The organism is Bacillus sp. 166amftsu (assembly GCF_900107445.1).
GTDB classification, from domain to species: Bacteria; Bacillota; Bacilli; order Bacillales; family Bacillaceae_G; genus Bacillus_A; species Bacillus_A arachidis.
In genome coordinates this window covers 384,242-498,660 of the sequence record NZ_FNQA01000001.1, presented here as the reverse complement: position 1 = coordinate 498,660, position 114,419 = coordinate 384,242, and the positions used below count along the sequence as shown (strand labels likewise).

At 35.4% G+C, this 114,419-nt stretch carries 128 protein-coding genes, 2 pseudogenes and 3 riboswitches (1 of these 133 cut by a window edge); of the genes and pseudogenes, 88 read left to right on the top strand and 42 right to left on the bottom strand.

From position 1 onward, the window contains the following. Together BLV40_RS02815 and BLV40_RS02810 are read right to left on the bottom strand one after the other, a co-directional pair. A protein-coding gene (locus BLV40_RS02815) for an ABC transporter ATP-binding protein (protein ID WP_090687362.1) crosses the window boundary here: on the bottom strand, positions 1 to 529 show its 5' portion. The gene continues 353 nt to the left of window position 1, outside the view; 529 of the gene's 882 nt are visible here — the first part of the coding sequence; the start codon lies at positions 527 to 529; its stop codon lies beyond the left edge, outside the window. Continuing rightward, positions 495 to 914, bottom strand: a complete 420-nt coding sequence (locus BLV40_RS02810; RefSeq protein ID WP_026590090.1) for a GntR family transcriptional regulator — start codon at positions 912 to 914, stop codon at positions 495 to 497. The genes BLV40_RS02815 and BLV40_RS02810 overlap by 35 nt, the downstream gene beginning before the upstream one ends. Positions 915 to 1,079: 165 nt before the next feature. Between BLV40_RS02810 and BLV40_RS02800 the strand changes: the two genes are divergently transcribed. From BLV40_RS02800 to BLV40_RS02750, 11 genes and pseudogenes are all read left to right on the top strand, one after another. Beyond that, positions 1,080 to 2,273 carry a D-alanyl-D-alanine carboxypeptidase family protein gene (locus BLV40_RS02800; protein WP_026590091.1) on the top strand — a complete coding sequence of 398 codons (1,194 nt, stop codon included), beginning with the start codon at positions 1,080 to 1,082 and terminating at the stop codon, positions 2,271 to 2,273. 173 nt (positions 2,274 to 2,446) lie between these two features. Beyond that, entirely contained in the window at positions 2,447 to 2,797 is a 351-nt protein-coding gene (gene spoIIAA, locus BLV40_RS02795) for an anti-sigma F factor antagonist (protein ID WP_026590092.1), read from the top strand. Then, positions 2,798 to 3,238: an anti-sigma F factor gene (spoIIAB, locus tag BLV40_RS02790; RefSeq protein WP_026590093.1), complete on the top strand. Its 441-nt coding sequence runs from the start codon at positions 2,798 to 2,800 to the stop codon at positions 3,236 to 3,238. Positions 3,239 to 3,250: 12 nt separating this feature from the next. Beyond that, entirely contained in the window at positions 3,251 to 4,009 is a 759-nt protein-coding gene (gene sigF, locus BLV40_RS02785) for an RNA polymerase sporulation sigma factor SigF (RefSeq protein ID WP_026590094.1), read from the top strand. 341 nt (positions 4,010 to 4,350) lie between these two features. Further along, a pseudogene (locus BLV40_RS29050) lies at positions 4,351 to 4,493 on the top strand (stage V sporulation protein AA); the annotation flags it as partial. A gap of 113 nt (positions 4,494 to 4,606) precedes the next feature. After that, complete coding sequence (spoVAC, locus tag BLV40_RS02775; protein WP_026590095.1) at positions 4,607 to 5,065, top strand: stage V sporulation protein AC; 459 nt, start codon at positions 4,607 to 4,609, stop codon at positions 5,063 to 5,065. A 12-nt stretch (positions 5,066 to 5,077) separates the two neighbouring features. Then, positions 5,078 to 6,094: a stage V sporulation protein AD gene (spoVAD, locus tag BLV40_RS02770; RefSeq protein ID WP_026590096.1), complete on the top strand. Its 1,017-nt coding sequence runs from the start codon at positions 5,078 to 5,080 to the stop codon at positions 6,092 to 6,094. Between the two features lie 3 nt (positions 6,095 to 6,097). After that, positions 6,098 to 6,448 (top strand): stage V sporulation protein AE, encoded by a 351-nt coding sequence (gene spoVAE / locus BLV40_RS02765; protein ID WP_026590097.1) that lies wholly within the window; start codon positions 6,098 to 6,100, stop codon positions 6,446 to 6,448. A gap of 5 nt (positions 6,449 to 6,453) precedes the next feature. Then, positions 6,454 to 7,032, top strand: a complete 579-nt coding sequence (locus BLV40_RS02760) for a stage V sporulation protein SpoVABEA (protein WP_026590098.1) — start codon at positions 6,454 to 6,456, stop codon at positions 7,030 to 7,032. Next, complete coding sequence (locus tag BLV40_RS02755) at positions 7,010 to 8,482, top strand: spore germination protein (protein ID WP_090687360.1); 1,473 nt, start codon at positions 7,010 to 7,012, stop codon at positions 8,480 to 8,482. The genes BLV40_RS02760 and BLV40_RS02755 overlap by 23 nt, the downstream gene beginning before the upstream one ends. A gap of 95 nt (positions 8,483 to 8,577) precedes the next feature. Continuing rightward, a complete protein-coding gene (locus BLV40_RS02750; RefSeq protein WP_139265451.1) occupies positions 8,578 to 9,381 on the top strand; it encodes an HAD family hydrolase in 804 nt (267 codons plus the stop codon). 230 nt (positions 9,382 to 9,611) lie between these two features. Here the strand turns inward: BLV40_RS02750 and BLV40_RS02745 are convergent, their stop codons facing one another. Next, positions 9,612 to 10,478, bottom strand: coding sequence for a DUF1002 domain-containing protein (locus BLV40_RS02745; RefSeq protein ID WP_026590101.1), 867 nt, complete (start codon positions 10,476 to 10,478; stop codon positions 9,612 to 9,614). 188 nt (positions 10,479 to 10,666) lie between these two features. Here BLV40_RS02745 and BLV40_RS02740 point away from each other — a divergent pair, with 188 nt between their 5' ends. Then, positions 10,667 to 11,104, top strand: a complete 438-nt coding sequence (locus BLV40_RS02740; RefSeq protein ID WP_026590102.1) for a peptidylprolyl isomerase — start codon at positions 10,667 to 10,669, stop codon at positions 11,102 to 11,104. A 545-nt stretch (positions 11,105 to 11,649) separates the two neighbouring features. Next, positions 11,650 to 12,015: a GNAT family N-acetyltransferase gene (locus BLV40_RS02735; protein WP_026590103.1), complete on the top strand. Its 366-nt coding sequence runs from the start codon at positions 11,650 to 11,652 to the stop codon at positions 12,013 to 12,015. Positions 12,016 to 12,035: 20 nt separating this feature from the next. On the opposite strand, the gene BLV40_RS02730 is transcribed toward BLV40_RS02735, so the two are convergent. Both BLV40_RS02730 and BLV40_RS02725 read right to left on the bottom strand, forming a co-directional pair. Then, positions 12,036 to 12,554 carry a DUF309 domain-containing protein gene (locus tag BLV40_RS02730; RefSeq protein ID WP_090687358.1) on the bottom strand — a complete coding sequence of 173 codons (519 nt, stop codon included), beginning with the start codon at positions 12,552 to 12,554 and terminating at the stop codon, positions 12,036 to 12,038. Positions 12,555 to 12,671: 117 nt separating this feature from the next. Beyond that, positions 12,672 to 12,767, bottom strand: coding sequence for a YjcZ family sporulation protein (locus BLV40_RS02725; RefSeq protein ID WP_017151030.1), 96 nt, complete (start codon positions 12,765 to 12,767; stop codon positions 12,672 to 12,674). A 168-nt stretch (positions 12,768 to 12,935) separates the two neighbouring features. On the opposite strand from BLV40_RS02725, the gene BLV40_RS02720 reads away from it, so the two are divergent. The 6 genes from BLV40_RS02720 (at position 12,936) to phnF (ending at position 18,290) form a co-directional block, all read left to right on the top strand. Continuing rightward, positions 12,936 to 13,673 (top strand): segregation/condensation protein A, encoded by a 738-nt coding sequence (locus tag BLV40_RS02720; protein WP_026590105.1) that lies wholly within the window; start codon positions 12,936 to 12,938, stop codon positions 13,671 to 13,673. 211 nt (positions 13,674 to 13,884) lie between these two features. Then, positions 13,885 to 14,460, top strand: a complete 576-nt coding sequence (scpB, locus tag BLV40_RS02715) for an SMC-Scp complex subunit ScpB (RefSeq protein ID WP_026590106.1) — start codon at positions 13,885 to 13,887, stop codon at positions 14,458 to 14,460. Positions 14,461 to 14,533: 73 nt separating this feature from the next. Further along, positions 14,534 to 15,436 (top strand): ComEC/Rec2 family competence protein, encoded by a 903-nt coding sequence (locus BLV40_RS02710; RefSeq protein WP_090687357.1) that lies wholly within the window; start codon positions 14,534 to 14,536, stop codon positions 15,434 to 15,436. A 256-nt stretch (positions 15,437 to 15,692) separates the two neighbouring features. Beyond that, positions 15,693 to 16,835 carry an N-acetylglucosamine-6-phosphate deacetylase gene (gene nagA, locus BLV40_RS02705; RefSeq protein ID WP_090688293.1) on the top strand — a complete coding sequence of 381 codons (1,143 nt, stop codon included), beginning with the start codon at positions 15,693 to 15,695 and terminating at the stop codon, positions 16,833 to 16,835. Positions 16,836 to 16,840: 5 nt separating this feature from the next. Beyond that, on the top strand, positions 16,841 to 17,629 hold the full coding sequence (gene nagB / locus BLV40_RS02700) for a glucosamine-6-phosphate deaminase (RefSeq protein ID WP_026590109.1): 789 nt from the start codon (positions 16,841 to 16,843) through the stop codon (positions 17,627 to 17,629). Further along, positions 17,559 to 18,290: a phosphonate metabolism transcriptional regulator PhnF gene (gene phnF / locus BLV40_RS02695; RefSeq protein WP_081810942.1), complete on the top strand. Its 732-nt coding sequence runs from the start codon at positions 17,559 to 17,561 to the stop codon at positions 18,288 to 18,290. The genes nagB and phnF overlap by 71 nt, the downstream gene beginning before the upstream one ends. A gap of 78 nt (positions 18,291 to 18,368) precedes the next feature. Here the strand turns inward: phnF and BLV40_RS02690 are convergent, their stop codons facing one another. Further along, entirely contained in the window at positions 18,369 to 19,187 is an 819-nt protein-coding gene (locus BLV40_RS02690; RefSeq protein ID WP_090687356.1) for an HAD family hydrolase, read from the bottom strand. A gap of 165 nt (positions 19,188 to 19,352) precedes the next feature. On the opposite strand from BLV40_RS02690, the gene glcT reads away from it, so the two are divergent. The 4 genes from glcT (at position 19,353) to ptsP (ending at position 24,714) form a co-directional block, all read left to right on the top strand. Next, complete coding sequence (gene glcT / locus BLV40_RS02685; protein WP_090687355.1) at positions 19,353 to 20,201, top strand: glucose PTS transporter transcription antiterminator GlcT; 849 nt, start codon at positions 19,353 to 19,355, stop codon at positions 20,199 to 20,201. 339 nt (positions 20,202 to 20,540) lie between these two features. Then, on the top strand, positions 20,541 to 22,604 hold the full coding sequence (ptsG, locus tag BLV40_RS02680) for a PTS glucose transporter subunit IIABC (RefSeq protein ID WP_090687354.1): 2,064 nt from the start codon (positions 20,541 to 20,543) through the stop codon (positions 22,602 to 22,604). 134 nt (positions 22,605 to 22,738) lie between these two features. Beyond that, a complete protein-coding gene (ptsH, locus tag BLV40_RS02675; protein ID WP_000411078.1) occupies positions 22,739 to 23,002 on the top strand; it encodes a phosphocarrier protein HPr in 264 nt (87 codons plus the stop codon). Then, entirely contained in the window at positions 23,002 to 24,714 is a 1,713-nt protein-coding gene (gene ptsP / locus BLV40_RS02670; protein WP_090687353.1) for a phosphoenolpyruvate--protein phosphotransferase, read from the top strand. Before ptsH ends, ptsP begins: the two co-directional genes overlap by 1 nt. Positions 24,715 to 24,806: 92 nt before the next feature. Here ptsP and BLV40_RS02665 read toward each other — a convergent pair whose 3' ends face one another. From BLV40_RS02665 to BLV40_RS02655, 3 genes are all read right to left on the bottom strand, one after another. Further along, complete coding sequence (locus BLV40_RS02665; protein WP_090687352.1) at positions 24,807 to 25,166, bottom strand: DUF3915 family protein; 360 nt, start codon at positions 25,164 to 25,166, stop codon at positions 24,807 to 24,809. Between the two features lie 318 nt (positions 25,167 to 25,484). Then, on the bottom strand, positions 25,485 to 25,703 hold the full coding sequence (locus BLV40_RS02660; protein WP_090687351.1) for a hypothetical protein: 219 nt from the start codon (positions 25,701 to 25,703) through the stop codon (positions 25,485 to 25,487). A 222-nt stretch (positions 25,704 to 25,925) separates the two neighbouring features. After that, positions 25,926 to 26,543 carry a nitroreductase family protein gene (locus tag BLV40_RS02655; RefSeq protein ID WP_090687350.1) on the bottom strand — a complete coding sequence of 206 codons (618 nt, stop codon included), beginning with the start codon at positions 26,541 to 26,543 and terminating at the stop codon, positions 25,926 to 25,928. A gap of 363 nt (positions 26,544 to 26,906) precedes the next feature. Here BLV40_RS02655 and BLV40_RS02650 point away from each other — a divergent pair, with 363 nt between their 5' ends. From BLV40_RS02650 to BLV40_RS02635, 4 genes are all read left to right on the top strand, one after another. After that, positions 26,907 to 28,199: a sensor domain-containing diguanylate cyclase gene (locus BLV40_RS02650; RefSeq protein WP_139265491.1), complete on the top strand. Its 1,293-nt coding sequence runs from the start codon at positions 26,907 to 26,909 to the stop codon at positions 28,197 to 28,199. Positions 28,200 to 28,292: 93 nt separating this feature from the next. Then, the gene (locus tag BLV40_RS02645) at positions 28,293 to 29,423 is read left to right on the top strand and encodes a serine hydrolase domain-containing protein (protein ID WP_026590119.1); all 1,131 of its coding nucleotides are present in this window, start codon (positions 28,293 to 28,295) and stop codon (positions 29,421 to 29,423) included. Between the two features lie 4 nt (positions 29,424 to 29,427). Next, positions 29,428 to 30,312, top strand: a complete 885-nt coding sequence (locus tag BLV40_RS02640) for an NAD(P)-dependent oxidoreductase (RefSeq protein ID WP_026590120.1) — start codon at positions 29,428 to 29,430, stop codon at positions 30,310 to 30,312. Then, positions 30,312 to 30,644 carry a DUF3909 family protein gene (locus tag BLV40_RS02635; RefSeq protein ID WP_090688288.1) on the top strand — a complete coding sequence of 111 codons (333 nt, stop codon included), beginning with the start codon at positions 30,312 to 30,314 and terminating at the stop codon, positions 30,642 to 30,644. Before BLV40_RS02640 ends, BLV40_RS02635 begins: the two co-directional genes overlap by 1 nt. Before the next feature lie 119 nt (positions 30,645 to 30,763). On the opposite strand, the gene BLV40_RS02630 is transcribed toward BLV40_RS02635, so the two are convergent. From BLV40_RS02630 to BLV40_RS02605, 6 genes are all read right to left on the bottom strand, one after another. Beyond that, positions 30,764 to 31,039 (bottom strand): hypothetical protein, encoded by a 276-nt coding sequence (locus BLV40_RS02630; RefSeq protein ID WP_026590122.1) that lies wholly within the window; start codon positions 31,037 to 31,039, stop codon positions 30,764 to 30,766. A 346-nt stretch (positions 31,040 to 31,385) separates the two neighbouring features. After that, a complete protein-coding gene (locus BLV40_RS02625) occupies positions 31,386 to 31,898 on the bottom strand; it encodes a cupin domain-containing protein (RefSeq protein WP_026590123.1) in 513 nt (170 codons plus the stop codon). Next, positions 31,876 to 32,514 (bottom strand): methylthioribulose 1-phosphate dehydratase, encoded by a 639-nt coding sequence (locus BLV40_RS02620; protein WP_090687347.1) that lies wholly within the window; start codon positions 32,512 to 32,514, stop codon positions 31,876 to 31,878. Before BLV40_RS02620 ends, BLV40_RS02625 begins: the two co-directional genes overlap by 23 nt. After that, positions 32,511 to 33,170, bottom strand: coding sequence for a 2-hydroxy-3-keto-5-methylthiopentenyl-1-phosphate phosphatase (locus BLV40_RS02615; protein WP_090687345.1), 660 nt, complete (start codon positions 33,168 to 33,170; stop codon positions 32,511 to 32,513). Before BLV40_RS02615 ends, BLV40_RS02620 begins: the two co-directional genes overlap by 4 nt. Beyond that, the gene (gene mtnW, locus BLV40_RS02610; RefSeq protein WP_090687344.1) at positions 33,167 to 34,411 is read right to left on the bottom strand and encodes a 2,3-diketo-5-methylthiopentyl-1-phosphate enolase; all 1,245 of its coding nucleotides are present in this window, start codon (positions 34,409 to 34,411) and stop codon (positions 33,167 to 33,169) included. The genes BLV40_RS02615 and mtnW overlap by 4 nt, the downstream gene beginning before the upstream one ends. Positions 34,412 to 34,475: 64 nt before the next feature. Further along, positions 34,476 to 34,581: riboswitch (SAM riboswitch) on the bottom strand. Between the two features lie 52 nt (positions 34,582 to 34,633). Continuing rightward, positions 34,634 to 35,824 carry a pyridoxal phosphate-dependent aminotransferase gene (locus tag BLV40_RS02605; protein ID WP_090687342.1) on the bottom strand — a complete coding sequence of 397 codons (1,191 nt, stop codon included), beginning with the start codon at positions 35,822 to 35,824 and terminating at the stop codon, positions 34,634 to 34,636. Between the two features lie 14 nt (positions 35,825 to 35,838). Between BLV40_RS02605 and BLV40_RS02600 the strand changes: the two genes are divergently transcribed. The 4 genes from BLV40_RS02600 (at position 35,839) to BLV40_RS02585 (ending at position 39,481) form a co-directional block, all read left to right on the top strand. After that, on the top strand, positions 35,839 to 36,702 hold the full coding sequence (locus BLV40_RS02600; RefSeq protein WP_139265489.1) for a carbon-nitrogen family hydrolase: 864 nt from the start codon (positions 35,839 to 35,841) through the stop codon (positions 36,700 to 36,702). Between the two features lie 73 nt (positions 36,703 to 36,775). After that, positions 36,776 to 36,917: riboswitch (SAM riboswitch) on the top strand. Between the two features lie 90 nt (positions 36,918 to 37,007). Further along, the gene (gene mtnK, locus BLV40_RS02595) at positions 37,008 to 38,192 is read left to right on the top strand and encodes an S-methyl-5-thioribose kinase (RefSeq protein ID WP_026590129.1); all 1,185 of its coding nucleotides are present in this window, start codon (positions 37,008 to 37,010) and stop codon (positions 38,190 to 38,192) included. After that, complete coding sequence (gene mtnA, locus BLV40_RS02590; protein WP_090687340.1) at positions 38,189 to 39,250, top strand: S-methyl-5-thioribose-1-phosphate isomerase; 1,062 nt, start codon at positions 38,189 to 38,191, stop codon at positions 39,248 to 39,250. The genes mtnK and mtnA overlap by 4 nt, the downstream gene beginning before the upstream one ends. A 69-nt stretch (positions 39,251 to 39,319) precedes the next feature. Further along, positions 39,320 to 39,481 carry a YvrJ family protein gene (locus tag BLV40_RS02585; RefSeq protein ID WP_017151057.1) on the top strand — a complete coding sequence of 54 codons (162 nt, stop codon included), beginning with the start codon at positions 39,320 to 39,322 and terminating at the stop codon, positions 39,479 to 39,481. A 56-nt stretch (positions 39,482 to 39,537) separates the two neighbouring features. On the opposite strand, the gene BLV40_RS02580 is transcribed toward BLV40_RS02585, so the two are convergent. Further along, a complete protein-coding gene (locus tag BLV40_RS02580) occupies positions 39,538 to 40,314 on the bottom strand; it encodes a 3-hydroxybutyrate dehydrogenase (protein ID WP_026590131.1) in 777 nt (258 codons plus the stop codon). Positions 40,315 to 40,510: 196 nt separating this feature from the next. Between BLV40_RS02580 and BLV40_RS02575 the strand changes: the two genes are divergently transcribed. Next, positions 40,511 to 40,840, top strand: a complete 330-nt coding sequence (locus BLV40_RS02575) for a PadR family transcriptional regulator (protein ID WP_026590132.1) — start codon at positions 40,511 to 40,513, stop codon at positions 40,838 to 40,840. A gap of 2 nt (positions 40,841 to 40,842) precedes the next feature. Next, a complete protein-coding gene (locus tag BLV40_RS02570) occupies positions 40,843 to 41,604 on the top strand; it encodes a DUF1129 domain-containing protein (RefSeq protein WP_090687339.1) in 762 nt (253 codons plus the stop codon). Between the two features lie 126 nt (positions 41,605 to 41,730). Here BLV40_RS02570 and BLV40_RS02565 read toward each other — a convergent pair whose 3' ends face one another. Further along, the gene (locus BLV40_RS02565; RefSeq protein ID WP_026590134.1) at positions 41,731 to 42,348 is read right to left on the bottom strand and encodes an ImmA/IrrE family metallo-endopeptidase; all 618 of its coding nucleotides are present in this window, start codon (positions 42,346 to 42,348) and stop codon (positions 41,731 to 41,733) included. Positions 42,349 to 42,732: 384 nt separating this feature from the next. Here BLV40_RS02565 and BLV40_RS02560 point away from each other — a divergent pair, with 384 nt between their 5' ends. The 3 genes from BLV40_RS02560 (at position 42,733) to BLV40_RS02550 (ending at position 44,912) form a co-directional block, all read left to right on the top strand. Then, positions 42,733 to 43,026, top strand: coding sequence for a DUF3928 family protein (locus BLV40_RS02560; RefSeq protein WP_026590135.1), 294 nt, complete (start codon positions 42,733 to 42,735; stop codon positions 43,024 to 43,026). 119 nt (positions 43,027 to 43,145) lie between these two features. Continuing rightward, entirely contained in the window at positions 43,146 to 43,595 is a 450-nt protein-coding gene (locus BLV40_RS02555; RefSeq protein WP_026590136.1) for an NUDIX hydrolase, read from the top strand. 141 nt (positions 43,596 to 43,736) lie between these two features. After that, the gene (locus BLV40_RS02550) at positions 43,737 to 44,912 is read left to right on the top strand and encodes an acetyl-CoA C-acetyltransferase (RefSeq protein ID WP_090687337.1); all 1,176 of its coding nucleotides are present in this window, start codon (positions 43,737 to 43,739) and stop codon (positions 44,910 to 44,912) included. Positions 44,913 to 44,976: 64 nt separating this feature from the next. On the opposite strand, the gene BLV40_RS02545 is transcribed toward BLV40_RS02550, so the two are convergent. Then, on the bottom strand, positions 44,977 to 45,735 hold the full coding sequence (locus tag BLV40_RS02545; RefSeq protein ID WP_090687335.1) for an AAA family ATPase: 759 nt from the start codon (positions 45,733 to 45,735) through the stop codon (positions 44,977 to 44,979). A gap of 419 nt (positions 45,736 to 46,154) precedes the next feature. Here BLV40_RS02545 and BLV40_RS29045 point away from each other — a divergent pair. From BLV40_RS29045 to BLV40_RS02525, 3 genes and pseudogenes are all read left to right on the top strand, one after another. Continuing rightward, positions 46,155 to 46,277, top strand: a pseudogene (locus BLV40_RS29045) (DUF4184 family protein); the annotation flags it as partial. Positions 46,278 to 46,465: 188 nt separating this feature from the next. Then, positions 46,466 to 47,215, top strand: coding sequence for a hypothetical protein (locus tag BLV40_RS02530; protein WP_026590139.1), 750 nt, complete (start codon positions 46,466 to 46,468; stop codon positions 47,213 to 47,215). An 80-nt stretch (positions 47,216 to 47,295) separates the two neighbouring features. Beyond that, complete coding sequence (locus BLV40_RS02525; RefSeq protein WP_026590140.1) at positions 47,296 to 47,481, top strand: hypothetical protein; 186 nt, start codon at positions 47,296 to 47,298, stop codon at positions 47,479 to 47,481. Between the two features lie 34 nt (positions 47,482 to 47,515). Here BLV40_RS02525 and BLV40_RS02520 read toward each other — a convergent pair whose 3' ends face one another. Then, on the bottom strand, positions 47,516 to 47,956 hold the full coding sequence (locus BLV40_RS02520) for a DUF3997 domain-containing protein (protein WP_090687329.1): 441 nt from the start codon (positions 47,954 to 47,956) through the stop codon (positions 47,516 to 47,518). A gap of 145 nt (positions 47,957 to 48,101) precedes the next feature. On the opposite strand from BLV40_RS02520, the gene BLV40_RS02515 reads away from it, so the two are divergent. Together BLV40_RS02515 and BLV40_RS02505 are read left to right on the top strand one after the other, a co-directional pair. Then, positions 48,102 to 48,557 carry an RDD family protein gene (locus BLV40_RS02515; protein ID WP_090687328.1) on the top strand — a complete coding sequence of 152 codons (456 nt, stop codon included), beginning with the start codon at positions 48,102 to 48,104 and terminating at the stop codon, positions 48,555 to 48,557. 456 nt (positions 48,558 to 49,013) lie between these two features. Then, positions 49,014 to 49,490 (top strand): SDR family NAD(P)-dependent oxidoreductase, encoded by a 477-nt coding sequence (locus BLV40_RS02505; protein WP_244525339.1) that lies wholly within the window; start codon positions 49,014 to 49,016, stop codon positions 49,488 to 49,490. Positions 49,491 to 49,563: 73 nt separating this feature from the next. On the opposite strand, the gene ugpC is transcribed toward BLV40_RS02505, so the two are convergent. Next, complete coding sequence (gene ugpC, locus BLV40_RS02500) at positions 49,564 to 50,664, bottom strand: ABC transporter ATP-binding protein (protein ID WP_090687325.1); 1,101 nt, start codon at positions 50,662 to 50,664, stop codon at positions 49,564 to 49,566. Positions 50,665 to 50,942: 278 nt separating this feature from the next. On the opposite strand from ugpC, the gene BLV40_RS02495 reads away from it, so the two are divergent. Together BLV40_RS02495 and BLV40_RS29040 are read left to right on the top strand one after the other, a co-directional pair. Next, a complete protein-coding gene (locus BLV40_RS02495; RefSeq protein WP_090687324.1) occupies positions 50,943 to 52,619 on the top strand; it encodes an alpha-glucosidase in 1,677 nt (558 codons plus the stop codon). Positions 52,620 to 52,652: 33 nt separating this feature from the next. Beyond that, positions 52,653 to 53,168 carry a hypothetical protein gene (locus BLV40_RS29040; protein ID WP_090687322.1) on the top strand — a complete coding sequence of 172 codons (516 nt, stop codon included), beginning with the start codon at positions 52,653 to 52,655 and terminating at the stop codon, positions 53,166 to 53,168. Positions 53,169 to 53,355: 187 nt separating this feature from the next. Here the strand turns inward: BLV40_RS29040 and BLV40_RS02485 are convergent, their stop codons facing one another. Continuing rightward, complete coding sequence (locus BLV40_RS02485) at positions 53,356 to 55,116, bottom strand: alpha-glycosidase (protein WP_090687321.1); 1,761 nt, start codon at positions 55,114 to 55,116, stop codon at positions 53,356 to 53,358. 315 nt (positions 55,117 to 55,431) lie between these two features. Here BLV40_RS02485 and BLV40_RS02480 point away from each other — a divergent pair, with 315 nt between their 5' ends. The 4 genes from BLV40_RS02480 (at position 55,432) to malR (ending at position 60,214) form a co-directional block, all read left to right on the top strand. Continuing rightward, entirely contained in the window at positions 55,432 to 56,691 is a 1,260-nt protein-coding gene (locus tag BLV40_RS02480) for an extracellular solute-binding protein (RefSeq protein WP_026590148.1), read from the top strand. A 77-nt stretch (positions 56,692 to 56,768) separates the two neighbouring features. Continuing rightward, positions 56,769 to 58,070 (top strand): carbohydrate ABC transporter permease, encoded by a 1,302-nt coding sequence (locus BLV40_RS02475; protein ID WP_026590149.1) that lies wholly within the window; start codon positions 56,769 to 56,771, stop codon positions 58,068 to 58,070. Further along, positions 58,071 to 58,913 carry a maltosaccharide ABC transporter permease MalD gene (gene malD / locus BLV40_RS02470; RefSeq protein ID WP_026590150.1) on the top strand — a complete coding sequence of 281 codons (843 nt, stop codon included), beginning with the start codon at positions 58,071 to 58,073 and terminating at the stop codon, positions 58,911 to 58,913. Positions 58,914 to 59,191: 278 nt separating this feature from the next. Continuing rightward, entirely contained in the window at positions 59,192 to 60,214 is a 1,023-nt protein-coding gene (gene malR, locus BLV40_RS02465) for a maltose operon transcriptional repressor MalR (RefSeq protein ID WP_026590151.1), read from the top strand. Positions 60,215 to 60,227: 13 nt separating this feature from the next. On the opposite strand, the gene BLV40_RS02460 is transcribed toward malR, so the two are convergent. After that, a complete protein-coding gene (locus tag BLV40_RS02460) occupies positions 60,228 to 61,391 on the bottom strand; it encodes an aminotransferase A (RefSeq protein ID WP_090687318.1) in 1,164 nt (387 codons plus the stop codon). Between the two features lie 100 nt (positions 61,392 to 61,491). Then, a complete protein-coding gene (locus BLV40_RS02455) occupies positions 61,492 to 61,692 on the bottom strand; it encodes a hypothetical protein (protein WP_026590153.1) in 201 nt (66 codons plus the stop codon). A 309-nt stretch (positions 61,693 to 62,001) separates the two neighbouring features. Between BLV40_RS02455 and BLV40_RS02450 the strand changes: the two genes are divergently transcribed. Then, complete coding sequence (locus BLV40_RS02450) at positions 62,002 to 63,276, top strand: sensor histidine kinase (RefSeq protein ID WP_090687316.1); 1,275 nt, start codon at positions 62,002 to 62,004, stop codon at positions 63,274 to 63,276. Between the two features lie 232 nt (positions 63,277 to 63,508). Here BLV40_RS02450 and BLV40_RS02445 read toward each other — a convergent pair whose 3' ends face one another. Further along, positions 63,509 to 64,252 (bottom strand): DUF3967 domain-containing protein, encoded by a 744-nt coding sequence (locus BLV40_RS02445; RefSeq protein ID WP_026590155.1) that lies wholly within the window; start codon positions 64,250 to 64,252, stop codon positions 63,509 to 63,511. Positions 64,253 to 64,491: 239 nt separating this feature from the next. Here BLV40_RS02445 and nucA point away from each other — a divergent pair, with 239 nt between their 5' ends. Together nucA and comJ are read left to right on the top strand one after the other, a co-directional pair. Next, entirely contained in the window at positions 64,492 to 64,926 is a 435-nt protein-coding gene (gene nucA, locus BLV40_RS02435) for a DNA-entry nuclease (RefSeq protein WP_026590156.1), read from the top strand. A 56-nt stretch (positions 64,927 to 64,982) separates the two neighbouring features. Next, a complete protein-coding gene (comJ, locus tag BLV40_RS02430) occupies positions 64,983 to 65,372 on the top strand; it encodes a competence protein ComJ (protein WP_139265447.1) in 390 nt (129 codons plus the stop codon). Positions 65,373 to 65,399: 27 nt separating this feature from the next. Here comJ and metE read toward each other — a convergent pair whose 3' ends face one another. The 3 genes from metE to BLV40_RS02415 all read right to left on the bottom strand — a co-directional run bounded on the left by metE (position 65,400) and on the right by BLV40_RS02415 (position 70,486). Further along, the gene (gene metE / locus BLV40_RS02425; protein WP_090687313.1) at positions 65,400 to 67,688 is read right to left on the bottom strand and encodes a 5-methyltetrahydropteroyltriglutamate--homocysteine S-methyltransferase; all 2,289 of its coding nucleotides are present in this window, start codon (positions 67,686 to 67,688) and stop codon (positions 65,400 to 65,402) included. 128 nt (positions 67,689 to 67,816) lie between these two features. Continuing rightward, positions 67,817 to 68,006: riboswitch (cobalamin riboswitch) on the bottom strand. Between the two features lie 297 nt (positions 68,007 to 68,303). Beyond that, the gene (locus BLV40_RS02420) at positions 68,304 to 68,858 is read right to left on the bottom strand and encodes a PadR family transcriptional regulator (protein WP_026590159.1); all 555 of its coding nucleotides are present in this window, start codon (positions 68,856 to 68,858) and stop codon (positions 68,304 to 68,306) included. Positions 68,859 to 68,950: 92 nt separating this feature from the next. Then, positions 68,951 to 70,486 (bottom strand): MDR family MFS transporter, encoded by a 1,536-nt coding sequence (locus tag BLV40_RS02415; protein ID WP_090687311.1) that lies wholly within the window; start codon positions 70,484 to 70,486, stop codon positions 68,951 to 68,953. Positions 70,487 to 71,028: 542 nt separating this feature from the next. On the opposite strand from BLV40_RS02415, the gene BLV40_RS02410 reads away from it, so the two are divergent. Next, positions 71,029 to 71,544 (top strand): hypothetical protein, encoded by a 516-nt coding sequence (locus BLV40_RS02410; protein ID WP_170833599.1) that lies wholly within the window; start codon positions 71,029 to 71,031, stop codon positions 71,542 to 71,544. A 28-nt stretch (positions 71,545 to 71,572) separates the two neighbouring features. Here the strand turns inward: BLV40_RS02410 and BLV40_RS02405 are convergent, their stop codons facing one another. Next, positions 71,573 to 71,806: a phage holin gene (locus BLV40_RS02405; protein WP_026590162.1), complete on the bottom strand. Its 234-nt coding sequence runs from the start codon at positions 71,804 to 71,806 to the stop codon at positions 71,573 to 71,575. 896 nt (positions 71,807 to 72,702) lie between these two features. On the opposite strand from BLV40_RS02405, the gene BLV40_RS02395 reads away from it, so the two are divergent. Further along, complete coding sequence (locus tag BLV40_RS02395; RefSeq protein ID WP_051588530.1) at positions 72,703 to 73,323, top strand: YkyA family protein; 621 nt, start codon at positions 72,703 to 72,705, stop codon at positions 73,321 to 73,323. A 30-nt stretch (positions 73,324 to 73,353) separates the two neighbouring features. Here BLV40_RS02395 and BLV40_RS02390 read toward each other — a convergent pair whose 3' ends face one another. Then, the gene (locus BLV40_RS02390; protein WP_026590164.1) at positions 73,354 to 73,812 is read right to left on the bottom strand and encodes a YkyB family protein; all 459 of its coding nucleotides are present in this window, start codon (positions 73,810 to 73,812) and stop codon (positions 73,354 to 73,356) included. 179 nt (positions 73,813 to 73,991) lie between these two features. On the opposite strand from BLV40_RS02390, the gene BLV40_RS02385 reads away from it, so the two are divergent. Together BLV40_RS02385 and BLV40_RS02380 are read left to right on the top strand one after the other, a co-directional pair. Beyond that, complete coding sequence (locus BLV40_RS02385) at positions 73,992 to 75,530, top strand: Ppx/GppA family phosphatase (protein WP_026590165.1); 1,539 nt, start codon at positions 73,992 to 73,994, stop codon at positions 75,528 to 75,530. 108 nt (positions 75,531 to 75,638) lie between these two features. Beyond that, on the top strand, positions 75,639 to 77,747 hold the full coding sequence (locus BLV40_RS02380) for an RNA degradosome polyphosphate kinase (RefSeq protein ID WP_090687310.1): 2,109 nt from the start codon (positions 75,639 to 75,641) through the stop codon (positions 77,745 to 77,747). A 305-nt stretch (positions 77,748 to 78,052) separates the two neighbouring features. Here BLV40_RS02380 and BLV40_RS02375 read toward each other — a convergent pair whose 3' ends face one another. Next, positions 78,053 to 78,271 carry a hypothetical protein gene (locus BLV40_RS02375; RefSeq protein WP_026590167.1) on the bottom strand — a complete coding sequence of 73 codons (219 nt, stop codon included), beginning with the start codon at positions 78,269 to 78,271 and terminating at the stop codon, positions 78,053 to 78,055. Positions 78,272 to 78,370: 99 nt separating this feature from the next. Further along, positions 78,371 to 79,228 (bottom strand): metallophosphoesterase, encoded by an 858-nt coding sequence (locus BLV40_RS02370; protein WP_090687308.1) that lies wholly within the window; start codon positions 79,226 to 79,228, stop codon positions 78,371 to 78,373. 453 nt (positions 79,229 to 79,681) lie between these two features. Here BLV40_RS02370 and fadH point away from each other — a divergent pair, with 453 nt between their 5' ends. The 4 genes from fadH to BLV40_RS02355 all read left to right on the top strand — a co-directional run bounded on the left by fadH (position 79,682) and on the right by BLV40_RS02355 (position 82,604). Then, positions 79,682 to 80,446, top strand: a complete 765-nt coding sequence (fadH, locus tag BLV40_RS02365; protein ID WP_026590169.1) for a 2,4-dienoyl-CoA reductase — start codon at positions 79,682 to 79,684, stop codon at positions 80,444 to 80,446. Positions 80,447 to 80,710: 264 nt separating this feature from the next. Continuing rightward, positions 80,711 to 81,928 carry an EAL domain-containing protein gene (locus BLV40_RS02360; protein WP_026590170.1) on the top strand — a complete coding sequence of 406 codons (1,218 nt, stop codon included), beginning with the start codon at positions 80,711 to 80,713 and terminating at the stop codon, positions 81,926 to 81,928. Further along, on the top strand, positions 81,928 to 82,074 hold the full coding sequence (locus tag BLV40_RS28365) for a hypothetical protein (protein WP_170833598.1): 147 nt from the start codon (positions 81,928 to 81,930) through the stop codon (positions 82,072 to 82,074). The genes BLV40_RS02360 and BLV40_RS28365 overlap by 1 nt, the downstream gene beginning before the upstream one ends. Positions 82,075 to 82,109: 35 nt before the next feature. Continuing rightward, positions 82,110 to 82,604, top strand: a complete 495-nt coding sequence (locus tag BLV40_RS02355) for a DUF3993 domain-containing protein (RefSeq protein ID WP_026590171.1) — start codon at positions 82,110 to 82,112, stop codon at positions 82,602 to 82,604. Between the two features lie 24 nt (positions 82,605 to 82,628). Here the strand turns inward: BLV40_RS02355 and BLV40_RS02350 are convergent, their stop codons facing one another. Next, complete coding sequence (locus BLV40_RS02350; RefSeq protein WP_090687306.1) at positions 82,629 to 82,865, bottom strand: glutaredoxin family protein; 237 nt, start codon at positions 82,863 to 82,865, stop codon at positions 82,629 to 82,631. 233 nt (positions 82,866 to 83,098) lie between these two features. Between BLV40_RS02350 and BLV40_RS02345 the strand changes: the two genes are divergently transcribed. The 12 genes from BLV40_RS02345 to BLV40_RS02290 all read left to right on the top strand — a co-directional run bounded on the left by BLV40_RS02345 (position 83,099) and on the right by BLV40_RS02290 (position 91,714). Further along, positions 83,099 to 83,335 (top strand): YkuJ family protein, encoded by a 237-nt coding sequence (locus tag BLV40_RS02345; protein WP_000055151.1) that lies wholly within the window; start codon positions 83,099 to 83,101, stop codon positions 83,333 to 83,335. 264 nt (positions 83,336 to 83,599) lie between these two features. Continuing rightward, complete coding sequence (locus tag BLV40_RS02340) at positions 83,600 to 83,749, top strand: hypothetical protein (protein WP_090687304.1); 150 nt, start codon at positions 83,600 to 83,602, stop codon at positions 83,747 to 83,749. A gap of 74 nt (positions 83,750 to 83,823) precedes the next feature. Continuing rightward, a complete protein-coding gene (locus BLV40_RS02335; RefSeq protein ID WP_026590173.1) occupies positions 83,824 to 84,342 on the top strand; it encodes a ribonuclease H-like YkuK family protein in 519 nt (172 codons plus the stop codon). An 83-nt stretch (positions 84,343 to 84,425) separates the two neighbouring features. Further along, entirely contained in the window at positions 84,426 to 84,617 is a 192-nt protein-coding gene (abbA, locus tag BLV40_RS02330) for an antirepressor AbbA (protein WP_026590174.1), read from the top strand. 249 nt (positions 84,618 to 84,866) lie between these two features. Then, complete coding sequence (gene cbpB / locus BLV40_RS02325; protein WP_026590175.1) at positions 84,867 to 85,310, top strand: cyclic-di-AMP-binding protein CbpB; 444 nt, start codon at positions 84,867 to 84,869, stop codon at positions 85,308 to 85,310. Positions 85,311 to 85,737: 427 nt separating this feature from the next. Next, positions 85,738 to 86,574: a LysR family transcriptional regulator gene (locus BLV40_RS02320; protein ID WP_269321427.1), complete on the top strand. Its 837-nt coding sequence runs from the start codon at positions 85,738 to 85,740 to the stop codon at positions 86,572 to 86,574. A 71-nt stretch (positions 86,575 to 86,645) separates the two neighbouring features. Further along, a complete protein-coding gene (gene dapD / locus BLV40_RS02315; protein WP_026590177.1) occupies positions 86,646 to 87,368 on the top strand; it encodes a 2,3,4,5-tetrahydropyridine-2,6-dicarboxylate N-acetyltransferase in 723 nt (240 codons plus the stop codon). Between the two features lie 60 nt (positions 87,369 to 87,428). Further along, complete coding sequence (locus BLV40_RS02310; protein ID WP_026590178.1) at positions 87,429 to 88,559, top strand: N-acetyldiaminopimelate deacetylase; 1,131 nt, start codon at positions 87,429 to 87,431, stop codon at positions 88,557 to 88,559. Between the two features lie 205 nt (positions 88,560 to 88,764). Further along, complete coding sequence (locus BLV40_RS02305; protein WP_026590179.1) at positions 88,765 to 89,313, top strand: peroxiredoxin; 549 nt, start codon at positions 88,765 to 88,767, stop codon at positions 89,311 to 89,313. Between the two features lie 73 nt (positions 89,314 to 89,386). After that, positions 89,387 to 89,845, top strand: a complete 459-nt coding sequence (locus BLV40_RS02300; protein WP_026590180.1) for a TlpA disulfide reductase family protein — start codon at positions 89,387 to 89,389, stop codon at positions 89,843 to 89,845. Positions 89,846 to 90,098: 253 nt separating this feature from the next. Beyond that, positions 90,099 to 90,965, top strand: coding sequence for a cytochrome c oxidase assembly protein (locus BLV40_RS02295; protein WP_026590181.1), 867 nt, complete (start codon positions 90,099 to 90,101; stop codon positions 90,963 to 90,965). A 35-nt stretch (positions 90,966 to 91,000) separates the two neighbouring features. Then, positions 91,001 to 91,714, top strand: coding sequence for a potassium channel family protein (locus BLV40_RS02290; protein WP_051588525.1), 714 nt, complete (start codon positions 91,001 to 91,003; stop codon positions 91,712 to 91,714). A gap of 48 nt (positions 91,715 to 91,762) precedes the next feature. On the opposite strand, the gene rnjA is transcribed toward BLV40_RS02290, so the two are convergent. Next, positions 91,763 to 93,430, bottom strand: coding sequence for a ribonuclease J1 (gene rnjA, locus BLV40_RS02285; protein WP_026590183.1), 1,668 nt, complete (start codon positions 93,428 to 93,430; stop codon positions 91,763 to 91,765). A gap of 3 nt (positions 93,431 to 93,433) precedes the next feature. Continuing rightward, the gene (locus BLV40_RS02280) at positions 93,434 to 93,646 is read right to left on the bottom strand and encodes a DNA-dependent RNA polymerase subunit epsilon (RefSeq protein ID WP_090687303.1); all 213 of its coding nucleotides are present in this window, start codon (positions 93,644 to 93,646) and stop codon (positions 93,434 to 93,436) included. Positions 93,647 to 94,235: 589 nt separating this feature from the next. Between BLV40_RS02280 and BLV40_RS02270 the strand changes: the two genes are divergently transcribed. Beyond that, positions 94,236 to 95,009, top strand: coding sequence for a Cof-type HAD-IIB family hydrolase (locus BLV40_RS02270; RefSeq protein ID WP_026590185.1), 774 nt, complete (start codon positions 94,236 to 94,238; stop codon positions 95,007 to 95,009). 80 nt (positions 95,010 to 95,089) lie between these two features. Here the strand turns inward: BLV40_RS02270 and def are convergent, their stop codons facing one another. Both def and BLV40_RS02260 read right to left on the bottom strand, forming a co-directional pair. Beyond that, the gene (def, locus tag BLV40_RS02265) at positions 95,090 to 95,644 is read right to left on the bottom strand and encodes a peptide deformylase (RefSeq protein WP_026590186.1); all 555 of its coding nucleotides are present in this window, start codon (positions 95,642 to 95,644) and stop codon (positions 95,090 to 95,092) included. Between the two features lie 194 nt (positions 95,645 to 95,838). Further along, positions 95,839 to 96,033, bottom strand: coding sequence for a YjcZ family sporulation protein (locus BLV40_RS02260; protein WP_090687301.1), 195 nt, complete (start codon positions 96,031 to 96,033; stop codon positions 95,839 to 95,841). Between the two features lie 513 nt (positions 96,034 to 96,546). Here BLV40_RS02260 and pdhA point away from each other — a divergent pair. From pdhA to BLV40_RS02235, 5 genes are all read left to right on the top strand, one after another. Continuing rightward, positions 96,547 to 97,662 carry a pyruvate dehydrogenase E1 component subunit alpha gene (gene pdhA, locus BLV40_RS02255; protein WP_026590188.1) on the top strand — a complete coding sequence of 372 codons (1,116 nt, stop codon included), beginning with the start codon at positions 96,547 to 96,549 and terminating at the stop codon, positions 97,660 to 97,662. 3 nt (positions 97,663 to 97,665) lie between these two features. Beyond that, positions 97,666 to 98,643: a pyruvate dehydrogenase complex E1 component subunit beta gene (pdhB, locus tag BLV40_RS02250; protein ID WP_000068166.1), complete on the top strand. Its 978-nt coding sequence runs from the start codon at positions 97,666 to 97,668 to the stop codon at positions 98,641 to 98,643. A gap of 92 nt (positions 98,644 to 98,735) precedes the next feature. Next, positions 98,736 to 100,049 (top strand): pyruvate dehydrogenase complex dihydrolipoyllysine-residue acetyltransferase, encoded by a 1,314-nt coding sequence (gene pdhC, locus BLV40_RS02245; protein ID WP_090687299.1) that lies wholly within the window; start codon positions 98,736 to 98,738, stop codon positions 100,047 to 100,049. A gap of 5 nt (positions 100,050 to 100,054) precedes the next feature. Continuing rightward, a complete protein-coding gene (lpdA, locus tag BLV40_RS02240; RefSeq protein ID WP_026590190.1) occupies positions 100,055 to 101,467 on the top strand; it encodes a dihydrolipoyl dehydrogenase in 1,413 nt (470 codons plus the stop codon). 352 nt (positions 101,468 to 101,819) lie between these two features. Further along, positions 101,820 to 102,050, top strand: a complete 231-nt coding sequence (locus BLV40_RS02235) for a hypothetical protein (protein ID WP_026590191.1) — start codon at positions 101,820 to 101,822, stop codon at positions 102,048 to 102,050. On the opposite strand, the gene BLV40_RS02230 is transcribed toward BLV40_RS02235, so the two are convergent. Beyond that, positions 102,051 to 102,443: a DUF1885 family protein gene (locus BLV40_RS02230; protein ID WP_090687297.1), complete on the bottom strand. Its 393-nt coding sequence runs from the start codon at positions 102,441 to 102,443 to the stop codon at positions 102,051 to 102,053. It lies immediately after the preceding gene. 133 nt (positions 102,444 to 102,576) lie between these two features. Between BLV40_RS02230 and BLV40_RS02225 the strand changes: the two genes are divergently transcribed. The 4 genes from BLV40_RS02225 (at position 102,577) to BLV40_RS02210 (ending at position 103,588) form a co-directional block, all read left to right on the top strand. Next, positions 102,577 to 102,873 (top strand): DUF3055 domain-containing protein, encoded by a 297-nt coding sequence (locus tag BLV40_RS02225; protein WP_026590193.1) that lies wholly within the window; start codon positions 102,577 to 102,579, stop codon positions 102,871 to 102,873. Positions 102,874 to 103,072: 199 nt separating this feature from the next. Continuing rightward, entirely contained in the window at positions 103,073 to 103,201 is a 129-nt protein-coding gene (locus BLV40_RS02220; protein ID WP_000536782.1) for a GapA-binding peptide SR1P, read from the top strand. Positions 103,202 to 103,262: 61 nt separating this feature from the next. Beyond that, positions 103,263 to 103,394: a GapA-binding peptide SR1P gene (locus tag BLV40_RS02215; RefSeq protein ID WP_026590194.1), complete on the top strand. Its 132-nt coding sequence runs from the start codon at positions 103,263 to 103,265 to the stop codon at positions 103,392 to 103,394. A 62-nt stretch (positions 103,395 to 103,456) separates the two neighbouring features. Further along, the gene (locus BLV40_RS02210; RefSeq protein ID WP_090687296.1) at positions 103,457 to 103,588 is read left to right on the top strand and encodes a GapA-binding peptide SR1P; all 132 of its coding nucleotides are present in this window, start codon (positions 103,457 to 103,459) and stop codon (positions 103,586 to 103,588) included. A 34-nt stretch (positions 103,589 to 103,622) separates the two neighbouring features. Here the strand turns inward: BLV40_RS02210 and BLV40_RS02205 are convergent, their stop codons facing one another. After that, positions 103,623 to 104,453, bottom strand: a complete 831-nt coding sequence (locus BLV40_RS02205) for a protein-glutamine gamma-glutamyltransferase (RefSeq protein WP_090687295.1) — start codon at positions 104,451 to 104,453, stop codon at positions 103,623 to 103,625. A gap of 74 nt (positions 104,454 to 104,527) precedes the next feature. Beyond that, positions 104,528 to 106,009 (bottom strand): aminotransferase class I/II-fold pyridoxal phosphate-dependent enzyme, encoded by a 1,482-nt coding sequence (locus BLV40_RS02200; protein WP_090687293.1) that lies wholly within the window; start codon positions 106,007 to 106,009, stop codon positions 104,528 to 104,530. Positions 106,010 to 106,595: 586 nt separating this feature from the next. Here BLV40_RS02200 and BLV40_RS02190 point away from each other — a divergent pair. Continuing rightward, a complete protein-coding gene (locus BLV40_RS02190) occupies positions 106,596 to 106,865 on the top strand; it encodes a UPF0223 family protein (protein WP_026590199.1) in 270 nt (89 codons plus the stop codon). 81 nt (positions 106,866 to 106,946) lie between these two features. Here the strand turns inward: BLV40_RS02190 and BLV40_RS02185 are convergent, their stop codons facing one another. Continuing rightward, positions 106,947 to 107,573: a YktB family protein gene (locus BLV40_RS02185; RefSeq protein WP_090687290.1), complete on the bottom strand. Its 627-nt coding sequence runs from the start codon at positions 107,571 to 107,573 to the stop codon at positions 106,947 to 106,949. A gap of 207 nt (positions 107,574 to 107,780) precedes the next feature. On the opposite strand from BLV40_RS02185, the gene BLV40_RS02180 reads away from it, so the two are divergent. Both BLV40_RS02180 and BLV40_RS02175 read left to right on the top strand, forming a co-directional pair. After that, entirely contained in the window at positions 107,781 to 107,969 is a 189-nt protein-coding gene (locus BLV40_RS02180; protein WP_001250169.1) for a hypothetical protein, read from the top strand. A gap of 88 nt (positions 107,970 to 108,057) precedes the next feature. Continuing rightward, positions 108,058 to 108,849 (top strand): inositol monophosphatase family protein, encoded by a 792-nt coding sequence (locus tag BLV40_RS02175; RefSeq protein WP_026590201.1) that lies wholly within the window; start codon positions 108,058 to 108,060, stop codon positions 108,847 to 108,849. Between the two features lie 43 nt (positions 108,850 to 108,892). On the opposite strand, the gene BLV40_RS02170 is transcribed toward BLV40_RS02175, so the two are convergent. Then, positions 108,893 to 109,072, bottom strand: coding sequence for a DUF5325 family protein (locus tag BLV40_RS02170; RefSeq protein WP_026590202.1), 180 nt, complete (start codon positions 109,070 to 109,072; stop codon positions 108,893 to 108,895). A gap of 140 nt (positions 109,073 to 109,212) precedes the next feature. Here BLV40_RS02170 and typA point away from each other — a divergent pair, with 140 nt between their 5' ends. The 3 genes from typA to BLV40_RS02155 all read left to right on the top strand — a co-directional run bounded on the left by typA (position 109,213) and on the right by BLV40_RS02155 (position 111,862). Further along, complete coding sequence (typA, locus tag BLV40_RS02165; RefSeq protein ID WP_026590203.1) at positions 109,213 to 111,057, top strand: translational GTPase TypA; 1,845 nt, start codon at positions 109,213 to 109,215, stop codon at positions 111,055 to 111,057. 215 nt (positions 111,058 to 111,272) lie between these two features. Further along, the gene (locus BLV40_RS02160; protein WP_090687286.1) at positions 111,273 to 111,575 is read left to right on the top strand and encodes a YlaH-like family protein; all 303 of its coding nucleotides are present in this window, start codon (positions 111,273 to 111,275) and stop codon (positions 111,573 to 111,575) included. 11 nt (positions 111,576 to 111,586) lie between these two features. Continuing rightward, complete coding sequence (locus BLV40_RS02155; protein WP_026590205.1) at positions 111,587 to 111,862, top strand: hypothetical protein; 276 nt, start codon at positions 111,587 to 111,589, stop codon at positions 111,860 to 111,862. A 36-nt stretch (positions 111,863 to 111,898) separates the two neighbouring features. On the opposite strand, the gene BLV40_RS02150 is transcribed toward BLV40_RS02155, so the two are convergent. Next, positions 111,899 to 112,099: a YlaI family protein gene (locus tag BLV40_RS02150; RefSeq protein ID WP_026590206.1), complete on the bottom strand. Its 201-nt coding sequence runs from the start codon at positions 112,097 to 112,099 to the stop codon at positions 111,899 to 111,901. Positions 112,100 to 112,241: 142 nt separating this feature from the next. Here BLV40_RS02150 and BLV40_RS02145 point away from each other — a divergent pair, with 142 nt between their 5' ends. Beyond that, positions 112,242 to 112,697, top strand: a complete 456-nt coding sequence (locus tag BLV40_RS02145) for a pyridoxamine 5'-phosphate oxidase family protein (RefSeq protein ID WP_090687285.1) — start codon at positions 112,242 to 112,244, stop codon at positions 112,695 to 112,697. 274 nt (positions 112,698 to 112,971) lie between these two features. Next, positions 112,972 to 114,300 carry a PhoH family protein gene (locus BLV40_RS02140; protein WP_026590208.1) on the top strand — a complete coding sequence of 443 codons (1,329 nt, stop codon included), beginning with the start codon at positions 112,972 to 112,974 and terminating at the stop codon, positions 114,298 to 114,300. The last annotated feature ends 119 nt before the right edge of the window (positions 114,301 to 114,419 follow it).

Below are 114,419 nucleotides of genomic sequence, written 5' to 3'. Positions count from 1 at the left end.
TCTCACGTTCTGCTACTTCTTCAATTAAAAATTGTAAAATTTGTCTTTTTACAATTGGGTCAAGCCCATTGGTTGGCTCATCTAAAATAATGTATTCTACACCTGTACAAAACGCTAGAATCATAGCAAGAAGTGCCTTCATACCTCGTGAATAACTGCGAATGCGTTTTTCAGGTAATTTAAAACGTTCTAGCAGCTTATAGAAATGTTCTTCATTAAAATTGTGATAAACAGCTTTATAAAACTTCGCGATTTCTTTTACTGTATACCCGTTTAATATATTCGTGGAATCTGGTACATAAGCTACCTTCTGCTTCGTTTCTGGATGTTTATGAACATCTGTTTCGTCGTATGTAACAGTACCTTCATCTGGGTCTAAAATACCAACGAGTGTTCGAAGTAAAGTAGTTTTCCCCGCACCGTTTCTTCCGAGTAATCCCACAATACTTCCTTTTTGTAATGTGAAAGAAATATTGTCTAAAATGACTTGATTATCAATTGTTTTTTTGAGACTCGTCACTTTTAGCATCCGTATTCCCTCCTAGTTCTTTATAGTACGAATCTATCCAATCGTGAATTTTTTCTTTCGTAATCCCAAGGTAAGAAGCCTCTAGTAATAATTGATGGAAGTGTTTTTCAACCATAGCGATTTTCCTTTCATCTAATGTTGGTGTAATCGATTGGGAGACAAATGTACCTTTTCCTCGCAGTGTTTCAATAATTCCTTGTCGTTCTAACGCCTGGTACGCTTTGCTTACTGTATTTGGATTAATGACAAGAAGTGAAGCGAGTTCACGTACAGATGGTAGTTTATCGTTTGGTGCTAACATATTTTTTAGTACGCGTTCTTTTATATTTTGAACAATTTGTTCCCATATCGGAGTGTTGCTTCTTGGATCGAGTTGAATGTGCAAGAGCAATGTCTCCTTCCTGATGAATATTAAGTGTACTACTAGGTGTAATACACTTAATACAATATATGTGATGAATTTATTTGTCAATACGAATTTATAGAAAAATATGGTATAAAAACACGTTGATTGGAAAAAATAGGTTTGATATAGAATGGAGGGTTAGTCATGAGGCGAGTTTTTGGAATACTTGTTTGTTTCATGTTGCTATTTTCTGGTGTTTCGGTTGGCTTTGCAGAATCTAAGAAAGCGCAGTCTGAAAAAACAGAAATAGAAGCAGGGCCGAAGTTAGCGGAGCAAGCATCGTCAGCAATTGTTATTGAGCAAGATACGGGTAAAGTTTTATTTGAGAAAAGTCCAAATGAAAAATTGCCACCTGCTAGTATGACAAAGATTATGACAATGCTATTGATTATGGAACAAGTTGAAAAAGGAAAACTAAAACTAGAGGATAAAGTTAGAGCAAGTGAGCATGCAGCTTCGATGGGTGGTTCACAAATCTTTCTTGAGCCGGGTGAAGAAATGACAGTGAATGAAATGCTAAAAGGGATTGCAATTGCATCGGGAAATGATGCATCTGTTGCAGTTGCTGAGCATATCGCTGGTTCAGAAGAAGGTTTTGTAAACATGATGAATAAAAAAGCGAAGGATTTAGGATTGAAAAATACACATTTCCAAAATCCAACGGGTCTTCCAGCGAAAAATCATTATTCAACAGCATATGACATGGCAATTATGGCGAAAGAGTTGATGAAGTATCCACTCATTCGAAAATATACAGGAAAGTATGAAGATTACTTACGTGAAGATACAGAGAAAAAGTTTTGGCTCGTGAATACGAATAAATTAGTTCGTTTTTATCCTGGGGTGGATGGGGTGAAAACAGGTTTTACAACAGAAGCTAAATATTGTTTAACAGCATCAGCTGAAAAAAATGGCATGCGTGTCATTTCTGTTGTCATGGGAGCTCCAACATCAAAAGAACGTAACAATCAAGTAACAAAGCTCCTTGATTATGCATTTGGACAATATACAACGAAAAAATTGTATAAGCGCGGTGAAAAAATTCAAACCGTAAAGGTAGGAAAAGGTAAGAAAGACAAGGTAGATTTAGTTGCATCAGAAAACGTATCTCTTTTGATGAAAAAAGGCGAGAATATGGACAAGATAAAACAGGAAGTTATTGCTGAAAAGAAAGTAAAAGCACCGATTAAAAAAGGTGATGCACTCGGTACACTTGTTATTAAAAAAGATAAGGATGTTTTATTAAAGCAAACGATTGTAGCGAGAGAAGATGTTGCTGCAGCAAGCTGGTGGGAGCTATTTAAAAGAAGTTTAGGGACGTTTTCAACATCGAAATAGTGGCAAAAATATTGCCGCTATTCTATCTGTATACATGAAATAGGTAGAATAATTGCTGAAAGATTCACATTATGGCGAAATAGTACTTCTTTTGTCAGTAGGAAGGATTCTTATTTTATGTTCACGAAAATCTTATGTACATGAGTAAAGTTTAAGCATAAGGAGGAAATCGTGTGAGTCTTTCCGTGCATTTAGAAGTAAAGCGTGATGTCTTATGTGTAAGGCTGGCGGGTGAACTAGATCATCATACTGCTGAAGAGTTGCGAGCAAAAGTAACGGATATGATTGAGACGCATCGTATTCATCATATTGTATTAAGTTTAGAAAAATTAACATTTATGGACAGTTCTGGTCTTGGTGTTATATTAGGCAGATACAAGCATGTTAAAAGTTTAGGAGGGGAGATGGTCGTTTGTGCAATCTCACCTCCTGTAAAACGTTTATTTGAAATGTCAGGTCTGTTTAAAATCATTCGCTTAGAAGAAAGTGAAGCGCATGCGCTCGCGACATTGGGGGTGGCATAAATGAGAAATGAAATGAACCTTCAATTTTCAGCATTAAGTCAAAATGAGTCGTTCGCTCGTGTTACAGTTGCTGCTTTTATCGCACAATTGGATCCAACGATGGAGGAATTGACAGAGATTAAAACAGTTGTGTCTGAAGCAGTCACAAATGCAATTATTCATGGGTATGAGGGGAATGCTGAAGGTGTTGTTTACATTTCAGTGATTTTGGAAGAAGCAATGGTGAAACTCACGATTCGAGATGAAGGGGTTGGCATTTTTAACTTAGATGAGGCAAGGCAACCTCTTTTTACAACTAAACCTGAATTAGAGCGTTCCGGAATGGGATTTACTATCATGGAAAATTTTATGGATGAAGTAGAAGTCATTTCAAATGAATCTTTCGGGACAACAATCCATTTGACAAAATACTTATCAAATCGTAACGCTCTATGCAATTAAGGAGAATTGCCTATGGACATAGAGGTCAGAAATGAGAAGAAGAAACCTCAGTTAAAGGACCACGAGTTAAAAGCGTTAATTCAAAAAAGTCAAGATGGAGATCAAGGGGCGAGAGATACGATAGTCCAAAGTAATATGCGGCTTGTATGGTCGGTTGTACAACGCTTCCTCAATCGAGGATATGAACCAGATGATCTATTTCAAATTGGCTGTATTGGGCTCTTGAAGTCGGTAGATAAATTTGATTTGTCTTTTGAAGTGAAATTTTCAACCTATGCAGTTCCAATGATTATTGGAGAAATACAGCGATTTTTGCGTGATGATGGATCAGTGAAAGTAAGTCGCTCTTTAAAAGAGACTGGAAATAAAATTCGAAAAATGAAAGATGAGCTTTCTAAAGAATATGGAAGGGCTCCAACAATTAATGAGGTAGCAGAGGCGCTTGAACTAACGCCAGAAGAAGTGGTTCTTGCACAGGAAGCGAGCCGTACTCCATCATCCATACATGAAACGGTTTATGAAAATGATGGAGATCCTATTACAATCTTAGATCAAATTGCAGATCAAACAGAAACGAAATGGTTTGATAAAATCGCCTTAAAAGAGGCGATTAGAGAATTGGATGAGCGCGAACGTTTAATTGTATATTTGCGCTATTATAAAGATCAAACTCAATCAGAAGTAGCAGAGAGAATTGGAATTTCACAGGTTCAAGTATCAAGGCTTGAAAAGAAAATATTAAAACAGATGAAAGATCGAATAGATGAATAGCCATCTATTCGATTTTTTGTATTAGACTAGACGGCATTGATATTTCAACTAAACTTGGAAAGAAAAAAGTCATGAAAAAGTTGTATCTTATGTTATTGTTGTTATCTTTTCCAAAACCAAAGAATTTCAATCATCTGGAAATATTTACAGAATTTATTGGTGGTTTAGTAAATTTAAAATATAAACTTGTCATAATAAAAAAACATCTGTACTCACATGGTGCAGATGTTTTTTTATTTAAATCGGTAGTAAATCTCTAATACTTTTATGAAAAAAGTTGTATTAGAAAAATTTCCAAAAACCATACTACAACTACGAGGAATAGTGAAGAGATGAGTGGAGTGGAGCGAACAATCTATCTCAAAATGCGAAATAGGCTGAGGGTATCTCCTTCATATGAGGTGAAGATTGAAGAGGTTGCACAAGTTGTTGGAGATTTTAGCATAGTAGAGAAAATAAAAAACAACTTGTTTATAAAATCACAAAACGTGTCGGAGGAGATGGGAAAATTGTGGTTCTACTCGTTGCACTTGTGCTTGGGAAGGTAATGGGGTCTTTGTTTCATTGGATTTATTTTGCAAGGTAGGAGGTATTAAGATGACACAAAATAAATTAAAAGATGATTACATACATAAAGTAAAAGATTATCACCCAAAGTCAAATTATGTGATGAATTGTGTAAAAGCGTTTGTCGTAGGGGGCCTGATTTGTACAGTAGGTGAATGCTTGATGAAATTTTATATGCACTATTTTCACTTCAGTGAGCAAAATGCCGGAAATCCTACAATAGCAACGCTTGTGTTATTATCAGCTGTGTTAACGGGATTGGGTGTGTATGATAAAATCGGTCAATTTGGGGGGGCTGGTTCAGCAGTTCCTGTTACTGGATTTGCAAATTCAATGGCAAGTGCGGCAATTGAGCATCGTAGTGAGGGAATTGTACTCGGAGTTGCGACAAATATGTTTAAGCTTGCTGGAAGTGTAATTGTCTTTGGTGTTGTTGGAGCATACATTGTTGGTCTAATTCGATATACGTTTAAACTTTGGTTATCTTAAAGGAGACTAGATATGAGATTGACAGGGAAGCAAACATGGGTATTTCAAAATAATATATTTGTGAATGCAACAGGTACTGCTGTCGGTCCAAAAGAAGCGGAAGGTCCTCTTGGAAAGTGTTTTGATATTTCATATGATGAATTGCACTGTCAGGAAGAGAATTGGGAACTCGCTGAAAGACGATTGATGAATGATTCAATTCAGCAAGTCATGCAAAAAGGAGATGTAAAGCCTTCGCAAATTGATTTTCTTTTAGCAGGCGATTTATTAAACCAAACTGTTACAGCAAATTACGTGGCTCGGGAGCTTGGAATTCCTTTGTTAGGCATGTTCAGTGCTTGTGCGACATCAATGGAAACATTAGCAATTGGATCGGCTTTTATTGATGGAGGATTTGCTAACCGTGTGATAGCTACAGTTAGTAGTCATAATGCAACTGCCGAACGGCAGTTCCGTTATCCGACAGAATACGGGGGGCAAAGACCTGGTACAGCAACATCAACTGTTACAGGAGCAGGGGCAGTTTTAATTAGTAAAGAACAGAGCAATATTAAAGTAACAGCTGCAACCATTGGGGTAGTGCAAGATTTAGGAATTGCAGATCCTTTTGATATGGGGTCAGCAATGGCGCCTGCTGCCGCTCATACAATTCAACAGCATTTTGAAGATTTAGGAAGAAGCGCAGCAGATTATGATCTAATCGTTACAGGTGATTTATCAGGTGTTGGAGCGCCAATTACGAAGCAACTTTTACTCGAGGAAGGGTATGATTTAGGGAATGTATATAATGATTGCGGATTAATGATTTATTATGGGGATCAAGAAGAGGTCTTTGCAGGTGGAAGCGGGTGTGCTTGTTCGGCAGTTGTAACATACGGTCATTTATTAAAAGAAATGCAAAAGGGAAACTTACAACGTATTTTTGTAGTTGCAACAGGAGCATTGTTAAGCCCGATTATGATTCAACAAAAAGAAACGATTCCGACAATTGCACATGGGGTTGTATTTGAAAGGGTAAAAGGGGTGTGAATTGTGGATTTTATATATGCGTTTATCGTTGGAGGAGCTATCTGTGTTATAGGACAGATTTTATTGGATTTTGCTAAATTAACCCCTGCACATTTGATGGCAACGTTTGTAGTGATTGGAGCGATTTTAGATAGTTTTGGACTATATGATAAGCTCATAAAATTTGCAGGTGCAGGTGCAACTGTTCCTATAACGAGCTTTGGACATTCCCTTTTACACGGGGCACTAGAGGCGGCTGAAAAACATGGTTATTTAGGAATTGGAATTGGCATGTTTAGCTTAACTTCTTCAGGTATTTCAGCAGCGATATTATTTGCATTTTTTGTAGCACTTATATGTAAACCGAAAGGATAAATCAAATGAGACGAAGGGTTATCTTGGTGACAGATGGAGATGAATATGCAAAAAGAACGATTGAGCTGTTAACAAAGGAATTTGGCGGAAGGTGTATTTCTGCATCGCAAAGCAATCCAACAAAATTGACGGGAAAGAAGATTGTGGAGCTAATTATGCAAACGCCATATGACCCTGTATTTGTTATGTTTGATGATAGTGGATTTATAGGGGAGGGTTCCGGTGAAAAGGCGCTAAAATATGTGGCAATGCATAAACAAATTGATGTTCTTGGTATTTTAGCCGTTGCATCTAATACACATCATTGGGAGTGGGCTCGTGTAGATATCAGTATAGATCGAGAAGGCAGATTAACAGAATATGGTGTTGATAAATTCGGACTCCCCGATGGTGAAATTGGCAGAATTAATGGAGATACGATTTATTGTTTAGATGAATTAACTGTCCCTGTAATTGTAGGGATTGGTGATATAGGAAAGATGTGTAGAAATGATGAGTGGGAGCGAGGATCGCCAATTACAAAAAAAGCAATTCAATTAATTTTAGAAAGAAGTGGGTTTTATGACGAAACAAAAGAAAGTTAATATCCCGATTTCTTCCTTCATAAGTGATAATGAAAATTATTTGAAACAAACAGCTGGACTTGGTGTCACATTTGATGTAGGGATTCGTAAGTTTCAAATTCTTGATAAAGAGATTGGTGTATTATTTGTAAATGGATTGTGTGATACAAACTACATTATTCCGATTTTAGAAGAAGCAGTTGATACAAATGAGATAAGGGATGTTGGTGAGAATACCGTAAAGCTTTTAGAAAATCGACTTATCCATCAACAAGTAAGTAAAGTGAAAACGATGGATGAAGTAATGCTACAAGTTTTATCTGGTCTTGTAATTATTTTTGTAGAAGGTGAAACAGAAGCTTTTGTAATTGATGTTCGTAGTTATCCAGGCCGAACACCGACAGAGCCGGATACAGAAAAAGTAGTGCGCGGGGCAAGAGATGGTTTTGTGGAAAACATTGTTGTTAATACAGCATTGATAAGAAGACGTATTCGTGATCCGCGCCTTCGAAACGAAATTATTCGGGTGGGAGATAGATCGCAAACGGATATTTGCATTACGTATGTTCAAGATGTTGCGAATCCAGATTTGATAAAAATTATTAAGCAAGAGCTAGAGAGTATTGAAGTGGATGGCATTACAATGGCAGATAAAACGATTGAAGAGTTTCTGGTTAAACAAAGTTATAATCCTTTTCCACTTATTCGTTATACAGAAAGACCTGATGTAGCGGCAAGTCATTTATTAGAAGGACATGTATTACTCATTGTTGATACATCACCAAGCGTAATGATTACACCAACAACTTATTTTCACCATGTACAGCACGCGGAAGAGTTTAGGCAAAATCCGGCAGTTGGTACATTTTTGAGATGGGTTCGTTTTGTAGGTATTATATTTTCTTTGTTTTTATTACCGTTTTGGCTTGTTTTTGTGTTCGATCCAACGTTGTTACCAGAAAAACTTGCTTTCATTGGACCAAATAAAATGACCAATCTCCCTATATTGTTACAAATAGTTATGGCCGATATTGGACTTGAATTTTTGCGAATGGCATCGATTCATACACCAACTCCTCTATCATCAGCTACCGGCTTAATTTCAGCGATTTTAATTGGGCAAATTGCAATTGACGTTGGATTATTTGTTCCAGAAGTTATTTTATATACAGCGGTTTCAATGATTGGAATATATGCAACACCAAGTTACGAATTAGGACTTGGAAACAAACTAGGAAAATTATTTGTCATTATTTTAACTGGCTTCTTCCATGAGATAGGATTTGTAATTGGCATGACGATGTTAATTTTATTTTTAACGTCCATCAAAAGTTTGCAAACACCATATTTATGGCCGTTTTTACCATTTGACTGGGGAGCATTAAAAACAATATTATTACGCCCGACCATGTCTAGTTTAAAAGTGCGTCCAAGTATTGTACATCCACAAAATATACGTAGACAAAAATAAGCAGGATCGTTCTCCTGCTTATTTTTTATTATAAATTTATCGTTTTGTAACAAAAAGACAACATTTTTTTCGTACACTTAGAGTAGAAATTGTGTATGAAAGGGGAAGAGAGCATGATCAAACTATTTGTAAGTGATTTAGACGATACACTCGTTTATAATGTAAGCCATATTCATAAAGAAGATGAAAAAGCACTTTGTTGGTTAGCGGAAAAAGGAACGAATATTTGCTTTGCTTCTGGCCGTTTTACACATAGGATCCAAGATGTGGTTAGAAGATTCGGATTTCCATATTATACGACGGGTTTAAATGGAGCTACCATGCTATTACCAAACGGGCAAATATTCCATGAATCGAAATTTAATGATCAAGTTGCCCAGGAAATATATCGATATATACATGAAAAAAGACTAGCTGATATTGTATGTGCAAAAGAGCAGAGATATACCAAAAAGAAAAATGAACATCATTATGCTTTTGAAGAATATATGAGTGTGCATATTGCGGAGATAGAAACATTAGAAGAAGAGTTTGGTAAAACAGTCCATCCTTCAAAGTTGTTTGTGTATGGAGAAGCAGAAAAGATTGTGATATTAGATGAAGAGCTAAGAGAAACTTTTCATGAGCAAGCTGAAATTTTTATTTCTGGAAAAGGCTATGTGGATATTATGCCAATAGGGGTTAGTAAAGGAAGTGCTTTAAAACGGTTGATGAAGCATTTAAACATTGAAGCGCATGAAGTAGCATGTATTGGTGATTCTTTTAATGATATTTCCATGTTTACAGTAACACCACATTCTTTTTCTCTTCATCATGCACATCCCTATGTAAAGGAAAAGGCGCGTCACGTTGTTCGTTCTGTAGAGGAAGCTATTATGAAGTTACCCTTGCTTGTATAAAGTGAAACATTTTGAGGTGAGAGTGTAACTGTCCGCAAATAGTGGGATAAATCCATTTTGTTTTCCTGCATATAAGTCGCAGCTATGAAAACAAACAGAAATCTCCACTCATTTTCTCTTTTTGTCTTCACAAGGCATGAGGCGATGATCTCTCACGTCTAAAAAAGAGGGTTTATGTCGTTTTTAAATTTGGATGTATAAAGAAAAAGCTCGTCACTGACGAGCTTTTATTACTTAAATAATGATTTAATAAAATCAATGATACTAGAGAAAAAATCTTTTATCTTATCTAGGAAACTTTGTCCTTCTTCAGACCCTAAGAAGGCTGAAACATGTTCTTTCGCTTTATTTAATTGGCTACCAACTTGGTTCCAGTCAATATTTAAATTTTTCATTTTATCAAATAATGAAACTAAGTTATCTAATTGCTCATCTGTTAGTGTAATACCGAGTTGATCAGCAATCTTTTTAATTAGCGCACGTAAATCCTCTGTGGTCTTCGGCTGTTCTTTGGCAATTTCTTCTTTTACTTTTGCAACAAGTTGAACAGCTTTCTCGTCACCGATTTTATCACCAAGCTTAGCTGTTTGTACCATTTCTTCATTAGCTACTTTTTTTACTTCTTCAGGAATTTCTTTGTTTGCTGTAGTTTCGTAAGCTTTCATTAAGCCCGTTAAAGCAGCTGTTCCTGATACTTTAAATGGTGCTGTAATCTGGATTTCTGCATCTTTGACACCTGCTGTGATAAGTGCATTTGTGTACATTGCATCTGTTACCCAATTAATATTTTTTGCTCGTACAATAAGACCAGATCCTGGTTTTGTATACGTAATCATAGAAGAGGAAATCGCTCTTGTACCAATTTGTGATTTTGGAACGATGCCTTCTAAAAATTTATGTTCTTCCGCATTAGATACAGTAATAACTTGCGCATCTTTTGGCGCTTTCATTTCTTTTAAAAGCTCCTGTTTTTGTTGTTCAGATAAATTTTCTCCTAATGTAACGATTGATTCTCCCTCAATCACGTCTGCAAATGAAGCTGACGGAATCATAAATACCGTAACAGCTAATAGCAGGGCTAATAGTTTCGTTTTCACGAAAAATCGCTCCCTTTCTTTTTCTTGAAATTTGCGGGCAACAAAGTAATTATAGTATATTTTAAAAATTTGTCATCCGTCTTCGTACTGATTTTAAAAAAGAAGTATGCAGATTGTCGGATTCTTTTTGTTTCTGAGCACGAATATGGTAATATAGTGCTGAGATAGTCGAAAGGAGACATATAAGCATGAAAACTTTAGGATACATATTAATGGAAAACGGAGAAAAAATCGAATTGGAATTTTTCTCGGAGGAAGCACCAAAAACAGTTGAAAACTTTAAAAAATTAGCAAATCAAGGTTTCTATAATGGGGTTACGTTCCATCGTGTTATTCCTGGTTTCGTAAGCCAAGGTGGAGATCCAACGGGAACAGGAGCAGGTGGCCCTGGTTACTCTATTCCATGTGAAACTGATGAAAATCCTCATAGACATGTAGTTGGTTCACTTTCTATGGCGCATGCTGGCCGTAATACAGGTGGTAGCCAGTTCTTTATCGTTCATGAGCCACAACCACATTTAGACGGTGTACATACTGTGTTTGGTAAAGCAACAAGTGGGATTGAAACAGTATTAAACATGCGTCAAGGCGATGTAATGAAAGAAGTTAAAGTTTGGGAAGAGTAAGCTGAAGAGAGCACTGTGCTCTCTTTTTATTTTTTTCGCTGTTAAAGAATCATCATTCAAAATTTCACATGACATGTAAAGGAGACTGGGGATATTTGGATATAAAAATTTACTTTGTTCAATGTTTGTAGTGGCAGTTGGAGAGAAAACTTAAATAAGAAAAGTTTTAATCTATAAACAGGAATTTGTAAGTAATGTGCAGTAAATGATAAGAGAGTAAATAGTAAAGTTTTTATAGCTAACTAAACTTATTTGCAATAAAACTATTTTTATAAAAATACATAGAATAAAGTGAAGATGTATTTTGCTATTCGAAGTCAGTAAGCTTTGTAGTTCAATCAGTTCTGAGAGAAGCTGAGTTTATTTTATTAGTGAAAATAAATGAATACTATACATTTGACTTTCCTAAATTCTCTTTGTATGATTATCAGGTTGTTTTGGCAGCCCTTCTCACTACAGTGAAAATATTGTAAAATGGATATGATGTAAAAATAGTAGTAGAGGGGATACATGGTTTGTAACTTTTGTAAGAAGGGATAAGGTTTATGTTAATTCGTTTTAAAAAAAGTTATGAAAAGATTGCAATGGGGCTTCTTTCTTTTATGCCAACTGAAAAAGATGTGAAAACTTTACAGGTGACAATGAAGGAATATGATAAAAATGATCATTGGCAACTGTATTTGTGGAAACAAAATGATGATTTTGTTGGGATAATTGGAGTTATTAAAGAAGAAGATGTATTAAAGATTCAACATATTAGTGTAAATCCGTCTCATCGTCACATGGGGATTGGAACGAAGATGGTACAAGAGTTAAAAAATAAGTTTCAAGATGCTATGATTTGTGGTAATGAACAAACTGCGAGTTTTTGCGAAAAGTGTCAGGAAGTTGAACAGAATATACATTCATAAAAGCAGAGATAGGAACCATGTCATCTCTGCTTTCTTTTTTTTAGCTGTTCGTTTCGTTCGGCAATTACAGCATTTCTGTCACGCAATTTATGCTTATGGATAATGTATTCAGTAGGTAGCGACTGAGCATCTTTCCAAGGAATCATTTTTTCTGTACATAATTGCCGGCATGTGTTTTCTAAAGAAGAATCTGAAAAAGGTAAAAATATAGGTGTGAAAGGTTCTTGCGCTTGAATAGACAGTAATTGTTTTTGTAATATAGTTAAAAGTTTGGAGTGATTCAAACCTAATTTGTGCACTTGTTTACTTTCTTTATTTAAAATAGTAATGGCGCTTTTCATCATTCGTAGTGAACCATTCCAATTTGAGCGTCTGTGATGATATAAAGAAACTGCTATTTGAATAAAACCAACCCAATAGTTGTCCCGCTCTTCTCTAGGTTTTAATTTCCAATGCTCCTCTAATACTTCATGACATTCAAAATAATCGTAATCTCCATGAAAATGAATTAAAAATTGTATGTATGCTGTAGGATACATTCTTTTCACTCCTGTCTAAATAGTCTTATGTACAGTGTATCATGAAGTGAAATTCCGAAAAAAGCGTGATAAATAATAAACGACTAGAGAATCTCTAGTCGTTTATTATATTCTGCATTAGCAGAAACAAGCCGCGCCTACAATGATTAATAAGATAAAGAGCACAACAAGTAAAGCGAAACCGCCGTGAAAACCACAATCAACATGGCCCATAGTTTTTTACCTCCTACATTGAACTTACTACATTTTTATCATATGAAAGGGTGGGCATTGTTGCATGGGCAGGTGTCTATTTTCAACTAAATTTCTGAAAAAGGTTGGATAGAACATAAGTATGCTCTATACTTATGTTGTTATAGAAAAAATGTGGTGGGATGCTTTGTGCAATATAATTTTAAAGTAGAGGCTTTTGAAGGGCCTTTAGATCTATTGTTACATTTAATTCATCGTTATGAAATCGATATATATAATATTCCTGTAGCGGAAATTACAGAGCAGTATTTATCTTATATTCATACGATGAAAGACTTGCAATTGGATGTTGCAAGTGAGTATTTGGTGATGGCTGCAACGCTATTGCAAATTAAAAGTAAAATGCTGTTACCGAAACAAGAGGAAGATGTACCTGATAATGGTGAAGACTTTATAGATGATCCCCGTCAAGAGTTGATGGAGCGGTTAATTGAATATAAAAAATACAAGCAAGTTGCTACTGAATTAAAAGAGAGAGAACAAGAGAGAGCGCAACTTTTTACACGTCCACCAATTGATTTTACATCGTTTCAGTCAGAAGAGGAGACAAGTTTACCTCTCGATGTCACACTATATGATATGTTAGCGGCATTTCAAAAACTTTTACGTCGTAAAAAATCCAAACGTCCAGTAACAACAAGAATTACTCGTCAAGAAATCCCGATTGAACAACGTATGAGTGATATTTTAAAGCAGTTAGAAATAGCGGAAGGACGTCAAAGCTTTTATGACTTATTTGTTGATGAAGAGCGTGAAGTAATGGTTGTAACGTTTTTAGCTGTACTAGAACTCATGAAAAATCAACAAATTATTATTGAGCAAGAACACAATTTTGATGAAATCTTTTTGACTCGTTCTAAAGCCTAGTAGAACTTGCATCTTAAGATTGTGAGGAAAACTAGCAGTAAGTATTTGATGAGTGAAAGTAATGATCAGTGGAAATACGCCCACTGATCAAAGATTCCATGATCGTGTTTAGGAACAATAGAAGGAATGTTGGACCGGACGCAATATACTGTGATTCGGTTTTTACTATGGACATTTTTGCATGGAAAAGTATAAGAAAGGAGATTGTACGTTGGATAGAAAAGAAAAAATGGCAATTATTGAGGGACTTTTATTTGTTGCGGGTGATGAAGGAATTTACCCGGAACAAATTGCAAAAGTACTTGAGGTTGAAGTGAAAGATGTAATTCAGATGATCGAGGAAATGCAAAGGGAATGTGAAGGGATGCAGAGAGGTTTGCAAATTGTACAATTTGCAAAAGTGTATCGCTTTGCTACAAAAAAAGAACATGCTCCTTATTATCAAAAATTGATGAATACCCCAACCGCCGCTTCTCTTTCTCAGGCCGCTCTTGAAACATTGGCGATTGTTGCTTATCGTCAGCCAATTACAAGAACGGAGATGGAAGAAATTCGTGGTGTGAAAACAGATCGAGCATTGCAAACATTGGTTTCGCACTTACTTATAAAAGAAACGGGTCGAGCGGAAGGACCAGGGCGTCCGATTTTATATGGTACTACGAAAGAGTTCTTAGATACGTTTGGACTTCAAACATTAGATGATTTACCAGCTCTTTCTGAAGAAGATGAACAAATGAATGAAGCCGACTTATTCTTTGGCTCCTTGCAGGAACTGTCAAAATCGTAGCTTAGCACATTGCTAAGCTTTTTTGTATATGAAATACGCCTCGTGTCATACTAAATGAAAAAGGAGACGGATTATGAAAAGAGTACGGATTATTCTATTGCTAGTTTCTGTTTTATTATGTTTTGCATTAAACAGCACATCTGCCAAAAGATATATGACGTCTGTTCATACTGCGTCTTCTTTTTCCATACAACGTCCACATTTAGGAAAAATGAAGATGAGCTTTTTTAAGGTAGGACAAGGTGATGCTATACTTATTATCTTACCTAATGGTCAAACTGTGTTAATCGATGGAGGACCTTATGAGGCTGGAGAGATAATTATTCAAAAATTAGTTGAAAAGGGAATCAATCATTTAGATGTTGTGGTAGGGACTCATCCAGATATGGATCATATAGGTGGGCTTATCCCGATTATAGAACAAATGCCAGTGTCACTTGTATTAGATAGCGGTAAAACCTATAGTTCTTTTACATATCATACGTATAGGAACAATATTAAAAAGAGGGGTATTCCGTTTGTTCGTGTAAAACAAGGTCAGCATATTCCGTTAGATCCCCAAGTTGCAATTCAAGTGTTAAATAACGGAGAATCAAAGGATGAAAATAATGAATCATCGATCGTTTTAAAGGTTCGATATGGCAAAGCTGATTTTTTGTTAATGGGAGATGCGGATATACAAACTGAAAAAAAAATAATGAAGCGATATAATATACATGCAGATGTTTTAAAAGTAGGTCACCATGGCTCATATACGTCAACCAGTGAACAATTTCTAAAGAAGGTAAATCCTCAATTTGCTATTCTTTCTTATGATAAAAAAAATCCATATGGGCATCCACACCAAAGTGTAGTAAAAAGATTAAAGAGATATGGTGTGATGACGTATGTAACCGATAAACGAACAGTAGATATTGAAACGGATGGAGAACATATTGTAATGTGGTCCAACCCTCCACTTCCATTATTAAAGTAACTCGATACCACTTATGATTACATTTTGAATCAAATAAGAAATCGATACCAAATTTCAAAAAAGGTTCATTGTCTTCTTTTGGAAAAAGTGAATAGTATATATTATAATTAGATAAGAAAAGTAAATTTCCTTTTTTAATCATAAAAGAGGAAATTTGTTTTTAATGTATAGACAACTACTCGTGTATATATTAAGATGGAATTAGGCAAATAGGTAATAATACAAGTAGGTATTTCATGGGAAAGGATCGATGAAAATGAAAACGCAAGTTGTCATCAATGCCAAAATTTATACAGGTCACGAAGTAATGGAAAGTGGATTTATTCGTTACGCAGAAAAAATTGAAGAAATTGGTTTGATGGCTCAATATGTATCACAAAAAAATGAAACTGTATTTGATGCAGAAGGAAAAATTGTGATTCCAGGTATGATCGATGTTCATATTCATGGTGGATACGATATTGATGCGATGGATGCAAATAGCGATGGATTGGTAACCCTTGGTAAAGAAATGTTAAAAGAAGGGGTTACAACTTATTTCCCAACAACAATGACGCAAGCTCCAGAAGCAATTGAAGCGGCATTAATAGCTGCAAAAGAAGCGAAAGAAAAAGGAGCGCATTTTGAATATATGCATTTAGAAGGACCATATGTTTCAAAAAAACGTGCAGGAGCACAGCCACTTGAGCATATCGTTCCTGCGAATATTGAACAATTTAAACAATGGCAAGAGGCAAGCGGTAATTTAATTAAATTAGTAACGTATGCGCCAGAAGAAGAGGGTGCGATAGAGTTTGAACAGTATCTTGCTGAAACTGGTGTTGTTGGTACAATGGGACATACAGATGCAATTGATGCACAATTAAAAAATAGAAATATTACACATGCTACACACTTATACAATCAAATGCGTGGTTTACATCACCGTGAACCAGGAGTTGTTGGTCATGTGTTATTAAATCCAGATGTAATGGTTGAAGTTATTACAGATGGTATTCATATTCATCCAGATATGGTGAAGTTAGCATATAAATTAAAGGGCCCTAAAAAAGTAAGTGTCATTACTGACGCAATGCGTGCAAAAGGTTTAGAAGATGGATTATATGAACTTGGTGGACAGCCGGTACATGTAAAAGACGGTAGCGCAAGGTTAGAAGATGGAACGTTAGCTGGTAGTATCTTGAAAATGGATCAAGCATTCCGAAATGTAATTGAATTCACAGGATGTTCTGTTGAAGATGCTGTTCTTATGACATCAGTTAACCAAGCTGAAGAGTTTGAATTAACGAATAAAGGTGTATTAGCAGTAGGCAAAGATGCTGACTTTGTTGTCATGACCCAAGATTTACATGTATATGATACAGTTCGATTAGGAATCCATATGAAAGAAGGGAAGTAAGTAGGATGAATATTCTTGTTGTAAAAACTTCGGAAGAATTAGCAGAAGCAGGTTATAAGTTAATTGAGGAAGTTATAAAATCAAAAGAAAACCCAACATTAGGAATGGCTACTGGAAGCTCTCCACTTGGTATTTATGCAGAAATGCGAAAAAATAAACTTGATACAAGCCGTGTAACCACTGTAAACTTAGATGAGTACGTAAATTTACCACATGAAGATAAAAACAGCTATCATTACTTTATGAAAGAACAGTTGTTTGATCATCTTCCTTTTAAAGAAACTTATGTACCAAATGGGATGGCAAGTGATTTAGAAGAAGAGTGTAAGCGTTATGAAAGCATTCTAACAGCTAACCCAGTTGACTTACAGATTCTTGGAATCGGTGAAAACGGTCACATCGGATTTAACGAGCCAGGGACAGCGTTTAATTCTTCAACTAACATTGTAGAATTAACAGAGTCTACACGCCAAGCAAATCTTCGCTTCTTTGAAAAAGAAGAAGATGTGCCAACCCATGCGATTACAATGGGTATTGGAAGCATTATGAAAGCGAAACAAATTCTCCTTGTTGCTATGGGACCGAAAAAAGCAGAAGCAATTAAGGAATTATTGCAAGGTAAGTATAGCGAAGCGTGTCCTGCTACAGTATTGCAACGTCATCCGAGTGTAACTGTAATTGCCGATCCAGAAGCTCTATCTTTATGCAGTGAGGCGATTGCTGATGAACATCGACAAGTATTCACCATTTCCGATCTATTATCAGATTCAAGAGTGGGTGAAACAGCTAATTGAGGGCGGTGAATGGAAGCCGGGAGATAAAATTCCATCTGAGAATGAACTTTGTGATAAGTTCGAAGTAAGTCGCATGACAATCAGACAGGCAATTAATAACTTAGTGGAGCAAGGGTATTTATATCGAAAACGCGGAATTGGAACGTTTGTTCAACTTCCGAAAGTGGAGCAGAAGCTGCAAGGGATGACCGGATTTACAGAGGATATGCTTTCTCGCGGTATGCAACCAAGCAGCCAATTATTAAGCTTCCGCGTAGTTCCAGCTACTGCTAAAATAGCAGAGCGGCTTAGGATACAAGAGGGAGAATCGGTGTATGAAGTAAGGCGTATCCGCTTAGCTGATGACGAACCGATTGCTTTTGAGACGACATACTTGTCACCAACTCTTGTAAAAGATATTAACGAAGAAATTCTGCAACAATCCTTATACGAACATTTAGAGAAAAAATTAGGCTTTAAACTTGTTCGTGCTACCCAAGCAATTGAAGCTTCAATTGCAACGGATAATGAAGCGGAGCATCTGCATATTCCAAAGAAAGCACCTGTACTTGTAATGAGACAATGGTCATATGCAGAAAGCGAATTACCGCTAGAATACGTGAAATGTATTTATCGTGGTGATCGTTATAAGTTTATTACGAGTATTTCACGAAACAAGTAATATATTTTATTTTGTGAAATGTATTAAACTTTCGATTCATCCATTGGATATGTAGAGAAATAAAAATACGACTCATCCTTATAGGGGGTGAGTCGTATTTTTATTTCGTTTGGAGTTGTAAGTTATCGCGTGTTCTACAGCGTCTTTTACAGAGTCTACGACATATTGTGCGTGCTTCTTCACTTCATCATCAGCCTGTGACATGGCAAAGCTATGGGGTGTTAAATTAAACATCGGAATATCATTGTAAGAATCACCGATGCAAGCAACTTCTTCAGGTTTTATTTGGAATTCTTGTAATAAAACGGAGATGGCGGACCCTTTGCTAACATTTGGAGGCATGACATCTAAGCATTGTTCAGCGGAGATAAAGGTACTGACTTTACCGCTAAATTTCTCATCGATTTTTTTCTGAAGTACTTGTAAGTCTTCTTTCATGCCCCCGACAGAAATTTTATTAGGAAAAATTGTATTATCAATTTTTTGTAATAAATTTGGTTCTTCAACAGAAGTCATTGTAACTTGTTTCTCAAGTTCATGAATAAAGGGTGTTTTTTCCTCAATGTAATAATTATATTCGTCACTTACATAACGAAAATAAGGCTCTTCTTTTGTCATTGCTAACAAATCTGGTAAAATGCCAGAATCAAATGTCGCAGACAATAATTGTTTATTCTCATGGGTATATACGAATACACCATTTACGCTAATACGGTGAAAGTTAGTACCAACCTCTTTCATCAAATCAGCAATTTCATTATCAAGCCTACCGGAGGCAAAACAAAGAATCACATTTTGCTCTGCGAGACTATGAAGTGCAGCAATATCTTCTTGATCAATGAAACCTCCATGTCGCATCATTGTACCATCAATATCGCTTATAAACATTTTAATCATGTTGCTTTCTCCTTTCTATGTATATTTGCTCTTACATTATACGTATATAGTGCAATCATGTCTAAAATATGACTTTTTCTAAATTGGTAGATGTTTTGCATTGACGAAAAAGAAGGATGTTCTGTAACATAAAAGCAGGTTATTTAAGTACGAGGGTGGTGTTATATGAATAATTATCTAGAAATTAAAAAAGTTTTAAATAATAATGTCATCATTGCGAGCCATCAGGAGCATGAGGAAGTAGTAGTGATTGGCAAGGGGATTGGATTTGGAAAGAAAGCGAAAGATGTATTAAAAGCGGAGCAAATTGAAAAAATGTTTGTTTTAAAAAATGAACGTGACCGTGAACAATATAAGCTTTTAGTGCCACATGTGAGCGAAAAATTAATTGAACTGATGAACGATATTATGATATATATTCAAGAAAAGGCGCAGTCACCATTAAACGAGCATATTCATATTGCCTTAACAGATCATATTTCTTTTGCAATTAAACGACTGAAACAAGGCTTTACAATAGATAATCCTTTTTTAGTTGAAACAAAAATGCTGTACCCAGAAGAGTACAAAATTGCTGAAGGAGTTGTACAACTTTTAAATTCCCGTTTGCAAATTACATTGCCAGAAGGGGAAATTGGCTTTATTGCACTTCATATTTATAGTTCACTCACAAATTCTGATCTATCTTCTGTTAATCAAAACGCCCGTCTTATTGCAAAGCTTGTTTCATTAATTGAAACAAATCTACATCTTACATTAGATCCAGAAAGTATTCATTATTTACGCCTTATTCGTCATTTGCAATATGCAATTGAACGGGTGAAAAAGGGAGAAAAGGTAGAAGAAGCGCAGGGATTTGCTGATTTATTAAAAGCAGAATATCCAATCTGTTATAACTTGGCTTGGAAGCTAGTTAAGGTAATGCAAAAAGAACTGCAACTTCCTGTATATGAAGCGGAGAGCGTGTATTTAACGATGCACTTGCAACGATTAGTGAAAGCGGAGCATGTGTAAAAAGACATTATATTTTGTCTAAAATGAAAACGTTAAAAAAAATGATTGAATCGCTTACAATAGTTATGTATAATTACTAATACAAAGTTATACAAATTTCGACAAACACGTTAAGGTGAGTAACGAAAACGTTTGCCTTAATTATAGTGAACTTATACGTAAACCTATTTTTGACACGTGTTACTGATTCGATCAGGCATGAGTGGAGAAAAGTTGGGAATGTAAGCTAAAGAAAGGGACATACTACCCTTTGTATAGCTATCGTTCTATCTTTTTTTCCTCATGCCTTTTTGGCGTTTGTCGAAAAGTATCAATATAGATAAGAGAGGAAGGGTTTCCATGTTTAAGAAGATCTTTGGTGTTCTTCAAAAAGTCGGAAAAGCGCTTATGCTTCCAGTAGCGATTTTGCCGGCGGCAGGTATTTTACTTGGATTTGGTAATGCATTTCAAAATCCACAATTAACAAATCTTATTCCTGCTTTAAAAGCGGATTGGTTCGTAATGGTTGCAAAAATTATGGAACAATCTGGTGACATTATTTTCGCTAACCTTGCTTTATTATTCGCAGTTGGGGTAGCAATTGGTTTAGCAGGTGGGGACGGGGTAGCTGGTTTAGCAGCGTTCGTCGGCTACTTAATTATGAACAAAACGATGAGTGTGTTCTTAGAAGTAGACAAGCTAGTGAAAGTAACAAGTACTGGGGCTGACCCAGTTAAAATCGGTTTTGCAGATCCTGCGTATGCAAATGTATTAGGGATTCCAACGCTGCAAACAGGAGTATTTGGTGGTATTATCGTCGGGATAGTAGCGGCATATTGTTATAATAAATACTTCGATATTGAATTGCCATCATACTTAGGTTTCTTTGCAGGGAAGCGTTTCGTACCGATCGCGACTGCAACATTTTCTTTAGTAGTAGGTATTATCATGTGCTTCGTTTGGCCATACATTCAAGGTGGCTTAAATGCGTTCTCCCATCAAATGATTGATGCAAATAGAACGATCGCAGCATTTATCTTTGGTTTAATTGAACGTTCATTAATTCCATTCGGATTACATCATATTTTCTATTCACCGTTTTGGTTCGAATTCGGTCAGTATACAAATGCGGCTGGCGAATTAATCCGTGGTGACCAAAAAATCTTTATGGCGCAGTTAAAAGACGGCGTAGAATTAACAGCTGGTACATTTACAACTGGTAAGTATCCGTTCATGATGTTCGGTCTTCCAGCAGCAGCTTTAGCAATGTATCATGAAGCCCGTCCAGAAAATAAAAAATTGGCAGCTGGTATTTTAGGATCTGCTGCATTAACATCTTTCCTAACAGGTATTACAGAACCACTTGAATTTTCATTCTTATTCGTAGCACCAGTATTATTCGGAATACATGCTGTATTTGCTGGTTTATCATTTATGACAATGCACATTTTAGGTGTTAAAATTGGGATGACATTCTCTGGTGGCTTAATTGACTTTATGCTATTTGGTGTCTTACCAGGTCGTACAGCATGGTGGTGGGTAATTGTTGTTGGTCTTGTACTTGCAGTAATTTACTACTTCGGATTCCGCTTTGCAATCCGCAAATGGGATTTAAAAACACCTGGTCGCGAAGTAACAACAAATACTGATGGTGCAGGAAAAGCAGAAGCAGGCGAACTGCCACGCGAAGTTTTAGCAGCACTAGGTGGTAAAGAGAATATTGCTTCTTTAGATGCTTGTATTACACGTTTACGTGTTCAAGTTAACGAACAAAAAAATGTAAACAAAGATCGTTTGAAAGAACTTGGGGCAGCGGGAGTGCTTGAAGTAGGAAATAACATTCAAGCTATTTTCGGACCAAAATCTGACACGTTAAAGTCACAAATTCATGATATTATGTCAGGTCGCACGCCTCATATTGAAAAAGAAGAACCTGTAAAAGTAGAAGAAACTGTACAAAAAGCTGATACAAATGAAACAATTGTATCTCCAATTGAAGGAAAGCTTTTACCGATTACAGAAGTACCTGACCAAGTATTTTCAGGAAAAATGATGGGAGATGGATTTGCAATTGAGCCAACAGAAGGAACGGTAGTTTCCCCAGTTGACGGCGAGATTGTTAATGTATTCCCAACTAAACATGCAATTGGTATTCAATCTGAAGGTGGAAAAGAAATTTTAATTCACTTCGGTATTGATACTGTAAAATTAAATGGTGAAGGTTTTGAATCACTTGTAGCACAAGGTGATAAAGTGAAACAAGGACAACCGTTATTAAAAGTAGATATAGCATTTGTAAAAGAAAATGCACCATCTATTATTACACCAATTATTTTTACAAATTTACAGCAAGGACAACAAGTTGAATTGAAAAAAGAGGGGAATGTCAAGAAAGGCGAAGCCAATATTATTGACATTCAGTAAGAAATTGACGCAAAATGTTTATAATTATAATGGGCGATGTGGTTGACCGAACATCGCCCATTATATACAATAGACGGTGTAGTACTCACGTCTATACAACTAAAAAATACTGTATTTAAAGGAGATAGATTATTATGGAAAAAATCTTTAAAGTAACTAGTGACTCAGGAATTCATGCACGTCCAGCAACTCTACTTGTTAACACTGCAAGCAAATTCGGTGCTGACATTAACTTAGAATATAATGGTAAAAACGTTAACTTAAAATCAATCATGGGCGTTATGTCTTTAGGTATTCAACAAGGCGCAGAAATTAAAATCACTGCAAATGGTGATGATGCAGCTCAAGCACTAGCAGCTATCGAAGAAACTATGAAAAACGAAGGATTAGGAGAATAATGACTCTTAATATTCAAGGGATTGCTGCATCAAGTGGGATTGCTATTGCGAAGGCTTTCCGACTTGAAAATCCTGAATTTAACATTGAAAAGAAAACGATTACGAACGAAGCTGCAGAAATTGCACGCTTAGACGCTGCGCTTGAGAAAGCAAAATCAGAATTAGAAGCAATTAAAGACCATGCTTTTGCTGAGCTTGGTGCTGATAAAGCTGCTATCTTTGAAGCACATTTACTAGTACTAAATGATCCAGAACTAGTAAATCCAGTAAAAGATAAAGTAAATAGTGAAAAAATAAATGCTGAATTTGCAATGGACGAAGTTGCAACAATGTTCATTACTATGTTTGAAAACATGGATAACGAATATATGAAAGAGCGTGCAGCGGATATTCGCGACGTAACAAAACGTGTTCTTGCACATTTACTAGGCATTAACTTCTCAAATCCAAGTACAATTTCTGAAGAAGTAATCATCATTGCTGAGGATTTAACACCATCTGATACAGCACAGTTAAACCGCAAATATGCAAAAGGTTTCACAACTGATATCGGTGGACGTACATCTCACTCTGCAATTATGGCTCGTTCTATGGAAATTCCAGCTGTTGTTGGTACAAAAGTTGTTATGGAACAAATCCAAAACGGCGATATCGTAATCATCGATGGTTTAGATGGAGAAGTAATTGTAAACCCATCTGAAGAAACTCTTCGCACTTTCGAAGAAAAGAAAGCAAAATTTGAAGAACAAAAAGCTGAATGGGCGAAATTAAAAGATCAAGCGACTGTCACAAGCGACGGACATCATGTTGAGCTTGTTGCAAACATCGGAACACCAAACGATGTACAAGGTATTATTGACAATGGTGGAGAAGGTGTTGGTTTATATCGCACAGAATTCTTATACATGGGCCGTGACAATCTTCCGACAGAAGAAGAACAGTTCGAAGCGTATAAAGCAGTTCTTGAAGGTGTAAAAGAAGGTCAACCAGTTGTTGTTCGTACACTTGACATTGGTGGAGATAAAGAACTTCCATACTTACATTTACCAAAAGAAATGAATCCATTCTTAGGTTACCGTGCAATTCGCTTATGCCTTGAAGAACAAGACGTGTTTCGTACACAACTTCGCGCATTACTTCGTGCAAGCGTATATGGTAACTTAAAAATTATGTTCCCAATGATTGCAACGCTTGACGAATTCCGTCAAGCAAAAGCAATTCTATTAGAAGAGAAAGAAAGACTTGTTCAAGCTGGTACAACTGTTTCTGATGCTATTGAAGTAGGTATGATGGTAGAAATCCCCGCTTCTGCAGTATTAGCAGATCAGTTTGCAAAAGAAGTTGATTTCTTCTCTATCGGAACAAACGACTTAATCCAATACACAATGGCTGCTGACCGTATGAATGAACGTGTATCTTACCTATACCAACCGTATAATCCATCTATTTTACGTCTTGTAAAAATGGTTATCGATGCTGCTCATAAAGAAGGAAAATGGGCTGGCATGTGTGGTGAGATGGCAGGGGATTCACTTGCAATCCCACTATTACTTGGATTAGGATTAGATGAATTTAGCATGAGTGCAACATCTATTCTTCCTGCAAGAACACTACTAAGTAAGTTGTCAAAAGCAGAGATGGAAGAGTTAGCGCAAAAAGCATTAACAATGTCAACTGCTGAAGAAGTTGTTGCATTAGTTAAAAGTATCTAATAATAAAAAAACCTGAGCCGATTGAAATCGGTCTCAGGTTTTTTATATGCTAAATTTAGATTTGATTTTTATAACTCTGAGGCGAGAAAGAATTAAATAGCGATTGATATGATATCATTTGGGCAAACACGTAAAATACCTGTGAATTTAGTTGTGTTCATGTTATTCTTATCATCTTTATTATCTTTATCATCTCTAGTAGCTAAAGCGGAGAAAAGAGCAACGCCGTTACAGAACCCTTCAAAAATAACATTTCTGAAAGTAACGTCTCCTCTAATAGTTAAAAGAGAAATTTCTGTTCCGATTGCAACGTTTCTAAGGACATTACATACTGGTGTTCTTCTATGAAACTCTTCTTTTTCTTTTTCTCTTTCTCTTTCACGATCACGATCACGGCAATGATCATGATGACAATCTCTAAAGTCGTCACGACATCCAAAAGATCCAAACATAATTCTTCACCCCCTTCACACTTATAATGTATGTAAGTTCCATATGTGGTGACTGGACAGAGCGTTGGGCTATTTTCTTATTTTAAATGACTAGGTGGGTATTTGTTACTTAATGGTATTTGGATAAGGGTAAATGACAGGGAAAGATAGATCGTAACTTCTATTAGTGTTTTTTCTTTATTCGAAAATCCAAATTTTATGGGGAGTTATCCCTTATGTATCATCTTTGCATCAATAAGAACCTGTAGGTGAAGGCTAATTATTCATGAATAATTGCATATATAGAAAAGGACACCTTCATTTATAACGAGGTATCCCTTACACTTTTTTACTTTTATATAAAACGATTGCATATACGGGAACAGCTAACAATAATGGCATGATAGATTGTGAGATATGTAGTCCCTCTTCTAGTTGTAGTGCTTTTTCTTTTGGAAATTGTAGCATTGTAATATTTGTGGCATCCCCAATAAAGTATAGAAGCAGTACAGTTACGGCATAGCTTAAAAATGCAATAAAGCTTCCATATGAATTCAATGAAAATCCCTCTCTTGTTATCTATTTGTTACTATTGTATCATAATTGTAACAAAAAAACACCCCTTATATTTCAAGACATAACAAGATTCGACAAAATACTGCAGTTTAAAAGATGGTCAGAGAAATGAACTGCTGTTTATATATGGGGAATATTACAAAGAAATGACATAAAAAAACGAAGGGGAGCTCCCTTCGTTTTTTTATGCTATTGTGGGACTGTTTACTTTGCCCATTCCACTACTTGTTCGACATGCATACGTGGTGCAGGATGCCCTTTTAATGTAGATTCACCAATTGTAATTAGCATGATTGGTACATAGCGAGAGGAAACATTAAATTCATCCATTAGTGCTTGTGAATTAAAACCACCGATTGCACAAGTATCCCAGCCAGTTGCCTTTGCTGCAAGCATAAGTTGCATTGCGGCTAAAGATGCATTAGAGAAGGCTGCATCTCGTGGATATTGTTCACGCTTATATGCAGATTCAATATTTTGTGTCAAACGTTCTTTTGCTTCTTCTTTCATAAACCCTTGCTCTACGATTGGACCATAAACAGAATCGATGTTTTTGTGTGCTTCTAGATCACCTAAAATAGCGACTACTGCAGAAGCATCAAGAATTTGTTGTTGATTATAAGCAATTGGGTGTAAACGGCTTTGTACATCTTTACCTTGGAAAACAAGAAATTTCCAATGTTGTAAGTTCCAAGCGGATGGTGCTTGGCCAGCTGCTTTCAAAATTTCTTGTAATTCCTCTTTTGAAATTTCCTTTTCAGGGTTGAATGCACGATTAGATGTTCGTTCATATAAAACAGTAAAGAAATCTTGCTGTGTCATAATATACCTCCAAAGTTTTATGTCGATCTGTAAAAAATTCCATATGTAAAAGTTTTTACTTACATTTTGTAAGTTGTCACTGTAAAAGAATATAATATCTTTATTTTAATTGTCAAGTTGTTGAGAATAGCATAAAAGGAGGGCATTCGTACAAACACTGTCACTCATGTAATCATACAATAAAAAGATGATTCGCAGATCAAGAAGAGATATGTAAAGTGAAGCTCCTGTCAGCGGGAGAGTTCCTCGTTCCTGCTGATGCTTAGCCCTCACTAATCGGGTTCTTTTGATAACAATCCCTTGTAGAAAAGGATAGTGAAGAATTCAGTAGAACAGGATATATGAAGTGAGTGAAGACCAGTGGTGAACATACTACATTTTTTATTAGAGAATACGGTTTTTCAAAATGTATTACAGGATCTCCATGTAAATGTACTTTATATAGAAGAAGGGTGTAATCACCAGTATACAATTGATGAGATACATCCAAAATGTATGTTTTTAGCAAGTAGTTTTGAAGAAGGAGAAAGATTATTAGAAAAAGTTCGACCGCAAATTGTGATCATATATGTGTCAAATGGTGCACAAGTAGAGTATATAAAACACATGTATAATCCAAGGAGTTCTTTTATTGTTATTTGGGATCATCCGGTGACGTCAAAATTTGTAGAGTTGCTTACAATAGGAGTGCGAAATATTGTGATAGCTCCTGTTACACCACAGGTTGTACTGGAAGAGGTAAACAAATGTCTCTATCAAATATCACTATTGCAGCAGGTGACTATTCAACAAGAGCTTCTTCAAATGATGTTTGATTTTCAAAATGATTTATTATTTATTGTAGAAGATGATGAGATCGTTGACTGTAATACGAACTTTTTGAGTTTTTTTGGATATGAAGATTTACTTTCATACCGTGAGAAACATATGGTATTTGCGGAACATTTTATCCAAGATCATGGATATTATGCAACAAAACATGATATAACTTGGCTCGATGATTCTTTAGAACAATCCAGAAAAATAAAAATGTATAATTATGAAGGCGAAGAATTTGTTTTTTTATTACGTGCGGTACCTGTGCCAGAAGATTTGTCTAGGTTTATTGTTAGCTGTACAGATATTACGGAACTAGATGAATTATATCAAGAGCAAGAACAGCTTATTGCAATTGATTCTTTAACAGAAATATACAATCGTTTGAAGTTTCAACAATTATTAGAAGAAAAATGGGATAATGAGAAACGAATGAATCACACAATGGCAATTATTCTTTTTGATATAGACGATTTAAAAAAAGTAAATGACACATATGGACATGATTTTGGTGATTTAGCATTAATTCAGTTAGCTGAACTTATGAAATCTAAAATAGCACCCCAGCATATTTTCGCAAGGTGGGGTGGTGAGAAATTTATTATATTAGTAATAAATACAACGGAAAAAGAGGCTTTTCAAATTGCTGAATCATTACGATTTTTTATTGAAACAAAACAATTTTCTAGTATTTCAAAATTAACCGCGAGTTTTGGAGTTGCTTTATATGAGCAAGGAATTACAAAAGAAGAATTGATGCAACGAGCGGATATTGCATTATATGAAGCGAAAAAAAATGGAAAAAACCAAGTACGTTTATATAGAAAAGAAAAAATGTAACTTTTTCGCAACAAAGTGTTGCGATTTTTTTCTGTTGTCTGATAATAGAAAGAGGGGGACCATTTATAATAAAATAACTGCGGAGGTTTGTTAATGACAAAAAGATTAATTATTATGGTCTTGAGTTTCTGTATAGTATGCGGGAGTGTGTATTACTTTTTTTCTATACCAAAGAAGGAAGAAATAGCAACTCCTAAGGTAACGCCTTCTGTTGATTCTGCGTTACATGATAAATCGGAAGAAAAAGAGGGACGGCCAATTGATTATGCCAGTGTGGCACAAAAGTTAGATCAATATTTAAAAGATAAAAATTTCAATGGAACAGTTCTTGTCACGGATAAAGATCATGTTGTGTTGAATAAAGGATATGGGTACGCAGATGTTCAAAATAAAATTGAAAATACGCCACAAACAAAATATCGTATCGGTTCAATTACTAAGACTGTTGTGGCAACATCGATTTTACAGCTGCAAGAGCAGGGGAAGTTAAATATTCAGGATAATGTAAATAAATATATCCCTTCATTCCCGGCAGATAAAAATATTACATTATATCATCTTCTGACACATACTTCTGGTTTACCAGGGAAGGGAAAGGGGAAAGTGAATGCTGCATCCCATTTGAATTTAGTTACTTGGATTGGAAAGCAACAAGTAGCTTTTCCGCCAGGAACTGGTTGGGAATACACTGATTATAATTATATGGTGTTGGCTTACATTATAGAAAATATATCTAAAAAGCCTTTAGGAGAATACATAAAGGAGAATATTTTTGCACGAGCAGAAATGTATGAATCAGGCATGGGGAATATGGTGCCAGGAGATCAACATTTTACTAAAGGATATAAAAAGAAAGATAATGTACTTGTACCTGCACCAAAATTGGCAATGGATTGGTTATACGGTTGTGGTGAGATGTATACTACAGTTGGAGATATGAAGAAGTTGGATGAAGCAATTATAAATGGAAAACTTCTTTCACAACAAAGTATCCAAGCAATGTTTACACCTTCACCAGCACGAAAATATGCATTTAGTTTTTATATTTATCCTGATTATTTTCATAATCATGGTGTACTTTCTGGCTGGAATACATTTAATAATTTCAATAAGGATAAGAGAACATTTGTTATTTTATTCTCAAATGTACAAAATGGCGTGGATGATGATTTTAATAAGGAATTTCGAAAGATGGTCAGCGACTTAATAGAGCAAAGGGGATGAGTAGATGAAACAAGTAATTTCATCAATTGGTTTTATTGGCATAGGTGTTATGGGGAAAAGTATGGTGCATCATTTATTAAAAAGTGGTTATACAGTATATGTGTACAACCGTACGAAAGAAAAAGCAACTTCTTTATTAAAAGAAGGAGCAAATTGGTGTGATTCACCAAAAGAATTGGTAAAGAATGTAGATGTTGTTATGACGATGGTAGGATATCCGCATGATGTAGAGGAAGTCTATTTTGGAACAGAAGGAATTCTCGAACATGCAAATGAAGGAACAATTGCAATTGATTTTACAACATCTACACCTACGCTAGCGAAACGTATATATGAAGCTGGAAAAATAAAGAATGTATATACGCTAGATGCGCCGGTATCGGGAGGAGATATTGGAGCAAAAGAAGGTAGACTTGCCATTATGATTGGTGGAGATCAAGAAGTATATGAAGTTTGTTTACCTTTATTTGAGAAACTAGGGAAAAACATTCAGCTACAGGGCCCGGCAGGAAGTGGGCAGCATACAAAAATGTGTAATCAAATTGCAATCGCTTCTAATATGATAGGAGTTTGTGAAGCGGTAGCATATGCAAAGAAAGCAGGTTTAGATCCAGATAAAGTATTACAAAGTATTTCAACTGGAGCAGCCGGTAGTTGGTCATTAAGTAATTTAGCTCCACGTATGTTAAAAGAGGATTTTGCACCAGGATTTTATGTGAAACATTTTATGAAGGATATGAAAATTGCATTAGATGAGGCTGAAAAATTAGAATTACCTGTACCGGGTTTAACTCTTGCGAAAGATTTATATGAACAACTAGTAGAATCGGGAGAGGAAGACAGTGGAACACAAGTATTATATAAAAAATATATAGGGGGAGGAATATGATGAATTTAGAAAAATTTGATGGAATGGTTGATGCTGTGCAACGTACAATTTGTATGCCGATTAATGATAAGCAACAAGCGGCATTTAAACAAAAGTATGATTTTGAGCCAACATTTGAATATGGGCGTGATGAAAATGGTCATTATGTTATTCGAACAGCAAAAAAGATGCTAGAAGAAATGGAATTTTATTTAGCTTTAAAGTATGACCGTGAAGGTATCGATTTATATATGCATGCTGAAATTGATGGGGTATGTTATGTATCTGTTAGCTACGGAGAAGATGCTCTTCATTTACAAGAACTGTTCCAGTTTTTGGAATTAAATAAATAAAAAAGTCCTCACTTGAGGACTTTTTTATTTTTAACATATTTTTCGGGAAAATTGGAAGCTAATTTTGACAAAGGCAGGTTATATTAAAGTAGATGTATGGTGGGGATATAATAATGGAATTATAAGCTAGAAGCACGGCGAGAGCGTTCGATTGGAAATGGAATGATCTGAGCCATATGATTGCGACTAAATTGCTTTGTACGAGCGTGACGTAATATATATAATGCAAAGAGAATAGCGACAGGAATAGCACCGTACAAACCAAAAAGTAAAGCGCTTACAGAGGATGCTACAAAACCGAAGATACCAATCTCTAATTCCTCCATAATTGCCCCGAGAATAGCAGGAATAGCCCCACAAGTAACCCCAAGTATAAGTGCTATAATTAAATTCATGTTCTTCCCCCTCTTTTTGCAGTTTTTTCACTTCATTTTCTATTATTTGTATTATATCACAATTTAAACAGAATTTTCAGAAAAAATTCAAAAAATGTTCAAAAAATGTTCAAATTTTATTGAGAAACATACTTGATAAAGTGAAAAATAAAAAAACGAGGTAGACATCATTCATCTTTAATGATGAATTTACATCCATCAGGAGATATTACAAAGCAAGAGAAAATAAAAAAGCAGGCTTATTTCATATTTGTGAAATAAGCCTGTTCCATAGGAGGATGTATATATGTAGAGTGAATAAAAGGATGGAAAAGGGGATCCAGTACCTTTTATTCAACTAACTACCTTAGTAAATAGGAACCCAGCCTTCCGTTGTAACAAAAATACGAATGGCTACAACTTGGCGATCATCTTGTAAAGTAAAATAGTGTCTTGTATTTTCAGGTACAGAGATTAAATCACCAGGCTCAAGCTCAACATCGAAGAAACGATCATCTTTACCCTGGATGGCAAAAATACCATGCCCACTGACAATAAAGCGTACCTCATCGTCAGTATGATGATGCTCTTGTTTAAAGTTAATTAATAACTCATCAAGGCTAGGCGTTGCATTTGATAGGCAAATAACATCTTGTGCTTTATAGCCTCGACGTTCTGAAACATCAGCAATTTCATTGGAGAATACTGTTAAAACCTCTTTTTTGTTTTCATCAGTTAAGGAGTAATTTTCTTCTAAATGAGCAGGAAGTTTTGAAATATCCCATTTCTCATATAAAACGCCTTCTCCTTGTAAAAATTGCTGCACTTCCACTTCATTTTCAATACGGGTATTTATTTCATGAATACGAATTTGCGCCATAGGAAACGCCTCCTTGAATTGATAATAGTTTTATATGAAATTGGAATAAAAACTCATATGCTTCTAGTCTTTTCTTTGCGTCAAAGCTATCTTTTCCCCAAACTGTAATACCATGGTTGCGAATTAGTATGGCTCCAGCGTCACCATGAATATGTTTTCGGAAATCTTCTCCCAACGTTGGAATATGAGCATGATTTTCAATAATCGGAATTTTGATAGAGGCCCCTTCTTCCCATATATTAAGAGCTTTAATGATTTCTTGATTAGAAAATGAAACTTCTTTGTTGTATACGTTTGTAATTACATTGTTATCAATTGTATGGACATGTAAGACACATCCAGCTTCTGTATGATTGTAAATATGAGTATGCAGCAATGTTTCTGCTGAAGGACGTAAATCGGTTTCTAAAACAGCCTTTCCAGTATGATCAACTAATAGAAAATCATCAGGTGTAGTTTTCGTTTTATCTCTTCCACTTGCTGTAATAAGAAAGGTAGTTGGAGCATTGTTTACTTTTATTGAAATGTTTCCGCTTGTAGCAGGAAACCAGTTACGATCCGTTAATTCTTTCTTTAGTTTACTCAATTCTTCCCATTGGCGAAAAAGTTGTTTCATTTTATCACCTCCAACAATTGCTTAATTTCTATCTGTATGTCATAAAACGTTTCAAATGCCGTATAGGAAATTTGATATTCTCGGCATTTTGTAATGAGAAAATCACGAGCGAATACTTTATCAGCAAGTTTCGCAGCTTGTAAATCTGTAATTGAATCTCCAATTACAATATTAAAATCACCGTTTGAACTTAATTGATGAATCAGTGTCGATTTACACAGACCGCATTTGTTTTTACAATCTTCATCACACGGATGGGGCCAGTTTACCTGAATTGTTTCCCCCGAAAAATCAGTCGTATTACAATAAATATGATCTGGGTTGATTAATCCTTTGAGAAGAGGGTAGACGAAAAAATCCATTCCTCCGGATATAATATGAAGTGAAATCTGATTTATTTGGACAAACTGTGCAAACTCTGAGAATCCAGCTCGAATCACCGCTGTTTCTTTTATAAAAGTAGTGATGTCATTTTGTAAGCTTGTAGGTAAAAGGGAAAACATCTCTCCAACACCTTCTTGAATAGAAAGTTCTTGTGATAGAATTTTTTGTTTAATCGTTTCAGCTTCTGGTGGAGCGAATTTCTCCATAATAGCAACGATATTATCATTGTTCGTAATCGTACCATCGAAGTCACAAAAAATTTGAAGACTCATAGTGTCACCTTGTGAGATGGATTTCCCCATAATTGCAGTGCAACATGTAAATCAGTGTTACCTGCTTCATGCAATGGTGTTCCTTGCAAAGTAGCATCAATCGCTGCTCGAAATGCTTTTCCACCGCCTTGTGCCCCAGCTGGATGACCATGAATACCACCACCTGCATTAATGACAACATCCTTGCCAAAATCACTAAGGATAAATGGAACAAAACCAGGGTGAATACCGGCCGATGGAACAGGGAAGCTTCGTTTTAAAGACGGATCTTTTTCAATTAGTTCATTTGTAATAAGAAGAGCTTCTTTTTTTTCTAATGCAACACTGCCGTATGATGATGGAAATAAAGAGAAATCTGCACCAGCATAACGAAGCAGCTTTCCGAGTAGTAATGGATAAGAGAATCCATATAATTCCGATGAAGCGTATGCGCCGCTTACAGCAGGATGTGCCATAATTGGAATAGGTATATCATCGTCCTCAGCAAGTGATTGCAGTACATCTAATCCATATGAGAATACATTGAATAGAAGAATATCTGCACCGGCTGAGGCAGCGCGTTTTGCATTTTCTTTAAGATCATAGGTACGACCTGTTAAATTTACTGCATATAAAGTCTTATGACCGTATGTTTCGTATACGGACTGTAATACTTCTTTTCCAGCAGAAATTCGTTTTGTGAGCGGTGTTAATAAGTTTTCAAATAAGATTTCATCATCTTTTACAATATCTACACCGCCAATTGCTTGATCGCGCAGTTGGGTTTTTAAATATCCTATATTGCGACCGATCATTCCCTTGAAAATACTCATCAGAAGTGGACGGTCGTGAATATGTAAGAGATTTCGTATTCCCTCAATGCCAAATTTAGGACCAGGGAAATGTTCTTTTAAGTCATCTGAAATTGTTAAATCAATTAGTTTAACTTCGCCATCTAGCGATAATTTTCCAAATGCTGTTGTTAAAATAGCCGGTAAATCCGGGCTGAAATTTACTGATGGATAATGAATTTTAATGAGTCCACGTATTACTTTTTTTCCAAGATACGTATTTACACGCTCTTGCTCTTCCAACTCTTCGACATGAATGACGTTGCCTTTATGTTGTTTTAATTGTTCTTGTAATAAGTGTGGCAGATGAGTCCATGAACCAATTGTCAAACCGAGAGCGATTTGCTCTGCTTTTTGGTTTAAATGAAGAGAATCATCATGGATTAAATAGGTTGCTGTTATTCCGCTCATTTTCATAACCTCCTAGTTAAATAAAAAAAACTCTCAGCTAAGGAGAGGTTTTTTTACAACCAGCTCCTTATCTGTCAGCGTAACGCTGCGAGAATTAGCACCGTGCCTACAATTGTAGATCGGTTGCCGGGTTTCGTCGGGCTCGTCCCTCCACCTGCTCTTGATAAGAAGTATTTTGAAATGTTTTAATTTTTACGATATCTGAATTTTGACAGAGTTTTTTTACGATGTCAACGGTTTTTTGAAAATTTTCAATTTATCGATTCGTTGAATAGCTTCCTGTAGTCGCTCTTCTGTATGTAATAATCCAACACGAACGTAGCCTTCGCCATGTTTCCCGAACCCAACTCCAGGTGCAACTGCTACGTGCGCTTGTTCTAACAATAAGTCAGTAAATTGTTCCGATGTATAACCATTAGGAACGGGAAGCCATGCGAAAAATGATCCATTTGGTGCGAGAACATCCCAGCCAATCGAACAACAAGCTGTAATAAGTGTATTTCTTCGTGATTCATAGCGTTCAACAAGTTCATTCACACAAGTTTGTGAACTTAATAGCGCCTCACAAGCTGCCTCTTGTACAGCACCAAAAATGCTGACGTACATATGGTCTTGCAATACATTGATTGTTTCAATGACACTTTCGTTACCGATAGCAAAGGCGATTCGCCAACCAGCCATATTAAATGTTTTTGACAATGTATAAATCTCAATGCCAACATCTTTTGCACCGTTTGCTTGTAAGAAGCTCGTTGGTTTGTTGCCGTCAAAGCCAATTGCACCATAAGCAAAATCATGCACGACTAAAATATCGTGTTTATTGGCAAAGGAAATTGTTTCTTCAAAAAACTCTCTTGATGCAATAGCACCAGTCGGGTTATTAGGGTAGTTTAAAAACATTAATTTTGATTGTTTGGCAATAGATTCATCAATTTTTGCATAGTCTGGTAAAAAATTATTTTCTGCTAATAATGGCATTGTTTCAAAGTTTGCTTTTGCTAAAGCGACACCTGATAAATAGTCAGGGTATCCTGGATCGGGTACCAGAATTGTATCATCCGGGTTTGTGAAACAAAGCGGTAATTCAACAAGCCCTGCTTTTCCACCAAATAAAATAGCTACTTCTGTTTTAGGGTTTACTTTGACTCCGTATTCACGTTCATAGAACGCCGCAAAGGCTTTTTTTAAGCTTTCATGCCCGCGAAATGGTGGATACTTATGGTGAACTGTTTTTTCTGCTGCATGTTGTAAAGCTGTTACGATATGCGGCGGTGTTGGTTGATCTGGATTGCCTTGTCCTAGATTGATAACATCATGACCTGCTTCCACCACTTTGTTAACTTTTGCAACAAGTGAAGCGAAAAACTGTGTTGGTAAGGATGTTACAACCCTGGAAGGTTGAAAATGTTTCATACTTTCCACCTCTTTTGAAAATTGTTACAATTCTAGTGACAAATAATATAGCCTTTCCAAGTTTTTGTAAAGGGAAAATTGAAAATGAGGTGGATAAAATGAAAATCGCATGTATTCAAATGGATATTGCTTTTGGTGATGTAAAAATAAATATTGGAAATGCAAAGAAAAAAATAGAAGAAGCGATGCAAGGAACACCAGATATTATCGTATTACCTGAACTTTGGACGACTGGTTATGATTTAGAAAGGCTTCCGGAAATTGCAGATGGAGATGGGATCCAAACAAAACAGATTCTTTCAGAATGGGCACAGAAATATGATGTAAATATTGTCGGTGGTTCCATTGCGAAGCAAACAGAGCACGGTGTTACAAATACGATGTATATAGTGAATCGTGAGGGGAGACTGCAAAATGAGTATAGCAAGGTCCATTTGTTCCAGTTGATGAATGAACATAACTATTTAATAGGGGGGAGTGAAACAGGAGAATTTACATTGGATGGTGTACAGTGTGGTGGTGTGATTTGTTATGATATTCGTTTTCCAGAATGGATGCGTGTTTATACTGTAAGAGGGGTAAATGTGTTATTTGTTGTAGCAGAATGGCCGCTTGTTCGCTTAGCTCATTGGCGTTTACTCCTTCAAGCAAGAGCGGTTGAAAATCAATGTTATGTGGTTGCGTGTAATAGAGCAGGAGAGGATCCACATAATGTGTTTGCTGGACATTCTCTTATTGTTGATCCATGGGGGGAAATTGTAGTAGAAGCAGGAGAAGAAGAATCAATTTTGCATGGGAAGCTAAACTTAGAAAAAGTTAAAGAAGTGCGTAAGGGAATTCCTGTATTTGCCGATCGACGTCCAGAATTATATAAATAAAAATATTGACAAATGATTTTTATTCTTGTTATAGTCTGTAGCAGAAAGTTAAAAATTCAAATAAATCATGCAACTCTTATCAAGAGCAGGTGGAGGGATTTGGCCCGATGAAACCCAGCAACCGACCGTAATACCATTGCGAGATGGGGCGCTTATGCGCCAAAAAGGCACGGTGCTAATTCCAGCAGAAAGAATAGCTTTCTGACAGATAAGAGGGGAGAAGATAAACTTCAAACCTCTTTCTTCATGGGAAGAGGTTTTTCTTATGATGAAAAGCCTCTGCATTAAAAAAGGGGGATAAGAAAATGGGATATCGTTCATTAACAATAGAAACAGCAGCTCAGTATGTAAAAGAGCATGGATACTTTAGGACAGACGCAAAGCTAACTTGTCATGAAATAGGAGATGGGAACTTGAATTATGTATTCAGGGTCCATGATGGAGAAAGCGGCCTTATCGTAAAACAGGCTCTTCCATATGCAAAAGTCGTTGGAGAAAGCTGGCCACTTTCGGTAAGAAGGGCCACGATTGAAAGTCAAGCATTGCAAGTTTTTGCAAAATACGTACCAGAATATGTACCAAAAGTATATGGTCATGATGAAGAATTAGCTGTGACAGTAATGGAGGATTTATCGGCTTTTACAATTACTCGTAAAGGATTGGTTGAAGGGGAAGAATATCCGCTTTTATCTCAGCATATTGGGCGCTTCTTAGCACATGTTTTGTTTTATACGTCAGATTTTGGCCTACTAGCAGAAGAGAAAAGGGTGTTAGACGGAAAGTTTGTAAATCCTGATCTTTGTAAAATTACAGAAGATCTTGTGTTTACAGATCCGTTTGGAAACTATGAAACAAACGATTATGAGAAAGAATTGCAACCTGTCTTAGATGAACTTTGGTGTGATAAGAAATTAAAATTACAGGTAGCACAGTATAAATATAAATTTTTAACGAGAAAAGAAGCGTTAATTCATGGTGATTTACATACAGGTAGTATTTTTTCATCATCTTCTGAAACGAAGGTAATTGATCCGGAGTTTGCAACATTTGGACCTCTTGGATTTGACCTTGGTCAATTTATTGCAAATTTATTGTTGAATGCACTAGCAAGGGAAGACGAGAAACGAGATATTTTATTCTATCATATTGAAAAAACATGGAGTAATTTTGTAGAAGTATTCACGAAGCTATGGCTATTAGAAGGGATAGAACCGTATACAAAGGAGAAACAATGGCTTGCGATTGTGCTACAAAATATTTTTGCTGACGCAGTTGGATTTGCTGGTTGTGAAATCATTCGTCGAACAATTGGATTAGCACATGTAGTAGATTTAGATGGGATTAAGAATAAAAGTCGAAGAATTCAAGCAAAAAAACAAGCGTTATACTTAGGAAGAGAATTACTATTACATGAAGCAACAAATGCAGATGTTCGTGTGTTTCAAACAATATTTCGATATATTGTTTCTGGAGAGGAGGCAAGAGTATGAGCACAACAGTTGCTGTTCCGCGTTCTGTAAGTTGGAAGGGAGATTCTATTACTTTATTAAATCAAACGAGATTACCACATGTTGTAGAATATAAAACATTGAATAGTATTGAAGATGTATGGAAAAGTATCGTTATGTTAGAAGTACGCGGGGCACCTGCAATTGGTATTACAGCTGCTTTTGGTTTAGCGCTTGCAGCAAAAAAATATAATGCTATGAATATCACTGAGTTTAAAAAATTTTTCAAACGCGATTGTGATTATTTAGCAACCGCACGTCCGACAGCTGTTAATTTATTTTGGGCAATTGATCGTATGAGTAGCTCTATTAAGGAAGCAACAACAATTAAAGAATCGAGAAAAATGTTGGAAGAGGAAGCACTTAAAATTCAGCAAGAAGATGAAAATGTGTGCCGTAGTATTGGGGAACATGCTTTAACTAGATTTAAAGATGGAGATCATATTTTAACGATTTGTAACGCTGGAAGTATTGCTACGGCTCGTTATGGAACAGCACTAGCTCCGTTTTATATTGGAAAGGAGCGTGGGATAAGCTTACATGCTTATGCATGTGAGACAAGACCTGTCTTGCAAGGAGCGCGTCTTACTACATGGGAATTGCAACAAGCTGGTGTTGATGTAACACTCATTACAGACAATATGGCAGCTCATGTGATCCGAAGAAAACATATTACTGCTATAATTGTAGGGGCAGATCGAATTGTCGCGAACGGTGATACAGCAAATAAAATAGGAACCTTGAATTTAGCTATATTAGCAAAGTATTTTCATATTCCTTTCTATGTTGCTGCTCCACTTTCTACATTTGATATTACGAAGAAAACGGGTGCTGAAATTGTGATTGAAGAACGTGACGAATCTGAAGTTACAAAGATTTTTGGAAAACAAATTGCTCCAAAGGGCGTCAATGTTTATAATCCTGCATTTGATATAACTCCTCATGATCTTATTACGGGAATTATTACTGAAAAGGGAATTCTACAAGGGGATTATGCAGTAGAGATTGCTTTATTATTTGAAAAACAAGCTAATATATAGTAGCTTGTTTTTTTATTGCCAAATTTCCTTTCTTTTGCTTATTTATGTAAAAGAAAGGAGGGGAAGTAGATGGAGGAATGGATATCTATGATCGGTAATGTTGGATTTCCAATCGTTGTGACGTTATATTTACTGCATCGTATTGAAAGTAAATTAGATGGTGTAATTGTTGCAATTGAGAAATTACCACAACAGATGACAAGATATGAAGCTCCGCATGAAACGAAGTGAGGGAAAAGGCTTATGCTTTCAAGAAGCATAAGCCTTTTTTTGCAATCAAAAAAGAGCTACTGTGATGTATAGCCGCCATCTATAACAACAGCCTGACCAGTTACTCCTTTTGTTTTCTCACTTGCTAAAAATAAAGCATAACTAGCAATTTCTTCTACAGCTAGCAATCGTTTTTGTGGTACGAGTGGATAAATAACGTCTTCTAATACACGCTCTAGTGGAACATTTCTTGTTGCTGCTAAATCTTGGAGTTGGTTTCGAACCAGTGGTGTGTCCACATAACCTGGGCAGAGAGCATTTACTGTAATCCCATGGGTAGCTCCCTCTAACGCGGCAACCTTTGTTAAACCAATTACGCCGTGTTTCGCACTATTATAGGCAGCTTTCCCGGCAAATCCGACAAGTCCGTTAATAGAGGCAACATTAATAATCCGCCCATACTTTTGTTTTTTCATAATTGGAAAAGTATGTTTTATGGCAATGAACGGTGCGATCTGCATAATTTTAATAAGAAGTTCAAACTTGTCGGTTGGAAATTCTTCAATTGGTGAGACATGTTGCATACCAGCATTATTTATTAATACATCAAGTGAGCCGAATTTAGTAATAGTTTCAGAAATCGCTTCGGATATTTCTTGCTCAGATGTCACATCGCATCTTAGACCGATTGCCTCATATCCTTCCTTGCGTAACTGTTCAGCAGCTTCTTTTGCACGATCTTCAAGACGATCACTAATCACCACTTTTGCTCCTTCTTTTGCAAATGCATTTCCCATTTCATAACCAATACCACTTGCAGCACCTGTTAAAAAGACGACACGATTTGTAACCATGATGAGAGCACTCCTTTATATATAAGATTTACCTTATTGCTCTATTTAGAGGGAATGTAATGAAAATCCTGCAAAGATTTGGAAAAATATACTGAGCTATCTTGTTTTGCAAAATAGCTTTTGCTATACTATTTTGTAAAGCAAGATACTTATGCTTATCTATCTTGTAAAACAAGATAGAGGGAGGATTTGAATTATGTCGACAAGTCAAATGCTGAAAGGGATTTTAGAAGGCTGTCTCCTTGCAATTATTTCTGAAGGAGAGATATACGGATATGAAATGAGTGAAAAACTAGCTAAGTATGGTTTTACTATGGCAAGTGAAGGAAGTATTTATCCATTATTAATACGGATGCAAAAGGAAGGGCTAATTACGAGCGTAATGAAAGAATCTTCAACTGGTCCGAAGCGAAAATATTACACATTAACAGAAAAAGGTGAAGATGCACTTGATGAATTTATGGAACGCTGGGAAGTGATGCAAAGCAGTGTAGAACGTTTACTAAAAGGAAAGGGGAGAAGATGATAATGCACGTTTCTAAAGAAGGAGAAAAGTTTTTAATAGATATGAAAGTGTATTTGTTAACAAAAGGAATGAAGGAAGAAGATATAAATGCATTTTTAGAAGATGCAGAGCTTCATTTAATTGAAGGAGAGAAACGGGGGAAGAGGGTAAGGGATATTTTTGGAGATTCGCCGAAAGAGTATGCAGATGAATTGGCGAAAGAAATGGAGACAGATAAAGGAGGGAGTATAAGGAGCATTCTGGGGATGATGATTGGGGTTGGTGGATATTGGTTACTAACTAATATTTTGTTTAATAATCCAAATCATCAATTTGCATTAACAAATGTACAATTAATTGGATATCCAATCGTTTTAATGATTACTATTATTGGGACAATTATTGCATTTCGGATGTCGTCTTTCAAAAGCAAATTAAAAGAATTTGGGATTATTTATGCAATAGTGATGATTCCAATTGTATTACTAGTGTTATTAATGTTTGTTAATAAATGGTATGGAACTCCTGTCTTACAATTGTCTACTATGCAAAGCTATATACTAGCTGCAATTATCTTTTTACTACTTATTATTGGCGAAGTATATGCACTTGGCTGGATTGGAATCTTTGTGTTAATTGTTCCATTATCAATTATGTTTGCATTTAAAGAGTTAGGAAAACAAAATCCATACTGGGGAGTGATAGAAGTTTTACTTATGTATGCTAGTTTATATGGATTATTGAGGTGGTCTATGAAAATAGAAGAGCGAAAAAGTGTCAATTAGGGGTATAAGGAAAAAGGCTGCTTTGGGTACATGCGGAAATATCTCCAAAGAAATAGTATACAGGGGTCTTGAGTGAGAGCTGTTTTCTGTGCAGCCAATATATGATTTTAAACAGTAATAGTATTGTTACTGTTTTTTTGTGTGTAATAAAGGGCTTTGCAAAGCGAGATTTTTCTGTTCACTTGTTAATAAAGATTCAATGTGTACTTTGTCAGGACGAGGAACAATTGGATACATGAGATTACTTGAAGAAGGGTGGTGTTCAGATCCGTTTGGAGAATGCGGATCTGCATGGGTAAGCTTTCCGTTAATCCGCCTTGTAAATAAAATATGCCCCATTTCATGTGCAAGTGTATATATATTTTTCATAGGAGAAGCAGCGTTAGTAAGGATGATATAACCTGTAAGGATTTGGTTTATAACAAATGAATAGGCACATGCAATGACGGATTGTTCTTTAAAGTAATTACTTCCGATATAACAAATATAAATATCACAATCGGGAACTTCTGATGAACAGGTGTTAAAAAAGGAAGAAACTTTAGGCTGGTTTCGGACAGAATCCATATAGCTAATTTCACCATCATGAAATTTAAATGCTTCATTTAGTATAATGACATCTTTAATTTGAAATGAAATGGGGTGCCATATTGATTCAGCGATTGCTAAGTCTTTGGCGATACGGTGGTCTTTAATATCGGAGCCTGGGGCAATGCAAATACATATATTTACGTACGGATCCATTAGAAACACCTCAAATGGAAAATAGTTTATTAATATATTATGTGAAAGGAAACGATTGTGTATGGATATAATCCTTATAAATTAGGTGTATTTTGATGGGTTGGAATTGCTGGGAAAATATTGTATACAACGTGTTTTATCCTATGTTAACAGGAAGTAAGACTCTACCTAAAGAAATAAGGTGGGAGAACCGTTTGGAAAAGTCCGATTGATAATGAGTGATTAAAATTTTCTTTTGTGGATAGCTGTGTTTTTAACTGAGAAGATACAGATGAATGAATAATATGGATATAAGAATAAGCGGAAGAAGTCGGAAAATATTCATAGTTTAATTAAATTATATGTTATTCATTCTGATATAGTAAAAGAAAAGGGGGAGAATATATGTACACATTAAAAATTGTGTCAGATCGAGAAGCCGTTTATCAGTTTGCGAGTTATGTAAGAGTGGTACAAGGGGTAGAGGATGTATATGTGGAGGTTGGAGAAACTTTATATGAACATCCACTTATGAAATTTTATGTACATGTAATGATTAAAGAGACATATGAAAAGCAAAAGGCATTACAAGAAATCTCTCGATTAGTAGAATTAGGACGTTTTACATATGTTCATTATAGAAATGAAGAGATTGAAAAGGCATTTGAAGCAGTTAAATATGAAAGTTTTCGAAAATAAAAGTAATGAAAAGGGAGCGAATGCTCCCTTTTTTTGCTAGTAGGAATATTTTTTTCATCACACAAAAAAATAAGAAAGTTTGCTATGATAAGGAAGGATGAGGAAAGGAGAGGTTTGCAATGGGATATATTGAAGAATTAAGAAAATCAGTCGGTACAAGGCCGTTAATTCTTGTAGGATCGGCAGTAATTGTTTTAAATGAAAAACAAGAAGTATTGCTTCAATATCGTTCGGATACATATGATTGGGGTGTACCAGGTGGTGCAATGGAGTTAGGTGAAACAACGGAAGAAACGGCTCGGCGAGAGTTCTTTGAAGAAACAGGATTAGAAGTGAAGACGTTGCAATTTCTTGGTGTTCTTTCTGGGAAAGATGTATATTATCGCTATCCAAATGGGGATGAAATTTATAATGTGATTCATCTATACCAAGCGCATCATATAAGTGGTGAAATAGAGCTTGATGAAGAAAGTCTGGATCTTAAGTATTTTCCAGCTGAAAAATTACCTAATTTAAATAAAACAACAGAGAAAATTTTGCAAAAATTTTTATACGCATTGACCGAATAGAGAGGAAGATTCTCTCTATTTTTATTATATTAAATTTTTTGATTTTTCTGGTATGTTTGTAGTATGATAAATTTAGATATACATCTTATGTTATTCCATCCAAAAACTTACTAGGGTACATAAGAGAGGGGCAAGTGCAAGATGCATAATGTGGTCATTACAGCTGCAGTTCGTTCGCCAATTGGAACTTTTGGGGGAGCGCTAAAAAATGTAACACCAGTAGAATTAGTTGTTCCTGTACTTCAAGAAGCTGTTAAAAGAGGTGGAGTAGAACCTCATGAAGTGGATGAAGTCATTTTAGGACATTGTATTCAAAGAACAGATGAAGCAAATACAGCGCGAACAGCTGCATTAGCAGCAGGATTTCCAGAAACGGTTACAGGTTATACGATTCAGCGTCAATGTTCTTCAGGTATGCAAGCGATTATGTCAGCAGCAATGCAAATTCAGTTAGGTGTAAGTGAGGTTGTTATTGCGGGTGGAGTAGAAGCGATGAGCTCAAGTCCTTATGCATTAAAACAACACCGATGGGGACAGCGTCTTCAACATGGAGAGATTCGTGATACGGTGTGGGAAGTTTTAGAAGATCCAATCCACCATATTATGATGGGGGAAACAGCGGAAAATTTAGTTGAGCAATATGAAATTACAAGAGAGGAACAAGATGAAGTTGCGTTGCGTAGTCATCAATTAGCTCTTCAGGCAATTGAATCAGGTTATTTTGATGATCAAATTGTTCCTATTACAATAAAAGAGCGTAGAAAAGAAGTAGTATTTTCAAAAGATGAACATCCACGTGCAGATATTACAGCTGAAAAATTGGCGGGGTTAAAGCCAGCATTTCGTAAAGGTGGATCAGTAACTGCAGGGAATGCATCAGGTATTAATGATGGAAGTGCGGTTTTAGTATTAATGAGTGAAGAAAAGGCTAGGGAGAAAGGCTTACAACCATTAGCTAGAATCGTTGGTTATTCTGTAGCTGGGGTAGATCCGAAAATTATGGGGATTGGTCCAGCACCAGCAATTCGTAAAGGTTTAGAGAAAGTAAATTGGTTATTAGAAGATGCTGATTTATTAGAAATCAATGAAGCCTTTGCGGCACAATACTTAGCGGTTGAGAAGGAACTGGGCTTAAACCGTGAGAAAGTAAATGTCAACGGAAGTGGTGTTGGACTTGGGCATCCAATTGGTTGTACAGGTGCACGTATTACGGTAAGTTTAATTCACGAATTAAAAAGAAGAGGTTTAGAAAAGGGAATTGCATCCCTTTGTGTCGGTGGTGGCATTGGGGTAGCGTTATTTATAGAAGCACTATAAAAAAGAAGAGGCAGCTTGCTGCTTCTTCTTTTTTTGATATCAACGAGCAATATTATCTTTTGCTTTATGATTGGAACAAATGATGAAACAAGCGATCGCGATTCTCGAAAAAGAGTTTCATCGTTTGATAATGCTCAGTTTCCTCTAGGGTTGTTTCAGTGATTCCTTCTTGTGAGAACGAATATATACTCGACTCTGGATAGGCCATCAAAATAGGAGAGTGGGTAGCGATAATGAATTGTGCTCCTTGTTCTGCTAACTCGTGCATACGAATTAGCATAGAAAGCTGTCTCATTGGAGATAAAGCTGCTTCAGGCTCGTCTAAAATGTATAAGCTTTGTCCTGAAAAGCGATTCATAAATAAAGAAAAGAATGATTCACCATGAGATTGATCATGTAGGGATATACCTCCGTATGAATCGATGATCTTATTCCCTAAAGCTGCATCCTCATTTGTGTCAATCTTATCAATGTAAGAAGCAACGTTATAAAACGACTCCGCGCGTAGAAAGAATCCATCTTTTGGTGCAACAAAGCTTTTTGCTACTCGAATATATTTGTGTAAGGGTGAGTGCGAATCATGAGTAGCAAAACGAAAATTTTTTGTTCCACCTTCTGCATTAAACCCTAAAGCGATGGCTAAGGCTTCTAACAATGTAGATTTCCCAGTTCCGTTCTCTCCAATAATAAATGTGACATTAGGGTGGAAATCGAGTGATTGTAATGTTCGGATGGCAGGCAAACAATATGGATACACGGAAAAAGTAGGAATATGTTCTTTTTGTAAGGAGACGCTCTTTAGAAAGGTTGTATGTTCATTCAAACTATATACCTCAATCCGTTGAAGATTTTGTTTCTAATATAGAAGCAAATACAAGAGTCAGACAACTTGCAAATAAAATAACAAATTGTAAAGTAGAGAAACCTAACTCGCCCCAGTCATATGTGTTTCTATTTATAATAAAACTTAGTAAACTTGGAATATACTGTGCTATTTTTATATGTTTCCATAGAAAAAATACAAGTATGAGTGTCAACATCATGTCACTTAATTATTTCCTAAAAATTACATTTAGATTATATCATTTAAAGTATAGATATTCCAATGTCAAAATAAGTATTGCATATAAAGAATCGATATCGTTATGATAGAGGATGTCTTACATAGGAAGATTTTTTAGTTTCAGAAGGAAAGTAACATAGGCTGTATTTGCACATCTGACTGCTGTCATTCCCTTTTGCATGAAACCAAGATATGTTTCAGTGACAGCATTAGTATTAGGAAGCATGGCGCCCGATTTTGAATATGTTTTACATTTTCAGCCGAACGGTGTTATTGGACATATATGGTTAGGTTTTTTATTTGAACTTACTGCTTGGCGTGTTTACTGCTCATGCATTGTTAGACCTGTATTTTCAAATTTTACAAATCGGGAGTATAATAGTATCCAGAATTACAAGTGTTTTTTGGGGATATTCATTGTTTCAGCAGTATATAAAGTAAAGGAATAATCTAGTTAATTATGAATAAGAGCGTTAGGAGTAATAAGAAGATGAAAGTATGGAAAAGTATTTGTATTTTATGTAGTTCTATCGTTTTGCTCAGTGGATGTTTTCAAAAGGAAGAAAAAAAAGAGGTAAAGAAAGAAACTATTCCAGAAACAACTGAGTATGGTGGCAAGGAATTAAAGAAAGTTGGACAGGCTGTAAAAGAAAAAGGATGGGGTACATTTAAATTAGAACAACTAAAACATGTGAATCAAACATTTGAAGTACTTCCAATGAAAATTCATGTGCAAGATGTAAAAGTTATCGCATTATCACAAATGAGTCAAGATGCAAAAGATACATTGAAGGTATATACAGCATTAACTCCAGAGGAAGTGCAGCGTAGACTTGGAGATAAAGTTAATCGAGAAGATGCTGAGTTGTACGCTTCGTTAAGTGGAAAAGATATTGCAGATAAAGTGCGCTATGTGGAAATTACATATAAGGTAGAAAATAGCGGAGATAAAGACATGCAGTTTTTCTCTATAAATGATGTCACGATTAATGGAACACAGCAATTCAATGTCCCAAAACAAAACTTCTTATATGAAGAGGATACGCTTGTAGACACGAAAAATGTTACAAAAGAAGAGTATAAGCGAGGTGAAACAAGGGAAGGGATAATTGGATTAATACTCGATGATGAGAACAAAGAGATTACTCAAATCGCATTTACAACTGATGTTCTTGTATCGAATGAAACACATGACATTGTTGCAGAACCGCAAACATTTAACATCTCACTGTCTAAGTGAGATGTTTTTTGTATAGAAAATGAACAGGAAATTTGTCAAATCAAAGCGAATGTATTATAAAGTGCAAAGGGGGAAGAAAAATGGAAAAAAGATGTTACGAATGTGGTAGTAAAGAAATAGAAAAAGGAACGATAGCACCAGACCAAAAAAACTATCTTACTTTATTTGCACAAACAGTCGCTGAGGTAGAAATTTGTAAAAAATGCGGTACTGTTATCACGATAAAAGAGGAACATCCAAGTTATCAAAATCAACAAATGGACTGAAAAAGTATACCATTTTTGAAACAAACAGCCGTTTTTATGTGCTTGAGGACTGTTTGTTTTGTTCGTTTAAATAAGTTTCTATGGCTTGTAATTGTTCAGAAATTCGAAATGCTTCTTTTTGTTCCTGAAATTGCTTTTCATTATAAGGACCAAAGCGACGATTGTTGTTCATATCAATAATCCAATAATATTCGCTCTGCTTATTTGTAATACTAGATTCTGGGTTGTTTGGGTCAGATTTTTCTTCAATTTGTTTTGCAATAATATATATATCGTCCCAAGCAATTTCTACAATTTTAGCTGGGACATATTGTGTAGCATATACAGCATCTTGTGTTGGGAAAAGTTCAAATGCATTTTTGGAAGTTTTTACTAGTTCATATTCGTCATTGATGGTGTAAGCTGAATGGCTATTAGAGTTTGTTGTGCAACCAGTCAATAATATAATGGCGATTACGGTCATCAATCGCTTCAATATGAGGCCCTCCTTATAAAATGCTTGTTGTAAACACATTGTACAAGAAAAGGAAAAGAAACGCCAATATATGAGTTATTTACAATGGTTTTTAGAAATGGTACTATGAGACAGGTAAAGTAGGATACAAAGGAGTCGACATAAAATGAAGTTAAAGATGCATCGTCCAGCGGTGGTAATGAATCGCATAGGTGCTTCCATTATCGATATGTTTCTAATCTCGGTGATGTATGGGGCGGTTGTGGCAATTGTAACGGGAAATTATGGAGCCATTTTCAATCGCTTTAATATAAGCTTAGGTGATTATCGATATGATCTTGCGCTTGTTTTAATATTAATGGCTATATATTTTATTCTTGTTCCATTTATATGGAACGGTTGTACAATTGGCAAGAAAATAACAAGAATAAGACTTATATCATTAACAAGTGAAAAGTTAACAATTCAAACGATAACAATACGTTTCTTTGTATGGTTATTACCGAACATATTGCTACTTGGAATACCATCTATTTGTAATGTATACATGATGTTGTTCCGTCATGATAATTGTGGTTTCCATGATATAATTATGAAAACGAAAGTGATGAGTCTTGTTTAAAGAATAATAGAATAGAAAGATAAAGGATTATATTTTGTAGTTCTTCCTTTTTGAGTGACAATATGTTATTCAAAAAGGAAGAAATTTAGGAGATGTAAAAAAATTCTATACACTTTTAAATTTTTACAAAATTCGATGAATTTAATTGATATAATGGAGTTCATATAGGGCGGACATCTCCTATATAGTACCCTCCATATTGATGTAGGATATGTTAGAAAGTAAGCGAAGGCAAACTTTTTAACATATTCTATTTTTTTGTACATTAGATTGAAAATTAAGAAAATGATATAATAAATGGAACAATCATGTTATATAACAAAGGGGTGATCAAAATGACGGGCAGTAGCTTGCTTTTTTGGGTGATACTTATTTTTATCGGTCTAGCTTTTGATCAATATAACAGTAAGAAAAAAGAGAAAACAAAAAGGTGAACGCATACAAGTTGTAATGACGATGAAGCTTGCAGGAAAAGTTGCCGTTGTAACTGGCGGTGGCATCGGTATTGGACGTAGTACAGCTCTTTTGTTGGCAGAACAAGGTGCAAAAGTAATTGTGACGGATATTGATCAGGAAAATGGACAAGCAACAGCGGAGAAAATTGTAGAATTAGGTGGAGAGGCGCTTTTTGTAACCCATGATATGGCGAAACAAAGAGATCGGCAACGTGTTATCGAAGTGGCTATTGACGCTTATAATCGTATTGATGTGCTCTTTAACAATGCTGGATTATATAAAATAGATTCTAATTTTTCACGTCAACAAGAGAACGATTCCAATATACTTTGTATTAATGACGTTTGGATAGAAATAAAGCAATTGACGTCATCTTTTATGAAACAGCAAGAAGAAGTAACACTAACTAATTTACCTGTTTTTGGTATTTTAAGTGCGGAAAAACGGTCATTTTATGCAGCAGGAACCCTAATATAATAATAGAAAACCGCCCCAAAAATATATGCGGACGGTTTTCTTGTATCTGTTTGAGGTGAAGAAAAGCGATATTTTAGCGAATACGTTTTTCTGTTTTACTATCAAAGAAATGTGCCTTATTCATATCGAATGCAAGTTTGATTTGATCACCATGTGTAAAGGTATGTCTTGCATCAACACGGGCTGCAAAATCTTGATTTCCAAGTTTCATATATAAAATAGATTCTGCACCTAATAGTTCGGCAACTACAATTTGAGTTGTAAATGTTGTGCCTTGTGAAGCCTCTAAAAATAGAAGTTCATCATGGATATCTTCTGGACGTATTCCTAAGACAATTTCTTGATTCACATAGCCTTGTTCACGTAATAATTTCATTTTGCCTTCAGATACTTTGATAGTTATTTTATCATCTATAACAAAGTCTTGTTCTGTTAATTTACCACGGAAGAAATTCATTGCAGGTGAGCCGATAAATCCACCAACGAAAATGTTTTCAGGTGTTTCATATACTTCTTTTGGTGAACCTATTTGCTGGATTTTTCCATCTTTCATAACGACAAGGCGTGAAGCCATTGTCATCGCTTCTGTTTGATCATGTGTTACATAAATTGTTGTTGTTCCAAGCCTTTGATGTAGTTTAGAAATTTCTGAGCGCATTGCTACACGTAATTTTGCATCTAGATTTGATAACGGCTCGTCCATTAAGAAAACTTTTGCGTCACGGACAATCGCACGACCTAACGCAACACGTTGACGCTGTCCGCCAGATAATGCTTTTGGTTTTCGGTTTAAATACTCCGAAAGCCCTAAAATTTGCGCTGCGTCTTTTACACGGCGATCAATTTCGTCTTTTGGGATTTTACGAAGCTTTAATCCAAATGCCATGTTATCGTAAACGCTCATATGTGGATAGAGAGCGTAGTTTTGAAAGACCATTGCGATATCGCGATCTTTGGGAGGAATATCATTCATTACTTTACCATCAATAGAAAATTCCCCTTTTGAAATATCTTCAAGTCCAGCTACCATTCGTAATGTCGTCGATTTTCCACATCCGGATGGACCAACGAAAACAATGAACTCTTTATCTTGAATGTGTAAATTGAAGTTTGTTACTGCTGTTACGTTATTGTCATAAATTTTATAAATATTTTCTAACTTTAGTTCTGCCATGACTTTTCCTCCTAGAAAAATTATGCAAACGTTTTCTTTGAATTTATTATAAACGAATGTTTTTGAAAAATAAATAAAAATGATACAAAAAAATAAAACGTTTTCATGAATAGAGTAAAATATTTAATAAATAAAGCCTTTTATCTATGTAAACTGACTAAATGAAAAGAGAAAAATGTAAGCGCTATTTTCAATTCTTATAAAATCTGCTATCATTCATTAATGAAAACGTTTGCGCCTGGGATTTTTTGATAAGAAAAATGAAATGGGGTAGCATGATGAGAAAACAATGGTGGAAAGAAAGTGTTGTATATCAAATTTATCCACGTAGTTTTATGGATAGTAATGGTGATGGGATTGGTGACCTTCGTGGAATAATTTCAAAGCTTGATTATTTACAGGAACTAGGTATAGATGTTATTTGGCTATCACCAGTCTATGAATCTCCAAATGATGATAATGGCTATGATATTAGCGATTATCGAAAGATTATGGATGAGTTTGGAACAATGAACGATTGGGACGAATTATTAAACGAAATGCATAAACGTAATATGAAATTAATGATGGATTTAGTTGTTAACCATACTTCTGATGAACATAATTGGTTTATCGAATCTCGCAAGTCAAAAGATAACCCGTATCGAGATTACTATATTTGGCGCCCTGGTACAGAGGGAAAAGAGCCAAATAATTGGGGAGCAGCTTTTAGTGGATCTGCTTGGCAGTATGATGAAGCGACAGATGAATATTATTTACACTTATTCTCTAAAAAGCAACCTGATTTAAATTGGGATAATGAAGTGGTACGAAAAGACGTTTATGAAATGATGGAGTTTTGGCTTGAAAAAGGAATTGATGGTTTCCGTATGGATGTGATTAACTTTATTTCTAAAACAGAGGGATTACCAACTGTGAAAACAGACAAAGAAGGTTATGTTTCAGGCCATCAATACTTTATGAATGGACCGAACATTCACACGTACTTACATGAAATGAATCAGAAGGTATTGTCAAAATACGATGTTATGACAGTTGGTGAAATGCCAGGTGTAACAACAGAGGAAGCTAAACTTTATACAGCAGAAGAACGTCAAGAATTACAAATGGTATTTCAGTTTGAACATATGGATTTAGATTCTGGAGAAGGGGGGAAATGGGACGTAAAGCCGTGTTCACTCCTTACGTTAAAGCAGAATTTGACAAAATGGCAGAAAGCTTTAGAACAAACGGGATGGAATAGTCTGTATTGGAATAATCATGACCAGCCTCGTGTGGTCTCTCGCTTTGGTAATGATAAAGCATATCGCATAGAATCAGCGAAAATGTTAGCGACGGTACTTCATATGATGAAAGGCACTCCTTATATTTACCAAGGAGAAGAAATTGGGATGACAAATGTTCACTTTGATTCGATTGATAAGTACCGAGATATTGAAACGCTGAATATGTACCGTGAAAAAGTAATAGAGAGTGGTGAAGATGAAGAACAAGTAATGCAATCGATTTATATAAAAGGGCGAGATAATGCGAGAACACCCATGCAGTGGAATGCAACGGAATACGCTGGATTTACTACCGGGGAACCATGGATTGGATTAAACCCTAATTATAAAGAAATCAATGTAGAACAAGCATTACAAGATTCAAACTCTATTTTTTATTACTACAAGAAATTGATTGAGCTTCGTAAAAAACATGAAATCATTGTGTATGGTACATATGATTTGATTTTAGAGGATCATCCATCTGTTTTTGCTTATATAAGAAAATGGAAAGATGAAGAATTACTGGTGATTGCGAACTTTACTGAGGATGAGTGTGTATTTAAAATACCGAAAGAGATAACTTATAATAGTTCAGAATTATTAATACACAATTATGATGTGCAAGATGAAATAATTGAGAGTATTGATTTACGGCCATATGAAGCGAGAGTGTATAAATTAAGATAATGAACAACACCCCTTTTAATTCGCATATTAAACATGCGAATTAAAGGGGTGTTGTTCATTTGTTACCTTTTTCCACCGCGAAGTATATATTCTTACGTGGCTCTTCCATTTTATGTGATATGCAATCTATGGGGAATTTGGATTTTGATTTATAAGCCTCGGCAGCCTCAATTACAACATTTACCATATACTAGATTTGTCGCATTCAGTATCTCAATTTGCAGCTTTATAGCTGTTCAAAAGTTGGCATACGAATTCGTAGAGCTAGAGTCACCTTTATTTTTTATCTTATCGCTTATAGCATATGGTTTTGTTGTTTATAAATCCGTGTTATTCTGGATTAAATATTTTACAGCCCGCTTAAGGAAGATAACAGATCAAGATGTAAAAATTCCTAAAATCGTATTTTTTTCAGTTGTTTTCTTGTCTCTAGGTACACATTTGTATTTTTATTTTGATTTCAAAAAACAATTCATGGCTTCAAGGCATATCAACATACCACAGTCTCAAAAGAAACCTAAACTTTCAAGAAAGGAAAAAAGACAATGAATTCACAACTTCACCCTATAGGCTGAAGGCACAAAGAAACTTATGATTTTCGGACGTAAACAACAAGTGGAAACAGATAATGTGAAAAATTTGATCAAGCCTTTATTTTGTAAAAGCCCGATTGATCAGAACTAATAATCAGTGGGGGATGAAGAAGCCCTCACTGATTAAAATTTCACTCTATATTTTACCATTTCAAAATTGAAAATCCATATGATGGAAGTGTAACCTGTAATGAGTTTGCCTCTGCAGAAAATTCTTCATTTGTATATAGGTTGACGATTTTTTTACTAGAGATATCAAAAGGTATAGGGGCGGATATTTCATTGTTTGTTGGATTTAAAACAATGAAGATTGTTTCTTCTCCATATGTCTTCGTATAAGAAATATAACCCTGTTCATCATTTGCTTCAATAAATTGAAATGCCCCATGGCTACCAAATGCTTTGTATTGTTTCCGTAATGAAATTAATGTTTGGATATGCTTAAATAATGCTTTATCTTGCTTATCCTCATCCCAAATCATACATTTTCGGCACTCAGGATCCATTCCGCCGTCCATGCCGATTTCATCACCATAATAAATGCATGGGGAACCGATGAAAGAAAGGTGGAATATATATAGTAATTTTACTTTATCTTTATTTTCACTACAGGTTGTTAAAATTCTCGGTGTATCATGACTGTCTAATAGATGAAAAGCAGCTTCGTTTACGTTCATGGAATAGGAGTGAAGAGAAGCTGTAATTTGTTCCATAAATTCACTTGCCCCAATTGTTTCGTTTGCAAAATAAGAATGTAGGGCATTGGTGACAGGATAGCTCATAACGGCATCGAATTGATCACCTTGTAACCATGGCAGAGCATCGTGCCAAATTTCTCCTAAAATATAGACCTCAGGGTTAATTGCTTTTACTTCACTACGAAATTCTCTCCAAAAGTTATGATCGACTTCATTTGCTACATCGAGGCGCCAGCCATCAATGTGAAATTCCCGTACCCAATAACGTCCTACCTCGAGTAAATACTCTTTTACATCTGGATGGGCAGTATTTAATTTTGGCATATAGGGTGTAAATGCAAAGGTATCGTAGTTCGGAAGTGGCTCTGTCACGATTGGAAACTCATGAATATGAAACCAGTTGATATAGCGAGATTGCTCACCTTTTTCTAGCACATCTTGAAATTTATCAAAAAAGTACCCACTATGGTTAAAAACGGCGTCTAGCATGACTTTTATACCACGTTCGTGGCAGGCGATAACTAATTTTTTGAAAGTTTCCTTCGTCCCAAATTGCGGATCAATTTCCATGTAGTCAATTGTGTCATATTTATGATTCGAGTGTGCTGCAAAGATAGGAGTAAAGTAAATTCCAGAAATACCGAGTTCTACAAGATAATCAAGCCGTTGAATGATTCCGGCAAAATCCCCTCCAAAAAAATTAGTAGGTGTTGGATCAGTACTCGCCCAAGGTAGTGTATCTACTGGATTACATGCAGGATCCCCATTAGCAAATCGTTCTGGGAAAATTTGATACCAGACTGTATCTTTTATCCATGAAGGTGCTTTAAAAACATCCTGTTCATGAATAAATGGAAAGCAAAAAAAGTTGCCCACATCACCATTAGGTGTTTCATGGAAAAAGCCACGTTCTGTATAGATGATCGTTTCCGTATTATTTTTTAGTTCAAACCCATATCGTAAGCGCTTAAAGTTTGGTTTGATTGAAATGAACCAGTAATCAAATAAATCTGTTGATCCACTTTTTTTCATTGGCATGTTTGCTGTGATCCATTTCCCATCTTGCCATTCATAAGGATCACCATGAATAAATGAGACGATATCCACATCATTTTTTTTTGTACGCAATCGAATATGAAGCGTTTCTTCATCATAAGCGTATGCGTAATTGTCTTTTGGTCTATGGTATATTGCTTCTTTAAACATATAGAAAATCCCCCTTTGATATCTCTATAAATAAAAACATATTGCAAACGATTGCTTTTGTTACAATTTTAATATTGCTTATAAGGGTAGTATTCATTTCATATAAAGTCAATGGAAAGAAAGAATAATGTCATAATTATTTCTGAAAAATACAGAAATAAAATATTTGCAAAATATATAAAAGAATGTATAATGAGAGACAAATAGCGCAAACGTTTTCATAGATTGAAAGATTGTTTGCGCTTCTATTAAACTAGTTAGTGCAAACGTTTTCATTTGTTGGATCAGTACATATAATTTAGGGAGGTTTTTAGGGTGAAGAAAGCATTATCATTATTAACAATTTCAACGTTGGCGATCGGTATGCTATCGGCATGTGGTCCGAAAGATTCAGGGAAAAAGGAAGCGAGCAAGGAGAAGAAAGATTATGATCTTCTTGTTTGGGAAGATGAGAAAAAGGGTGTCGGGCTAGATCCAGCAGTGAAAAGTTTTGAAAAGAAATATAATGTGAAAGTAAAAGTTGTAGAGGTTCAGATGACGAAACAAGTAGAAAAACTTCGTCTCGACGGTCCAGCTGGTACAGGGCCAGATGTTGTAACACTGCCTCATGATCATATTGGTAATGCGGTAACAGAAGGGCTACTTTCAGAAGTGAAAGTGGATGATACTGTGAAAAATAAATTTACAGATTTATCAATACAGGCAGAAACATACGATGGGAAAATGTACGGTTTACCAAAAGCAATTGAAACACCAATCTTTATTTATAATAAAAAGTTAATGCCAAAAGCACCAGAAACAATGGATGAGCTTTTTAATTTCTCAAAAGACTTTACGAAAGATGGAAAGTACGGATTTTTAGCATTAGGGGATAACTTCTATTTTGCGAATGCATTTATGGCAGGTATGGGCGGTTATGTATTTGGTGAAAAAGATGGAAAACCGAATCCGAAAGATATTGGATTAAATAATAGTGGTGCGGTACAAGGTGCTGAATATATTCAAAAATGGTATAAAGAAAAATTATTCCCAAAAGGAATTATTGGAGAATCTGGTGGGGCAGCTGCAGATGGATTGTTTAATGAAGGAAAAGCGGCATCTATAATGAATGGTCCATGGGCATTCCAAGCGATGGAAAAAGCAGGCATTGATTATGGGGTAGCACCGATGCCAAAATTACCAAACGGTCAACCGATGAAAACTTTTGTGGGTGTAAAAGGATGGCATGTAACTAGCTTTTCCAAACAGAATGATTTAGCAACAAAATTTACTGAGTGGGTAACAAATGAAGAGAACGGAAAAATCCGTTTTGAAAAAACGAAAGAAATTCCTCCTGTTAAATCAGTAATGGAAGATCCAATTATTAAAGAAAATGAAGCTGCAAAAGCGGTGGCAGTTCAATCAGAGAATGGTATTCCGATGCCGAATATTCCAGAAATGCAAGAAGTTTGGAAACCAGCTGGAGATGCGCTTCAATTAGTTGCAGCAAATAAACAAGAATCGAAAGCAGCACTTGATGAAGCTGTAAAACAAATTAAAGGAAACATTGAAGCAAATCATAGTAAGAAAAAATAAGATGGGATTCGTCTCTCTCGTAAAAGGGAGATACGGATTCTCTTCCTTCCAAGGGGAAGAAAAAAGGGGGAAGAAATATGCAAACATCCATTGAACCAGCACAGGAAGTGAACGGTTCAAAACACCGCAAAACAGCCGCGATGTTGTCAATTATTCCAGGTATTGGTCAAATATATAATAAACAATATCTAAAAGGTCTTATCTTTCTTGTATTAACAGGTTCATTTGTCGTAGCATTCGCTGATTTATTAAATATAGGATTGTGGGGAATTGTTACGCTCGGTACAGAAGTTCCTCGGGATCACTCTATTTTTCTATTAGTGAAAGGGATTTTAGCACTAATTGTTATTGCATTTGGATTAGGTATATATGCTTTTAATTTATATGATGCCTATCAAAATGGAAAAAAGCGTGATGTAGGAATACCTTTAAATTCTGTGAAAGAACAATATCGTAATTTATTAGATCAAGGTTTTCCGTATTTAATGGTTTCACCAGGATTTCTGCTATTAATCTTTGTTGTTGTATTTCCAATCATTTTTGTTATCTTAATTGGATTTACAAACTATGACTTATATCATTCCCCTCCTGCAAAATTGGTAGAGTGGGTTGGATTCAAAAACTTTATTGATATTTTTACATTACCAATGTGGAGAGACACGCTTTTAAGTGTATTCTCTTGGACTGTGATTTGGACATTCGTCGCGACTACTTTACAAGTAGCCCTTGGGATTTTCTTAGCAATATTAGTGAATCAGCCTGGTATTAAAGGAAAAGCAGTAATTCGTACGATTTTTATTTTACCGTGGGCTGTTCCAGCATTCGTATCCATTCTTGTCTTTGCAGGTATGTTTAATGAATCATTTGGAGCAATTAACAATCAAGTGTTAGCTTTATTTGGAATCGAAAAGATTGCTTGGATGACAGATCCATTTTGGGCGAAATGTGCTTTGATATTTATCCAAACATGGCTTGGTTTCCCATTTATTTTTGCAATGACCACAGGGATATTGCAATCGATTCCAGGGGAATTATATGAAGCAGCTACAGTAGACGGGGCAACGGCATGGCAACAATTTCGAAAAATTACATTGCCGCTTGTTCTATATGCAACAGCACCAATCTTAATTACACAATATACGTTTAACTTTAATAACTTCAGTATTATTTATCTGTTTAATAGCGGGGGACCTGCTGTGTCTGGGCAAAATGCAGGAGGAACAGATATTTTAATTTCATGGATTTATAAATTAACGATGACATCAGCACAATATGGAAAAGCAGCGGCACTTACGATGATTTTATCGTTAATCGTTATTTCAGTTGCATTATGGCAATTTAAGAGAACAAAATCATTCCAAGAAGAGGATATGATGTAAATGAATATAAAACGACAAAAGATGTTACGTCTCTCATTAAGTTATTTTGTAATTTTCATAATGTGTGTCATTATTTTTTATCCATTATTGTGGATTGTTGGTTCATCGTTTAATCCAGGAGATAGTTTATCAGGGTCAAGTATTATTCCGAAAAATGCAACGTTAGATCATTACCGAAAGTTATTAGATCTTTCACAAAGCAATTATTTACTTTGGTATAAAAATACACTCAAAGTAAGTGTTTTAACGATGATTTTCTCTGTACTATCCATTAGTTTTACAGCTTATGCATTTTCAAGATATCGTTTTGTTGGAAGAAAGAATGGTTTGTTAACATTTTTAATCTTGCAAATGATTCCCAACTTTGCAGCTTTGATTGCACTCTATGTATTAGCACAATTAACAGGATTAATTGATACACATCTTGCATTAATTTTAATTTATGTCGGCGGAGCAATTCCAATGAATACGTGGCTTATGAAAGGGTATTTTGATACGATTCCAAAAGAGTTGGATGAGTCAGCACGTATGGATGGGGCAGGACACTTCCGTATTTTTTGGCAAATTATTATGCCGCTTGCAAAACCAATTGTGGCAGTAGTAGCTTTATTTACCTTTATCGGTCCGTTTACAGATTTTATTTTAGCGAGCATCATTTTACGCACACCGGAAAACTATACGTTAGCGGTTGGATTATATGAAATGGTCGCGAAAAAATTTGGTAATGAATTTACAACATTTGCAGCTGGCTCTGTATTAATTGCAATACCGATTTCTATTTTATTCTTATCATTGCAAAAATATTTTATTTCAGGCTTAACAGCTGGAGGTACGAAAGGATGAGGATGGGACATTATGTCCCATTTCTCTTTTTTTAGGAGAAATTCGGGTTCATATGACATCGTAAGGGGAAAGATGTGAAAAAAATAGTATATTATAGTATAGGAAAATAAGCCTGTATCCCTTACAATACATGAAGAGGGAGAATATTAGTTTACATTAATATAATTTTTTTTGAGAAATGAAATAAAGTAATGGTAGCTTTCGTTTTCTCCTAATATCTGTGGAGTACAGAATAATAATAGATATGAATGAAGAATAAGAAGAGAGGAGGAGATTTAATGACAGTTACAATTAAAGATGTAGCAAAAAAGGCAAATGTTGCACCATCTACTGTGTCTCGTGTAATTGCTGATAATCCAAGTATAAGTGAAAAAACTAAGCGTCGTGTTCGTAAAGTAATGAGCGAGTTAGGGTATCATCCTAATTTAAATGCGAGAAACCTTGCGAATCAAACGACAAAAACAATTGGTCTTGTTATGCCGAGTTCTGCAAGTAAGGCATTTCAAAATCCATTTTTCCCAGAAGTAATTCGAGGGATAAGTTCCTTTGCACATGTTGAAGGTTATGCGCTGTATATGTCAACTGGTGAAACAGAAGAGGAAATTTTTAATGGTGTTGTGAAGATGGTACAGGGGCGTCAAATCGGTGGAATTATTCTTCTCTATTCACGTGAAAACGATCGTATTATTCAATATTTACATGAACAAAATTTCCCATTTGTTTTAATTGGAAAGCCGTACGAAAGAAAAGATGAAATTACATATGTAGATAATAATAACTATACAGCTGCAAGAGAAGTAGCGGAATATTTAATTTCACTAGGACATAAACAAATAGCGTTTATTGGCGGCGGCTCTGATTTACTTGTTACAAAGGATCGTTTAGCTGGAATGAGCGATGCATTAAAATTAGCAGACATCGTGTTGCCAAATGAATATATTTTACATTTTGATTTTTCAAGAGAGAGTGGTCAACAAGCTGTAGAAGAATTAATGGGTCTTGAAAAGCCACCAACAGCAATTATGGCAACAGACGACTTAATTGCCCTTGGGGTACTGAGTGCACTTGCGAAAAAAGGAGTTGCTGTACCGAAAGATGTTTCTATTGTGAGTTTTAACAATGCTTTATTATCTGAAATAGCAAGTCCACCGCTCACAACGGTTGATGTAAATATTTATCAATTAGGGTATGAAGCTGCAAAAGCGTTAGTTGATAAGGTGGAGCATTCTGAGTCCACTTCAAAATGCATTATTATTCCGCATAAATTACTGAAACGTCAGACTTGTGATCATTATGCGTAAAAAGCTAAGAGTGTTATCTCTTAGCTTTTTGTTTTAAAAATCTTTCTAAACGATCACAGCCTTCTTTCAGTGTTTCCATGCTATAAGCGTATGAAAGACGGAGATACCCTTCGCCATACTCTGAAAATGCCGTTCCTGGAACAACTGCGAGCCCAGCTTCTTTGACAAGATCAATAGCAAAATCAAATGATGAAGATGCGAGATTTCCAACATATGGGAATAAATAAAAGGCACCCGTTGGTTTTTCAACAGTTAAACCCATTTGAATCAGTCTGTTGTATACGTAATCACGGCGTTTTTTATATTGATGACGCATCATTCGCGGTGCATCTTTTGCTGCTGTTAACGCTTCAATTGCAGCATATTGTGAGATTGAAGTTGCACATGTAACGTTGTATTGATGGACTTTTAAAATATGCTGTGTTAAATAGCTTGGAGCAAATAAAAGACCGATGCGCCAACCTGTCATTGAATGTGATTTTGCTAGTCCGTTAATAACAATTGTTTTATCACGCATTTCTGGAAAATGAGCAATGGATATATGATTATCTTCATATACAAGCTCACTATAGATTTCATCTGAAAGAACGAAAATATTTTTATTTTTTAAAACAGATACAATATCTGTTAGTTCTTCTTTTGACAGTGTAACACCAGTTGGATTAGAAGGATAAGGTAAAACGATACATCTTGTTTGATCTGTAATTGCTTTTTGAATCGCTTCTGCTGTTAAACGAAATCCAGTTTCTCGAACATCTACAAACACAGGTGTTGCGCCGCATAGTCTAATAATAGGTTCATAGCCTGGGTAAATAGGGGCAGGTAAAATAACTTCTGTTCCAGGTTCTAAAATAGTACGGAACGTAACATCAATCGCTTCACTAGCACCGATTGTAACGATGGTTTCGTTTTCAGGTGAATAGTGTAAATCGTAATTGTCATTTAGAAAATGACAAGCTGCTTTGCGTAAATCTAAGAGGCCAGCGTTGTGTGTGTAGCTTGTATGATTTTCTGTAATCGCTCGTTTGGCAGCTTCTTTTACTAAAGAAGGCGTTGGGAAATCTGGTTGTCCAATTGTTAAAGAAATGAGATTATCATAGTTTTGAATCATATTAGAGAATTGACGAATACCAGAAATTTGGATATCCTTCACTCTAGGGTTAATGAATTGTTCCATTTTGTCTCCCTTTCTTCTGTTTGCAAAATTTCTTTTATTTTATCATAAATTTTATATTTTCGCTTTAGAGTGCATAAAAAAAGCCGCTTAAAGCGACTTTTTAGTACCCATATTCCCAATCTATTTCATCTTCATTCCAAAGAACTGAAGATACTTTTCCAAGGTATACAACAGATTCATTTACAGCGCATGTGCAATTTTCTTCACCAGCTTTATCTTGCAATTCTTCGTATACTGATTTCTCCACATTTTCGAGAACAACCAAATTTTCCTCTTTTAGAACAAGCGTAGTTCCTGCCATATTTATCTTCCTCCTACTAAAATAATGATTACTTATTTATAAACATAGATAGTATGGATTATATGCTACATGTTGTTATAGTTGTCCGTATATTGGACTATTTTTGTTTTATTCTTTAACCCGTATTCATTGTATACTGCATCATGGTAGTTTGGTACAGGGTTTACAATCATTTCGGAAAGTTGTAACATTTCTTAACGTTTATTCACAAATGATTTACAAATGTGTTAAGAAAAATCTAAATTTTAAAACAAAAGTGACTGTAAAATGATATAATCATATCAAAATACATGTAGAGGATGAAAGGGTATGGAGCTAATCCGTGACTTAATGATCCAAGTTGCTATCATTATTCTGCCACTGTTTTTATATGAAGCGATTCGTCTAAATCGCTATCAAGATATGCTTCCAAAGCCCAATCGCTACTTTATTATGTTTTTATCTAGTATTACGCTTGTTCTTTCTGTGACGTATCCGATTTGCTTTGGTGATTTGTGTGGTTATAATTTCTATCCGATTCCAATTATTAGTGCTTTTTTGTATGGTGGGATTGCAGGGGTTATCCCAGCTTTTATCTTTGTTATATACGAATGGTTTTTGAATGGTTTACAGTGGTTTCGGATAATAGAAGTTTTATGTATTGCGATTATTCCTTTATTATTATCAAAAAAGTGGTCTGTTTTCCCAAGAGAGAAAAAACTCATTTTAGCTCTTATTATTTCATCTTTGTACGCTCTGATCAGTTTAGCATGTAGTATGTTTGGAATTTTACTGAGAGTAGGCTTTACGCCACCTATGTCGCATTTATATAGTGGATACATATTTGCTTCCCTTATTATGGTTATGACAATGGTATTTCAAGTGTATTTAACAGAGTATTTAAACGAAAATGCATTGTTACGTACAGAAATGCAAAAATCTGAAAAGCTAAACATTGTAAGTGAGCTAGCGGCAAGTGTAGCGCATGAAGTTCGAAATCCACTTACAGTTGTTCGTGGTTTTATTCAGCTATTAGAGAGTACAGAAGATATGAAGAATAAAGAATATATGCGTCTTGTACTAGCTGAACTTGATCGGGCTGAACAAATTATTTCAGATTACTTAAATTTAGCTAGGCCGCAAATTGAAACAAAGGAACGTATATGTTTATCAGCGCAACTCATAGAAATGACTACTTTAATGTCTTCATTTGCGGCTATGCAGGGCGTTTATTTACAAGTTGAAATTTCTGAGAACCTATATACAATTGGCGATAAGACAAAGTTAAAACAAGCAATTATGAATATCGTTAAAAATGGAATCGAAGCAATTCAAGAAAACAAAGGGTATTTAAAAGTAACCGCCATTCAAAAAGATAGTGTCATTATGGTACGAGTAAAAGATAGTGGCGTGGGAATGACGAAGGAACAGTTAGCTAGGCTTGGACAACCATATTATTCATTAAAAGAAAAAGGAACAGGCCTAGGGCTTATGGTTACTTTTAGTATTTTACAAGCACATAATGGTACGCTGGAATATAAAAGTGAGAGTGGAAAAGGAACAGAAGCAATTATTACATTACCAGCAGCTAGAAATAAGGAATGAAAGTTACCGATAGAAGGTAACTTTTTTATTTATCATAAGCTCAAGTGAAAAAACGAAATAACCCCATTCTTTTTAGTTGAGAGAATCCAGCCATGCATAGAGGTGGTCACTTTTTCTTCTTTGCATGAGTGACTTATATGTCGAAAAGCTAAAATGGATTTATATACGTAAAAGTGAAAGGAGTGTAAAGTTTCTACCTTGATGATGGAAAGCTAACGACGAATGTTGTACTTTATTCATTTGTTTTTTCTGGCTTGACTCGAATAAATAAATTTTTAAATGATTGAAATAAACCTTGCTCCTTTGAGGCGGCGATGAGTCGTTTTGTTTCTTGAATTTCACGAATGACTTGCATAAGCTGTGCATCTCGATTGTTATCTTTATTGTAAACATGATTGACAAGTTTGTTCATTTTTTCTTCTTGTTTTGATTCCCGCTTATACATATGATTCATTAATAAGTCCATTTTTTCTTTTTGCAAGGCATCTGTTTGAGCTGCATGATCAATAAGCTCTTGCAGCATTTCTCCCTGCTGGTCTTCTTTTACATAAACTTGTTGCATTAATTCATCTAGTTTTTCATCTTTTAAGCGGTTTTGTGTGATTAAGGTGGAGTTTTGATGAATAATTGCTTCATTTAATTGAGCAAGCATATCGAGTTTTAACATAAATTCTTCAAAATTTCGGCCCTCTTCTTTCGCGTGTACCTCTTGATTTTGTTTTACTATTGGTACAGGTGGACTGTCTTTTTCTTTTAAAATAATTGGAATGGTTTCTGTAATATCTTCTTGTAAAGTGGCTGCTCGTTCATGAATTAATTTTAAAAGCTTCAAATCATCCATTTTATATATACGAGCATCAGCGGTTTTGGTAATCATATAACCGTGTTGTTCTAAAAGTTGACTATATTTTCGAACTATGTGTTTCGGGATTCCTGTTTTATTTGTAACATCCTTCGTTTTATATGTTGCTTCCATGACATTTCCTCCCCAAAAAGTATCGTATGTACAAATTCCATTTTTTATTTGGACTTCCTTTGAAAAAGAATGTCGGAAGCCTAGAAGTTTTCTACATGATTAGCGAAAAGTTGCATAAAAATGAATGTTTTTGGCGTAAAGGAGAGGAAGGGATAAAATAATGTCTGAAAACATATAGAGAGGATGTTTGATATAATAACCTAGGAAAAGAAATTGGATCGAAAAACGGAGGTACATCTATGAAACAAATAAAAGGTATTATCATTTCAATTATTGCGATTCTTTCTATTTTGGTTGCTGTATATGAAGTATTTTCACCTACAGAATCAAAGAGCAAGAAAGAAGTTACATATGATCAAGTTTTAGAATTTCCAAAAGAACGCTATCCCGAGACAGGGAAACATATTGCAGATGCGATCAAAGCAGGACATTCTAAAGTGTGTACGATTGATCGAAATGGTGCAGCTGATAGAAGAAAGTTGTCTCTAGCTCCATATCCAGCAAAAAAAGGATATGATCGTGATGAATGGCCAATGGCAATGTGTAAAGAAGGAGGAAAAGGTGCACATATTGAATATATTAGTCCAGCTGATAATAGAGGGGCTGGTTCTTGGGTTGGAAATAAGTTAGACAAATATCCGGATGGTACTCGTGTGAAATTTGTAGTGAAGTAGTAGGTGAATGTAAGGAGATTTTACTTAAAGTCAATAGTAGAAGGAAGATGACGCTTGTGGAATTAACAATTTCCTATTCACAATTAATCGTGATGAATTATGATGGGGAACAGCCTTATGTAGAGTGGACGAATGAAGCTTTTGAGAGAGGATACGTCGAAGCAGAAGGTGTAGTTATTTTTGAGGCAATTTCTGATTATACGTGTGAAATAGAAGTATCTGTAGGAAAGCACATTGAAAAAGAAGGGGTAATAAAAACGATATCAGCACCGTTTACGATAGGGAATGAGGGTGTTTTTATACGCAGCATTCTTTCAAACACTTTACATATTCCTATTTCGCAAGGTGAATATGTGTTAGTGATGCAAGCCATGCCGCTTGAGAAACCAACGGATGATGAATTGTACAAGATACAATATGAATTGTTTTTCGAAGAGAAAGAGTGAAAAAGCCACGACATCGTGGCTTTTTCTTTATGCGTTTGTTGTTAAAAGGGAACGAGCTTCTTTCGCAGCTTGAACCATATGCTCTAAGGCAGGTATAACTTCTTCTGTTCTTCTTGTTTTTAAACCACAATCTGGGTTAATCCAGAAGTATTTTGGGTCACATACTTTTAAGGATTGTTCTACAATGGTATACATTTCATCTTTACTTGGAACACGAGGGCTATGAATATCATAAACACCTAAACCGATTCCTTTTTCATATGTTGTATGTTCTAATGTATGAATGAACTCACCATGGCTTCTTGATGTTTCGATAGAAATAACATCAGCATCTAAAGCACGAATCGCGTCAACGATATCTTCAAAGTTACTGTAGCACATATGTGTATGAATTTGTGTTTCGTTCGCTACAGAAGAAGTCGCTAAAAGGAATGATTGAACAGCCCATGTAATGTATGCATCCCAATTTTTTTCCTTTAATGGCATCCCTTCGCGAAGTGCTGGCTCATCGACTTGGATAATGTGAATACCAGAAGATTCAAGTAATTCAATTTCATGGCGAAGTGCCAATGCAATTTGATAAGAAACTTCCTTTCGTGAAATATCATTTCGAACGAATGACCAGTTTAGAATTGTTACTGGGCCTGTTAACATACCTTTTACAACTTTATTTGTAAGGCTCTGTGCGTATGCAGTTTCTTTAATTGTCATCCCATCAATAAAGGCAACGTCACCATAGATTACAGGTGGTTTTACGCAACGGGAACCGTATGATTGTACCCAGCCGTTTTTAGTGAAAGAGAAACCAGCAAGTCGTTCGCCGAAGTATTCCACCATATCTGTTCGTTCAAATTCACCGTGAACGAGCACATCAAGTCCAATTTCTTCTTGATAACGAATCCATTTTGCAGTTTCTTTTTCAATAAATTGTTCATATTGTTCATTTGTAATATCACCGCTTCGCCATTGTTTACGCGTTTGACGAACCTCAGTAGTTTGCGGGAAGCTACCGATTGTTGTTGTTGGAAGTATCGGTAATTGTAAAGCTTCTTGTTGCAAAGCATAACGTTGTTCAAATGGAAGAGGACGAGAGAAGTCTTCTTCTTTAAGCGTTGCACGTGCTGTTTTTACATCTTCACGATTACGTGCAGCTGAAGAACGTATAGCTTCATGGGCGCTACGGTAAGTAGCTAATTCAGTACTAACACTTTCCACACCTTCAGAAATTGCACGTTTAATAAGCGTAAGTTCTTCTAGCTTTTGATTTGCAAATGCAAGAGCACCAAATAATTCTGCTGATAAGTGTGTTTCTTCCGTTTTATCAATTGGAGTATGCAATAAGCTACACGAAGGTTGAATAATCCATTCTTTTGGTGTAACACGGTCCTGTAATGTTTTAAATAAAGAAAGAATGTCATCAAGATCAGCTCTCCAAATGTTACGGCCATCTATACAACCGAATGCTAAGATTTTGTCGGTTGGGAAGCCGTGCTCTAGAATAGCTCTTACATTGCCTTCTTTACCATGAACAAAGTCCAATCCAATGCCGGATACAGGGAATGTAATAATTTCTTTATAGTTTTCTTCTACGCTATCAAAATAAGTTTGTAGAATAAGAGATACATGTGGTGCTTCTTTGCGAATTGTTTCATAAAGTTCTTTTGCTTCTACAATTTCTGCTTTAGTTAAAGATGCAAAAATCGGTTCATCAATTTGTACGAAGCGTGCGCCAGCTTCATGTAATTCAGTTAATAGTTGTACATAAGGTGCAACTAGTTGATTTAGAATAGTAGCAAATTGATCTTCTTTATATCCTTTTGCTAATTTTAAAAATGTATAAGGTCCTAATATAACTGGTTTGCCGTCAATACCTAATTCTTGTTTTGCTTCCTCGTATAAGCGAAGCGGTCGATTGTCTTTTAAAGAAATATCTAATCCTTCTTCATATTCAGGAACAATATAATGATAGTTTGTATTAAACCATTTTGTCATTTCAGAAGCAACGTGATCTTTAGAGCCGCGTGCCATTGCAAAATATACATCAAGATACGAAGAAAACTCAGAAAAACGTGATGGAATAAAGCCAAGCATGTAGGCTGTGTCCAGCACATGATCATAATATGTAAAGTCGCCGATTGGAATTAAATCGATTCCTTTTTCTTGTTGAACTTTGACATGTTGAAGACGAAGTTCTTTCATGGTTGTTGAAAATTGCTGCTCATCGATCTTATTTGACCAAAAAGCTTCCAACGTTTTTTTCCATTCTCGGTGTAATCCAATGCGTGGATACCCTAAATTACTTGTTTGAATTGCCATTTAAATTTCCTCCCTAATTGAAAGTAAGCACTTCCGTTTACTCGGAAATGCATGTGACGAAAAGTATAAAGGTACAGAAAATAACCCTTTCTTCTCGTTTCTAACACCTAATCATCATCCGTGAGTCTATCAGTGTTGTTAAAATAGGCAGGTCTCCTGGCTTATGCTTTATACGATTTCTTTCACCTTCCCGTTTTCACAGTGGTATAGGAAAGAATTCTCTGCACTTACAGTGGCGGGACCGCGTTGGAATTTCACCAAGCTTCCCTTTTAAACACGAAATAAGAAATTCCATGTACCTATTTTCCTTTTGAAAGGAATTTAACAAGCAAATATGATATTGAAACAAATTCTAACATAATTTTTCGAATCTTGTCTACTGTTTTGAAATAAGAATATTTTAAAGTTTTAAATTATTGTTATCCTAAATATTATGAATAATAAGGTGTATAATGGGAGTGCCTTTTACAAAAATATGTTTAATACAAGAAGTTGTAAGAAGAGGAATGGGTTGGAAGATATATACCCGTGGATAAAATAAAAAACTGCTTATAAGAATCTAATTAATAGAGAGTCTTATAGCAGTAGAGGAGACGGTAAGCAATAGTAGGCCTACTATATATCTGTTCCAATTTCGGAAAGGCAACCAGCACTTGCATCTTTATGGAGTTCATTTAACCAACGTAATTCAACAGTAATATGTTCGATAACACTTTTTAAAATATAAAGTTGTGCACGTGGAACATTTTCTTTGCTATGTTCGTATATGGATTGCATCGTATGTAAATATTGAATCGTGTCATCCATCTTTTTTTCTAAAATAGGAATGATTTTTTTTTCATCACCAAAATGAGCGAATGATAGTGCTGAATAGATTGGCTTATATATATGATTTTTTGCTTCAAATTGTTTTAAAAGCAGTGTATGGAAAAGCTTTTTTCCCGTTTCAGTTATATGGAAAATGGTCTTATCTGGTCGGTTTGTATCTCGTACTATGTTTGTAACCGCAATGGCTCCTTGCTTTTCTAATTGTTCAAAAGCGTAGTAGAGGGAGCCTTTTGCATATTTAATATAACAATCCATTTGCCGTTCTTTCATTGTATGCTGTACTTCATATGGATGTTTGTCTCCTTCGAGTAGTAAGCCGAGAATGACTAGTTTCATACTCACGCTGTCTCAACTCCTGTAATTTAAACTTTATACATATTATAAACGGTATAACCCTTTCCATAAAGGGTTATACCGCTCCGTTTTATCATGTATTAACTTACTTGTTTCTGCTTTTTCTTTGTTCCAGTTGCAAGACGTTCTTTCCCCATCAGTGTAATGCAGATAATACTTAGAGTAGCTGGGATAAGTGCCCAGAAAAATGTATCAGCAATAGATATTGCGAGCGCCTGTTTAATTCCATCCAATATTTGAGGCGGGATTTTTTCGGTAGCATGTGGTGCTAATAAAAAGCTTGTATCTCCGCTTTTTGGTGCCATTTTTGCCAACTCTGGAGGGAAAATAGTTTCTAATTTATTTGTGAAAATATGATTTTGAATAGTCCCAAAAATTGTTACACCAAGAGTCATGCCGAGAGAACGGAAGAATGAGTTTGTTGATGTGGCAGAACCTCGGTCTCTCATTTCTAAGTTGTGAATAGAAGACATACTTAAAACAGAGAAAGAGAAGCCTACTCCAAGTCCAGCAAGAATCATAAAGACTGTTACGAGTACACGCGGTGTGTCCATTGTTAAAGTGCTGAGTAAATAGATACCAAGTATAAAGAAAATACCAGACACGATCATAATGTTACGGTAACTCGTACGCGAAGCAAATTGTCCGCCTGCTTGACTTCCAATTACAGAACCGACCATCATCGGGGTTAAAATTAATCCAGCATTTGATGCGGAACCCCCAAGAACACCTTGGACAAAGATTGGAATATAAACAGTGCAAATAATAAAAGCCGCTCCATAGAAAAAGGCAACACCTTGACTTGCTGCAAATAAAGGTTTTTTAAATAAATGGAAAGAAATAATTGGCTCTGTTGCACGTCTTTCTACGAAGAAGAAAATAATAAGCATAATAGCAAACGTAGCAAATAACCCAAGAATCATATTGGAATTCCATGCATATTCCTTACCGCCAAGTTCTAGTGCAAACATTAAGCAAATAATACTTATTACAAGTGTAATAGCGCCAGCCCAATCGATTTTTTGTTTTCTATATTGTAGAGATTCTTTGTAGTACTTGGAGATAAAGAAGAAGGAAATAATGCCTAATGGAATATTGATATAAAAGACCCAGTGCCAACTTATATACTCCGTAATATAAGCGCCTAATAAAGGTCCAAATACACTTGATGTTCCAAAAACTGCTCCAAATAGTCCTGTCATTTTCCCTCGTTTTTCTGGCGGGAATATATCATACATGATTGTGAAGGCGATTGGCATGAGGGCACCGCCACCAATTCCTTGAATTGCTCTGTAAATGCTTAACTGTTCAATGCTTGATGCTGTACCGCAAAGAATTGACCCAAGCAAGAAGAGAAGTAAACCGCCGATATAAAAACGTTTACGTCCGTACATATCAGATAATTTCCCGAAAATCGGCATTCCTGCCATCGTTGCTACCATGTAGGCTGATGTGACCCAAACAAATTTATCAAATCCTCCTAGGTCTCCAACAATTGTTGCCATGGCAGTGGCGACAATTGTATTATCCATTGCTGCCATTAAAATACCAAGTAATAATCCAGCTACAACAAACTTTGTTTTGCTTGCTTTGTTTTGAGATGTTTGTTCCTGCAAATATATTCCTCCTTTTATATAAGATTAACTGTTCTTTAAGAAAATCTAATTAGTAGTTTGTGCTTTAACTTGTCTTTATTATGTACCACTATAATTTTATGGTTGCTGTTATAAGGGAAGATAGTGTTTTCGTGCCATAAAGAATAGAAAGCATACATCATATTATAGTCAAATTTGACTAAAAGGCAAATTTTTTATTTTATAGCTTTTACTATTTAAGAAATAAAAGGAAATGAGTGACTGATGGAGTTTATCTCGCATTAACGGATCGTAAAAGTCAATTGGTGAGGGATCATAATCAGTGTGGGGATGAACTCCACACTGATTAAAGTTTCACTTTATAGCTATTTAAAATGGTTTTTTCATCACGTTGCCGAATATGATAAAGGAGAAAGGTAAAAATGTTGAAAACGTATATTTTTATTGGGCGAAAATAAGAGAATGTTTTAAGGTGAACGAATTGGAGAAGGCTGGTTTATTATTTAGGAGAGCACAATAAATTTGTGCGGAGAATACCATCTGGAATGAGGTGAATTGTTATTGTGAAAATGTGGGAAATAAATCTAGATAAAGAAGTGTTCCCGTTGTCTTTACAACCTGTTATGTGGAGGGAAGGTGGTTCTAAAGAATTTACGAAAAAACAGCCTAATCCAAATGTAGCAGTGACATTACAAATTCGCGGTATGAAAGAAAAGAGTTTTTCACAAGAAATTGCTTATGATGTACATGAAATTCTTTTTGTCCAATTAGAAGTTGAAAACAGAGGAAGCGAAGGGATTTCTCGTGTAATCGTTAGTCATATGATTCGGGATTATTTTGCATATATCCCCAATACATTACAAACGAATAAAGGGGCAGGAGAGTTTTTATTTCGACTTGTAAGATGGCGTATTGATGAATTATCATCAGGTGAAAAAGCGCAATTAATCTGTCAGGTAAACGCATCACGTATACAAATCCCATCACGTATTTCATTGCGTGCTACATATACATTTCAGCAGATGGGCCGATTATATGGACCGCTTCAAACAACAGAAGCAATTTTGATACAACAATAAAAAGGAACCCCGGGCGTGGGTTCCTTTTTTAATGCAAATTATGCTTTTTTAGTAATTCTTTTTGGTCCAGGCCTTTCTTTCCTACATAGTTATTTTTATATCCGAAGTATAAAATAAATAAGAAAGAAGCAACATTTATGATTGCATCGATTTGGTCATTTGTAATAAAAGAAAGACCAAATGATTCAAATAATAGTTTTAATGATAAGAGAAATCCTGCAAAAAAGCGAATGATGTCTGAAATGTTTTCTCTTTGTAACATTTTCTTCTCCTTTCGATAATGGTTATATACTATATATATGAAATAGAAAAGAAAATGAATACAAGTTTGAGAGAGAAAATGTACGAAGGGTAAGTGCATTTTTTTGTAAAAAAATATTAATGATATAGAAGTATATATCATTTTAAAAGAAGAAAGTGCATAAAAAATAAAGGTAGAGTTGCTAGTTTCTTGATTAGTAATGTAGAGACTGCTGCAAAATGGTTAGCAATGCAATGTGTACAGATGCTTGATCTGTTTATATTATACAAAAGGCCATCAACTATTATCTTAGACGATGGATTCTCTGGGAGGACGGAGTGCAGTTGTATAAAACAGAGATTAAAAAAGATAGAGTAATAAAAGTTTTTTCGTAACAATTTTTTCTCTTTTGTTACAAAAAAGCATTATTTTGTAACAAAAGTCTTTAAAAATAGATTTAAACATCATATAATTGTGATGGATGTGTCAATACATTTTGCACAATGTTTTTTCATTTAAAAAAGTGTAGGGGGAAAACTCTACACTTTTCCTTTTAAGGAAATAAAAAGAATATATGTAAGTTGTTGCAAGTGAACTTTTAAAATGTGTAAAATGGATTAGAAAAAGATTGATAGAAAGTGAGAAAGGGAATGGTAGAATGATAGACGTGAGGAGCCGACGATCGCCTTTAATCAGGCGGCTAATTATAATTGCTAATGCAATTTGTGCTGTCGCGGCGGAGGGGGCATATTTTAATCCTTTACATCACTTGCAAGAGCTGGAGCCGATCAGAAAAACCTAATTCAGCTTGCTCATGATTAGGGAGAAGTTGAGTTAGATAAAAAGCAACGTTGAAATTTAATTAGGAGGAAAAGAAGTTGAAATATAATAAAATAGCAATTGTAGCAGTTTTATCTATGACATTATTAGCAGGTTGTTTCGGTCCAAAACCAGAAGAGGAATTATATGTAGCATTTGAAAATGCTGCGAAGCAAGAAAAACCGATGTTTGAAGACGCGAAAAAATTAGAGGAACTGGAAAAAGAAGGCCAAACATTATACGGTCAAATTGTACAGGAAGGAAAAGATAATAATCAAGCTGTGAAAGAAAAATTAGATCAAGCAATGAAAAATACAGCAGAACGTGGAAAAGTAATTGATAAAGAAAAAGAAGCATTGAATAAAGCGCAAGAAGAAGTAAAATCGGTTGATACATATGTGAAGAAAATTGAGAATAGTAAGCTAAAAGAACAAGCGGATAAAGTAACGAAAACATACGAAAAACGACATGAGTCTTTTAAGAAAATGTATGATAATTATAGTAAATCATTAAAATTAGAAAAAGAATTATTTACAATGCTGCAAGATAAGGGAGCAAAATTAAAAGATATTAGTGATAAAGTAAAAACAGTGAACCAATCGTATAAAGATATTGATGCTGAAAAAGATAAGTTCAATGAATACACAAAATCATATAATACAGAAAAAGTAGCATTTTATAAACAAGCGAACATTAAAATAAAAGAAGACAAAAAATAAAGCAGGTTGGCCTTTATAGGCAAACTTGCTTTATTTTTTTGTGTACGTACGACGATACCAAGGAATTGGTTCGCTTAATTTTTTTTCTTGTTTTAGTGCTTCTGGCCCAATGTAATCTTGTAGCGTTTTTTTTGCTACTGCTAAAGAAAGAGTTGTTTTGGGGTTTCTATAGGAAGATTCAAGGCTACCGAGATGTGGAAGAGTATTGAAATCATCTTTTGTAGGAGGGATATGGAAAAAATAGTCGCCTAACCGAACGAGAACATCAGATTGTTGTTGACTAAAACGTGGATTCCTAGAGAAATGTAATCCTTCTTTTATTGCTTTCTTTTCACGAATTAAACGTTCTAAAGCGATCTTTTTCAACCAATATAAATATTTAGGATTTGTAGCAGCTTTGGCATGCCGGTTTACAATGAAGATAGATTGAGCCAATTGATCAATAGAATATCGTTTGTGTGAATGAGACTGTGGCTGTGAAGGTTTCATGATGGGACCCCTTTCTAATTTTTCACTATTATAGCATAAATAAAAGTAGTTTTTATTATATACAAAAAATGATTGTATATATTTTCAATATTAAAGCAATATTGTTACAAAAAACAACTATTTTGTATAATAGTGATAGGAATGAATTCTAGAATTTCAATGATGAAAGAGTGAGAAGTGTGAAAGATATATTGAAACAGCAATATGCCATTATTGATATTGGTTCAAATACGATGCGACTGGTGATTTATGAAAAACAAAATGGAGGTTTTTATAAGGAAATTGAAAATACAAAAGTTGTTGCACGATTAAGAAATTATCTAATAGATGGTGTGCTCATAGAAGAGGGAATGCATATACTGCTCCAAACACTACTTCAATTTCAAGAAAGTACAAGGTTTCACGGATTACATAATATACTTTGCGTTGCGACGGCAACAATTAGACAAGCAAAGAACCAAGAAGAAATTAAAAAACTTGTAGAAGGAAAAACTGATTTTGTACTTAGGGTTTTATCTGAATATGAAGAGGCACGCTATGGTTACTTAGCTGTGATGAATTCGACTTCTTTTACTGAAGGGATTACTGTCGACATTGGTGGGGGGAGTACAGAGGTTACATATTTTCGAGACCGAGAAATGATAGAATATTATAGCTTTCCTTTTGGTGCGCTTTCTTTAAAAAAACAATTTATTCATAATGAAATACCAACGATAGAAGAATTAGAGGAACTAAGAAGGTATTTATGGTACCAATTTCAAACGTTACCTTGGTTAAAGGGCAAAAGGCTACCTCTTATTGCGATAGGTGGAAGTGCTCGAAATATGGTGAAAATTCATCAAAATTTTCTTTCTTATCCGATAGCCGGTTTGCATTTATATAAGATGAAGGAAGTGGATATAAAGGGTGTAAAAGAGGAATTAGAAAGTCTTTCTTTTACAGACTTGCAGAAGCTAGATGGGTTAGCGAAAGATCGAGCTGATACAATTATTCCAGCGGTAGAAGTATTTTATATGCTAACAAATATTATACAAGCTCCGTCATTTGTATTAAGTAGAAAAGGATTACGAGAAGGTGTTTTCTATGAGGAACTTACAAAAAATTTAGGTGTTTCTTATTACCCAAATGTGATAGAAGAGAGTTTACACTTATTGTCCTATGAATATGAAATGGATATGAACTTTGTGGTTCAACTCATTAAGCAAGGAACGTTAATTTGTACACAACTTGAAGAGTCTGAAATTATCTCTTTTTCAGAAAAAGATTGGGAGGTCTTTTATCAAGCTGCCAAGGTATTTAATATTGGGAAATATATAGATGCGGAAGCAAGCCGTTTACATACATTCTATCTATTGGCGAATAAGACAATTGACGGCATGATGCATAAAGAGCGTATTAGACTTGCACTTATTGCATCTTATAAGTCGAAAATGTTATTTAAGCAGCATTTGGAGCCATTTGAAGGATGGTTTGATAAAAGTGAACAAAAAAAGATTCGTTTGTTAGGAGCAATCTTACAATTTTCTGCTTCCTTAAATGTGAGGCAAAGGGAACTAATTGAAACGATTCAAGTGAAGAAAAATAAAGAGGAACTTGTATTTCATATTGTGTGTGAACAATCGGCTTTAGCAGAAAAGGTACAGGCAGAAAAGCAGAAAAAACAACTTGAAAAAGCATTAAAGATGAACATTCACCTAGTGTTTGAAGAGAAAGGTTAAGTTGTACGGACATATTTACAAAAAATTTACACTTTTATAAATTGGAATTTGTTACAATAAATGTAACTAAATTATATTGAAAAAGTTTCAAGGGGAAGTGTGAGGGAAATGGAATTAATAAAGGGAAATGCTGTGAATTTAAATGATACTGCTTACTATAATAACCGTGAATTAAGCTGGCTTGCTTTTAATGAACGTGTATTGCAAGAAGCGCAAGATGAAAGTAATCCACTTTTAGAAAGATTAAAGTTTATTAGTATTTTTAGTTCAAATTTGGATGAATTTTTTATGGTACGTGTTGCGGGATTAAAGGATCAAGTAAAGGCGGGATTCAATCAACCGGAAAATAAGGCTGGATTAACACCAAAACAGCAGCTGAATAAAATTGCCATGAAAGCTCATGAATTAATGAAAGTTCAGTATAATACATTTAAAAATACGGTGTTGCCGGCGCTTGAAGTAGAAGGTGTTGAGCCGCTAACATTTCAAGATTTAACGAAAGAACAGCGTGAATTTATTGAAGAGTATTTTGATGAACAAATTTTCCCGGTGTTAACACCTGTCGCAATAGATGCATATCGTCCATTCCCTATGTTGTTAAATAAAAGTTTAAATTTAGCTACTATTCTGTATGATGAAAAGCAAGAAGAGGAAGAGAATCGAACGAAGCTTGGAATCGTTCAAGTGCCATCTTTGCTCGAACGTTTTATTTTTTTACCAAGCGAAGATCAAAAACATAAATTTATATTATTAGAAGATGTAATTAGTAGCTTTACTCATAAGTTGTTTACAGGATATAAAGTATCCTCTGTTACTCGTTTTCGTATTACACGTAATGCGGATTTAACAATTCATGAAGAGGGTGCAAGGGATTTATTAAAAGTAATTGAAAAAGAGTTAAAAAAACGTAAATGGGGAGCGGCTGTTCGTTTAGAAATTGGCAAAGAGCATTTAGATGAAAGAGTGTTAGCTTTACTGTATGAAGTGCTAGAATTGAAAGATGAAGATGTATATATAATGGATGGGCCATTAGACCTAACATGTTTATTTTCCCTATATAAAAAATTAGCACCTTTATATGAACATCTGGTTTACCCCGCTCTTATACCGCAGCCACCTCAAGATTTGGATGATGAAGAAGATGTATTTGAAAAAGCAATAGAGCATGATATTTTACTACATCATCCATTTGAATCTTTTCAGCTAGTTATTGACTTTGTACGTGATGCGGCTGATGATCCGAATGTGCTAGCAATAAAGCAAACGTTATATCGTGTAAGTGGAGGATCTCCAATTATTCAGGCGTTAAAGATTGCAGCTGAAAAGGGGAAACAAGTAACGGTGCTTGTTGAATTGAAAGCCCGTTTTGATGAAGAAAATAATGTCCATTGGGCAAAGGAACTTGAACAAGCTGGTTGCCACGTTATTTATGGTGTAAGTCATTTGAAAACGCATAGTAAAATTACGCTTGTTGTACGAAGAAAACACGGGAAGATTGAAAGATTTGTCCATTTAGGAACGGGAAATTATAATGATGCTACGGCAAAGTTATATACAGATTTTGGATATATTACATCTCGGAAAGACTTTGGGGTAGATGCGACCAATTTCTTTAATTACTTAAGTGGTTATACAACAAAGCCACATTTCCATCACCTATCAGTAGCACCGTTCGATATACGTCATCAATTTATGGAATTGATCGATGAAGAGATTCTCTATCATAAGCAATATGGAAACGGACGTATTATTGCAAAGATGAACTCGTTAACAGATAAACCTTTAATTCAAAAACTATATGAAGCATCGCAAGCTGGAGTGAAAGTAGAACTTGTTGTTAGAGGAACGTGCTGCTTGCGGCCTGGTATTAAAAACGTGAGTGAGAATATTCGGGTGATTAGTCTTGTTGGACGTTATTTAGAACATAGTCGTATTTATTATTTTCATCATAATGGGGATGAAAAAATCTACTTATCTTCAGCAGATTGGATGACAAGGAACATGGAAAAACGGGTAGAAATATCATTTCCGATTGTAGGATTTGAAATGAAAGCAAGAATCAAAGCAATTTTGCAGCTTATTTTAGCGGATAACGTAAAAACACGTGAACAAAATAAAGATGGTGAATACTATTATATAATAAATAATGGTTCCCAAGAGATTGATAGCCAAGTGAAATTATTTAAGATGGCTTATCAAAATACTGATGCAGAGTAATGTGTAAATTGGAAAACGATATAAAACCATCCTTTGTGAGGTGGAGAGAATCTAACCGTGCATAGAAGTGGTCAGATCCTTTTCTCCCCATGTTAAGTGAAAATAAAGGGAAAGCATGAGTGGAGGCCATGTTTTATTTTCCTAGCAGTGACTGGTATATCAACGAATTAAAATGAATTTACATATATTAAATAGTTAAGTGTAATAACTTGTGAGCAAGTAAACTCCTGAATGCAAGATTATGAGAATACGGCGAAAAAAGCCTCTTGTAAGTTAAGGGGCTTTTTTCATAGTTTTTGTTTATATTAATAATAATATGGTTGGCACGGACTTCCATAACAAGGAAATGGCGGTGGATATGGAGGATAGTAAGGTGGTCTAGGGCCGAATGCTAATGCTCCGCCAATTAAGCCGCCAGCAAGTCCTGCTAAGAATGGGACACCGAAGAATGGTAAGATGCGTGAGTCACTTACTGGGCCAATAGGTCCTGAACGAACTAGATAGGGATGAGGGTATGGGTACATGAAAAAACCTCCTTTATTGGACTCATTGTTATCATATGGTGAAATAGCATGGATGAGCGAGTACAAGAAAGGATATATAAGAAAATAGGCAATTATAGGTTATAAGTGCTGAAGAGTGAATACTGTAATTTCAGGCTTGGATAAAAAACGAAATGGAACACGTGTCCTTCCAAGACCGCGATTTACATAAAGAAGTAATTCTTGAATATGATAAAATCCTTCAATGTAATGCTTTGCTAGTGCTGGGGTAACGATCGCTCCTAAAAAGGGAAGTTGTACCTGTCCCCCATGACTATGCCCAGAAAGTTGGAGATTTACTGGGAATTCTGCAATTTTAGGGGCTATATCAGGTTCATGTACGAGCACAATTGTATATAGCTCTTTCTGCACATTGTGTAATGTTACATCGATTTCTGGCTTACCAAGAAGCATGTCATCGATTCCGAAAATAGAAATTTCACTATTATCTAATAAACGAATACGTTTTTCGGTATTTTGTAATACTTCAAAACCTGCGTCACTCATAATTTGACTATAGTATTCGGTTCCATATCCCCCATGATCATGGTTTCCGTAGATTGCAAATTTACCAAAGGGCGCACGAATGTTTCGTAAAATTGAAGAAACAAAAGGAGTTTCGCTATATGTTTGGTAGTCATCGATTAAATCACCAGTAAAAAGTACAATGTCGGGCGTAGTTTCATTTATTTTAGAAACAATTGTAGAAAGATGTTGGAGAGAAAAATAGTACCCCAAATGTAAATCACTAAATTGGACGATTTTCATACCATGAAAGTTTTTTGGAATGAGTGAAGAACGAAGTGTATGATGTGTTAAAGAGAGAAAGTTCGGCTCTATATACTTTGCATAGTAATAACCAAGACCACCTGTAACACAAGTATAGAGAAAAGTGCGTATTCCTGTTTTTATAAAGTTTCTTCTCGTAATTTGTTTCATAGGAATATGAGCGAACCTATAGTATACAAAAGGAAGTTTATAAGGTATACAGGCAATTCATTATAGGTCACTTGGATCTCCTTTCTGTTTATTTCTTGTTTCAAAAGTGTATTTTTGGATATTGAAGAGCCATATATAAATACAAATTGAAAAGCCGACCAAAGGCTACTTTTTAGGTGGGAGAGAGCGTCTGGCCATGTATAGAAGTGTTCGAATCCTTTTCATGCCCATATCAAGTGAAAAAAGAGAGAAAACAAGTGTGGGTCACTTTTTCCTCTTCATAACAGAGAATTATATGTCGAAAAGTCAAAATGGATTTATATAGATTATAAGAAATATTACAGAGAAAGTGATTTTCTTATCTAAAGATATCAGAAAAGTTTAAAAATATAAAGATTTCTATGAAATAAAGTGGTAAAATGAATGTGTATTCATTTTTTGGGAGGGGATATTTTGAAAGAAAAAGTAGCGATCATAACAGGTGGTTCAAGTGGAATGGGAAAAGGAATGGCAGCTCGTTTTGCTAAGGAAGGAGCACGGGTTGTTATTACAGGGCGTACACAAGAAAAGCTTGAAGAAGCAAAAAAAGAGATTGAGCAATTTGCAGGACAAGTATTGACAGTACAAATGGACGTTCGAAATATAGAAGATATAAAGCGTATGATTGAATATGTTGATGAAAAATTTGGACGTATTGATATTTTAGTAAATAATGCAGCAGGTAATTTTCTTTGTCATGCAGAAGATTTATCGATAAATGGCTGGAATGCGGTTATTAATATTGTGTTGAATGGGACCTTTTATTGCAGTCAAGCAGTAGGAAAGTATTGGATTGAAAAGGGGATAAAAGGAAATATAATTAATATGGTAGCGACGTATGCTTGGGATGCAGGACCGGGTGTTATTCATTCTGCTGCAGCGAAAGCAGGTGTGTTGGCAATGACAAAAACGCTCGCTGTCGAGTGGGGGCGTAAATATGGTATTCGTGTCAATGCAATTGCTCCTGGACCAATCGAACGAACAGGTGGCGCGGATAAATTATGGATTTCAGAAGAGGCAGCCAAACGTACACTGCGAAGCGTCCCACTTGGTCGACTTGGTACGCCAGAAGAAATTGCAGGTTTAGCTTTTTATTTATGCTCTGATGAAGCAGCATACATAAATGGAACGTGTATGACAATGGATGGTGGACAGCATTTGCACCAATATCCGTTTTAAAGGGATTATATAAGAGTGAAACTTGGGGATTATTTCCCATTCATGTGAGGTAAAATGTGACGGATTTGTGACATATGGTAGAAAAGTGTTTACAATAGGTTTTTTATAAGGTATATTTAAGACCTCTTTTTTCTTCATAGTAGAATTGCTAATTCCCCTTAGCATTTTACCCCTCTAATCCCTTCAGGAAAACTGAAGGGATTTTTTATTATTTTTCTATACATACCGTGTTATAATTTTGAAAAGTAAAGGGAGGGAAACATTTTGGTAGATGCATTAGATGTGATGAGTAATTTGGATAAAGTCCTTCCTTATTATCAAGCTATTTTTAGTGCTGATGAACATACAGTAATTGGATATGAAGTAGTAGGACGTATCCAAACGGAAGATGGGATACAAAGTCTTGCTTCTTTTTTTCGCGATGATTCCATTCCGGGAGAATTCCAATTAGAGGCAGATAATGTCATAGTAGAAAAAGCATTAGAGCGCTACTTAGAAACAAATCAAGATTTTTTATTGTTTATACATCGGGGTGCAAACATATTAATGAATGATGAAGAAGAAAGTTTACTTCATTTACTGTTAATGTATGAAAAAAAAGGATTGAACTTAGGCCATATCGTTTTAGAAATAACAGAGCACGAGTGTAAGGCAGATATAGAACAATTTAATCATTTACTTATGTATTACCGTACATATGGAATTCAAATTTCAATTAATAAAGTCGGAACAGGAACGAGTAATCTAGAACGAATTAGTGTACTAGCACCTGACATTTTAAAGGTAGATTTAACGAACTTAAGACAAACTGCACTTTTACAATCTTATCAAGATATTTTATATTCTTTGTCACTACTCGCAAGAAGAATTGGTGCGACATTATTATATGAAGAAATTGACGCGTTTTACCAGTTACAATATGCTTGGAAAAATGGCGGGAGATATTATCAAGGCAATTATTTAAAAAAGTGTTTTCCAGATTTTATTGAAGCAGATATTTTAAAAGAACGTCTCGGTAATGAATGTCATCAATTTATTCAACATGAAAAGAAAAAACTACAAAAAATTTATCAATTAACAGAAACATTACGTGATCAAGTTGGGAATGTTTTATCTAAGCAGAAAAAGAATGAAGACGTTAATGATTGGTTATTACATTTTAGTCAACATGTATCGCATTATAGTTTTCGAATCTTTATTTGTAATGAAGATGGTTTTCAGCAATCGGGAAACATTATGAAAAAAGATGGTGAATGGATTGTGATGCCAGAGTATTATATGAAAAATTGGAGCTGGCGCCCGTACTTTTTAGAAAATATAATGAAAATGAGATTTGAAAATAAAGCAAGACTCTCGGATTTATATGCAGATATAGAAACAGGGGAGATGGTGCGAACATTTTCATTTCCAATTGATGATGAGAATTTTTTATTTATTGATTTGTCCTATGAATTTCTATACGAGGAGGATGTTTTATTTTAATGCACGAAGCAATTCGTGCATTTTTTGTTTGGTTTTATCATAAATTGGTAATAGTGAAAATGATGGTGAAAATGCTGTCTATCATTGTAAAGATTTTACGAACGAAACCATCCCTTTCTTTGCATAATCATTGTTACAATGAATAATACAAAGACAAGCTCTGTTAAAGGAAGGTGAAAGAATGAAAAAATATGGAATTTGGTTTGTTCTCTTTCTATGTATGGCCTTTCTGGTTGGGTACAGTGTTACAACAGTTCTTGGTAAAGAAGAGATAAAAGTGGATCGAAAAGAAGTATTTACAACGATTCAAAAGGGATACGAGGCACAATTTTCAATTCGTGGGAAGCACTTGCCGATGAATAAAATGGTTGATGCGTTATCACTGTACTTTACAGATAATTTTCTTCAAGTTTTTACAGATGAAAATAGTAGGAATGATAAACAAAGTGGTGAATATTTACTTCCTACGAAAGAAGCACCTTTTTCATTTAATTCGGCAACTAAAATGTTGTATGATGAAGAACATCACCTTTTGTATGTATATGAACGGTCAAAAAATGATCAATATCAAATAGTAACATTACAACAGGATAAAGGAAAATGGAAATTAGCGGGGTATCATGAGAGTCAGGAACTTTTAACAGAAATGAAAAAGTTAGAAGAGTTAAAAGAATAGGAATAGGTGCATAGTCACCTATTCCTATTCTATATTTAGTAACTGTTGTAGCTTTTCAATTTGAAAACCTGCAACAACTTCACCGTCAATGACAACTGTTGGAGTTGAATATGAATCATAGTCATATAAAAGACGATTGCGAGCTGCAGTATCTTTTTTTACATCGAATTCTTCATACGTTACGTTATTATGTTTTAAAAATTCTTTTACAATGGAACAGGGTGGACAATCTGGTTGTGTATAAACCTCTACTTTTTTCATTATAAACCCTCCTCTTTTTCTGCTCTTTATTATATTCTGCAGCTACAAAAACCGCAACAAAGGAAGAAAAAGATTTTCTTTCTGTTTTTTACTTCTTTTTTCGACAAATTTTAGTTGAGTTTCTCGCCAAGAAGCTTTATCCTAGAGTGTGGAACATTTTTTCTGTTATGACGGATAGAATGAGTATAGCTGTAAAACCTATTGGTAGGAAGATTAGAGAAAGGGGAGATTTCATGTCTCTACTCCAAGGAATTTTAACTCGACTTGTTAGTCTACAAGAACAAGCTGAAAGCGGTGAAGTAGCACAACGCTATTTTGAAGTGAACGGTGAACGCAAATGTAGCGTGAAATTTTTCGATAAAAGTGAAATGTATGAGTTAGAAGTGTATCAACAAGGCGAAAAGCCACAAGTATATCAATTCGATAACATTGATATGGTTGCAATTGAAATTTACGACATTATTTCTTGATACATACAAAAAAGGTACCGTTTCTCACGGTACCTTTTTTGGTGATTTTAATAAAAGATTTTATTTTTTATTACTAGATAGTAAAAGGATAAAGAATTGAAAAAGATATGTGGAGATAATGAACTGTAAAATCTTGATGGAAGCTTCACGTTATCCCGCCTTAATGGACAGTAAGCCCCCCACTGATTAAAGTTTCACTTTATATGTATAAGATTTTTTGGTTGTTCCTACACTGGTATTAAAAGTTTGAAAGGAATGTGAAATATGGAACGACTACCAATTGTTATTTGTCCCAAATGCCATATGTCATTTGAAATGGATCATGTACTAACAGCGCAATCTAATCAGAATGTAATTTATATCTGTCCAGCATGTAAGTATTCTGTTCGAAATATAGAAACGAGTAAAGGATAATAAGTCATATTTTACTCTTTTGTCCCATACAATGAGAATGCAAAAAGTCTGTCTAATTGAAGGGACGTGACTAAGTGAACGGTGAATATCTATTTTATAACGTGTCAGAGAGGCATATGGATTTTGAAACAGTATTCTTACGTATTTGTAATTTTATTGAAAGGGATCCACGCAATTTGTATCGTCTATCTATTGGGACAGATTCACAAGCACATCAAAAAGATACCCGTTTTATTACGGCAGTGCACATTCATCGTGTTGGGAAAGGAGCATGGGGATGCTTAAGGTATAAAGCGGTACGTAAAAAACCAACTACTTTACGTGAAAAAATATATTTAGAAACACAGTTTAGTCAAGAAGTCGCTTATTTGTTTACGCCAGAACATATAAGACGTATATGGGAGTTGTTACATCCATATGCTCATGAAGGAGCGGGGTTTGTAATGGAAATTCACTTAGATATAGGAAATGATGGACTAACAAAAGAATTTATTTCTGATATGACAACGAAGGTGAAGGCGATGGGGCTAACTGCAAAAATTAAACCTGATGCCTATGCTGCATTTAGTTATGCAAATCGCTACACAAAATAAAAAAACTGAATTTTTCATCTATTAAACTAAGCGAATATTTTATATAATAAATACTAAGGAAAAAGGTATAAGGAGAGGAGTATATGCAGAAGAGTTTTACTTTAACAAAAGAGGAAAAAAGTTTGTTGTTAGATGTTTTGTTTCGACAAAACTATGCTAGTGAAATTCTCGCTGTTGAGCTTACAGATATTGAAAGTGGTTTAAAAGAGACTGATATTTCCCAATATAGAAGAATTACAAGGCTATTTAATCGATTGAAAAATGAAGGATACTAAGCGCTACCAGAAAGGTAGTCTTTTTTTTGTGTTCTATGGTAGAATGAACTGTGTATCATTATTTTTGTTGGAATAAAATTAGGACAAAATAATAATATGAAAACGCTATCATAAGATATGAATAGAAATGGGAAATAAAGTGAAACTTTTAGCCGTGGATATGATTAACTGTGAACAGTAAGGTTCTTATGAATTGTCTATTGGAGATCATGTTAGCAGGAAAAAGGAAGAAAAAGTGGGGGATATAATATGATTAGTATTCCGAAAGATGAGTTTCAACAAGTTCTTGTTAAGGATTTAATGATTTCATCAGAAAAAGTTGCGCATGTTCAAATTGGAAATAGCTTAGAACATGCTTTGCTTGTTCTTGTAAAGTCTGGATATTCAGCAATTCCTGTTTTAGATCCTATGTATAAATTGCATGGATTAATAAGTACTGCTATGATTTTGGATGGGATTTTAGGGTTAGAACGTATTGAATTTGAAAAACTTGAAGATATGAAAGTTGAGAATGTAATGAAAAAGGACATTCCGAATCTTAGACTTGAAGATTCATTTGCTAAAGCGTTAGAAATGACAATTGATCATCCATTTATTTGTGCTGTAAACAATGATGGGTACTTCGAAGGGATTTTAACAAGGCGTGCTATTTTGAAATTGCTGAACAAAAAAGTAAGACAATATAATCGATAAAGAAGGGTAAGCGACTTCGAATAAAAAGAGAAGTCGCTTTTTTATCATGCATCTCTTTTACGTATTTATATAAAGGCATTTTGATTTTTCGACGCATAAGTCACTGTTACGAGGAACGATAGATGATTGCTACTTGTTTTTTCTCTTTGTTTTAATTTGGCTGGGGCAGGAAAAGAATCTGGCTGCTTTGGTGCATGGCTGGATGCTCTTATTAGGTTTTATGTCGTTTTTTCAATTTGTACTTATATGTAGAGTGGCTAGTTTAAACAGGTATAAAAGGTTAGGGGAAATCATAATTCACCCAAGCTTCTTGGAAATAGTAATTAAATATTGCATGTTAGAGAATGGTGCAACGTATATATTGAGGTTAGATAGTTACATGTAAGATAAGGAAAGAGGGAGAAAGTTGCAAATTGATGATTTTCAAATGATGGTTGTTTTAGCCCAGGAATCCAATATGAGAAAAGCTGCGGAGCGCTTATTCGTTTCACAGCCTGCACTCAGTCAACGATTACAATCAATGGAAAAACAGTGGGGAATGAAATTTTTTATCCGTTCTCAAAAAGGATTGACAATTACACCAGAAGGAGAAAAAGTGGCCAATTATGCGAAAGATATGTTGCAGAGAGAAGAGGCCATTAAAAGTGAATTAGCAATCTATCATACGGAAACATACGGAACATTAAAGATAGCGGTTGCCTCTGTGATTGGACAATACTGGTTACCACCTGTTTTAAAGAAATTTGTACAAAAATACCCATCTGTTAAAATCTCTCTTTTTACAGGGTGGAGTAGTGAAGTACAAAAGCAATTTTATGAAGGCGATGTCCATGTAGCTATATTACGAGGGAAACAAGAATATAAAGGGCATAAAGAGCAACTATTTGAGGATGAGCTGTATTTAGTTGATACAGAAATTAAAGATATTTCTATGTTGAAAGATACCAACAGACCGTTTATACAATTTAAAAGCGATTCGACATACTATGGACAAATACAGAATTGGTGGTACGGTTTATTTTCTAATCCTCCTAAACGAACGATTGTAGTTGATCAAATTGAAACATGTAAGCAGCTCGTTTTAAATGGAATTGGTTATGCGTTGTTGCCCTCCACTGTTTTAAAAGAAGTAAGAGAAAAGACATATAAAACACCGGTTCAGTTGAATCGAGAAACGTGGTTATTGACAAGTGATTCTGCAAGGCAACTTAAACAAGTACAAGCGTTTTTAGATATTATAGAAGAAATTCAAGCGGAAAAATAAGATTATTGTCTTGCTAGTAGCTCTTTCGTTTGGTAGAGTAACATTATAAATGGATTTAGGAGGCAACAAGCATGAAAATGATGGATGCAAACGAAATTATTTCGTTTATTCAAAAAAGTGAGAAGAAAACTCCTGTAAAGGTATACATAAAAGGGGATTTAAAAGAAGTAACATTCCCTGAAACAGTACAAGCGTTTGTAAATAAAAAAGCTGGTGTTTTATTTGGAGAATGGTCTGAAATCAAGACAGTTCTTGAAGAAAATAAAAAGCACGTTGTAGATTATGTTGTCGAAAACGATCGTCGTAACTCAGCAATTCCAATGCTTGACTTAAAAGGTATTAAAGCTCGTATTGAACCAGGTGCGATTATTCGTGACCATGTTGAAATCGGTGATAATGCAGTTATTATGATGAATGCAACGATTAATATCGGTGCAGTAATCGGTGAAGGCTCAATGATCGATATGAATGCAGTGCTTGGCGGACGTGCTACAGTAGGTAAAAACTGTCACGTTGGTGCTGGTGCGGTACTTGCAGGTGTTATCGAGCCACCTTCTGCAAAACCAGTTATCGTTGAAGACGACGTTGTAATTGGTGCAAATGTAGTTGTTCTAGAAGGTGTAACAGTTGGTAAAGGTGCAGTTGTTGCAGCGGGTGCGGTTGTGACGGAAGATGTACCACCATATACAGTAGTTGCAGGAACACCAGCGCGTGTTATTAAAGAAATTGATGAGAAGACAAAGGCAAAAACAGAAATTAAACAAGAACTTCGTCAATTAAACCCAGAAAAATAAAAACAAAAAGCGTAAGGGACTATTCATGCCCTTACGCTTTTTATAAATGGTGGTGCGGACATGACAGTCAGTAAATTTGTACAAATTCGTAGGGATTTACATAAAATTCCGGAATTAGGATTTAAGGAATGGAAAACGCAAAAATATATTTTAGAGTATATTCATACTCTTCCTAAGGAATATATTGAAGTTAAAACATGGAAAACAGGTGTAATCGTTAAAGTGAATGGCAAAAAACCGGAGAAAATGATTGGTTATCGTGCAGATATTGATGGTTTACCGATTACTGAGGAGACTGGTTATGAATTCGCTTCTACTCATGAAGGGATGATGCACGCATGTGGTCATGATTTGCATACTACTATCGGTTTAGGACTTTTAACAGCTACTATAAATGAAAGAATAGATGATGACATTGTCTTTCTATTCCAACCAGCTGAAGAAGGCCCAGGAGGAGCTCTTCCTATGTTAGAAAGTGAAGAGTTGAAGGAATGGAAGCCTGATATGATTTTAGGTCTTCATATCGCACCTGAGTATCCAGTAGGAACAATTGCGACAAAAGAGGGATTGTTATTTGCAAATACATCAGAATTATATATTGATTTAAAAGGAAAAGGCGGACATGCGGCATATCCACATACAGCGAATGATATGATTGTTGCAGCGAGTCATCTTGTTACACAGCTTCAATCTGTAATTAGCCGCAATGTGAATCCGCTTGATAGCGCTGTTATTACAATTGGTAAAATTACAGGTGGTACAGTTCAAAACATCATTGCTGAAAAATCTCGCTTAGAAGGGACGATTCGAACATTATCTGTAGAGTCAATGAAACGAGTGAAAAGTCGAATTGAAGCAATTGTGGCGGGAATTGAAGCAGCGTTTCAATGTGAAGCTGTTATTGATTACGGAGCCATGTATCATCAAGTGTATAATCATGGTGCGTTAACGCGAGAATTTATGACATTTACATCTGAACAAACAAATATGAATGTTGTTACATGTACAGAAGCGATGACAGGAGAAGATTTTGGTTATATGCTTCGTGATATTCCAGGGTTTATGTTCTGGCTTGGAGTAGACTCAGAATATGGTTTACATCATGCAAAACTACAACCGAAGGAAGAAGTGATTGAACAGACCATTTCATTTTTAAATCAATATGTAAAATGGAAAGGGAACAGGTCTTAAACCTGTTCTTTTTAATTGAGAAATTATAAGATATAATGCATTTTTTTTGTAATTCTAACACAATACTTTATAATGGTAGGTGGAGGGAAAAGTTGATAGTAAGTTGTTTTGTAATGATTACCAATTGAAATTGACTGAAAACTGATTCCTCTTATATACTACAAGAGTGGACATATATGATAAAAATTTATGGAGGTTGATACATATGGCAGAACGTATGGTAGCAAAACAAGCGCCACGCTTTGAAATGGACGCTGTTATGCCAAACAAAGAATTTGGTAAAGTAAGTCTTGAAGAAGTTATGAAACAGGACAAATGGACAGTGCTTTTCTTCTATCCAATGGATTTCACTTTCGTATGTCCAACAGAAATCATCGCACTTTCTGATCGTTATGATGAGTTTGAAGATTTAGATGCAGAAGTAATCGGTGTATCTACTGATACAATCCACACTCATTTAGCTTGGATTAACACTGATCGTACGAAAAATGGTTTAGGAGAATTAAATTATCCGTTAGCAGCAGATACGAACCATGTAGTATCTCGTGACTACGGTGTATTACTTGAAGAAGAAGGTATTGCACTTCGTGGTTTATTCATTATTAGTCCAGAAGGCGAATTAATGTACCAAGTTGTACATCACAACAACATCGGACGTGAAGTTGATGAAGTAATTCGTGTTCTTCAAGCTCTTCAAACTGGTGGACTTTGCCCAGCAAACTGGAAACCAGGTCAAGCAACTTTAAACGTTTAATTTTATTGTAAACTATAGAAGGTCTAACAATATTTTGTTAGGCCTTTCTCTACATGTATTAGGAGGAAAAATAATGAAATTACGCGAATCAATGCCTTCTTTAGATGGTGCAACAAAAGTATTAAATGGAGAAGTTGTACGTGAATCACTAATTGGTGAAAAACCCACACTTATTCATTTCTGGTCAGTTAGTTGTCACTTATGTAAAGAAGCAATGCCAAATATTAATAACTTTCGTGATGAGTATAAAGAGCAATTAAATGTTGTTTCCGTTCATATGCCACGTTCAGAAGAAGACTTAAACCTTGAGCAAGTGGAAGCAGTTGCAAAAGAACATGGAATTTCCCAACCTATTTTAGTGGACAATCAACATAAGATTACAGATTCATTTGAAAATCAATATGTGCCAGCGTATTATGTGTTTGATAAAAATGGTGTACTTCGTCATTTCCAAGCGGGTGGAAGCGGGATGCAAATGCTAACGAAACGAGTAAATCGTGTGTTAGATGAAGCGCAAAAAGAAGCTGAATAAAAGGTGGATTTTCTATTTACATGCTAGACGGCTTGGAAGTAGAAATTTCTTTTGATATGTGCAAAAAACCTCCTTTTCATTAGGGGGTTTTTGGTTTTATAAATAGTAGGTTAAATGAGAGATATACATCTAGGGTGTGGATTTAATAATAAAAATTTGACTCAAAGCAATGGAACTGTATGTTTTAGTTTACTTTTCATGTGAAAAATGTGTAAAATCAATGTGATACATAGATAAAAGGGTGGGGGATTAGGTGCAGATTGGCAGCGCAATCTTATGTTTCTTTTTGTATGCATATGTTATTATTGCAGCGGTTTATTTCGGCATAAGTTTTTATGCATATCGTTTAAAGAATAAATGCGAATATGAAGAAACATATAAATGGGTGAAAGGTTATTTATCACCTGTATTAGAGATTATGAATGGATTTGTTCTTTTTTTATTTATTGGTTTAATTGCTTTTTCAACAAGCATAGTTGGAAATAAGACAACCTTATTTGTAATTGGTGTCATTATTTTTATGCTTTTAGGCATTCGAATAGGAAATGCTGTGTTTTGGAATGAAAGGAAAATTGATGGATGGACAGGTATGTTGATTCCAGGTATGTTAGCAGCTATTGTTACGAATATCGAACATGAATACAATCAATTACATTTTTGGTTAATCATCGTATTAACAATTTTTTCTGTCCTGTATATAAGTGCGGCATTTTTAACATATTGCGCAAATAAAAAAGGTGATTCTAATGGAATTCGATTTTTTCGAAGTCGAGCGTTATTTTGGAGCGTCCCTACAATGCTTGTCATTGGAATCATTGCACTTGTTGTAAATGGGTATAACTTTGCAGGATGGCAAGTTTTTTTAGAAACATGGTGGATTTTTATCATCTCGTTTTGTGCATTTTTAGGAGCAACTCATTATTTATTTCATCAACAACATTATAACTGGGCGCTCTTATTTGCTTTTATACAACTCTTATTTGCCTTTTTTGGTCAAGAAACATTATTATTTGTGTTTCAAACGTTTAGTTCGTTTGGAAACATTTTTGTTTTTGGTATGCTCGTTTGTATTATTGCGTTTTATTTACAACAGTATTTCTATATAGAGAAGCAAAAATAAGTGCAATTCGCTAAGCTTTGTGGTGAATATAAAATATGCTACAATGGAAAGAGATAGGACTTGATGTTATTGGAGGAATTCATGTGAGTGGGAAAGAGAAAGAATTTGCTGTCATCGGACTTGGACGTTTTGGAGGCAGTATTTGTCGTGAATTAGCCCAATTAGGTATGGAAGTAATGGCTATTGACTTAGATGAAGATAAAATTAATGAATTTGCCAATATTGCTTCGCATGCAGTGATTGCAGATTCAACAGATGAGATGGTGTTAAAAAGCCTAGGTATTCGTAATTTTGATCATGTTGTTGTTGCAATCGGAGATAATTTAAATGCAAGTATTTTAACTACGCTTATTTTAAAAGAGCTAGGTGTGAAAAATATTACGGTAAAAGCTCAAAATGATTATCATGAAAAAGTGTTATCTAAAATAGGGGCAGACCATATTGTCCATCCTGAACGTGATATGGGAAAACGAATTGCGAATAATATTGCTTCAAGTAACGTATTAGATTACTTAGAGCTTTCTGATGAGCATAGTATTGTAGAGATTATTGCTAATAAAAAGATTGATGGTCACTCGTTAATTGAATTGGATATTCGAGCGAAGTTTGGATTAAACATTGTTGCAATTAAGCGAGGGAAGGAAGTTATTGTTTCCCCGCGAGCTACAGAAAATATTCAATCGGGAGATATTTTAATTGTAATTGGTCATGATGATGAAGTAAATCGCTTTAAGCACTTCTTAAGATAAGATAGAACGTAAAATAAAAAAGACAATGCTCGTAAGCATTGTCTTTTTTTATATTTCCATAATGATAGGTAAAATCATTGGACGACGTTTTGTTTTTTCGTATAAGAATGGTGCTAATGTGTCTGTAATCTCATTTTTAATTTCAGACCATTGTGTTGTTTTTCGCTCCATTACTTTTTCAAGGTGCGTTGTAATCAGTGTTTGAGCATCATTGATTAAATCGCTACTTTCGCGCATATAAACGAATCCGCGAGAGATAATATCAGGTCCGGCAGCAACTTTAAATTCTTTCATATCAATGCTGACAACTACGATAACAAGTCCTTCTTCAGAAAGAATACGACGGTCGCGCAGTACAATGTTACCAATATCACCAATACCGTTTCCATCGATATAAACAGAGCCAGATGGGATTTTTCCAGCAACACTTGCTTCGTCTGAACGTAATGCAAGAACATCACCATTGTCCATGATGAAGCAATTCTCTTCTGGAATACCACAATCGTTTGCTAATTTCATGTGCATACGTTGCATGCGGAATTCACCATGAATTGGCATAAAGTATTTAGGTTTAATAAGACGTAGCATTAACTTTTGTTCTTCTTGTCCACCATGTCCACTTGTGTGGATGTTTGAAAGCTTACCATGGATAACATCAGCGCCAGCGCGATATAACATATTAATTGTACGGCTTACGCTAACTGTATTTCCTGGAATTGGTGAAGAAGAGAAGACAACTGTATCACCAGGAATAATTTGAATTTGGCGGTGTGTCCCATTCGCGATACGAGAAAGTGCTGCCATTGGTTCACCTTGACTACCTGTGCATAAAATAACGATTTTGTTAGCTGGTAGTCGATTGATTTGAGAGGCTTCAATAAATGTATCTTTTGGACAGCGAATATAACCGAGATCATGACCAATTTCAATTGCTGCTTCCATGCTTCGACCAAATACAGCCACTTTACGATTGTTTTCGACGGCAGCTTCAACAACTTGTTGCAAGCGATGAATATTTGACGCAAAGGTTGCAAAGATAATGCGACCTTCTACTTTGCGGAAAATATCTTGAATGCTATCGCCGACGCGGCGTTCAGACATTGTAAAGTTCGGGACTTCACTATTGGTACTATCAGATAAGAGACAAAGTACACCGTCTTTACCGATTTCCGCCATTTTCGTTAAGTCTGCTGGTTCGCCTACTGGTGTGAAATCAAATTTGAAATCTCCTGTATGAACAATTTGACCTTGCGGTGTTTTTACCACAGCACCGTATGAATCTGGAATACTGTGTGTTGTGCGGAAGAACGATACGGATGTCTTTTTGAATTTGATAACATCGTCTTCTTGAATTTCGTAAAGTTTTGCTTTTCGCAATAATCCGTGCTCTTCTAATTTGTTTTTAATTAGAGCGATTGCTAATTTCCCGCCGTAAATTGGGATATTCACTTGACGTAATAGGTAAGGGATACCACCAATATGATCTTCGTGACCATGAGTAATAAATAACCCCTTAATTTTATCTTCGTTTCGTACAAAATAAGTGTAATCAGGAATCACATAGTCGATTCCGAGAAGTTCGTCTTCTGGAAATTTAATTCCAGCATCAATTATAATAATTTCATCTTGAAATTGAACAGCGTATGTATTTTTGCCGATTTCACCGAGTCCGCCAAGAGCGAAAACGGCTACCTGATCATTTTTTAGGAATTTCATAAATTATACGAGCTCCATTAATGTTAAATCAGCATTTTGTTTTTCGTATTCAAGATGAGCACCAGTAACAGATTGGACAAACTCAATATTATATGCGAACTTTTGCAATTTTGTACGAACGTCTTTTTCGGATTCCGCTTCTAAATATAAAACTTTTGTATTTTCACGCACTGGAACCTCAGTCATTTTTTCTTGATAGAATACTTTAAAAATCATTGGGAAAACCTCTCCTTGTCTATGTTTTGCATTATCTGTTACCTATTATAAAGCAAATAGTTATGATTTTCATGTTTTTTCGAATCAGAATGAAGAAAAAGCCCGAAATGGGCACAATTTAAGCCATTGTCTTTTTACGGACTAAATCGTTTAAATATTGTTTTAGCTTTTTCTTCAGCTTCTTCAGCATGATTACTCCTTCCTTTCCTTATTTTAAACATGCATACTTAATTCTTATTTAGTAGTAACTCTTCATCTCCACATACTAGAAAACCATAGAAGATAAATGAGGGAATCGCCGCCTTGATGTTCAGTGATCTTATTGGCTCATGCAGACGTAATCTTATATTCCGTTTTTTGCTCTCACAGGCAGTATGCCCCCGGTTATAAATATAGTATGAGGTAGATTAGAAAAGAAAATTCATTCAAACTACTATTAATGTTCTTTTAATAGTATATGCATATTTCGTAAATAAGGTTAGAAAGTGAACGCTTTCTTCACAGATGTTTAATATGTTATACTTTTTTTTAGGATTTGAAAAGAAGTAGTCAAAATAGGAATATAGAAGGCTTAGAAAGGGTTTTGAAAATGAATAATAAAATCGTCTTTTTTGATATTGATGGAACATTGTTAGATCACGATAAAAAAATTCCACAATCTACAAGAGAAGCGGTGCGTACGTTACAAGAAAAAGGAGTACATGTGGCAATTGCGACAGGGCGTGCACCTTTCATGTTTGAAGACATTCGTAATGAGCTTAACATTCATAATTATGTTAGTTTTAATGGCCAATATGTTGTATTTGAAGATGAGGTTATATTTAAAAATCCATTACACCCTAATACATTACATACTTTTACAACGTTTGCTAAGCAAGAGGGATATCCACTTGTTTATTTAGATCATAAGGATATGAAGGCAACAGTAGAATATCATAATTATGTAAAAGAAAGTTTCGGAAGTCTGCAATTTGAGCATCCGTTATATGAGCCAAGTTTTTATGAAAATCGTGACGTTTATCAAACGCTTCTTTTTTGCCAAGCGGGTGAGGAAAAAAAGTTCATTTATGATTATCCAGATTTTCATTTTATTCGTTGGCACGCGTATTCTATGGACATTATCCCAAATGGTGGTTCTAAAGCAAAGGGAATTGAAAAATTCATTGAGAAATTAGGGTTTAGGCGTGAACAGGTCTATGCTTTTGGAGATGGATTAAATGATTTAGAAATGATTGAAGCAGTAGGAACGGGGATTGTGATGGGGAATGGTCACGACGATTTGAAAAAACTTGCTAATTATGTGACGAAAGATGTTAGTGAAGATGGGATTCTTCACGGTTTGCAGTGGGCTGGTTTACTCTAGGTAATATGGTGTGAGAACCATTCTATAAGAGGAGTAATATGATAATAGTAGTAAAAAGCAGAAGCTATTGCTTCTGCTCTTTATCGTTCTAGAGGTTTTGCATCCTCGGGGGCTACAAAAGGATTTTTTTGATTAATATGATCATAGAACATTACACCATTTAAATGGTCAATCTCATGTTGGAATACAATCGCTGGTAACCCTTTCAAACGTAATTTTACTTCTTCACCATCGACGGTAGTTGCTTTAACTGTAATTCGTGTATAACGTGGAACATATCCAGGAACTTCACGATCTACAGATAGGCATCCTTCGCCACCTGATAAGTATGTACGTTCAACAGAGTGACTAATAATTTTGGGATTGAATAAAGCGTAGCTGTATAAAGTTTCGGTTGTATCAGTAACATGAACAGCAATCATTCTTTTTGAAATACCAATTTGTGGTGCAGCTAGCCCGATTCCTGGACGTAAATTATATTTTTCAACCATTTCAGGGTTTTGACTGTTCATTACAAATTCAATCATTTCTCGTAGTACACGTGTATCTTCCTCATTTGCTGGCAGAGGTACTTCTTCTGCTACTGCTCGTAGAATGGGATTTCCTTCACGAATTACATCGTTCATTGTAAGCATTCACAATCTCTCCTTTCTCCTTTAGTCTACCAAAGGAGCTGAAAAAAGTCATGAGAAAGTACATAGTACCTATATATAAATTAAGCAAATAAAGAGGATGACTAGTGCTGTAATTTTATTATTAGCGATTGGTTGGTAAAAAAAGAAAAGACGGCAGAGCCGCCTATTTCTTTCTATAGTTGTTTTGTTTTACATTAACGAATGCAAGCAGCACCAACGATAATTAAAAGAATAAACAACACAACGATTAAAGCAAAGCCCCGTCCGTATCCACATCCTCCGCAAGAACCTCCGTATCCTCCGTAAGAACCTCCGTATCCTCCGTAAGAACCTCCGTATCCATAGGAAGGATATGAACAAGTTGGATAACAATATGTGTATCCGTACATGAGATGACCTCCTTTATCATTTCCCGCTAATACTGCGGTTATTATAAGGTATGGAAGAGTGGTTAGAAGTGTATAGACATTCGCCTAGAAAAGGAAGAAGTGATTGCATATTTTTGTTATAAAGAGAGAAAAACTAAGAAGAATTAAATCGTTTACATACTATTCTACGATGGAAAACAGGTTAAATAGGGAATAATATAACAGTAGGTTATTGCTTACTAATACAGATGTGAAAATAAAAACAACAATGTATAGTGGAAACCTTAATGTTATTCATAAAAAAATCGTAACCAAAGTAATTGACATCGTGATTAGAATAGTTGTAAACTAAAAAACGTGATCAAGATTGTATTAATATGTTTCTGAAAAAACATTAGTACAGATTGTTAGGTACACAAAATTATTCTCAACCGGCGAGGTTTCCTGTCGGTTTACATGGTTACGTTTTCGTACTAGTGAATTTCTAGTGAAAGCGTTTCAGAATATGGTTCAAGAGAGGAAGAGGTGAACGGAATGGGTACTAAAACAAAAAAGACCCTATTTAATGTTGATGAGCAAATGAAAGCTATCGCAGCTCAATTTGAAACATTACAAATTTTAAATGAAAACGGCGAAGTTGTGAATGAAGCAGCTATGCCTGAATTATCTGATGATCAATTAAAAGAATTAATGCGTCGTATGGTGTATACTCGCGTATTAGACCAACGTTCTATTTCTTTAAACCGTCAAGGACGTTTAGGTTTCTACGCACCTACAGCTGGACAAGAAGCTTCTCAATTAGCGAGTCATTTCGCACTTGAAGCAGAAGACTTCATCTTACCAGGATACCGTGATGTACCACAATTAGTATGGCACGGATTACCATTATACCAAGCATTCTTATTCTCTCGTGGACACTTCATGGGTAACCAAATGCCTGAGAATGTAAATGCACTAGCTCCACAAATCATTATCGGTGCGCAAATCATCCAAACTGCTGGTGTTGCGTTAGGTATGAAACTACGTGGTAAAAAATCTGTTGCAATTACTTACACTGGTGACGGTGGTGCTTCACAAGGTGACTTCTACGAAGGTATGAACTTTGCAGGTGCATTCAAAGCTCCAGCAATCTTCGTTGTTCAAAACAACCGTTACGCAATCTCTACTCCAGTAGAAAAGCAATCTGCAGCTAAAACTGTAGCACAAAAAGCAGTAGCAGCAGGTATTTACGGAATTCAAGTAGACGGTATGGATCCATTAGCTGTATACGCAGCAACTGCTTTCGCTCGTGAGCGCGCAGTAAATGGCGAAGGCCCTACTCTAATCGAGACTCTAACATTCCGTTACGGTCCACATACAATGGCTGGTGATGACCCAACTCGTTACCGTACAAAAGATATCGAAAACGAATGGGAACAAAAAGATCCAATCGTACGCTTCCGTACATTCTTAGAAAATAAAGGCCTATGGTCTCAAGAAGTAGAAGAAAAAGTAATCGAAGAAGCAAAAGAAGATATCAAACAAGCAATTGCTAAGGCTGACCAAGCTCCAAAACAAAAAGTAACTGATTTAATGGAAATCATGTACGAAAAAATGCCTTACAACTTAGCTGAACAATATGAAATTTATAAAGAAAAGGAGTCGAAGTAAGCCATGGCTCAAATGACAATGATTCAAGCAATCACTGATGCTTTACGTGTTGAAATGAAAAATGACCCTAACGTACTTGTGTTTGGTGAAGACGTTGGTGTAAACGGCGGTGTATTCCGTGCTACTGAAGGTTTACAAGCTGAATTCGGTGAAGATCGTGTAATGGATACTCCACTTGCAGAGTCTGGTATCGGTGGACTTGCAGTTGGTCTTGCACTTGAAGGATTCCGTCCAGTTCCAGAAATCCAATTCTTCGGTTTCGTTTATGAAGTAATGGATTCTATTTCTGGACAATTAGCTCGTATGCGTTACCGTTCTGGTGGACGTTGGACTGCTCCAGTAACAGTTCGTTCTCCATTTGGTGGCGGTGTTCATACTCCAGAATTACATGCTGATAGCTTAGAAGGATTAGTGGCTCAACAACCTGGTCTAAAAGTTGTTATCCCATCTACTCCATACGATGCAAAAGGTCTTTTAATCTCTGCGATTCGTGACAACGATCCAGTTATCTACTTAGAGCATATGAAATTGTACCGTTCATTCCGTCAAGACGTACCAGAAGGCGAATACACAATTGATTTAGGTAAAGCTGATATCAAACGTGAAGGTACAGATGTATCTGTTATCGCTTACGGTGCTATGGTTCATGCTGCATTAAAAGCTGCTGAAGAACTTGAAAAAGAAGGTATCTCTTTAGAAGTTGTTGACTTACGTACAGTTCAACCATTAGATATCGAAACAATCATCGCTTCTGTTGAAAAAACAGGTCGCGTAGTTGTAGTTCAAGAAGCTCAAAAACAAGCTGGTATTGCAGCTAACGTTGTAGCGGAAATTAACGATCGTGCAATCTTAAACTTAGAAGCTCCAGTTGTACGTGTTGCAGCTGCTGATACAGTATTCCCATTCTCTCAAGCTGAGAGCGTATGGTTACCAAACCATAAAGATATTGTTGAAGCTGTAAACAAAGTAATGAACTTCTAATTTTTAGTTTTTCATGTGCAAAAGAAATCAGCACATGCTGATTTCTTTTGCCATATTCCATAATAAAGAAATGAATCAGGGGGCTGAATTCCGTGGCATTTGAATTTAAACTACCAGATATCGGTGAAGGTATCCACGAAGGTGAAATCGTAAAATGGTTTATTAAACCAGGCGACGAAGTAAACGAAGACGATGTACTTCTTGAAGTGCAAAATGATAAAGCAGTAGTAGAAATCCCTTCTCCAGTTAAAGGTAAAGTACTTGAAGTACTTGTAGAAGAAGGTACGGTTGCAGTAGTTGGAGATACATTAATTAAATTTGATGCTCCTGGATACGAAAACCTTAAATTTAAAGGTGACGACCATGACGATGCTCCAAAAGCTGAAGAAGCGAAAGAAGAAGCTCCAAAAGCTGAAGCTACTCCAGCAGCAACTGCTGAAGCTACTCCAGCAGCAACTGCTGAAGTAGTAAATGAGCGCGTAATCGCTATGCCATCAGTTCGTAAATATGCTCGTGAAAAAGGTGTAGATATTCATAAAGTAGCTGGTTCTGGTAAGAACGGCCGCGTTGTGAAAGCTGATATCGATGCATTTGCAAATGGTGGACAAACTGTAGCAGCAACTGAGGCTCCAGCAGCAGTAGAAGCTACTCCAGCAGCAGCAAAAGAAGAAGCACCAAAAGCACAACCAATCCCAGCTGGTGAATATCCAGAAACTCGTGAGAAAATGAGTGGTATCCGTAAAGCGATTGCAAAAGCAATGGTTAACTCTAAGCATACAGCTCCTCACGTAACATTAATGGATGAAGTAGATGTAACAGAACTTGTTGCTCACCGTAAGAAGTTCAAAGCTGTTGCAGCTGACAAAGGTATTAAATTAACTTACCTTCCATACGTTGTAAAAGCTTTAACATCTGCATTACGTGAATTCCCAATGTTGAATACTGCTTTAGACGATGCTTCTCAAGAAATCGTTCATAAACATTACTTCAACATCGGTATCGCAGCTGATACAGACAAAGGTCTATTAGTACCAGTTGTTAAAGATACAGATCGTAAATCAATCTTCACTATTTCTAACGAGATCAATGATCTTGCTGGTAAAGCACGTGAAGGTCGTTTAGCTCCAGCTGAAATGAAAGGTGCTTCTTGCACAATTACAAACATTGGTTCTGCAGGTGGACAATGGTTCACTCCAGTTATCAATCACCCAGAAGTAGCAATCCTTGGTATCGGCCGTATCGCTGAGAAGCCAGTTGTGAAAAACGGTGAAATCGTTGCAGCTCCAGTATTAGCATTATCTCTAAGCTTTGACCATCGTTTAATTGACGGCGCAACTGCTCAAAAAGCATTAAACCAAATTAAACGTCTATTGAATGACCCACAATTATTAGTAATGGAGGCGTAATAACAATGGTAGTAGGAGATTTCCCAATTGAATTAGATACAGTCGTTGTTGGTGCAGGTCCTGGTGGATACGTTGCGGCAATTCGTGCAGCACAATTAGGTCAAAAGGTAGCAATTATCGAAAAAGCTAACCTTGGTGGCGTATGCTTAAACGTTGGATGTATTCCTTCAAAAGCGTTAATCAATGCAGGTCATCGTTATGAGAATGCAATGCATTCTGATGACATGGGTATCACTGCAGAGAACGTAAAAGTTGACTTTACAAAAGTTCAAGAATGGAAAAACGGCGTAGTTAAGAAATTAACTGGCGGTGTTGAAGGCCTTCTTAAGGGTAACAAAGTTGAAATCATTCGCGGTGAAGCTTACTTCGTAGATGCTAACACATTACGCGTAATGACTGAAGATGCAGCTCAAACTTATACGTTTAAAAATGCTGTTCTTGCAACTGGTTCTACACCAATCGAAATTCCTGGATTCAAATACTCTAAACGTGTTATCAACTCTACAGGCGCTCTAAGCTTACCTGAAATTCCTAAAAAACTTGTTGTAATCGGCGGCGGTTACATCGGTATGGAATTAGGTACTGCATATGCTAACTTCGGTACAGAAGTTACTGTAGTAGAAGCTGGCGACGAAATCTTAGCTGGTTTCGAAAAAGCAATGAGCTCTGTTGTTAAACGTGCCCTTCAAAAGAAAGGTAACGTAAATATTCATACAAAAGCTATGGCTAAAGGCGTTGAAGAAACAGAAACTGGCGTAAAAGTTAGCTTCGAAGTTAAAGGTGAAGTACAAACTGTAGAAGCAGATTACGTATTAGTAACTGTAGGTCGTCGTCCAAACACTCAAGAAATCGGTCTTGAGCAAGTTGGAGTTAAAATGACTGATCGCGGTATCATCGAAATCGATGAGCAATGCCGTACAAACGTACCAAACATCTATGCAATCGGTGATATCGTTCCTGGACCACCATTAGCTCACAAAGCTTCTTACGAAGGTAAAGTAGCTGTTGAAGCAATTAGTGGCCATGCATCAGCTATCGATTACATCGGAATTCCTGCAGTATGCTTCACAGATCCAGAATTAGCATCTGTTGGATACACTAAGAAACAAGCTGAAGAAGCAGGAATGGCAGTAACTGTATCTAAGTTCCCATTCGCTGCAAACGGTCGTGCATTATCATTAAACAGCACAGACGGTTTCCTACAACTTGTAACACGTAAAGAAGATGGTCTTCTTGTAGGTGCACAAGTTGCAGGTGCAGGTGCTTCTGATATTATCTCTGAGATTGGTTTAGCTATCGAAGCTGGAATGACAGCTGAAGATATCGCTCAAACAATCCATGCTCACCCAACATTAGGTGAAATCACAATGGAAGCAGCTGAAGTTGCTCTTGGAATGCCAATTCACATTGTAAAATAATACGAATAACCAAAATAACCCGCCTTTGATCTTTTTAAAGGCGGGTTATTTTTTATTTTATGGAATTTATCTTGCAAAATCCCGATTTGTGAGAGCTGATCGTTAGTGAGAATGAAGAAATCCATTGATTAAAGTTTCACTTTATCCATTAAAGCTTTAGTAGAGCTAACAAGGTCATTATGTATATTTATGGAATAAATACGTAATACTATATAGTCTAAATTGGAATGTACGTAACTTTTTTAGAAATATAATGGACTCAAATCGATTACATCTTTTCGTATTATGTAATCGATTTGAGTCCAATACCATATCTTATTATAAAATAGAGCATGTCAAAGGAGATGGTTTCGTGAAAATCATACATGTTATATTTTATCATTTCCTTTTATGGAGTGGATTTTCTATTGTACTATTCTTATCAAATGGTGATAAATTTCATTATAAAGTGATGCTCTTTTTCGTGTTCCTTTATTTAGCATATGTAATTGCATATGTTGTTCTTCGTATAAGAAAACAGGCACTATTTCTTACTTGCGCAAATAGTATGCTCTTTTTACTGATATCTTTCCTTTTTTTATAGTTAGCGTTTATAAAAATACATTGTTCTTCCATTAAATAACTTTAATTCACCCTCTAATTTTTTTGCTAAAAAACGGCAGAATTCATTTGCTTTTCCTTTATCCCCAAATGTGGCGGTAGAAGGTAAGGAGATTTGAACGAAAGCTTGGTCGTTTTCTGTTCCTATCCCCACATAAATAGAATTATAACGATCATGACTAGATTTGAGCTCAAGTGTAGTATCTGATGTATCAAATATCTCATACGGAAATGCTACGTTAGTATATGCATAGCTAACTTGCGCGCCGGTTTGCGAAGTAATGGTTTTATAATAATTAAAAAGTTGTTTAACATCTTCTAATGAGACAGCTTGTTGTTTCGATTTAGGTACAAGTTTAATAAATGCATGTTGCATAAAGATTTTCCTCCTAAAGTAATATATACAGACATTTTAACACCGTTGCAAATTTTTTGACAATTAAAAAGGTTCTTTCCTTTTTTTGTTTAATATATACGGTAGAAAGTGTTGTGAGGAAAGGAGGAAGAAAATGTTTGAAAAATTGTATGATGAGCATGAGAGTGTGAAGGTACGATTTTTGGGATTTATGACACATGAAAACCGCTATGATTTTGGTGTTATTTATACAAATATGTTTTTTGGAAAACCTCTTGTTGTTTGCATGCAAACAGGGAGAGCAACTTTACTAGGACAAGACGATGTAGATAATGTTCAACATTTACAACAGGTCTTTAAATTACAATCAGAGGAGGAAGCGAATGACCTAGCACAATTCTTTAAGTTTCTTGTACCACCTACTTCCTTACATGCTGAATATGAAGAATAAATAAAAGGAAACAGTCGTACTTATTAAGATATGACTGTTTTTTCATGTTATTGTCTCATACTAATATAAAGTTAATTTTTTTAATGTGTTATACTAAAAACCTATTGACGTAAAAAGTATAACATATTAAAATAAAGACAGAAAGTTAAGCGGTTACAAAAAAGTTTTTGGGATTATAAACTTAGGGGGAAATAAAAAAATGGGAACAATCGTATGTCAAGATTGTGAAAGTACAATTGCACACTTCGAGGATGAGAAAGTAACAGTACTTTACGGGAAATGCGGATCTTGCGGATGTGATCACAAGGAGCATACAAAAGCCCAGTAATATATAGGAATATTCTAGCTGAAAAAGTTTTTAGGACCATAAGCTCAGGGGGAAATGAAAAATGGGAACAATCGTATGTCAAGTTTGTGAAGGAACAATCGCACACTTTGAAGATGAAAAAACAACGGTACTTTACGGGAAATGTGAATCTCATTGCGAATGTGGTCACAAAGAACATACAAAAGTTCAGTAATATATAGAACGTGTAAATATAAAGGTTTTCAATCATAATTCAAACTCAGGGGGAAATGAAAAATGGGAACAATCGTATGTCAAGTTTGTGAAGGAACAATTGCACACTTTGAAGATGAAAAGACAACAGTACTTTACGGGAAATGTGGATCTCATTGCGAATGTGGTCACAAAGAGCATACAAAAGCCCAATAATTAAAAAAACGCCTGCATATTTTGCAGGCGTTTTTTAATAGATTGTAGTTGTGTGGCCAACCGTTGCAACAATTGCATCATCTCGAATGGGAATGAATTTGAATGTGGTTTGTAGGGTATTAGCAGAGGCATGTTGGCTCATGAGGCGACTATCTATGCGGGTAATAAAATCTGTTAAATATGCTGAGATAAAGGCATAGGGAATTCTTCGTTCATTTAATAGATAAATGATTTGTTCCTTTGTTTGTACTCCTACACCGTGCCCATAAAAAAAGAAATTACCTAAATAAATGGCATTTTCTCCTTGCCATTCAACTGAAGCTGGATTCACTTGTGGATTTTTAAAGTAAACAAGATCGCCAGGAACGATATCCCCACCGTTTTTTGTCACCAGTTTTAAATCTCGATCATAATCCCATGTATATAGTAGAAGGTTTGCGAATAAACGGTTAAAAGTTTGCTCATCATATAGAGCTAAAAGTGCTTTGTAAAAAATAATAATCATTGCTGTTGCACATTCTGTTCCATACTTTTTTCCATCTTTAAAAATATCTCGTATCGCGACCGAGGGTGGTCTATTTGGAAGTAATTGAAATCCTCCTAGTGGTGTCCTTTGCCAAAATTCAGGGTTACAATAGGACTCTTGGAATGTACGGAACTGTAATCCACTTTGAAAGAGTTCTAAGGAGGATGTAATGATATGAATTCGTAAATTTAGATCAAAGCTGAGTTCATCAGTTGTTCGGAATGAATATACTTCCTGATTTCCAGCCATAATGGCCAATATTTGTTGTTTCTCAGTAGCGAACGGTTCATTTTCACTCGTGATATAAGGATGTACAATAGAACGACCAATCACAATCATAATTGTATCCCCACCTATAAGTTACATTCTTTAGTATCGTATGAGTAAAAGAAAAAATGGTGAAAAAAAGCCTATCAACTGATAGGCTTGTATTCTTTAATAACGCGTAGTGTTTGGAGTGTCATATCTTCAGGACCTTGTACTGGTAGGCCAGCATCTAGGTTTTTATTAATGTAGTCTAGGTTTTCTTGCGTAATGATTTCGCCAGGGGTGAAGATTGGAATACCTGGCGGATAAACCATAACAAAATCTGCTATAATGCGACCAGCAGCTTCTTCAAATGGGATGACTTCTGCTTCTGAGTAAAAAGCATCCCGAGGAGAGAGGGCAAGTACAGGGATTTCTGGAATTTCAACTTGTACTTGAACACCTTTGTCCGCTCTATCTTTAAAGGTAGTTGCTAGTTCTCGTAAGGCCTCAATAAGAATATTAGTTTCGACCTCTGTATCTCCCAATGTCACAAGGCATAGAATGTTATATAAGTCTGAAAGCTCGACTTCAATGTTGTAATGTTCTCTTAACCATAATTCTGCTTCGTGACCTGTAATGCCTAGATCCTTGACAGATACAATCAGTTTTGTTGGATCATAGCTGAATGTTGCATCCATACCTAACATTTCTTTACCAGGGCAATATAGATTTTCAATCTCATTTATCGTACAGCGTACATGTTCGGCTAACTGAATTGTTTTTGTGATTAATTCTTTTCCTTCAGTCGCAAGACGTTTTCTTGCGACGTCTAAAGAAGCTAATAGAATATAGGAAGTTGATGTTGTTGTAAGCATGCTAATAATCGATTGAACATGTTTTACATTCACAAGGCCTTCTTTGACATTTAGAATGGAACTTTGTGTTAATGAACCTCCGAGCTTATGAACACTTGTCGCTGCCATATCTGCACCAGCTTGCATAGCTGACATTGGTAATTCGTCATGGAAATGAATATGAACACCATGAGCTTCATCAACTAATACAGGTATTTCATAGGAATGAGCTAATTCTACAATATGCTGCAAGTCTGCGGCGAATCCAAAGTATGTTGGATTAATAACGAGTAACCCTTTTGCATCTGAATGTTCCTCGAGTGCTTTTTTTACAGATTGAATCGTAATCCCATGTGAAATACCGAGCTTCGGATCGATTTCAGGATGAATGAAAATTGGTTTTGCACCTGAGAAAATAATGGCTGACATTACAGATTTATGAACGTTTCGTGGTACAAGAATTTTATCTCCTGGGCCACAAACGCTCATTACCATTGTCATAATTGCACCGCTTGTACCTTGAACTGAAAAGAAGGTATGATCTGCACCGAATGCAGTTGCAGCTAAATCTTGAGCTTCTTTAATCATACCTTTTGGATGATGTAAATCATCGAGCGGAGCAATATTAATTAAATCAATTGCTAATGCATTATGCCCAATAAATTCGCGAAATTCTGGGTCCATCCCTTGTCCTTTTTTATGACCTGGGATATGAAATTGAATTGGATTTCGCTTGCTGTGCTCTACTAAAGCGGTAAACAATGGTGTTTTGTATTGGGACAATCTATACACCCCTTCTTCTTCGTAATATTTATTATGAGTTGTTTTATGTGTATCTTGTTCAGTAAGAAAGTTATTTCCCCTATATAGTTATATAACTGTCTATAAGAACTTGACTTGTTCTACTTACCAAATGGAAGTTTCACTTTATTTTCAATAAAACAAAAGCATTATATCACCAATGATTATATATGTATAGAAAAAACTATTATTTTTATTATATGCATAATTAGTAATAATTTGTATGCCGTTATTCGTGAGCAGTAAAGTTTTAACTTAAAGTTCTGAGAAAGCGAGGAGATACGTAGAATTCCGTCAATGGAAGTTATATTTCTATTCGCGTTCAGTAATATCCTCATCTTAAAAATCAGCGAAAATAAAGGAGGATGGAGGAAAAATAAAGTTTCAATTTATCGAGGCTTATTTTCAAAAAGGAAAGGAGATCTATGCCTTTCATCGCCTCGTTGTCTTCGGTATGAAGAGAGACAATGCCATAATAAAAGAGAAATAGTGTATAATGCAAAAGGGACTATGATAAAGAAGGATGGAAGGTTTATTTTTAAGGGAGAATAAGGGTAAAAATGAAAGAGGTGTACATATGGAATATCAATATCCACTTGATTATGATTGGTCGAATGATGAGATGATTGCGATTGTGACATTCTATGAGGCAATTGAAAAGGCGTATGAAAAAGGTATCATCAGAGAAGAATTGATGAGATTATATCGCCGTTTTAAAGAAATTGTGCCGTCGAAAGCGGAAGAGAAAAAAATTGATAAAGAGTTTCAAGAAGTAAGTGGTTACTCTATATACCGAGCGATTCAAAAGGCGAAAGAAGTAGAAGAACAAAAGATTGTGAAAATGTAAAAAGATTTTGAAAAATCGAATTCTAAGTGCTATAATGGGATAACAACTTAAAACGGACAATATAAATTGTCCGTTTTCTTACTATCGATTGCAAATTTTATATAAAGGAAGGAGTGAGTGCATCGTAGTTTGTATCTTCTCAAGAAATTGTTCATCATCGAGTGTTGAGCACTCTTCTGGAGAAATGTGAATACCAACTAGTAGCTCTGCTTTTTTTATAGTCGCTAGGCGTTCAATCATTTTTTGTAAGTCATTTGTTTCAAGTAAGTTATGCGATTTTACAGCTGGTTTGGTATGGTCAATGGACCAAACGAAGTCATTTGGTATATTTGTTTTTAAATCATTTAAATGTTCTAAGAAGGCATGAGCCGCTTCCACTTTTTGTGGACACTCATAAATTAAACCAAAGTATATAAAAGCATGGGTACCCCATAAACCAATTTGAAAATGTGGCAGCATTTTATATCCGCGTTTATTTGTTGAAAAAGCAACCCAAGTATCGTTTGGTGGATTGACTTTACGTCGTGCATGTTTTGCAACATGATAGAAAAAAGTTTCCCCAGTTTGTTCTGATAAATAATGAGAAAATTGCTCGCCTAGAGCTTCTAATTTAGGGTGAATATTCGTTTTAATAGCATTCATTCGTTCTTCGAGACCATCAACTGCAAAGACAGCAAAGTCAGTTGATTTAAATGTTTGTAATGTCATGATAGTTCCTCCAACTCCTAGTTTGTTTTTTATTTTAGCATAGCTTGTACGATTCATAAAAAAAACAGTACAAAAAAACTTCAGTAAAAAAATATAATTTTGTTGCATAGATGATTTATCCAACATAGTATAGTATAAAACAAAAAATCAGAAAATTAAGTTAATTCTAGTCCGAGGGCAGACGAATATTGGGAGGAGGCAATAAAAATGAGACAGGTGATTAACGCGTTAAAGAGAACAGATGCTGAAAAAAGAATTCCGGTGCTAAGATTGGAGTTAGATTATGAATTAGCAACGCTATATGATGCAATGATGGAAAATGATAATCAGAAAAAAGAAGAGTGCGTGCAAAAGCTAGAAGTGCTAAGACTTGAAATGATCCGTTTAGAAGCGTAATAATAGTATATGTATAAAAATTAAGTTGGTGCGAACCTTATAAAGGGTTCGTTTTTTCTGTGAACAGTGTAGATCGGAGTGTTTAAACATGCAAGAGGTATGGAAAGAAATCGATACACATGCAAAACAGTGGATTCAAGAAGCTGGTGAGCGTTTAATGGCATCATTGCAAAAGACGCTTATTGTGGAGACGAAATCAAATGCAGCTGACCTAGTAACAAATATGGATCGAGAAACGGAACAGTTTTTGATTGGGAAAATTAAAGAAACATACCCACACCATTATATTTTAGGAGAAGAGGGATATGGAGATAAGCTTGCTTCTTCGGATGGGGTTGTTTGGTTAATTGATCCAATTGATGGTACGATGAATTTTGTTCATCAGAAAAGAAATTTTGCGATTTCAATTGGCATTTATGAGAACGGTATCGGAAAAATCGGCCTCATCTATGATCCGGTTCATGACGAACTGTATCATGCTATAAAGGGGGAAGGAGCCTTTTGTAACGGTGTAACCATTCCCACTTTAGAGAAAGGTACATTAGAAAGCGGGATTATTGCTTTAAATGCTACGTGGCTTACTGATAATCCATTACTTAATATGGAAAAAATGATGAAGCTCGTGAAAAAAGCACGAGGAACACGCTCATATGGTTGCGCAGCACTAGAAATGGTATATGTTGCAACAGGAAGATTGGATGCTTACGTGACGCCGCGATTATCTCCTTGGGATTTTGGCGGAGGACTGATTATTGTAGAAGAAGTCGATGGCAAAGTGACGACGTTTGCTGGTAAAGCACTTTCTATTGTAGAAAAAAGTAGTGTATTAGTTGCGAAGCCGGGGGTATATGAAGAGTTACTACCATTTGTATCACAGTAACAAAAAAAGTAAGAGGCTACGAAAAGCTTCTTACTTTTTACTGTTACTGTGATTTACGCATTTTTCGTTTTGTTACAAATCCGTATCCAACTGTAACAAATGTGCCGATAATGCAAATAATAATACCGATGGGACTATTTTCAGCAATCATAATTCCAATGCCAATTAAGAAAATAACACCGATAATAGCTGTTAATAAAAAGCGGTACTGAATTTGTTCCATATCTTCACCCTCCAATTTCATTTTACTTTCACAAAAGTAAGAATACAACTATATTTTCATTCTTGATTTTATTTTGATTGCCATTGTATCCCCTTCACTCTTATAATAGAGAAGGATTAAAAAGACACTAGGAGTTGGACATGTTGAAAAAACGACAAGATTTACGAAATATAGCAATTATCGCCCACGTTGACCATGGTAAAACAACACTTGTTGACCAATTATTACGTCAAGCGGGGACGTTCCGTGCAAATGAGCACGTAGAAGAACGTGCAATGGATTCGAACGATTTAGAAAGAGAACGCGGTATTACAATTTTAGCCAAAAATACAGCGATTCATTATGAAGATAAACGAATTAACATTTTAGATACGCCTGGACACGCTGACTTCGGTGGTGAAGTAGAGCGTATTATGAAAATGGTTGATGGTGTTTTACTTGTTGTTGATGCATATGAAGGTTGTATGCCACAAACGCGATTTGTTTTAAAGAAAGCTCTTGAGCAAAACTTAACTCCAATCGTTGTAGTAAACAAAATTGACCGTGACTTTGCTCGCCCGGATGAAGTAGTTGATGAAGTAATCGACTTATTTATCGAGCTTGGTGCAAACGAAGATCAATTAGAGTTCCCAGTTGTATTTGCATCAGCAATGAACGGAACAGCAAGCTTGGATTCAAACCCAGCAAATCAAGAAGAGAATATGAAATCATTATTTGATACAATTATTGAACATATTCCAGCACCAGTTGATAACAGCGAAGAGCCACTTCAATTCCAAGTAGCACTTCTTGACTATAATGACTATGTAGGTCGTATCGGGGTAGGTCGTATATTCCGCGGCACAATGAAAGTAGGACAACAAGTTGCACTAATGAAGGTCGATGGAAGCGTAAAACAATTCCGCGTAACAAAACTATTTGGTTACATGGGATTAAAACGCCAAGAAATTGAAGAAGCAAAAGCTGGAGATCTAGTAGCAGTTTCAGGTATGGAAGATATTAACGTTGGTGAAACGGTATGTCCAGTTGAACATCAAGATGCGTTACCATTATTACGTATTGATGAGCCAACACTACAAATGACGTTCCTTGTAAATAATAGTCCATTTGCAGGTCGTGAAGGTAAATACATTACGTCTCGTAAAATTGAAGAGCGTCTTCGTTCACAATTAGAAACAGATGTAAGTTTACGTGTTGATAATACAGAGTCTCCTGATGCATGGATTGTATCTGGACGTGGAGAATTACATTTATCTATCTTAATTGAAAACATGCGCCGTGAAGGTTACGAACTACAAGTATCTAAGCCTGAAGTAATTATTAAAGAGGTTGATGGCGTAAGATGTGAGCCTGTAGAACGCGTACAAATCGATGTGCCTGAAGAATACACTGGTTCTATTATGGAATCAATGGGTGCACGTAAAGGTGAAATGTTAGATATGGTGAATAACGGAAACGGTCAAGTTCGCCTTACTTTCATGGTTCCAGCACGTGGTTTAATTGGTTACACAACAGAATTCTTAACATTAACTCGTGGTTACGGTATTTTAAACCATACATTCGATTGCTACCAGCCAGTACATGCTGGACAAGTTGGTGGACGTCGTCAAGGTGTTCTAGTTTCACTTGAAACAGGAAAAGCATCACAATACGGTATTATGCAAGTTGAAGACCGCGGTGTAATCTTCGTTGAACCAGGTACAGAAGTATATGCTGGTATGATTGTCGGAGAACATACACGTGAGAATGATTTAACAGTTAACGTTGTAAAAATGAAACAACAAACTAACATTCGTTCTGCGACGAAAGATCAAACTTCAACAATGAAAAAACCACGCTTAATGACTTTAGAAGAGTCATTAGAGTACTTAAACGATGATGAGTTCTGTGAAGTAACTCCAGAATCAATTCGTCTTCGTAAAAAGATTCTTGATAAGAGTGAGCGCGAAAGAGCTGCTAAGAAAAAGAAATCTGTAGAAGCGTAAAAAATATGAAGCTGCCTTTTTAAAAAAGGCAGCTTTTTGTTTTGTTTATTTTTTTAGAAAATTTACTCTTTTATCTAGACAGTAGTTTTTCTGCAAGGTACTCTTATAGTAGGGAAAATAGAATTTAAAAAGTAAGAATCAAGGTACTACTAGTTAGTGGATTGGACTCATATGGGTTGTTTTCGTTCATCTTTGCAAAATAAGGGGGGAGTATAATGCTAGAGAGAATGTCATTTTTCGCAAAATTATATAATGTAGATACGAATCCAGAAATAGGGATGTGGCTTTTATATGGCACAATGATTCTTTTAAGTGCCCTTGTATATAATTTAGGGTTTGCTAGGAAGTTATCGCTATTAAAAAATATTGTGGTGTATGTGGCGCTGGCGTTAGGATGTACAGTCTTAACTTTTTTAGGAGTTTTGTTGCCGGTGGGAGAAGGACTTGTTGTAGCCGCAATTGTACTAGGAATTTATAGATTACGTTTACGTCAAGCAAAGCAACAAAGAGTAAGTTAAGGAGGTTCTTTATGCGCTCTGTACAAGATACATTATATAATTGGTTAACGATTAAAACGGTTGCGGAAGCAAGACCCAATGATGCAGCTGCACAAGAAACATATTTGCTGTTTCATGATATGTTGCATGAAGATCATCAATTAAGTGATGTGGAAGTGGAAAAGAAAGAAGATATGTATTTAGTTACATATAAACGAGGCGGAGAAAAGCATTCTACAAGATTTCCAGTAGAGCTTATAGATTGTTTCTTAGATCAAATGAGACAAGAGCCGGAGAAATATAAATAAGTCCTCATCCGAATGATTAAGGACTTATTTGACAGTTTACCACTCATCTTCTACTGTTTTATCACGATATAGGTGGAATTTTCCGGTTGCATGGCGTTCTATTGTACGTTCTGCAATACGTTCTGTGCATTCCATGCACATATATGTATGAATAGGACGGTTACGAAGCCTTTTGGCCATAGGATTTTCGTCATCTAACTCTTCTTTTTTATCACAAAGCATACATTTGACTCTCATTTCGTCACCTCAATACAAATTCTATCGATATAAGTATAGCATGTAAATTTGATATTTTTGAACTATGGAGGAAAAAAATAATATTTTCGCAATTCGAAAAATAAGTTATCATTAAGATAAATAAAATTTTGGAGGTGGAAATATGGCAAATGTAGTAGAACCTACATTGACAGATTCTTTAGTTCAATCTTTACGTGAAGGACGTATTATAACAATTGCAACAATTGATTTTGAAAAGGCTGTTCCAAATGTAAGTGCTATTTCATGGGTATATGCAATGAATGAGGCGCGTATTCGGTTTGCAGTTGATTGGCGATCTCGTATTGCGGAAAATTTACGCCATCATGCAGGGCTTGTACTCACTGTAATGGCGAATGAATCTGTATTTTCCATTAGCGGTGAAGCAAAGATTTTAACGGATAGAATGGAAGGGATTCCTCTTAAGTTAACTATAGTAGAAGTATCTGTTCAAGAAGTGCGTGATGTTATGTTTTATGGAGCAAAGCTTGCTTTGGAACCAGCATATGAAAAAACTTATGATCTTCGTGCTGCTGAAAAACTTGATAACCAAGTTTTAACGGCAATGAAAGGATTGTAGAAAAGTGGATGAGTACTATGGGTGTTCATCCTTTTACTGCTATTTTAATCTGGGTGAATAGGTAACCTTTGTTCCATGTTCAAATATAAATTTTGATGAATATGATACCTAGTTATAAATGAAAAAAATGATTGAGAAAAGTTTTAATTTATATGAATTTAGATTCTACCTCGTTAATACATTACATATAATTATAACAATGGTTCGTCCATATCATAATCATGGATGAAACCCTTGTTCTACAAATTTAAAAGTGGAGTCAGGGGGTAACAGGTTGGATAAAATTTATGTGTTAGACACGAATGTACTTTTGCAGGATCCTTTATCTATTTTTTCTTTTGAAACAAATGAGGTAGTGATTCCAGCAGTTGTATTAGAAGAGGTTGATTCGAAAAAACGTTACATGGATGAAGTTGGACGAAATGCTCGTTATGTATCTAAACTGATAGATAAATTTCGTGAATTAGGAAAATTGCATGAGAGTATTCCCCTTGAAAATGGAGGGACATTTCGTATTGAATTAAACCATCGCTCATTTGTTCAACTACAAGATATTTTTGTTGAAAAAACAAACGATAATCGCATTTTAGCTGTTGCGAAAAATATATTTTTAGAAGAACAAGAGAAAGAGGATGGAAAGTCTGTTGTTTTAGTAAGTAAAGATGTGCTTGTAAGAGTAAAAGCAGATGCTCTTGGCTTACAAGCAGAGGATTATTTAAGTGATCGTGTCATTGAAGTGGACAATATATATTCAGGTTTTTTAGAAGGCTACATATCAAAAGAACAGTTAAATTATTACTATGAAAAAGGAGAACTTCCTTTATCAGAAATTGCAAATCATCCATTTTATCCAAATCAGTTTATTGTGATGAAAGATGCATTAGGTGGTTCTAGTTCTGCGCTTGGAATTGTTGATTATTCAGGGAAAAAGGTGAAGAAACTTATTTTTCATAATGAGCAAGTTTGGGGAATACGCCCGCGGAATGTGCAGCAAATTATGGGATTAGAATTGTTGCTTCGTGAAGATATTCCACTCGTAACGTTAACAGGAAAAGCAGGAACTGGTAAAACTTTACTTGCGTTAGCTGCTGGTCTTATGCAGACCGAAGATTTAGGGTTGTATAAAAAACTCCTTGTTGCCCGGCCCATTGTTCCAGTCGGCAAGGATATCGGTTATTTACCGGGAGAAAAAGAAGAGAAATTAAGACCGTGGATGCAGCCAATTTTCGATAATCTAGAGTATTTATTTAATACAAAAAAACCTGGTGAATTAGATGCGATTTTAGCAGGAATGGGTTCAATTGAAGTAGAGGCACTTACTTATATACGAGGACGAAGTATTCCAGATCAATTTATTATTATTGATGAAGCACAAAATTTAACGAAACATGAAGTGAAAACAATATTAACAAGGGTTGGAGAAAAAAGTAAAATTGTATTAATGGGAGATCCGCAACAAATTGATCACCCTTACCTAGATGAATATAATAATGGTCTAACCTATGTTGTAGAGAAATTTAAAGAACAAAAAATTAGTGGACATGTAAAGTTTGTAAAAGGAGAACGCTCTAATTTAGCACAATTAGCGGCGGACTTATTATAAAGTGGAACTTTAATCAGTGAGGGGATTTATTAGCTTGCGTCTAACTGTATTGCATGTGTGGAATTTTGAGATAGAAATATTACTGATAGTAAAAGGCTAAAAAAAGGAGTGGCTTTTGC

Bases quoted from the DNA above. Each gene is read 5' to 3' on its own strand.
- pdhB (WP_000068166.1), top strand. From the start codon at position 97,666: ATGGCTCAAATGACAATGATTCAAGCAATCACTGATGCTTTACGTGTT.
- BLV40_RS02585 (WP_017151057.1), top strand. From the start codon at position 39,320: ATGGAGGAATGGATATCTATGATCGGTAATGTTGGATTTCCAATCGTT.
- spoVAC (WP_026590095.1), top strand. From the start codon at position 4,607: ATGACACAAAATAAATTAAAAGATGATTACATACATAAAGTAAAAGAT.
- BLV40_RS02155 (WP_026590205.1), top strand. From the start codon at position 111,587: ATGCGCTCTGTACAAGATACATTATATAATTGGTTAACGATTAAAACG.
- BLV40_RS02310 (WP_026590178.1), top strand. From the start codon at position 87,429: ATGACAGTCAGTAAATTTGTACAAATTCGTAGGGATTTACATAAAATT.
- BLV40_RS02575 (WP_026590132.1), top strand. From the start codon at position 40,511: ATGTCGACAAGTCAAATGCTGAAAGGGATTTTAGAAGGCTGTCTCCTT.
- BLV40_RS02665 (WP_090687352.1), bottom strand. From the start codon at position 25,166: ATGTTTGGATCTTTTGGATGTCGTGACGACTTTAGAGATTGTCATCAT.
- BLV40_RS02355 (WP_026590171.1), top strand. From the start codon at position 82,110: ATGAAAAAATATGGAATTTGGTTTGTTCTCTTTCTATGTATGGCCTTT.
- sigF (WP_026590094.1), top strand. From the start codon at position 3,251: ATGGACATAGAGGTCAGAAATGAGAAGAAGAAACCTCAGTTAAAGGAC.
- abbA (WP_026590174.1), top strand. From the start codon at position 84,426: ATGCAGAAGAGTTTTACTTTAACAAAAGAGGAAAAAAGTTTGTTGTTA.
- BLV40_RS02460 (WP_090687318.1), bottom strand. From the start codon at position 61,391: ATGGAACAATTCATTAACCCTAGAGTGAAGGATATCCAAATTTCTGGT.
- BLV40_RS02210 (WP_090687296.1), top strand. From the start codon at position 103,457: ATGGGAACAATCGTATGTCAAGTTTGTGAAGGAACAATTGCACACTTT.
- BLV40_RS02615 (WP_090687345.1), bottom strand. From the start codon at position 33,170: ATGAGTCTTCAAATTTTTTGTGACTTCGATGGTACGATTACGAACAAT.
- nucA (WP_026590156.1), top strand. From the start codon at position 64,492: ATGAAACAAATAAAAGGTATTATCATTTCAATTATTGCGATTCTTTCT.
- BLV40_RS02270 (WP_026590185.1), top strand. From the start codon at position 94,236: ATGAATAATAAAATCGTCTTTTTTGATATTGATGGAACATTGTTAGAT.
- ptsG (WP_090687354.1), top strand. From the start codon at position 20,541: ATGTTTAAGAAGATCTTTGGTGTTCTTCAAAAAGTCGGAAAAGCGCTT.
- BLV40_RS02515 (WP_090687328.1), top strand. From the start codon at position 48,102: ATGAAGTTAAAGATGCATCGTCCAGCGGTGGTAATGAATCGCATAGGT.
- BLV40_RS02185 (WP_090687290.1), bottom strand. From the start codon at position 107,573: ATGACATTACAAACATTTAAATCAACTGACTTTGCTGTCTTTGCAGTT.
- rnjA (WP_026590183.1), bottom strand. From the start codon at position 93,430: ATGAAATTCCTAAAAAATGATCAGGTAGCCGTTTTCGCTCTTGGCGGA.
- BLV40_RS29040 (WP_090687322.1), top strand. From the start codon at position 52,653: ATGCGAATTAAAGGGGTGTTGTTCATTTGTTACCTTTTTCCACCGCGA.
- BLV40_RS02750 (WP_139265451.1), top strand. From the start codon at position 8,578: ATGAAAGGGGAAGAGAGCATGATCAAACTATTTGTAAGTGATTTAGAC.
- BLV40_RS02305 (WP_026590179.1), top strand. From the start codon at position 88,765: ATGGCAGAACGTATGGTAGCAAAACAAGCGCCACGCTTTGAAATGGAC.
- BLV40_RS02300 (WP_026590180.1), top strand. From the start codon at position 89,387: ATGAAATTACGCGAATCAATGCCTTCTTTAGATGGTGCAACAAAAGTA.
- BLV40_RS02725 (WP_017151030.1), bottom strand. From the start codon at position 12,767: ATGGGCCATGTTGATTGTGGTTTTCACGGCGGTTTCGCTTTACTTGTT.
- BLV40_RS02380 (WP_090687310.1), top strand. From the start codon at position 75,639: ATGGAATTAATAAAGGGAAATGCTGTGAATTTAAATGATACTGCTTAC.
- BLV40_RS02175 (WP_026590201.1), top strand. From the start codon at position 108,058: ATGCAAGAGGTATGGAAAGAAATCGATACACATGCAAAACAGTGGATT.
- BLV40_RS02555 (WP_026590136.1), top strand. From the start codon at position 43,146: ATGGGATATATTGAAGAATTAAGAAAATCAGTCGGTACAAGGCCGTTA.
- nagB (WP_026590109.1), top strand. From the start codon at position 16,841: ATGAATATTCTTGTTGTAAAAACTTCGGAAGAATTAGCAGAAGCAGGT.
- BLV40_RS02570 (WP_090687339.1), top strand. From the start codon at position 40,843: ATGCACGTTTCTAAAGAAGGAGAAAAGTTTTTAATAGATATGAAAGTG.
- BLV40_RS02690 (WP_090687356.1), bottom strand. From the start codon at position 19,187: ATGATTAAAATGTTTATAAGCGATATTGATGGTACAATGATGCGACAT.
- BLV40_RS02640 (WP_026590120.1), top strand. From the start codon at position 29,428: ATGAAACAAGTAATTTCATCAATTGGTTTTATTGGCATAGGTGTTATG.
- BLV40_RS02260 (WP_090687301.1), bottom strand. From the start codon at position 96,033: ATGTACGGATACACATATTGTTATCCAACTTGTTCATATCCTTCCTAT.
- BLV40_RS02145 (WP_090687285.1), top strand. From the start codon at position 112,242: ATGGCAAATGTAGTAGAACCTACATTGACAGATTCTTTAGTTCAATCT.
- nagA (WP_090688293.1), top strand. From the start codon at position 15,693: ATGAAAACGCAAGTTGTCATCAATGCCAAAATTTATACAGGTCACGAA.
- BLV40_RS02755 (WP_090687360.1), top strand. From the start codon at position 7,010: ATGACGAAACAAAAGAAAGTTAATATCCCGATTTCTTCCTTCATAAGT.
- BLV40_RS02450 (WP_090687316.1), top strand. From the start codon at position 62,002: ATGGAGCTAATCCGTGACTTAATGATCCAAGTTGCTATCATTATTCTG.
- BLV40_RS02560 (WP_026590135.1), top strand. From the start codon at position 42,733: ATGTACACATTAAAAATTGTGTCAGATCGAGAAGCCGTTTATCAGTTT.
- BLV40_RS02390 (WP_026590164.1), bottom strand. From the start codon at position 73,812: ATGAAACCTTCACAGCCACAGTCTCATTCACACAAACGATATTCTATT.
- glcT (WP_090687355.1), top strand. From the start codon at position 19,353: ATGAATAATTATCTAGAAATTAAAAAAGTTTTAAATAATAATGTCATC.
- BLV40_RS02565 (WP_026590134.1), bottom strand. From the start codon at position 42,348: ATGGATCCGTACGTAAATATATGTATTTGCATTGCCCCAGGCTCCGAT.
- BLV40_RS02635 (WP_090688288.1), top strand. From the start codon at position 30,312: ATGAATTTAGAAAAATTTGATGGAATGGTTGATGCTGTGCAACGTACA.
- BLV40_RS02580 (WP_026590131.1), bottom strand. From the start codon at position 40,314: ATGGTTACAAATCGTGTCGTCTTTTTAACAGGTGCTGCAAGTGGTATT.
- BLV40_RS02180 (WP_001250169.1), top strand. From the start codon at position 107,781: ATGAGACAGGTGATTAACGCGTTAAAGAGAACAGATGCTGAAAAAAGA.
- BLV40_RS02405 (WP_026590162.1), bottom strand. From the start codon at position 71,806: ATGTTACAAAGAGAAAACATTTCAGACATCATTCGCTTTTTTGCAGGA.
- BLV40_RS02485 (WP_090687321.1), bottom strand. From the start codon at position 55,116: ATGTTTAAAGAAGCAATATACCATAGACCAAAAGACAATTACGCATAC.
- BLV40_RS02280 (WP_090687303.1), bottom strand. From the start codon at position 93,646: ATGATTTTTAAAGTATTCTATCAAGAAAAAATGACTGAGGTTCCAGTG.
- BLV40_RS02605 (WP_090687342.1), bottom strand. From the start codon at position 35,824: ATGAAACATTTTCAACCTTCCAGGGTTGTAACATCCTTACCAACACAG.
- BLV40_RS02525 (WP_026590140.1), top strand. From the start codon at position 47,296: ATGGAAAAAAGATGTTACGAATGTGGTAGTAAAGAAATAGAAAAAGGA.
- BLV40_RS02455 (WP_026590153.1), bottom strand. From the start codon at position 61,692: ATGGCAGGAACTACGCTTGTTCTAAAAGAGGAAAATTTGGTTGTTCTC.
- BLV40_RS02730 (WP_090687358.1), bottom strand. From the start codon at position 12,554: ATGTATCCTACAGCATACATACAATTTTTAATTCATTTTCATGGAGAT.
- BLV40_RS02495 (WP_090687324.1), top strand. From the start codon at position 50,943: ATGAGAAAACAATGGTGGAAAGAAAGTGTTGTATATCAAATTTATCCA.
- BLV40_RS02625 (WP_026590123.1), bottom strand. From the start codon at position 31,898: ATGGCGCAAATTCGTATTCATGAAATAAATACCCGTATTGAAAATGAA.
- BLV40_RS02655 (WP_090687350.1), bottom strand. From the start codon at position 26,543: ATGACACAGCAAGATTTCTTTACTGTTTTATATGAACGAACATCTAAT.
- BLV40_RS02370 (WP_090687308.1), bottom strand. From the start codon at position 79,228: ATGAAACAAATTACGAGAAGAAACTTTATAAAAACAGGAATACGCACT.
- phnF (WP_081810942.1), top strand. From the start codon at position 17,559: ATGAACATCGACAAGTATTCACCATTTCCGATCTATTATCAGATTCAA.
- BLV40_RS02475 (WP_026590149.1), top strand. From the start codon at position 56,769: ATGCAAACATCCATTGAACCAGCACAGGAAGTGAACGGTTCAAAACAC.
- ugpC (WP_090687325.1), bottom strand. From the start codon at position 50,664: ATGGCAGAACTAAAGTTAGAAAATATTTATAAAATTTATGACAATAAC.
- BLV40_RS02645 (WP_026590119.1), top strand. From the start codon at position 28,293: ATGACAAAAAGATTAATTATTATGGTCTTGAGTTTCTGTATAGTATGC.
- BLV40_RS02320 (WP_269321427.1), top strand. From the start codon at position 85,738: ATGATGGTTGTTTTAGCCCAGGAATCCAATATGAGAAAAGCTGCGGAG.
- malR (WP_026590151.1), top strand. From the start codon at position 59,192: ATGACAGTTACAATTAAAGATGTAGCAAAAAAGGCAAATGTTGCACCA.
- BLV40_RS02230 (WP_090687297.1), bottom strand. From the start codon at position 102,443: ATGCAACATGCATTTATTAAACTTGTACCTAAATCGAAACAACAAGCT.
- mtnA (WP_090687340.1), top strand. From the start codon at position 38,189: ATGAGCACAACAGTTGCTGTTCCGCGTTCTGTAAGTTGGAAGGGAGAT.
- ptsH (WP_000411078.1), top strand. From the start codon at position 22,739: ATGGAAAAAATCTTTAAAGTAACTAGTGACTCAGGAATTCATGCACGT.
- BLV40_RS02800 (WP_026590091.1), top strand. From the start codon at position 1,080: ATGAGGCGAGTTTTTGGAATACTTGTTTGTTTCATGTTGCTATTTTCT.
- metE (WP_090687313.1), bottom strand. From the start codon at position 67,688: ATGGCAATTCAAACAAGTAATTTAGGGTATCCACGCATTGGATTACAC.
- BLV40_RS02190 (WP_026590199.1), top strand. From the start codon at position 106,596: ATGGAATATCAATATCCACTTGATTATGATTGGTCGAATGATGAGATG.
- BLV40_RS02225 (WP_026590193.1), top strand. From the start codon at position 102,577: ATGTTTGAAAAATTGTATGATGAGCATGAGAGTGTGAAGGTACGATTT.
- BLV40_RS02395 (WP_051588530.1), top strand. From the start codon at position 72,703: ATGACATTATTAGCAGGTTGTTTCGGTCCAAAACCAGAAGAGGAATTA.
- BLV40_RS02620 (WP_090687347.1), bottom strand. From the start codon at position 32,514: ATGAAACAACTTTTTCGCCAATGGGAAGAATTGAGTAAACTAAAGAAA.
- BLV40_RS02550 (WP_090687337.1), top strand. From the start codon at position 43,737: ATGCATAATGTGGTCATTACAGCTGCAGTTCGTTCGCCAATTGGAACT.
- spoVAD (WP_026590096.1), top strand. From the start codon at position 5,078: ATGAGATTGACAGGGAAGCAAACATGGGTATTTCAAAATAATATATTT.
- BLV40_RS02215 (WP_026590194.1), top strand. From the start codon at position 103,263: ATGGGAACAATCGTATGTCAAGTTTGTGAAGGAACAATCGCACACTTT.
- BLV40_RS02740 (WP_026590102.1), top strand. From the start codon at position 10,667: ATGAAAACTTTAGGATACATATTAATGGAAAACGGAGAAAAAATCGAA.
- typA (WP_026590203.1), top strand. From the start codon at position 109,213: ATGTTGAAAAAACGACAAGATTTACGAAATATAGCAATTATCGCCCAC.
- ptsP (WP_090687353.1), top strand. From the start codon at position 23,002: ATGACTCTTAATATTCAAGGGATTGCTGCATCAAGTGGGATTGCTATT.
- BLV40_RS02445 (WP_026590155.1), bottom strand. From the start codon at position 64,252: ATGGAAGCAACATATAAAACGAAGGATGTTACAAATAAAACAGGAATC.
- BLV40_RS28365 (WP_170833598.1), top strand. From the start codon at position 81,928: ATGCACGAAGCAATTCGTGCATTTTTTGTTTGGTTTTATCATAAATTG.
- BLV40_RS02205 (WP_090687295.1), bottom strand. From the start codon at position 104,453: ATGATTGTGATTGGTCGTTCTATTGTACATCCTTATATCACGAGTGAA.
- BLV40_RS02345 (WP_000055151.1), top strand. From the start codon at position 83,099: ATGTCTCTACTCCAAGGAATTTTAACTCGACTTGTTAGTCTACAAGAA.
- mtnW (WP_090687344.1), bottom strand. From the start codon at position 34,411: ATGAGCGGAATAACAGCAACCTATTTAATCCATGATGATTCTCTTCAT.
- BLV40_RS02290 (WP_051588525.1), top strand. From the start codon at position 91,001: ATGCTACAATGGAAAGAGATAGGACTTGATGTTATTGGAGGAATTCAT.
- dapD (WP_026590177.1), top strand. From the start codon at position 86,646: ATGAAAATGATGGATGCAAACGAAATTATTTCGTTTATTCAAAAAAGT.
- BLV40_RS02350 (WP_090687306.1), bottom strand. From the start codon at position 82,865: ATGAAAAAAGTAGAGGTTTATACACAACCAGATTGTCCACCCTGTTCC.
- BLV40_RS02220 (WP_000536782.1), top strand. From the start codon at position 103,073: ATGGGAACAATCGTATGTCAAGATTGTGAAAGTACAATTGCACACTTC.
- BLV40_RS02340 (WP_090687304.1), top strand. From the start codon at position 83,600: ATGGAACGACTACCAATTGTTATTTGTCCCAAATGCCATATGTCATTT.
- BLV40_RS02375 (WP_026590167.1), bottom strand. From the start codon at position 78,271: ATGTACCCATACCCTCATCCCTATCTAGTTCGTTCAGGACCTATTGGC.
- pdhA (WP_026590188.1), top strand. From the start codon at position 96,547: ATGGGTACTAAAACAAAAAAGACCCTATTTAATGTTGATGAGCAAATG.
- BLV40_RS02505 (WP_244525339.1), top strand. From the start codon at position 49,014: ATGAAGCTTGCAGGAAAAGTTGCCGTTGTAACTGGCGGTGGCATCGGT.
- BLV40_RS02710 (WP_090687357.1), top strand. From the start codon at position 14,534: ATGAAAAGAGTACGGATTATTCTATTGCTAGTTTCTGTTTTATTATGT.
- lpdA (WP_026590190.1), top strand. From the start codon at position 100,055: ATGGTAGTAGGAGATTTCCCAATTGAATTAGATACAGTCGTTGTTGGT.
- BLV40_RS02630 (WP_026590122.1), bottom strand. From the start codon at position 31,039: ATGAATTTAATTATAGCACTTATACTTGGGGTTACTTGTGGGGCTATT.
- def (WP_026590186.1), bottom strand. From the start codon at position 95,644: ATGCTTACAATGAACGATGTAATTCGTGAAGGAAATCCCATTCTACGA.
- BLV40_RS02150 (WP_026590206.1), bottom strand. From the start codon at position 112,099: ATGAGAGTCAAATGTATGCTTTGTGATAAAAAAGAAGAGTTAGATGAC.
- BLV40_RS02530 (WP_026590139.1), top strand. From the start codon at position 46,466: ATGAAAGTATGGAAAAGTATTTGTATTTTATGTAGTTCTATCGTTTTG.
- cbpB (WP_026590175.1), top strand. From the start codon at position 84,867: ATGATTAGTATTCCGAAAGATGAGTTTCAACAAGTTCTTGTTAAGGAT.
- spoIIAB (WP_026590093.1), top strand. From the start codon at position 2,798: ATGAGAAATGAAATGAACCTTCAATTTTCAGCATTAAGTCAAAATGAG.
- malD (WP_026590150.1), top strand. From the start codon at position 58,071: ATGAATATAAAACGACAAAAGATGTTACGTCTCTCATTAAGTTATTTT.
- BLV40_RS02160 (WP_090687286.1), top strand. From the start codon at position 111,273: ATGCTAGAGAGAATGTCATTTTTCGCAAAATTATATAATGTAGATACG.
- mtnK (WP_026590129.1), top strand. From the start codon at position 37,008: ATGGGATATCGTTCATTAACAATAGAAACAGCAGCTCAGTATGTAAAA.
- BLV40_RS02735 (WP_026590103.1), top strand. From the start codon at position 11,650: ATGTTAATTCGTTTTAAAAAAAGTTATGAAAAGATTGCAATGGGGCTT.
- BLV40_RS02170 (WP_026590202.1), bottom strand. From the start codon at position 109,072: ATGGAACAAATTCAGTACCGCTTTTTATTAACAGCTATTATCGGTGTT.
- BLV40_RS02760 (WP_026590098.1), top strand. From the start codon at position 6,454: ATGAGACGAAGGGTTATCTTGGTGACAGATGGAGATGAATATGCAAAA.